This is a genomic window from Pseudomonas fluorescens (assembly GCF_018614775.1).
Taxonomy (GTDB): Bacteria; Pseudomonadota; Gammaproteobacteria; order Pseudomonadales; family Pseudomonadaceae; genus Aquipseudomonas; species Aquipseudomonas fluorescens_BY.
In genome coordinates this window covers 1-99,609 of record NZ_JAGGOF010000001.1, presented here as the reverse complement: position 1 = coordinate 99,609, position 99,609 = coordinate 1, and the positions used below count along the sequence as shown (strand labels likewise).

Annotated in this window: 96 protein-coding genes; 52 read left to right on the top strand and 44 right to left on the bottom strand. The window is 60.2% G+C overall.

Features of this window, described 5'->3' with window-relative positions; translation table 11 throughout:
* Window positions 1–501: 501 nt before the first annotated feature.
* A complete protein-coding gene (locus tag J7E36_RS00475) occupies window positions 502–858 on the top strand; it encodes a DUF6124 family protein (protein WP_214998804.1) in 357 nt (118 codons plus the stop codon).
* A gap of 221 nt (window positions 859–1,079) precedes the next feature.
* On the opposite strand, the gene J7E36_RS00470 is transcribed toward J7E36_RS00475, so the two are convergent.
* Entirely contained in the window at window positions 1,080–1,715 is a 636-nt protein-coding gene (locus J7E36_RS00470; RefSeq protein ID WP_214998802.1) for a TetR/AcrR family transcriptional regulator, read from the bottom strand.
* Window positions 1,716–1,805: 90 nt separating this feature from the next.
* Here J7E36_RS00470 and J7E36_RS00465 point away from each other — a divergent pair, with 90 nt between their 5' ends.
* Window positions 1,806–2,417, top strand: a complete 612-nt coding sequence (locus tag J7E36_RS00465; protein ID WP_214998800.1) for an NAD(P)H-dependent oxidoreductase — start codon at window positions 1,806–1,808, stop codon at window positions 2,415–2,417.
* A 766-nt stretch (window positions 2,418–3,183) separates the two neighbouring features.
* Window positions 3,184–3,411 (top strand): hypothetical protein, encoded by a 228-nt coding sequence (locus tag J7E36_RS25145; protein ID WP_231286434.1) that lies wholly within the window; start codon window positions 3,184–3,186, stop codon window positions 3,409–3,411.
* 269 nt (window positions 3,412–3,680) lie between these two features.
* On the opposite strand, the gene J7E36_RS00455 is transcribed toward J7E36_RS25145, so the two are convergent.
* Together J7E36_RS00455 and J7E36_RS00450 are read right to left on the bottom strand one after the other, a co-directional pair.
* A complete protein-coding gene (locus J7E36_RS00455; RefSeq protein ID WP_214998798.1) occupies window positions 3,681–4,808 on the bottom strand; it encodes a GGDEF domain-containing protein in 1,128 nt (375 codons plus the stop codon).
* Between the two features lie 180 nt (window positions 4,809–4,988).
* Complete coding sequence (locus tag J7E36_RS00450; RefSeq protein WP_214998796.1) at window positions 4,989–5,552, bottom strand: TetR/AcrR family transcriptional regulator; 564 nt, start codon at window positions 5,550–5,552, stop codon at window positions 4,989–4,991.
* 148 nt (window positions 5,553–5,700) lie between these two features.
* On the opposite strand from J7E36_RS00450, the gene J7E36_RS00445 reads away from it, so the two are divergent.
* Window positions 5,701–6,390 (top strand): glutathione S-transferase, encoded by a 690-nt coding sequence (locus J7E36_RS00445; RefSeq protein ID WP_214998794.1) that lies wholly within the window; start codon window positions 5,701–5,703, stop codon window positions 6,388–6,390.
* A 125-nt stretch (window positions 6,391–6,515) separates the two neighbouring features.
* On the opposite strand, the gene J7E36_RS00440 is transcribed toward J7E36_RS00445, so the two are convergent.
* The 4 genes from J7E36_RS00440 to J7E36_RS00425 form a co-directional block, all read right to left on the bottom strand.
* Entirely contained in the window at window positions 6,516–6,890 is a 375-nt protein-coding gene (locus tag J7E36_RS00440) for a lysozyme inhibitor LprI family protein (protein ID WP_214998792.1), read from the bottom strand.
* Window positions 6,891–7,010: 120 nt separating this feature from the next.
* On the bottom strand, window positions 7,011–7,781 hold the full coding sequence (locus J7E36_RS00435; RefSeq protein WP_214998791.1) for a MetQ/NlpA family ABC transporter substrate-binding protein: 771 nt from the start codon (window positions 7,779–7,781) through the stop codon (window positions 7,011–7,013).
* Between the two features lie 79 nt (window positions 7,782–7,860).
* Window positions 7,861–8,535, bottom strand: coding sequence for a methionine ABC transporter permease (locus tag J7E36_RS00430; protein ID WP_214998790.1), 675 nt, complete (start codon window positions 8,533–8,535; stop codon window positions 7,861–7,863).
* A complete protein-coding gene (locus tag J7E36_RS00425) occupies window positions 8,535–9,542 on the bottom strand; it encodes a methionine ABC transporter ATP-binding protein (RefSeq protein ID WP_214998789.1) in 1,008 nt (335 codons plus the stop codon). The genes J7E36_RS00430 and J7E36_RS00425 overlap by 1 nt, the downstream gene beginning before the upstream one ends.
* Window positions 9,543–9,652: 110 nt before the next feature.
* Here J7E36_RS00425 and katE point away from each other — a divergent pair, with 110 nt between their 5' ends.
* The gene (katE, locus tag J7E36_RS00420) at window positions 9,653–11,890 is read left to right on the top strand and encodes a catalase HPII (protein ID WP_269216565.1); all 2,238 of its coding nucleotides are present in this window, start codon (window positions 9,653–9,655) and stop codon (window positions 11,888–11,890) included.
* A gap of 269 nt (window positions 11,891–12,159) precedes the next feature.
* Here the strand turns inward: katE and J7E36_RS00415 are convergent, their stop codons facing one another.
* Genes J7E36_RS00415 through zur form a run of 4 tightly spaced genes read right to left on the bottom strand, consistent with a single transcriptional unit; the run spans window position 12,160 to window position 14,956 of the window.
* The gene (locus J7E36_RS00415; protein ID WP_214998788.1) at window positions 12,160–12,873 is read right to left on the bottom strand and encodes a PA5502 family lipoprotein; all 714 of its coding nucleotides are present in this window, start codon (window positions 12,871–12,873) and stop codon (window positions 12,160–12,162) included.
* 37 nt (window positions 12,874–12,910) lie between these two features.
* Entirely contained in the window at window positions 12,911–13,699 is a 789-nt protein-coding gene (znuB, locus tag J7E36_RS00410) for a zinc ABC transporter permease subunit ZnuB (protein ID WP_214998787.1), read from the bottom strand.
* Complete coding sequence (znuC, locus tag J7E36_RS00405; RefSeq protein WP_214998785.1) at window positions 13,692–14,474, bottom strand: zinc ABC transporter ATP-binding protein ZnuC; 783 nt, start codon at window positions 14,472–14,474, stop codon at window positions 13,692–13,694. Before znuC ends, znuB begins: the two co-directional genes overlap by 8 nt.
* The gene (zur, locus tag J7E36_RS00400; RefSeq protein ID WP_214998783.1) at window positions 14,474–14,956 is read right to left on the bottom strand and encodes a zinc uptake transcriptional repressor Zur; all 483 of its coding nucleotides are present in this window, start codon (window positions 14,954–14,956) and stop codon (window positions 14,474–14,476) included. Before zur ends, znuC begins: the two co-directional genes overlap by 1 nt.
* 66 nt (window positions 14,957–15,022) lie before the next feature.
* Here zur and J7E36_RS00395 point away from each other — a divergent pair, with 66 nt between their 5' ends.
* Window positions 15,023–15,946 (top strand): zinc ABC transporter substrate-binding protein, encoded by a 924-nt coding sequence (locus J7E36_RS00395; RefSeq protein WP_214998782.1) that lies wholly within the window; start codon window positions 15,023–15,025, stop codon window positions 15,944–15,946.
* Window positions 15,947–16,038: 92 nt separating this feature from the next.
* On the opposite strand, the gene J7E36_RS00390 is transcribed toward J7E36_RS00395, so the two are convergent.
* Both J7E36_RS00390 and J7E36_RS00385 read right to left on the bottom strand, forming a co-directional pair.
* The gene (locus J7E36_RS00390) at window positions 16,039–16,989 is read right to left on the bottom strand and encodes a homoserine kinase (protein ID WP_214998781.1); all 951 of its coding nucleotides are present in this window, start codon (window positions 16,987–16,989) and stop codon (window positions 16,039–16,041) included.
* Window positions 16,990–17,049: 60 nt separating this feature from the next.
* Complete coding sequence (locus tag J7E36_RS00385; protein ID WP_214998780.1) at window positions 17,050–17,340, bottom strand: DUF2782 domain-containing protein; 291 nt, start codon at window positions 17,338–17,340, stop codon at window positions 17,050–17,052.
* Between the two features lie 74 nt (window positions 17,341–17,414).
* On the opposite strand from J7E36_RS00385, the gene polA reads away from it, so the two are divergent.
* Window positions 17,415–20,180, top strand: coding sequence for a DNA polymerase I (gene polA / locus J7E36_RS00380; protein WP_214998779.1), 2,766 nt, complete (start codon window positions 17,415–17,417; stop codon window positions 20,178–20,180).
* 298 nt (window positions 20,181–20,478) lie between these two features.
* Here polA and yihA read toward each other — a convergent pair whose 3' ends face one another.
* On the bottom strand, window positions 20,479–21,120 hold the full coding sequence (gene yihA / locus J7E36_RS00375; protein WP_003196227.1) for a ribosome biogenesis GTP-binding protein YihA/YsxC: 642 nt from the start codon (window positions 21,118–21,120) through the stop codon (window positions 20,479–20,481).
* A 191-nt stretch (window positions 21,121–21,311) separates the two neighbouring features.
* Between yihA and J7E36_RS00370 the strand changes: the two genes are divergently transcribed.
* The 7 genes from J7E36_RS00370 (at window position 21,312) to J7E36_RS00340 (ending at window position 28,589) form a co-directional block, all read left to right on the top strand.
* Complete coding sequence (locus tag J7E36_RS00370; RefSeq protein WP_003177141.1) at window positions 21,312–21,602, top strand: c-type cytochrome; 291 nt, start codon at window positions 21,312–21,314, stop codon at window positions 21,600–21,602.
* 46 nt (window positions 21,603–21,648) lie between these two features.
* A complete protein-coding gene (locus J7E36_RS00365; RefSeq protein ID WP_214998778.1) occupies window positions 21,649–22,260 on the top strand; it encodes a c-type cytochrome in 612 nt (203 codons plus the stop codon).
* 197 nt (window positions 22,261–22,457) lie between these two features.
* The gene (locus J7E36_RS00360; protein WP_214998776.1) at window positions 22,458–23,102 is read left to right on the top strand and encodes a thiol:disulfide interchange protein DsbA/DsbL; all 645 of its coding nucleotides are present in this window, start codon (window positions 22,458–22,460) and stop codon (window positions 23,100–23,102) included.
* Window positions 23,103–23,117: 15 nt separating this feature from the next.
* Entirely contained in the window at window positions 23,118–23,996 is an 879-nt protein-coding gene (locus J7E36_RS00355) for an endonuclease/exonuclease/phosphatase family protein (RefSeq protein ID WP_214998774.1), read from the top strand.
* Complete coding sequence (locus J7E36_RS00350) at window positions 23,993–26,020, top strand: GGDEF domain-containing protein (protein WP_214998772.1); 2,028 nt, start codon at window positions 23,993–23,995, stop codon at window positions 26,018–26,020. The genes J7E36_RS00355 and J7E36_RS00350 overlap by 4 nt, the downstream gene beginning before the upstream one ends.
* A 100-nt stretch (window positions 26,021–26,120) precedes the next feature.
* Window positions 26,121–26,900 (top strand): N-acetylmuramoyl-L-alanine amidase, encoded by a 780-nt coding sequence (locus J7E36_RS00345; protein ID WP_214998770.1) that lies wholly within the window; start codon window positions 26,121–26,123, stop codon window positions 26,898–26,900.
* Window positions 26,901–26,972: 72 nt separating this feature from the next.
* Window positions 26,973–28,589, top strand: coding sequence for an EAL domain-containing protein (locus J7E36_RS00340; protein WP_214998768.1), 1,617 nt, complete (start codon window positions 26,973–26,975; stop codon window positions 28,587–28,589).
* 6 nt (window positions 28,590–28,595) lie between these two features.
* On the opposite strand, the gene J7E36_RS00335 is transcribed toward J7E36_RS00340, so the two are convergent.
* Together J7E36_RS00335 and algB are read right to left on the bottom strand one after the other, a co-directional pair.
* The gene (locus J7E36_RS00335) at window positions 28,596–30,386 is read right to left on the bottom strand and encodes an ATP-binding protein (RefSeq protein WP_214998766.1); all 1,791 of its coding nucleotides are present in this window, start codon (window positions 30,384–30,386) and stop codon (window positions 28,596–28,598) included.
* 10 nt (window positions 30,387–30,396) lie between these two features.
* Entirely contained in the window at window positions 30,397–31,743 is a 1,347-nt protein-coding gene (gene algB / locus J7E36_RS00330; protein ID WP_214998764.1) for a sigma-54-dependent response regulator transcription factor AlgB, read from the bottom strand.
* 437 nt (window positions 31,744–32,180) lie between these two features.
* Here algB and J7E36_RS25140 point away from each other — a divergent pair, with 437 nt between their 5' ends.
* From J7E36_RS25140 to J7E36_RS00305, 5 genes are all read left to right on the top strand, one after another.
* The gene (locus J7E36_RS25140) at window positions 32,181–32,468 is read left to right on the top strand and encodes a hypothetical protein (RefSeq protein WP_231286433.1); all 288 of its coding nucleotides are present in this window, start codon (window positions 32,181–32,183) and stop codon (window positions 32,466–32,468) included.
* An 81-nt stretch (window positions 32,469–32,549) separates the two neighbouring features.
* Window positions 32,550–32,714, top strand: coding sequence for a DUF1328 domain-containing protein (locus J7E36_RS00320; RefSeq protein WP_003177151.1), 165 nt, complete (start codon window positions 32,550–32,552; stop codon window positions 32,712–32,714).
* Between the two features lie 2 nt (window positions 32,715–32,716).
* On the top strand, window positions 32,717–33,181 hold the full coding sequence (locus J7E36_RS00315; protein WP_214998761.1) for an inhibitor of vertebrate lysozyme family protein: 465 nt from the start codon (window positions 32,717–32,719) through the stop codon (window positions 33,179–33,181).
* Window positions 33,182–33,869: 688 nt separating this feature from the next.
* Window positions 33,870–35,201: a glutamate/aspartate:proton symporter GltP gene (gltP, locus tag J7E36_RS00310; RefSeq protein WP_214998759.1), complete on the top strand. Its 1,332-nt coding sequence runs from the start codon at window positions 33,870–33,872 to the stop codon at window positions 35,199–35,201.
* 194 nt (window positions 35,202–35,395) lie between these two features.
* Window positions 35,396–36,625: a nucleoside recognition domain-containing protein gene (locus J7E36_RS00305; RefSeq protein ID WP_214998757.1), complete on the top strand. Its 1,230-nt coding sequence runs from the start codon at window positions 35,396–35,398 to the stop codon at window positions 36,623–36,625.
* A 119-nt stretch (window positions 36,626–36,744) separates the two neighbouring features.
* On the opposite strand, the gene J7E36_RS00300 is transcribed toward J7E36_RS00305, so the two are convergent.
* The 6 genes from J7E36_RS00300 to J7E36_RS00275 form a co-directional block, all read right to left on the bottom strand.
* A complete protein-coding gene (locus J7E36_RS00300; protein WP_214998755.1) occupies window positions 36,745–37,752 on the bottom strand; it encodes a DUF5924 family protein in 1,008 nt (335 codons plus the stop codon).
* A gap of 196 nt (window positions 37,753–37,948) precedes the next feature.
* Window positions 37,949–39,325, bottom strand: coding sequence for a M16 family metallopeptidase (locus J7E36_RS00295; RefSeq protein ID WP_214998753.1), 1,377 nt, complete (start codon window positions 39,323–39,325; stop codon window positions 37,949–37,951).
* A 59-nt stretch (window positions 39,326–39,384) separates the two neighbouring features.
* Window positions 39,385–41,043, bottom strand: a complete 1,659-nt coding sequence (locus tag J7E36_RS00290; protein ID WP_214998751.1) for a Na/Pi cotransporter family protein — start codon at window positions 41,041–41,043, stop codon at window positions 39,385–39,387.
* A gap of 336 nt (window positions 41,044–41,379) precedes the next feature.
* Window positions 41,380–42,147 (bottom strand): TerC family protein, encoded by a 768-nt coding sequence (locus J7E36_RS00285; RefSeq protein ID WP_214998749.1) that lies wholly within the window; start codon window positions 42,145–42,147, stop codon window positions 41,380–41,382.
* Window positions 42,148–42,221: 74 nt separating this feature from the next.
* Window positions 42,222–43,529, bottom strand: coding sequence for a CitMHS family transporter (locus J7E36_RS00280; protein ID WP_214998747.1), 1,308 nt, complete (start codon window positions 43,527–43,529; stop codon window positions 42,222–42,224).
* Window positions 43,530–43,801: 272 nt separating this feature from the next.
* A complete protein-coding gene (locus tag J7E36_RS00275; RefSeq protein ID WP_214998745.1) occupies window positions 43,802–44,128 on the bottom strand; it encodes a DOPA 4,5-dioxygenase family protein in 327 nt (108 codons plus the stop codon).
* An 87-nt stretch (window positions 44,129–44,215) separates the two neighbouring features.
* Here J7E36_RS00275 and J7E36_RS00270 point away from each other — a divergent pair, with 87 nt between their 5' ends.
* Complete coding sequence (locus J7E36_RS00270) at window positions 44,216–44,875, top strand: NAD(P)-dependent oxidoreductase (RefSeq protein ID WP_214998744.1); 660 nt, start codon at window positions 44,216–44,218, stop codon at window positions 44,873–44,875.
* Window positions 44,876–44,980: 105 nt separating this feature from the next.
* On the opposite strand, the gene J7E36_RS00265 is transcribed toward J7E36_RS00270, so the two are convergent.
* On the bottom strand, window positions 44,981–45,931 hold the full coding sequence (locus J7E36_RS00265) for a choline sulfate utilization transcriptional regulator (RefSeq protein WP_214998742.1): 951 nt from the start codon (window positions 45,929–45,931) through the stop codon (window positions 44,981–44,983).
* A 114-nt stretch (window positions 45,932–46,045) separates the two neighbouring features.
* Between J7E36_RS00265 and betC the strand changes: the two genes are divergently transcribed.
* The 3 genes from betC (at window position 46,046) to J7E36_RS00250 (ending at window position 50,230) form a co-directional block, all read left to right on the top strand.
* Window positions 46,046–47,560 (top strand): choline-sulfatase, encoded by a 1,515-nt coding sequence (gene betC, locus J7E36_RS00260; protein WP_214998740.1) that lies wholly within the window; start codon window positions 46,046–46,048, stop codon window positions 47,558–47,560.
* 22 nt (window positions 47,561–47,582) lie between these two features.
* Window positions 47,583–48,503 carry a choline ABC transporter substrate-binding protein gene (gene choX, locus J7E36_RS00255; RefSeq protein ID WP_214998738.1) on the top strand — a complete coding sequence of 307 codons (921 nt, stop codon included), beginning with the start codon at window positions 47,583–47,585 and terminating at the stop codon, window positions 48,501–48,503.
* Between the two features lie 158 nt (window positions 48,504–48,661).
* Window positions 48,662–50,230 (top strand): SulP family inorganic anion transporter, encoded by a 1,569-nt coding sequence (locus J7E36_RS00250; RefSeq protein ID WP_214998736.1) that lies wholly within the window; start codon window positions 48,662–48,664, stop codon window positions 50,228–50,230.
* Between the two features lie 27 nt (window positions 50,231–50,257).
* Here the strand turns inward: J7E36_RS00250 and aroE are convergent, their stop codons facing one another.
* Complete coding sequence (gene aroE, locus J7E36_RS00245) at window positions 50,258–51,079, bottom strand: shikimate dehydrogenase (protein ID WP_214998734.1); 822 nt, start codon at window positions 51,077–51,079, stop codon at window positions 50,258–50,260.
* 14 nt (window positions 51,080–51,093) lie between these two features.
* Window positions 51,094–52,008 carry an oxygen-dependent coproporphyrinogen oxidase gene (hemF, locus tag J7E36_RS00240; RefSeq protein WP_214998732.1) on the bottom strand — a complete coding sequence of 305 codons (915 nt, stop codon included), beginning with the start codon at window positions 52,006–52,008 and terminating at the stop codon, window positions 51,094–51,096.
* Between the two features lie 163 nt (window positions 52,009–52,171).
* On the opposite strand from hemF, the gene J7E36_RS00235 reads away from it, so the two are divergent.
* The gene (locus J7E36_RS00235) at window positions 52,172–53,149 is read left to right on the top strand and encodes a quinone oxidoreductase family protein (protein WP_214998730.1); all 978 of its coding nucleotides are present in this window, start codon (window positions 52,172–52,174) and stop codon (window positions 53,147–53,149) included.
* A gap of 180 nt (window positions 53,150–53,329) precedes the next feature.
* Here J7E36_RS00235 and J7E36_RS00230 read toward each other — a convergent pair whose 3' ends face one another.
* The 3 genes from J7E36_RS00230 to J7E36_RS00220 all read right to left on the bottom strand — a co-directional run bounded on the left by J7E36_RS00230 (window position 53,330) and on the right by J7E36_RS00220 (window position 56,147).
* Window positions 53,330–53,887: an L-threonylcarbamoyladenylate synthase gene (locus tag J7E36_RS00230; protein ID WP_214998728.1), complete on the bottom strand. Its 558-nt coding sequence runs from the start codon at window positions 53,885–53,887 to the stop codon at window positions 53,330–53,332.
* Window positions 53,888–53,949: 62 nt separating this feature from the next.
* Window positions 53,950–55,041: a DNA-processing protein DprA gene (gene dprA, locus J7E36_RS00225; RefSeq protein WP_214998726.1), complete on the bottom strand. Its 1,092-nt coding sequence runs from the start codon at window positions 55,039–55,041 to the stop codon at window positions 53,950–53,952.
* A gap of 80 nt (window positions 55,042–55,121) precedes the next feature.
* The gene (locus J7E36_RS00220; protein WP_214998724.1) at window positions 55,122–56,147 is read right to left on the bottom strand and encodes a LysM peptidoglycan-binding domain-containing protein; all 1,026 of its coding nucleotides are present in this window, start codon (window positions 56,145–56,147) and stop codon (window positions 55,122–55,124) included.
* Between the two features lie 182 nt (window positions 56,148–56,329).
* Between J7E36_RS00220 and def the strand changes: the two genes are divergently transcribed.
* From def to J7E36_RS00125, 20 genes are all read left to right on the top strand, one after another.
* On the top strand, window positions 56,330–56,836 hold the full coding sequence (def, locus tag J7E36_RS00215) for a peptide deformylase (protein WP_042731214.1): 507 nt from the start codon (window positions 56,330–56,332) through the stop codon (window positions 56,834–56,836).
* A gap of 71 nt (window positions 56,837–56,907) precedes the next feature.
* Window positions 56,908–57,867: a methionyl-tRNA formyltransferase gene (gene fmt / locus J7E36_RS00210; RefSeq protein WP_214998722.1), complete on the top strand. Its 960-nt coding sequence runs from the start codon at window positions 56,908–56,910 to the stop codon at window positions 57,865–57,867.
* A complete protein-coding gene (rsmB, locus tag J7E36_RS00205; protein WP_214998720.1) occupies window positions 57,864–59,174 on the top strand; it encodes a 16S rRNA (cytosine(967)-C(5))-methyltransferase RsmB in 1,311 nt (436 codons plus the stop codon). The genes fmt and rsmB overlap by 4 nt, the downstream gene beginning before the upstream one ends.
* 24 nt (window positions 59,175–59,198) lie before the next feature.
* The gene (trkA, locus tag J7E36_RS00200) at window positions 59,199–60,572 is read left to right on the top strand and encodes a Trk system potassium transporter TrkA (RefSeq protein WP_214998718.1); all 1,374 of its coding nucleotides are present in this window, start codon (window positions 59,199–59,201) and stop codon (window positions 60,570–60,572) included.
* A 151-nt stretch (window positions 60,573–60,723) separates the two neighbouring features.
* Window positions 60,724–61,035 carry a tetratricopeptide repeat protein gene (locus J7E36_RS00195; protein WP_214998716.1) on the top strand — a complete coding sequence of 104 codons (312 nt, stop codon included), beginning with the start codon at window positions 60,724–60,726 and terminating at the stop codon, window positions 61,033–61,035.
* Between the two features lie 449 nt (window positions 61,036–61,484).
* Window positions 61,485–63,041: a type VI secretion system protein TssA gene (gene tssA, locus J7E36_RS00190; protein WP_214998714.1), complete on the top strand. Its 1,557-nt coding sequence runs from the start codon at window positions 61,485–61,487 to the stop codon at window positions 63,039–63,041.
* Window positions 63,042–63,072: 31 nt separating this feature from the next.
* The gene (gene tssB, locus J7E36_RS00185) at window positions 63,073–63,582 is read left to right on the top strand and encodes a type VI secretion system contractile sheath small subunit (RefSeq protein WP_214998712.1); all 510 of its coding nucleotides are present in this window, start codon (window positions 63,073–63,075) and stop codon (window positions 63,580–63,582) included.
* Between the two features lie 3 nt (window positions 63,583–63,585).
* Window positions 63,586–65,061: a type VI secretion system contractile sheath large subunit gene (gene tssC, locus J7E36_RS00180; protein ID WP_214998710.1), complete on the top strand. Its 1,476-nt coding sequence runs from the start codon at window positions 63,586–63,588 to the stop codon at window positions 65,059–65,061.
* Between the two features lie 8 nt (window positions 65,062–65,069).
* On the top strand, window positions 65,070–65,480 hold the full coding sequence (gene tssE, locus J7E36_RS00175) for a type VI secretion system baseplate subunit TssE (RefSeq protein ID WP_214998708.1): 411 nt from the start codon (window positions 65,070–65,072) through the stop codon (window positions 65,478–65,480).
* A 6-nt stretch (window positions 65,481–65,486) separates the two neighbouring features.
* Complete coding sequence (tssF, locus tag J7E36_RS00170) at window positions 65,487–67,274, top strand: type VI secretion system baseplate subunit TssF (RefSeq protein WP_214998706.1); 1,788 nt, start codon at window positions 65,487–65,489, stop codon at window positions 67,272–67,274.
* Window positions 67,238–68,239, top strand: coding sequence for a type VI secretion system baseplate subunit TssG (tssG, locus tag J7E36_RS00165; protein ID WP_214998704.1), 1,002 nt, complete (start codon window positions 67,238–67,240; stop codon window positions 68,237–68,239). The genes tssF and tssG overlap by 37 nt, the downstream gene beginning before the upstream one ends.
* An 84-nt stretch (window positions 68,240–68,323) precedes the next feature.
* Entirely contained in the window at window positions 68,324–69,841 is a 1,518-nt protein-coding gene (locus J7E36_RS00160; RefSeq protein ID WP_214998701.1) for a sigma 54-interacting transcriptional regulator, read from the top strand.
* Window positions 69,842–69,899: 58 nt separating this feature from the next.
* Window positions 69,900–70,058: a type VI secretion protein gene (locus J7E36_RS25135; RefSeq protein WP_231286432.1), complete on the top strand. Its 159-nt coding sequence runs from the start codon at window positions 69,900–69,902 to the stop codon at window positions 70,056–70,058.
* Window positions 70,059–70,835 (top strand): type VI secretion system-associated FHA domain protein TagH, encoded by a 777-nt coding sequence (gene tagH, locus J7E36_RS00155; protein WP_214998699.1) that lies wholly within the window; start codon window positions 70,059–70,061, stop codon window positions 70,833–70,835.
* 5 nt (window positions 70,836–70,840) lie between these two features.
* Window positions 70,841–71,335 (top strand): type VI secretion system lipoprotein TssJ, encoded by a 495-nt coding sequence (tssJ, locus tag J7E36_RS00150; RefSeq protein ID WP_214998697.1) that lies wholly within the window; start codon window positions 70,841–70,843, stop codon window positions 71,333–71,335.
* Window positions 71,332–72,663 carry a type VI secretion system baseplate subunit TssK gene (gene tssK / locus J7E36_RS00145; protein ID WP_214998695.1) on the top strand — a complete coding sequence of 444 codons (1,332 nt, stop codon included), beginning with the start codon at window positions 71,332–71,334 and terminating at the stop codon, window positions 72,661–72,663. Before tssJ ends, tssK begins: the two co-directional genes overlap by 4 nt.
* 5 nt (window positions 72,664–72,668) lie before the next feature.
* Window positions 72,669–73,532, top strand: a complete 864-nt coding sequence (icmH, locus tag J7E36_RS00140; protein ID WP_214998693.1) for a type IVB secretion system protein IcmH/DotU — start codon at window positions 72,669–72,671, stop codon at window positions 73,530–73,532.
* A gap of 13 nt (window positions 73,533–73,545) precedes the next feature.
* Window positions 73,546–77,013, top strand: coding sequence for a type VI secretion system membrane subunit TssM (tssM, locus tag J7E36_RS00135; RefSeq protein WP_214998691.1), 3,468 nt, complete (start codon window positions 73,546–73,548; stop codon window positions 77,011–77,013).
* Window positions 77,013–77,738 (top strand): PP2C family protein-serine/threonine phosphatase, encoded by a 726-nt coding sequence (locus J7E36_RS00130; RefSeq protein ID WP_214998688.1) that lies wholly within the window; start codon window positions 77,013–77,015, stop codon window positions 77,736–77,738. The genes tssM and J7E36_RS00130 overlap by 1 nt, the downstream gene beginning before the upstream one ends.
* 44 nt (window positions 77,739–77,782) lie before the next feature.
* Window positions 77,783–78,667 carry a serine/threonine-protein kinase gene (locus tag J7E36_RS00125; RefSeq protein WP_214998806.1) on the top strand — a complete coding sequence of 295 codons (885 nt, stop codon included), beginning with the start codon at window positions 77,783–77,785 and terminating at the stop codon, window positions 78,665–78,667.
* Between the two features lie 120 nt (window positions 78,668–78,787).
* Here J7E36_RS00125 and J7E36_RS00120 read toward each other — a convergent pair whose 3' ends face one another.
* Window positions 78,788–79,879, bottom strand: coding sequence for an aminopeptidase (locus J7E36_RS00120; protein ID WP_214998686.1), 1,092 nt, complete (start codon window positions 79,877–79,879; stop codon window positions 78,788–78,790).
* A 59-nt stretch (window positions 79,880–79,938) separates the two neighbouring features.
* Between J7E36_RS00120 and J7E36_RS00115 the strand changes: the two genes are divergently transcribed.
* Window positions 79,939–80,352, top strand: a complete 414-nt coding sequence (locus J7E36_RS00115) for a hypothetical protein (protein WP_214998684.1) — start codon at window positions 79,939–79,941, stop codon at window positions 80,350–80,352.
* A gap of 38 nt (window positions 80,353–80,390) precedes the next feature.
* Window positions 80,391–80,816, top strand: a complete 426-nt coding sequence (locus J7E36_RS00110) for a hypothetical protein (RefSeq protein WP_214998682.1) — start codon at window positions 80,391–80,393, stop codon at window positions 80,814–80,816.
* A 6-nt stretch (window positions 80,817–80,822) separates the two neighbouring features.
* On the opposite strand, the gene J7E36_RS00105 is transcribed toward J7E36_RS00110, so the two are convergent.
* Both J7E36_RS00105 and J7E36_RS00100 read right to left on the bottom strand, forming a co-directional pair.
* A complete protein-coding gene (locus J7E36_RS00105) occupies window positions 80,823–81,056 on the bottom strand; it encodes a DUF1161 domain-containing protein (protein ID WP_214998680.1) in 234 nt (77 codons plus the stop codon).
* Window positions 81,057–81,199: 143 nt separating this feature from the next.
* A complete protein-coding gene (locus tag J7E36_RS00100) occupies window positions 81,200–81,631 on the bottom strand; it encodes an OsmC family protein (protein ID WP_214998678.1) in 432 nt (143 codons plus the stop codon).
* A gap of 235 nt (window positions 81,632–81,866) precedes the next feature.
* Here J7E36_RS00100 and J7E36_RS00095 point away from each other — a divergent pair, with 235 nt between their 5' ends.
* Window positions 81,867–82,868, top strand: coding sequence for an LLM class flavin-dependent oxidoreductase (locus J7E36_RS00095; RefSeq protein ID WP_214998676.1), 1,002 nt, complete (start codon window positions 81,867–81,869; stop codon window positions 82,866–82,868).
* A 53-nt stretch (window positions 82,869–82,921) separates the two neighbouring features.
* Here the strand turns inward: J7E36_RS00095 and J7E36_RS00090 are convergent, their stop codons facing one another.
* On the bottom strand, window positions 82,922–83,146 hold the full coding sequence (locus J7E36_RS00090; protein ID WP_214998674.1) for a DUF1161 domain-containing protein: 225 nt from the start codon (window positions 83,144–83,146) through the stop codon (window positions 82,922–82,924).
* Window positions 83,147–83,260: 114 nt separating this feature from the next.
* Complete coding sequence (locus J7E36_RS00085; RefSeq protein ID WP_214998672.1) at window positions 83,261–83,476, bottom strand: dodecin; 216 nt, start codon at window positions 83,474–83,476, stop codon at window positions 83,261–83,263.
* A gap of 152 nt (window positions 83,477–83,628) precedes the next feature.
* Here J7E36_RS00085 and J7E36_RS00080 point away from each other — a divergent pair, with 152 nt between their 5' ends.
* Window positions 83,629–83,955 carry a DUF883 family protein gene (locus J7E36_RS00080; protein ID WP_214998670.1) on the top strand — a complete coding sequence of 109 codons (327 nt, stop codon included), beginning with the start codon at window positions 83,629–83,631 and terminating at the stop codon, window positions 83,953–83,955.
* Here J7E36_RS00080 and J7E36_RS00075 read toward each other — a convergent pair.
* The gene (locus tag J7E36_RS00075; protein WP_214998668.1) at window positions 83,928–84,845 is read right to left on the bottom strand and encodes a LysR family transcriptional regulator; all 918 of its coding nucleotides are present in this window, start codon (window positions 84,843–84,845) and stop codon (window positions 83,928–83,930) included. The two genes, J7E36_RS00080 and J7E36_RS00075, sit on opposite strands and share 28 nt — an antisense overlap.
* Before the next feature lie 113 nt (window positions 84,846–84,958).
* Between J7E36_RS00075 and trpB the strand changes: the two genes are divergently transcribed.
* A complete protein-coding gene (gene trpB, locus J7E36_RS00070) occupies window positions 84,959–86,191 on the top strand; it encodes a tryptophan synthase subunit beta (RefSeq protein WP_214998666.1) in 1,233 nt (410 codons plus the stop codon).
* Complete coding sequence (gene trpA / locus J7E36_RS00065; protein ID WP_214998664.1) at window positions 86,191–87,003, top strand: tryptophan synthase subunit alpha; 813 nt, start codon at window positions 86,191–86,193, stop codon at window positions 87,001–87,003. Before trpB ends, trpA begins: the two co-directional genes overlap by 1 nt.
* 111 nt (window positions 87,004–87,114) lie before the next feature.
* Here the strand turns inward: trpA and J7E36_RS00060 are convergent, their stop codons facing one another.
* The 10 genes from J7E36_RS00060 to J7E36_RS00015 form a co-directional block, all read right to left on the bottom strand.
* Window positions 87,115–89,076, bottom strand: a complete 1,962-nt coding sequence (locus tag J7E36_RS00060; RefSeq protein ID WP_214998663.1) for a DUF4105 domain-containing protein — start codon at window positions 89,074–89,076, stop codon at window positions 87,115–87,117.
* Window positions 89,073–89,393: a DUF2388 domain-containing protein gene (locus J7E36_RS00055; RefSeq protein ID WP_214998661.1), complete on the bottom strand. Its 321-nt coding sequence runs from the start codon at window positions 89,391–89,393 to the stop codon at window positions 89,073–89,075. Before J7E36_RS00055 ends, J7E36_RS00060 begins: the two co-directional genes overlap by 4 nt.
* Before the next feature lie 26 nt (window positions 89,394–89,419).
* Window positions 89,420–89,728 carry a DUF2388 domain-containing protein gene (locus J7E36_RS00050; protein WP_214998659.1) on the bottom strand — a complete coding sequence of 103 codons (309 nt, stop codon included), beginning with the start codon at window positions 89,726–89,728 and terminating at the stop codon, window positions 89,420–89,422.
* 106 nt (window positions 89,729–89,834) lie between these two features.
* Window positions 89,835–90,152, bottom strand: a complete 318-nt coding sequence (locus J7E36_RS00045) for a DUF2388 domain-containing protein (protein ID WP_214998656.1) — start codon at window positions 90,150–90,152, stop codon at window positions 89,835–89,837.
* Between the two features lie 327 nt (window positions 90,153–90,479).
* Window positions 90,480–90,695, bottom strand: a complete 216-nt coding sequence (locus tag J7E36_RS00040; protein WP_214998654.1) for a DUF1127 domain-containing protein — start codon at window positions 90,693–90,695, stop codon at window positions 90,480–90,482.
* Window positions 90,696–91,014: 319 nt separating this feature from the next.
* Window positions 91,015–92,508 (bottom strand): acetyl-CoA hydrolase/transferase family protein, encoded by a 1,494-nt coding sequence (locus J7E36_RS00035; protein WP_214998652.1) that lies wholly within the window; start codon window positions 92,506–92,508, stop codon window positions 91,015–91,017.
* A 199-nt stretch (window positions 92,509–92,707) separates the two neighbouring features.
* Window positions 92,708–94,144, bottom strand: a complete 1,437-nt coding sequence (locus tag J7E36_RS00030; RefSeq protein WP_214998650.1) for an NAD(P)(+) transhydrogenase (Re/Si-specific) subunit beta — start codon at window positions 94,142–94,144, stop codon at window positions 92,708–92,710.
* Window positions 94,144–94,467, bottom strand: a complete 324-nt coding sequence (locus tag J7E36_RS00025) for an NAD(P) transhydrogenase subunit alpha (protein ID WP_003187010.1) — start codon at window positions 94,465–94,467, stop codon at window positions 94,144–94,146. Before J7E36_RS00025 ends, J7E36_RS00030 begins: the two co-directional genes overlap by 1 nt.
* A gap of 15 nt (window positions 94,468–94,482) precedes the next feature.
* Complete coding sequence (locus J7E36_RS00020; RefSeq protein WP_214998648.1) at window positions 94,483–95,604, bottom strand: Re/Si-specific NAD(P)(+) transhydrogenase subunit alpha; 1,122 nt, start codon at window positions 95,602–95,604, stop codon at window positions 94,483–94,485.
* Window positions 95,605–96,035: 431 nt separating this feature from the next.
* Entirely contained in the window at window positions 96,036–96,935 is a 900-nt protein-coding gene (locus tag J7E36_RS00015; RefSeq protein ID WP_214998646.1) for a LysR family transcriptional regulator, read from the bottom strand.
* A gap of 158 nt (window positions 96,936–97,093) precedes the next feature.
* Here J7E36_RS00015 and J7E36_RS00010 point away from each other — a divergent pair, with 158 nt between their 5' ends.
* On the top strand, window positions 97,094–98,275 hold the full coding sequence (locus J7E36_RS00010) for an acyl-CoA dehydrogenase (RefSeq protein ID WP_214998644.1): 1,182 nt from the start codon (window positions 97,094–97,096) through the stop codon (window positions 98,273–98,275).
* Window positions 98,276–98,288: 13 nt separating this feature from the next.
* Entirely contained in the window at window positions 98,289–99,509 is a 1,221-nt protein-coding gene (locus tag J7E36_RS00005; RefSeq protein ID WP_214998642.1) for a CaiB/BaiF CoA transferase family protein, read from the top strand.
* The last annotated feature ends 100 nt before the right edge of the window (window positions 99,510–99,609 follow it).

Below are 99,609 nucleotides of genomic sequence, written 5' to 3'. Positions count from 1 at the left end.
TTCAGCCTGCTCGCGATAGCGCCCTATCAGACGACACACATTAAATTGACCTGCACCACCTATGGCGAGGGAGCTCCCGCCGGGCGGCCAGCCCCGCATTCCTACAGATAAATCGCTTAAACCGTCCTCCAGCAGGCAAAAACACCTTTCAATCCGAACCCTGTTTATTACACCGCTCCCAACCGACCACTACCCCACACATCCTTGCGCCTTTACCTACAACTACGCCAGAATCCGCCCGCTTGTGCACCTTGCCTCCGGGTTCTATTGTCTTCCTGCCACTGCCCATCAGTGGTCGGGTTTAGTAGCCCGTGGTTTTCCCGCAAGATGCATGAGTTCCATTCAGGCAGGTATCTCAATTCCTGTTCTTGATGGTGGCTGTGCGCAGGGCGCTTCGGCGCGCCGGCAATGCTGGAATCCCCGGTCTACTAACCTGCGTACAGCCGCCACCCCTTCTTTTAGTAGGGAAGAGGTTGCGGCCTAACTGAAGGATTCCAGCTTATGTTCAAAGTAACTCCAAACCCTCCGGAAGCGGACCAAGCTTCCCCGCGTACAAAACCCAAGACCAAAAAGCTCGACGAAGCCGCCGAGCGCGCCCTGGATTTCTATCTCTCACCCAAAGAAAAGAAACCCGACGATCCCCAACCGGGCCAGATCTTCACCGTCGTAAAAGACCTCGACAACGAAAGCCTGCTCGCCAACCTCACCGAAACCCTGGCCTCGGCTGACGCCATGGTCAACGACCTTGCTTTCGATCTGGAAGGCTCACGCCGTCATGTTGCCCTCGGGATTCAGCAATTGATCGAGCTGAGTTCGTTGATCGCGAATCGAGTGTTGGATAACGTAGAGGCGCGATAGTAGGTAAATATTCACCCATTAAGCGAAACCCGACATCTTCTGTCGGGTTTTGCTTTATGACCTTACTATCGCTCCGGTCGAACGTCGCATAAGGACCGTGACAAACTGCAAGGGGCAGCTTCCGGCCAGAAGCGGCCGGCCAAAGCACGCACATATCTCAATTATCTCTAGCGATACACTGCTGGAACATGGGATATCGCCCGCCACGATTGCACTAAAATTTAGCCAGAAACCTCAGCCTGGGCGCTCCTGGCAACCATCGCGACGATCACTGCGAACAACTCTTCTTTAGCCGCTTCGGCCGTTATCTCATCACAGGCTGCGGCATTTGAAAGCGCTTCAGCGGCGCCTAGCATTGCGTGCAAACTGGCTGGTTTAAGTTCTCCGGCACCCACGTATGGCAAAAATATCCTGCGACACTTGCTCAGGAAGATCGCTTCATATTCTCGCTTGGTTTTTTCTAATTCCGGCGAGCTGGCCAACGCCGCGATTACACCGGGTATCTCTCGGCCTTGACGTAGCACGCAGTCGACATAAGACGATGCGATGACGCCGGCTCTTCCTATGAGCGTCGGCTCGCTGGCCTCCACGGCGGCATCCATGATTGAGGTCTGACGCTGATCGAAATCTTTATACAGCGCGGCGAGCAACCCTGAACGACTCACGAAATGGTCATAAACCACCGGCTTAGTCACACCCGCTTGTTCGGCAAGCCTGCCGAGCGTCAGCGCTTCTGTGCCTTCATTGCTAACCAATTGCCAAGCCACGTCCAGCAACTGGCGCAGTCGCTCCTCTCTGGTTAACCGACGACGGGCCTTGGGCTGTCCGTCGATGAGGGCGGGCTTATCTCTTGACATCTCTATATACCATTAGTAACTTATCGATAAGACTTACTAAAAGTATATAGATGTCAATCCAGCTGTCCAATCCATCCAGGAGGCCCCCCAATGCATACACTCATCGTCGTCGCGCACCCAGAGGCTGACTCGCTTACTCACGCCGTCGCCTCGCACATAGCCAAAGGCATCAGCCTGGCAGGAGCACAACACACGTTCGAGATAGCCGACCTTGCACGGGAAGGCTTCGATCCGCGCTTCACCGAAGCAGACTTGGCCGTGCATCGCGCAAAGGTGCAACCCTCTAAAGATGTGCAGGTGGAGCAAGCCAGAGTCGACCGTGCTGATACCCTGATCCTGGTGTATCCAGTTTACTGGTGGGCCATGCCCGCGCTATTGAAGGGGTGGATAGACCGGGTGTTTTCAAATGGCTGGGCGTTTGACTTCAACCTGCAGAGCACTCTGGTTAAGAAACTTTCGCATCTGAGCGTTCACTTGGTCGGTATTGGTGGTGCCGATACAGCGACTTACGCGCGATACGGCTATGCGGCCGCAATGAAGACGCAGATCGATCATGGGATTTTCGATTACTGCGGGGCACAAGTGATTAACTCGCAACTGTTACTGAACAGCGAAACCGAAGACCCAAACCAGGCGCTGCAAGCAGCCACACAGCTAGGGCAGCAGATCTCAAGCAATACGCACACCGAGGTTATTGCGTAAGTGGGGGACGACTCTCCTGCGCAAATTCAGTGCGCCAGCGTGTCAAAGCCCTCCGCTGAAGCGCTATCGCCGGCGCTCAGGCTGACCATCTCGCTAATCGATTCCGAGCTTACAAAAACGGGGTCGCATTCATATGCGGCCCCGCTTGGTTTGATTCATGTGGCGAAGGCGCCTACACCCCCTGAATGATGGCACTGCCCTAACAGGTTTCCGCATTCGTCCGGTTGAACCGATTCAGCCGGTTGACGACGGCTGCGCCGCCGAGCGGGAGCAAGCTCCATCGCCACGGATCGTATGCGCCTTCGGGACTTTGTCCAACTTCTGACCATGGCCTTCCCCAGCCCACACATCCTGGCGCCTTTGCCTACAACTACGCCAGCCCCCGCCTGATTGTATGGCTCGCGCTCCCGGGCCCTATCGTTTTCCTGCCATTGCCCATCACCGTACTCCACCACATGAAACGACCACGCGTTAACGACTTTAAACATCAGGTATTCCGCTCGACCGCAATGCGGCTCGCTAAGGAGTTTTTGATGGATGATCCCGGGGCACTGGCAGAAAAAGGTATCGATGCTGAACAGATAAGGTACGAGCCGATAACCCTGGAGGCGCTGGATCAATGCTATCTATGGGGCTCAGGTGCCAACGTTATCCATGGGAGGACATACCCAGCTGGAAGAGTTATGACGGGAAAGCGTTTGACCTTTCTCTGTGGTATGAGCGTGAACTATGCGGTCTTTGCTTTGCCACGCCCAAATCGAGCACCTTGTCCATCAAGGTCGTCCTTCTGGAGGGCAAGCCAGATGCCACCCACCCGTTAAAGGGAGAAGTTGCCGGTTTGGTTTTGATTGCGATCGGCCGATACGCGCGAATGCTGAAGCTACGCGAGATCGAGGTTTTTGAGCCTGACCCCGGCGCCATCCTCTGGTATCAACGCCTGGGCTTCGATTTTGATAACCAGCGGCGCCTTGTCATCGCAGTTAACGAGACATAACATGAACCCCAATCCTAATGTCAAGGTCTTCCATGAAAGCTTCTAAGCGCACTCCGAAGCCGTCGCTTGGCGCTCAGTACGAAGCCGAAGCCCGCCGTCTGGCTGGTAGCGCAACCAGTATGGAACGCCAGTTTTTGTCGGTTAGCCTCGCCAAAGGCAAGGAGCTTGAGCCCGTTGGCAGACTCGCCGGCGCTAAAGCCTGAGTTCCATCGACATAAAAAAACCGCCGAATGGGCGGTTTTTGGTTCTCGCTCTGGGTAGATCCACCCCTACTGCGCCACCGCCACCTGATTGCGCCCCAACGCCTTCGCCCGATACAACGCCTTATCCGCATTATTCATCAAGCTATGCAAATCCTTATACCCTGCCTCCGTCGACGCCACGCCAAGGCTGGCCGTTACCCGGTGAACCGGCTCGATCATCAAGCCGACAATCGTCTCGATCAGCGCTTCTGCAATCCCGATGGCAACATCTATGGACGTATCCGGAAGCAAAATGGCGAATTCTTCCCCACCCAGCCGGCCATGAATATCCGTCGCCCGAAACGACGAGCTGATCACCGCCCCCATTTGCCGCAGCACCTGATCCCCCACCTGATGGCCGTAGGTGTCGTTGATGTGCTTGAAGTGATCCATGTCCAGCATCACCGCACACAACCCCAGCCGATTGGCTTCGCATTCCTCGTAGAGACGTTGGGCATGATCGAAAAACGCGCGTCGGCTCTTCAGGCCGGTCAGTTCATCGGTTTGAGCGGCGCGGGTTGAGATGCTGTTGGCCTGTTCCATTTCACGGGTGAGGCGAAAGGCGGTTTCCAGGGCGTTGGACATTTTCCGTGTGGCGCGGGCGGCAAAGGCGGCGAACACCAGGATCGAGAGGGCCATGCCGACTTGAATCGTGGACGGTTGAAACAGCAGCCACGCGGTGCATGGCAACAGGACGAGGCCAATGGAGGCGAGGGTCATGTCGCGATAGGCCGAGTAGCAGGACACCGCGCTGACCGACATCCCGACGGTAAAAAGCATGACCAGCGCTTGCGATAACAGATCATCCGGCGGCATGGCAATGAATACGCCGCCACCCCAGATGCTGGCGGAGAGCACCAAGGTGATCCAGTATTTGCGCTCCCAGCGTCTGGGCGTGCGTTCGCTTTTCGCGCTGCGAAAGTAGGCGATGAACATTGAGAGGCGCAGCAGTGTCGAGCCGGTCAGTATCGCCAGCCACCAAAGAATGACGCTGTGATCGAAACGGTCCCAACACAGCGCACTGAGCATGATGGCGGCGAGATAACTGCCAAACACTGCTGAGACGGATTGGCGAAACAGCTGCTGCAATCGGTCCGTTCGCACCTGCTCGGCTATGAACGAATCCTGGCCTTTCCGAGATCCTGGGCCATCCATGTGATCCACCTGATCGTGATGCAGCTGAAAAAAACGATTGTGGCACCCTGCCACTAATGCAAACAACTGAATTACAACCAAGGCCCGACCAGAACCCGTGGCGAGGGCGCTTGCTCCCGCTGGCTGCGAAGCAGCCCTAATCCTTCCTACAGACAGCTCGTGTGATCATTTTTTAAAAGATCAGGCCGGAATCAATCCTGCTTCCCGGTAGCTCAAAATCAGATCATCGAACAGACCGACATCCGCCCGGGTTCGCGCGATTAACTGAGCACCCGCCACAGCGGTGTAAATGGCGCGGGCTCGGCGTTCACATTCTTCTGCACTGCCTGTTCCAGCCTCTGCCAACATCTGGGCGAGCCATGTCACGTTGACGTCCGCAAAAGCCCTGATTTCTCGCGACACCTCCTCGGGAAGGTCTTCGTATTCGGCGGCCATGAAGCTGGACAGACAAAGCCTGTTGCCGTCCTCAAGCGACTTTCGAAAAATGGAGGGGTAAAGCCGCACGCACGCCTTCGGATCGGCATGGGCGGCGCGTATCTCTTCAAGCATGCGCAGCGCGTCCTGCCAGTAGCGTTCAGCCACCGCCGCGGCCAGGCCGGCCTTGTTCGGAAAGTGGTAGTAGATGCTGGCGTTCTTGATACCCACCTGGTCGGCAATGGTACGGAAATTGATCCCGCTGTAACCGTGCAGTTGAGCAGCGGCTTTCGCTGCCGCCAAGATGGCTTCTCGAGCATTTTCGTTCACGTTGCTACCTCGCTTCGAGATTCAAATGGATCAGAGGCAGGGATTCTACGCGCATAACCGCCTACCTGCCAATTGTCAGGTAGGGGCTTGACGGTATCGAAAATCCGGTCCAGTCTTTGCCTACCAACTGACAGGCAGGGACAAAATCATGACCGCTCCACAGCAACGCAGTGACGCTTCTCCAGCGACTTCCACGCTGAAAATCTACGATTGGTTCAACGGCCCCTACCCCGCCCGGGTACGCATCGCGCTGGCGGAAAAGGGCCTGTTGCCGAACGTTGAATTCGTGCCGGTCAATCTGTGGACCGGCGAGCACAAAAAACCTGAATTCCTGGCGATCAACTACTCCGGAACGTTGCCCGTACTGGAGCTGGACGACGGAACGCGGATCGCGGAGTGCACGGCCATTACCCAGTACCTGGATGGCCTGGCCGGAGATCCGACGCTGACGGGCAGGACGCCGCTCGAACAGGGCATCATCCATATGATGACCAAGCGGGCCGAAATCGAATTCCTCGATGCCGTCAGCGTCTACTTCCACCACGCCACACCGGGCCTCGGTCCGCAGGTCGAGCTGTACCAGAACGCTGAATGGGGGCGCCGGATGGGCGACAAGGCGGTCCGTGGCATGCGCTATTTCGACAACCTGCTCAAAGACCAACCCTTCGTGGCGGGCGACGCCTTTTCGATGGCGGACATTGCGGTACTGGGCGGCATGATCTTCGCCGCGTTGGTGCAGCTCCCCGTTCCTGAAGAATGTGCCGCACTGCGAGCCTGGCACGCCAGGATGCAGGAGCGCCCCAGCGTCCAGACATGGCGTGTCATGGTCGAGGGTTGAGCCGCGATAGCGGGTGAGCCCGCCAAAGAAAAAACCCGACGCTTTACGTCGGGTTGTTTGGTAAGACTTTTCGCTCTGTCCTATCGCTTCTTCTTAGCGATAAATGTCAGCTGCCCTTGGCCGGGTTACTCGACCTGCGACAGCTTGGCGTCGTCGCAACCGGCAGCACGGCACTCGCGCTCGACAGCCTTGAGTATGACGATACGCGCTTCGGTCTTCTCGTTGGCACAGTCCAGGTAGAGCAGGCCGTCGTTGGAACAGGCGTTGTCGCGAACCTTGATCCACTGGATCTGAGCGGCTTTCACCTTTTTCTTTTGTTCCGGGTTCAGCGCACTCATCGTCTTCTTGTATTGATCGTTGATTTCCTGATCCGACTGGACCATTTTCAACGACGCGCAATAGGTTCTGTCATAGGCGTTTCGAGGGTTATCGCAACTCATCGCAAATGCCGATGCTGATGCCATTGCCAGCAATGCCCCAACCAACAAAGACTTGATCACTCACATCTCTCCCTGAATGCCCTCTATTGATTAGAGGTCGCGGCTGGGAATTTATCATGAGTGCAAAAAAAACGGGCCTGCATTCCCACGCAGGCCCGTTTTTTTCACCACCCGATCAGATCAGAACGCCGGCAGCACAGCGCCTTTGTACTTCTCCAGAATAAACGCCTTCACTTCCGGGCTATGCAACGCAGCCACCAGCTTCTTCATCGCCTCGCTGTCCTTGTCGTCTTCACGCGCCACCAGGATGTTCACGTAAGGCGAGTCGCTGCCTTCGATCACCAGCGCATCCTTGGACGGATCGAGCTTGGCTTCCAGCGCGTAGTTGGTGTTGATCAACGCCAAGTCGACCTGGGTCAGCACGCGCGGAATGGTCGCGGCTTCCAGTTCGCGGAATTTCAGGTCTTTCGGGTTCTCGGTGATGTCCTTGGTGGTCGACAGGATATCCTCGGGATGCTTCAGCTTGATCAATTTTTCCTTCGCCAGCAGCAACAGTGCACGGCCGCCGTTGGTGGCGTCGTTGGGGATGACCACGTTGGCGCCGCCGGGCAGTTCTTCGAGTTTCTTGTATTTGCTGGAGTACGCGCCCAGGGGCTCCAGGTGCACGCCGGCCACGCTCACCAGGTTCGTGCCCTTGGCCTTGTTGAATTCATCCAGGTACGGCTGATGCTGGAAGAAGTTGGCGTCCAGGCGTTTTTCGGCGACTTGCACGTTGGGCTGGATGTAGTCGGTGAAGACCTTGACCTTGAGGTCCACGCCTTCTTTGGCCAGGGCCGGTTTGACAAACTCGAGGATTTCCGCGTGGGGCACCGGCGTCGCGGCGACGGTCAGGGTGTCGGCGTGGGCGGAAAACGCTGCAGCGGCAGTGAGGGCAACCAGTAACTTCTTCATTCAGCTAACTCCTTTTCGGGCGCCCGTTCTCGGCGCCTGCCAGCGAATGGCTGGCTCATGGTTTATGAGGCGCGAGGCCTTATTTTCTAGAGAAATGCACAACCAGTTTGTCGCCCACGGTTTGCAGGACCTGAACCAGCACCAGCAGCAACACCACCGTCACGACCATGACATCGGTCTGGAAACGCTGGTAGCCGAACCGGATCGCCAGGTCGCCCAAGCCACCGGCACCTACCACACCGGCCATGGCCGTGTAGGACACCAGCGTAATCGCTGTCACCGTTATCGCTGCAAAGATGCCCGGACGGGCTTCCGGCAGCAAGGCGTTGACGATGATCTGCCGGGTCGTGGCGCCCATGGCCTGGGTCGCTTCGATGATGCCGCGGTCGACTTCGCGCAGGGCGGTTTCCACCAGGCGAGCGAAGAACGGTGTGGCGCCCACCACCAGCGGTGGAATCGCCCCGGCTACGCCCAGCGAGGTGCCGGTGATCAACACCGTGAACGGGATCATCACGATCAACAGGATGATGAACGGCAGCGAGCGCAGGATGTTGACGATCAGCGACAGCAGCGCATAAACGCCGCGGGCCTCGAGCAGTTGGCGTGGGCTGCACAGGAACAGCAGCACCCCCAACGGCAGGCCGAGCAGTACGGTAAACAGCAGCGAACCGAACAGCATCAGGAAGGTGTCGCCGGTGGCCAGCCAGATTTCCAGCCAGTCGATGTTGGCGAAGAATGAATTCAACAGGTCCATCAGCGCAGCACCTCCATGTGGACATCGGCCGCGGTGAAGCGGGCGAACGCCGCCTCCATGTCACCGCCGGTAATGGCGAGGGTCAGTTGCCCGTAGGGGGTGTCCTTTATGCGGTCGATGCGACCGGCCAGGATGCTGTAGTCCACGCCGGTTTCCCGGGCGACGGTGCCGAGCAATGGCGCGTAGGTCGCGTCGCCCTGGAACGTCAGACGCACGATGCGCCCGGGTACGTGGGCAAAATCGTCGCGCTGTTCGCCTTCGTCGACTTGCTCGTCTTCCTGGACGAAACGCTTGGTGGTCGGGTGTTTTGGATGCAGGAACACCTCGGCCACCGGGCCCTGCTCGACGATGACGCCGGCGTCCATCACGCCCACTTCATCGCAAACCCGGCGGATCACGTCCATTTCATGGGTGATCAGCACAATGGTCAGCTTCAGCTCGCGGTTGATCTCGGCCAGCAGTTGCAGCACCGAGGCGGTGGTCTGCGGGTCGAGGGCGCTGGTGGCCTCGTCGCACAGCAGAATCTTCGGCTTGGTCGCCAGGGCGCGGGCGATGCCGACGCGCTGCTTCTGGCCGCCGGACAATTGCGCCGGGTATTTTTTGGCGTGGTCGGACAAGCCCACCCGCGCCAGCAACTCGGCAACCCGCAGGTCGATTTCGTTGCGGGACAATTCACCGGCCAGCGTCAGCGGCAGCGCGACGTTGTCGGCGACGGTCTTGGAGGCCAGCAGGTTGAAGTGCTGGAAGATCATTCCGACCTGTTGGCGGAAGCGGCGCAGGCCGCCTGCGTCCAGGGCGGTGACTTCCTCGCCATCGACGATGATTTTGCCGCCGCTGGCGTCTTCCAGGCGATTGATCAGACGCAGCAGGGTACTTTTTCCCGCACCGGAATGGCCGATCAGGCCGAAGACCTGACCGTTCTCAATCCTCAGATTGGTCGGATGCAGGGCGGGGATATCCTTACCGGCAACCCGGTAGGTTTTATGGACGTTTTGAAACTCGATCACGTAGCGAACCTTGTGGGGCGCGTTGGAAAAGGATCAGCGGTTAGCCGGGCGCGCATTTTAGCCTGTCCGTATAGAGGTTCTTAGCATTTATTTGCGATTGGACCAGTGATTTGGCAATAAGACGATCAAAGGACACAAAAAAGGAACGCAGCGAAACGGCGTCGGTCACTCCTAAAGCAGCCACAGATCGCAAAGAGGAGTTACGCCTGATGAGCATCGACAAGCCCGCCGGTACCAAGAGCCAACTGGCCGGGACCGACACCCTGGATCGCGGCAACACCAACGCCAAGCTCGACAGCCTGGAACAGTTTCGTACCGACGCCACCGAACAGGCGTTGCGCACCAATCAGGGCGTGAAGATCGCCGACAACCAGAACACCCTGCGCGCTGGGGCTCGTGGGCCCTCGCTGCTGGAAGACTTCATCATGCGTGAAAAGATCACGCATTTTGACCACGAGCGCATTCCGGAGCGCATCGTTCACGCCCGTGGTACCGGGGCCCATGGTTATTTTCAGTGTTATGAGGCGCATTCGGCACTCACCAAGGCCGGTTTCCTACAGGACCCGAGCAAAAAGACGCCGGTGTTCGTGCGCTTTTCCACGGTGCAGGGGCCGCGCGGTTCCGGTGACACCGTGCGCGACGTGCGCGGCTTTGCCGTGAAGTTCTTCACCGACGAAGGCAACTTCGACCTGGTGGGCAACAACATGCCGGTGTTTTTCATTCAGGACGCAATCAAGTTTCCGGACTTCGTCCATGCGGTAAAACCCGAACCCCACAACGAGATCCCTACCGGCGGCTCGGCCCACGACACCTTCTGGGATTTTGTCTCGCTGGTGCCGGAATCGGCCCATATGGTGATCTGGGCGATGTCCGACCGGGCCATCCCCAAAAGCCTGCGGAGCATGCAAGGTTTTGGCGTGCACACGTTCCGCATGATCAACGCCGAAGGCCGCAGCAGCTTCGTCAAATTCCACTGGCGGCCCAAGGTTGGCACCTGTTCGCTGGTGTGGGACGAAGCCCAGAAGCTGGCGGGTAAAGACACTGATTACCACCGTCGCGATTTGTGGGAAGCGATCGAGATGGGCGACTACCCGGAATGGGAGTTCGGCGTGCAGATCGTCGCCGAGGAAGACGAGCATAAATTCGACTTCGACCTGCTCGACCCGACCAAGATCATCCCCGAGGAGCTGGTGCCGATCACGCCGCTGGGCAAGATGGTGTTGAACCGTAACCCGGACAATTTCTTCGCCGAAGTCGAGCAAGTCGCCTTCTGCCCTGGGCATATCGTGCCGGGCATCGACTTTTCCAACGACCCGTTGCTGCAAGGCCGACTCTTTTCCTACACCGATACGCAAATCAGCCGACTCGGTGGGCCGAACTTTCATGAGCTGCCGATCAACCGTGCCATCACCCCGGTGCACAATGGCCAGCGCGACGGCATGCACCGCAGCACCATCGACAAGGGACGGACCTCCTACGAGCCAAACTCGATCGACGGAGGCTGGCCGAAGGAAACCCCGCCTGGTCCGCAGGACGGTGGTTTCGAGAGCTATCCGGAGCGCATCGATGCCCACAAGATCCGCCAGCGCAGCGAATCATTCGGCGATCACTTCTCTCAGGCGCGGCTGTTCTACAAGAGCATGAGCCCTCACGAGCAAGAGCACATCATCGCCGCCTACAGCTTCGAGCTGGGTAAAGTGGAGCGGGAGTTCATCCGGGCGCGGCAGGTCAACGAGATCCTTGCCAACATCGACTTGGAACTGGCCGGGCGCGTGGCGAAGAACCTCGGCTTGCCGGCACCCACCGCCTGCACCGTGGATGTACCGACGCCTTCGCTGGAGCAGTCCCCGGCCTTGAGCCAGGCGAACCTGTTGTCTGGAGACATCAAGACCCGCAAGGTCGCGGTGCTGGTGGCGAACGGTGTCGATGGGGCGATCATCGATGCGCTCAAGCAGGCCCTGAAGGCCGAGGGCGCCCATGCCAAAGTGCTGGGGCCGACCTCTGCGCCGGTCACCACTGCCGACGGGCAGACGCTGCCGGTCGATGCGTCCATGGAAGGAATGCCGTCGATTGCCTTTGATGCGGTGTTCGTACCGGGTGGCGCGCAATCGATCGAGGCCATGAGTGCCGATGGGGTGGCACTGCATTACGTGCTTGAAGCCTACAAACACCTGAAGGCGATTGCCCTGAATGGCGAAGCCCGGCAATTGCTGGTGTTGTTGAAGCTGGAGGCGGATGCGGGGCTGATTCCGGACGCGGATGCTGGCAAGTTCCAGGCATTCTTCGATGCGATTGCCCAACACCGGGTCTGGGCGCGGGAGCCCAAGGCCAAGGCGATTCCGGCTTGATGGTCGTCTGAGAAGTTCTGGTGGCTAGTAGGACGCCATCGCGAGCAGGCTCGCTCCCACAGGGTTTTGTGTCGGCCACAGAGCCCGAGCACACCGCCGTTCCACTGTGGGAGTGGGCTTGCCCGCGAAGGCGGCTTTACAGTCACATCTTTTCTGGCTGACCCACCGCTATCGCGAGCAGGCTCGCCCCCATCAAGGGCTTTGTTGTGGATACGAATTCTGTATCCGACACAAACCCCCCTGTGGGAGCGAGCCTGCTCGCGATGCTTTTAGGACTTGCGCGGAGTGAGCACCAACTGCGCCGGCACACTGCGCAGAATCTGCTTGCGCACCTTCAGATCAAACCCCGGGTCGAGCTTTTTAACCCGCTTGGTCAGCAGGTTCGCCAACCACGGATAATCATCGGTACGCGGTGCCTGGATACTGACGTCGCACTGGTAAGCCACCACATCAGCGGCAATGGCATCGAGTTGCCGACGCATTTGCTGGATATCGGCGATATTGAGCTGGATGGTGGTGCTCTCGGCGCTAGGATCGATCAGCTTGGCAACCGGTTTGGCTTCGGCAGCCTTCAGAGCAGCCTCGGCTTTATCCAGATCAGCCTTGCGGGCCTCGGCAATCGCGCTGTTGACCTCGCCAGTGAGCGCTGGTGCCTTGGGCATCAACGCCCGGGCGCGGCTCAGGGCCGTCGCGGCAGCGTTTACATCACCCTTTTGCAGGTCGATCTGGCTGCGGCGCAGATACGCCTCGGCCAACTGGCGCTGGAAGGGCTCCAGCGACGCATCTTCAGGTGACTGGGCTTGCAAGGTGGCCAGTTGATCTTCAGCGGTGGCCAGCTCATTGGCGGCCAGGCTTTGTTCCAGCTGCGCGATGGCCGGGCCCCGGGTGTCGGGGGCCTCGGTGACCGGCGGCGTACTCTGGCAGGCGCCCAGTAGCACCGAAAGTGCGACAAGGAGCAGATAACGGGAGGCGAACGGCTTCATTCCTGCGACTCTCTATTTGCGCAAAAAGCGAGCAAGTCTACACCCCCCGGCGGGGCAGGACAAAACTCAGCAGAAACAACGCGCCGGCACTGACCACGATCGACGGGCCGGCCGGGGTGTCCTTGAACCAGGAAAGGGCCAGCCCGCCACACACCGCGAGCATGCCCAGCAGGCTCGCACCCAGGGCCATCTGCTCCGGCGAGCGGGCGTGACGCTGTGCCGCAGCGGCTGGAATGATCAGCAACGACGTAATTAGCAACACACCGACGATTTTCATGGCCACGGCGATGACCACTGCGATCAACAGCATCAGCGCCAGGCGCAGGCTGGCCACCGGCAGGCCTTCGACCCGCGCCAGCTCTTCGTGCACTGTGACGGCTAGCAATGGACGCCACAGCGCCACCAGCAACGCCAGTACCGCCGCGCTGCCCCCAAGGATCCACGCCAGGTCCGTCGGGCTGATTGCCAACAGGTCACCGAACAGGTAGGCCATCAGGTCGATGCGCACATCGTGCATGAAGCTCAGGACCACCAGCCCGAGGGACAAGGTGCTCGGCGCCAGAATGCCCAGCAGTGTGTCGGACGCGAGCGGCTGGCGCTGTTGTAACGTCACCAGCACCACCGCCAGCAACAGGCAGCCAACAGTCACGGCCACCGCCGGGCTCACGTCCAGTAGAAACCCCAGCGCCACGCCAAGCAACGCCGCGTGGGACAAGGTGTCGCCAAAATAGGCCATGCGCCGCCAGACCACGAACGAGCCCAGGGGCCCGGCCACCAGCGCGAGGGCCAGGCCTGCGAGCAGGGCGTACAACAGAAAATCAGCCATGCTTGCAGCCATCTCCATGAACATGGGGTGTCACAGGTGCACCGATGACCACCGAACCGTGCAGGTCGTGGGCGTGGTCATGGTGGTGGTGATAAATCGCCAGGCTTTGTGCGTTCTTGCCGAACAGCTCGACGAACGCCGGGTCGCCGCTGACCTGCTCGGGGTGCCCGGAACAGCAGACATGGCGGTTGAGGCAGACCACCTGATCGGTGGTGCTCATCACCAGGTGCAGGTCATGGGACACCATCAGCACGCCACAGCCGTGACGGTCGCGCAGGCGGGTGATCAGGCTGTACAACTCGGCCTGCCCCGCCACATCGACGCCTTGTACCGGCTCGTCGAGCACCAGCAGCTCAGGCTCGCGCAGCAGGGCGCGGGCCAGCAGCACCCGCTGCATCTCGCCGCCGGAGACACTTTGTACCGGGCTATCGATGACCTGTTCGGCGCCGACTTCGTTGAGCGCCGCCAAGGCCCGCTGGCGATCCACGCCAGGCACCAGGCGCAGAAAACGCAGGACCGACAGTGGTAACGTCGGGTCGACGTGGAGTTTTTGCGGCATGTAGCCGATCCGCAGCTTCGGTTTGCGCCAGACGTTGCCGCTGTCCGGCTTGAGCAAACCCAGCACGGCGCGCACCAGCGTTGTCTTGCCGGCGCCGTTGGGACCGATCAGGGTCACGATCTGCCCCGGCTCGACGCTGAGGTGGATGTTATCCAACACGTTCTGCCCGGCGAACGTCACGGCCACCTGTTCGAGGCGGATCAAGGCGTTGCTCATCAGGCCCCCTGGCAACCGGAGCAGAGGCCGACTACTTCGACGGTCTGGGTGTCGACCACGAAGCCCACATCCTTGGCGCTGGCGACGATGGCATCGCTGATGGACTTCTGTTCAAGCTCGATGGCGGCGTGGCATTCGCGGCAGATCAGGAACTGGCCTTGGTGGGCGTGCTCCGGATGGTTGCAGCCGACGAAGGCATTGAGCGACGAAATGCGGTGCACCAGGCCGTTCTCCAGCAGGAAATCCAGCGCCCGATAAACCGTCGGCGGCGCGGCACGGCGACCGTCCTGCTCGCTGAGCACCGCCAGGATGTCGTAGGCGCCCAGCGGCTTGTGGCTTTGCCAGACCAGTTCCAGCACACGGCGACGCAAGGCGGTCAGGCGCAACCCCTGACGTGCGCAGATGGTATCGGCCTCGGACAGCGCGCTGTGCACGCAGTGGGAGTGATCGTGGGGACGGCTGGCAAGGGGTGTAATAGGCATGGGCAGCGACGAGTTCTGTGAGAGACGTTATTATGTTACCCGTTCCCGCCTCTTCGAGTGGTCACCGTGTCCCGATTTTTTTCGCTCTTTGTCGCTTTTGTCGCCAGTGCTCTACTGATCGGCCCGGCCCAGGCTGACGTCAAGGTCCTCACCAGCATCAAGCCGTTGCAGCTGATCGCCGCTGCTGTGCAGGACGGCGTGGCCGTTCCCGAGGTGCTGTTGCCGCCAGGCGCTTCGCCTCACCATTACGCCTTGCGGCCATCCGACGTACGGAAGGTGCAATCGGTGGAGCTGCTCTACTGGATCGGCCCCGACATGGAAGGTTTCCTACCACGGGTGCTGAACGGTCGTACGCAGCCTTCGGTGGCGGTACAGGATCTGCCCGGGCTCACATTGCGGCATTTTGCCGAGGACAGCCAATCCCATACCGACGAGGATGGCGACGAACACGATCATGACCACCGCCCCGGCACGATCGACGCGCACCTGTGGCTTTCACCGATCAACGCCCGGGTGATCGCCGCCAAGATGGCGGCCGACTTGAGCGCTGCCGACCCGGCCAACGCAGCCCGCTATCAGAGCAACCTCGCCGGCTTCAACCAGCGTCTCGACGCCCTGGACACGCGCCTCAAGGCCCGTCTGGCCGGGATCGCCGGCAAGCCGTATTTCGTCTTCCACGAAGCGTTCGACTACTTCGAGGACCACTACGGCCTCAAGCACGCCGGCGTTTTCGCCGTGGCCGCCGAAGTCCAGCCCGGCGCCCAGCACGTCGCAGCCATGCGCACGCGCTTGCAAGCCGTGGGCAAGACCTGCGTCTTCAGCGAACCGCCCCTGCGCCCCCGCCTGGCCGAAACCCTGGTGGCCGGGTTACCGGTGAAGTTGGCGGAACTGGATGCACTGGGCGGCTATACCCCGGCAACGGCGCAAGGGTATGAGCAGTTGTTGGAAAAGTTGGGGAGTGATTTGGCGGGGTGTCTGGAGTCGTTGTAACGCTTGATTGGCGGTGACCCTGATCGCGGGCAAGCCCTGTCCCACAGAAATAAACACTGGTCTGTGGGAGCATGGCTTGCCCGCGATGCTGTTTAAAGGGCAAAAGGCAACCGTGTATGAACGTCCTGCCGCTGCGCCAACCGCTGCTGAAATTCCATCGGATCGTGAATCAACACATCCTGGCCGGCAAATGACTCAGCGGCAATCAACCGCGACAACCAGAACCGCACGCACGCCACACGCAGCATCGTTGGCCATAGCGCGGCCTCGGCGGCAGTGAACGGTCGCTGCGCTGCGTAGGCCCCCAGCAGCGCTCGTGCCCGGGCGCCGTCGAGCACGCCGTCGTCATCCGAACACCAGTCGTTCAAGGCAATGGCGACGTCATACAGCATCGGGCCGGAACAGGCGTTGTAGAAGTCGATCAGCCCGGTCAGGTGCGTGCCTTCGAACATCGCGTTGTCGCGGAACAGGTCTGCGTGGATGTTGGCGCGGGGCAGCGCCAGGATGCCGACCTTTTCCCGCTTGATCTCTTCCAGCGCCGCTTCCAGCAGTCGTCGGGGCTCGGCGTCGAGGTGCGCCAGCAGCTTCGCGCCCTCCTCCTGCATCCAGTCCAGGCCGCGATCGGTCCTGCGCTTGATCATGTTGTCGCGGGTGGCGAGGTGCAGGTGCGCCAGCAACTCACCGACCTGGGCGCAATGCTGGGCATTGGCCTGCTTGATGTGCTTACCCGCCAGGCGCGGTTGCAGCAGCGCCGGTTTGCCGGCCAGTTCCCGCAACGCGACGCCGTCGGTGGTGCGCAAGGCGTAAGGCACCGGCAGGTCGGCGTCATGCAGCACGTCGAGCAGTTCGATGAAGAACGGCATTTCCTGTACCGGGCCGCGCTCGATCAGGGTCAGGACGAATTCGCCTTGCTCCAGGCTGATAAAGAAATTGGTGTTTTCGCTACCGGCGGCGATCCCCTGGAAGTCAAGCAGGCGGCCGAGCCCATAAGGGACGAGAAAAGTTTCCAGCTCGGGCCGAGTCAAGGGGGTAAACACAGACATGGTTAAAAACTGCTCAGTTCTGGCGCCGCGTTTTGAGCGACGCCGGTTAAAGTTAAGAAACTACTTCCACTCAAAGATTTTCCAGGACGGAATCAGCATATCCGGCTGGTCCGAGCGGATGAAGTTTGCATCGGTCCCGTCTGCGCGCACCAGGAAGTACGGCGGTGCGCCCTTGGGCGTGACCTTGATCGCGTACAGGAAGCCGTTCTGGCGGTATTCCTGGATGACCTTGTCCCCTTCCGTGTGGATCGTGACTTCCGGCTCCGGCGTCGGCGCATCGTCCGCAGCCATGACGGCCAACGGAACGATTGCAAACAAGCCAGCCAGTAACAGGCGATTGAGTGTGCGCATGATAACCTTGTCCCTTTGTCGTCAACGGTCCCGCTATTCTAGCCCCGGACCCGCCGAAAAGGTTGATCCTGCTCATGAGCCAAGCCCCCCTCGTCCTGGTGGACGGTTCTTCTTATCTGTACCGCGCCTTTCACGCGCTGCCACCGCTGACCACTTCCAAAGGCCTGCCGACCGGCGCGGTCAAGGGCGTGCTGAACATGCTCAAGAGCCTGCGCAAGCAGTATCCGGACAGCCCCTTCGCCGTGGTGTTCGACGCCAAGGGTGGGACGTTTCGCGATGCGTTGTACGCCGAATACAAGGCCAACCGTCCGAGCATGCCCGATGACATGCGCGTGCAGATCGAGCCGCTGCACGCCAGCGTCAAGGCCCTGGGCTTCCCGCTGCTGTGCGTGGACAACGTCGAGGCCGACGATGTGATCGGCACGCTGGCCCGCAGCAGTGCCGCAGCCGACCGTCCGGTGGTGATCTCCACCGGCGACAAGGACATGGCGCAGCTGGTCGATGGGCACATTACTCTGGTCAATACGATGACCGGTAGCGCACTGGACGTGGCTGGCGTTAAGGAGAAATTTGGCGTCGCTCCGGAGCAGATCATCGATTATCTGGCACTGATGGGCGATTCCTCCGACAACATCCCGGGCGTCCCGGGCATCGGGCCGAAGACCGCTTCCGGCTTGCTGGTGGGCGTCAATGGCGGCCTGACCGAGCTTTACGGGCAACTGGACATCGTTGCCACGTTGCCGATCCGTGGCGCCAAGACCCTGGCCGCCAAGCTTGAAGAGCACAAGGAAATGGCGTTCCTTTCCTACGAACTGGCGACTATCAAGACTGACGTGCCGCTGGACATCGGTCTCGACGATCTGCAGATGGGTGAGCCAGATCACGAAAAACTCGCCGAGCTGTACACGCTGCTGGAATTCAAGAGCTGGTTCGACGAGAACCAGCGGGACGCCAAGCGTTCCGGTCAGGAAATCGTCGAAGTGGCTGAGGAGCTACCGGGTGCCGAGGCCAAGTACGATGTCATTCTTGACCAGTCAAGCTTCGATGCCTGGCTGGCCAAACTGGAAAAGGCGCCGCTGTTTGCGTTCGTTACCGAAACCAATGGCACCGATGCCCAGCATTCGCAACTCGTGGGCTTATCATTCGCCGTTGCCCCGTTCGAGGCCGCCTATATCCCGCTGACCCACTCCTACATGGGCGTGCCGGAGCAACTGGACCGCGACACGGTGCTCAAGGCCCTCAAGCCGCTGCTGGAAAACCCGAACAAACTCAAGGTCGGCCAGCACGCCAAGTTCGAGACCAACATCCTGGCGAACTGCGCCATCGGCGGTGATCAGAACAACGGCATCCTGGTTCAAGGCATCGCCTTCGACACCATGCTCGAATCCTACGTGCTGGACTCCACGGCGACCCGCCACGACATGGACAGCCTGGCGCTCAAGTACCTGGGCCAGAGCAAGACCGATTTCCAGGACATCGCCGGCAAAGGCGTCAAGCAGCTGACCTTCGATCAGATTTCCCTGGAGCTGGCCGGTCCCTACGCCGCCGAAGATGCCGACGTGACCTTCCGTCTGCATCAGGCCTTGCAGGAAAAACTCACTGCCACGCCAAGCCTGGGCAACGTGCTCAATGAAATCGAAATGCCGCTGATGCCGGTGCTGGCCCGGATCGAGCGCCAAGGCGCATTGGTCGATGCCAACCTGCTGGGCGTGCAGAGTGTCGAGCTGGGTGAAAAACTGGTGGCCCTGGAGCGTGAGGCGTTTGCCATCGCCGGTGAGGAATTCAACCTCGGTTCGCCGAAGCAATTGGGCGTGATCCTGTATGAAAAACTCGGTTTGCCGGTGCTCAGCAAAACCGCCAAGGGCCAGGCGTCCACCGCCGAAGCGGTGCTTGCCGAACTGGCCGAGCAGGATTACCCGCTGCCCAAGGTGCTGATGCAGTACCGCTCGCTGAGCAAACTCAAGAGCACCTACACCGACCGCCTGCCGGAGCAGATCAACAGCCGCACGGGCCGCGTCCACACCAACTACCAGCAAGCCGTCGCCGCGACCGGGCGATTGTCGTCCATTGACCCTAACCTGCAGAACATTCCGATCCGTACCGCCGAAGGCCGGCGGATTCGTCAGGCGTTCGTTGCCCCCAAAGGCTACAAGCTACTGGCGGCGGACTACTCGCAGATCGAGCTGCGGATCATGGCGCACCTGGCCAAGGATGAAGGCTTGCTTCATGCATTCCGCAATGACCTGGACGTGCACCGGGCCACCGCTGCCGAGGTGTTCGGCGTCGAGCTGGACGCCGTCAGCAACGACCAGCGCCGCAGCGCCAAGGCGATCAACTTCGGTTTGATATACGGCATGAGCGCGTTCGGCCTCGCCAAACAGATCGGCGTTGACCGCAAGCAGTCCCAGGCCTACATCGACCGCTACTTCGCCCGCTACCCGGGTGTGCTGGAATACATGGAGCGCACCCGCGCCCAGGCCGCCGAGCAGGGTTTCGTCGAAACCATTTTCGGTCGTCGGTTGTACTTGCCGGATATCAATGCGAAAAACCCGGCCCTGCGCAAAGGCGCCGAGCGCACCGCGATCAACGCGCCGATGCAAGGCACCGCCGCCGACATCATCAAGAAAGCCATGGTGGCCGTGGACCGCTGGTTGTCGAACTCAGGCCTGGAGGCCAGGGTCATCCTGCAAGTGCACGACGAACTGGTGCTGGAAGTGCGCGAAGACCTGGTAGAACAGGTCAGTGCGCAAATTCGCCAGCACATGAGCGGCGCCGCCAAACTGGATGTGCCGCTGCTGGTGGAAGTGGGCGTGGGCAATAACTGGGACGAGGCGCACTGAGACGCCTGAATGTTGAAAGGGTTTGTGGCGAAGGGTTTTATCCCTCGCCACAGGCACGCTTCGCCGTTCAGAAAGGTTTCAGTTTGGAAAAGTCCTACGGTTATTTCCAAAAATAATCTGAACTAAACCCGTGAATTGCTACTCAGAGATTTTGAATGGCTGGTGAAGCCCTTCAATGCTCCTATGTTGTGTTAAGTGTTGGCAGATATCTGGACCCCGCCCTAACGGTCCGGAACTTGGACCCCGAACTTCCCCCTCCCCATACGAAGTCCGGGGTTTTTTTTGCCTGCGATTTGGCTTATTCGGCCTCTTCGCTGCCCTTGTCGGCCAATTCCATCCAGTCGGCCAACACTGTATAGGCCTCTTCCAGGCCCATGCGCTTGGGCGCCGAGAACAGCTGGATGGTGATCGCGTCGCCCCAGCCTTTGCGGATTTCCGACTGCACCTTGAGCAAGGTGTTCTTGGCCGCGCCGTAGGTGAGCTTGTCGGCCTTGGTCAGCAGGATGTGCATCGGCATGCCGCTGGCGACGGCCCAGTCCAGCATCAACAGGTCGAAGTCGGTCATCGGATGGCGGATGTCCATCATCAGGATCAAACCCTTCAGACTCTCGCGGCTGCCCAGATAGGCTTCCAGGTGTCGCTGCCAGTGTTGCTTGAGCGGAATCGGCACCTTGGCGTAACCGTAGCCGGGCAGGTCGACCAAACGGCGTTCATCGTCTAGCTTGAAGAAGTTCAAGAGCTGCGTGCGACCCGGGGTTTTCGAGGTGCGTGCCAGGCTCGCATGGGTCAGGGTGTTCAGGGCGCTGGATTTACCGGCGTTGGAACGCCCGGCAAACGCCACTTCGAAGCCTTCGTCGTCAGGGCATTGATCGACTTTGGCAGCGCTGAGCATGAAGGTGGACTGTTGGCACAGGCCAAGGATGGGGTTCTTCAGTTGCATGGGATTTCCGATGTGGGCGGCGTCGGGAATGGACGCGGCAAGCTGTGTCGTTTCCGTTTCAGTGACGCCAGTATATAATGCCGCAGATTTTGTGTGCGCTTTGTCCCAGCGTAGGATGAAGCTCACGGGAGCGACCGACCGAAATTGCGCACTAGAACGCAGCTCGCTCTCAACCCTGAAAAGGTCGTTTTATGACGAAATGGCTGCTAGCTGCCGGTGTCTTGATGCCGCTTTACAGCGCTCAGGCTACACAGGATCCGGAAGCTGTGTACAACCGTGTTTGTGGTGCCTGTCATTCCGGCCAACTCCCCACAGCGCCTCGTAAAGGCGATCAGGAAGCTTGGACGCCGAGGTTGGCGAAAGGTATGGAGACGCTGGTGCAACACGTGACCCAGGGTTTCAAGGCGATGCCGCCGCGTGGTTTGTGCATGGACTGCAGTGCCGAGGATTACCGAGCAATCATCCAGTGGATGAGCGAGTGATCCCGGTCCATAACTCTTTAACCCTTAGCCGTAGTTGGATTAGCTGATGAACAAACTGATCGTGAGTCTGCTGTTGACCTTGGGGATGACCGGTGTAGCCCACGCCGCTGGCGATGCCGCCGCCGGTCAGGCGAAAGCGGCAGTATGCGGGGCCTGCCACGGTCCGGACGGCAACAGCATGGCGCCCAACTTTCCGAAACTGGCGGGCCAGGGCGAGCGTTACCTGAACAAGCAACTGCACGACATCAAGTCCGGCAAGCGCACGGTACTGGAAATGACCGGCCTGCTGAACAACCTGAGCGACCAGGACCTGGCGGACCTCGCGGCGTATTTCTCCAGCCAGAAAGGCAGCGTTGGCGCTGCCGATCCAAAACTCGTGGCACGCGGCGAGAAGCTGTTTCGCGGCGGCGATCTGGAAAAAGGCCTGCCGGCCTGCACCGGTTGCCACTCGCCTAACGGCGCCGGTAACGCCCCGGCTGGGTTCCCACACCTGGGCGGCCAGCATGCCCAATACGTGGCCAAGCAGCTCACGGACTTCCGCAAGGAAGAAGCGGGGCGCACCAATGACGGCGATGCGATGACTATGCGCACCATCGCTCGCAAGCTGAGTGACGAAGATATCGCAGCCGTTGCCAGCTACATCCAGGGTCTGCACTGAGGTCGTTGAACGACGTTGCGAGGGGCGCACGCCGCTTGTGACGTTAACGCTCGATTAATCTGTCGATGCAAGCATCAAAAGGGTGGCTTTGGCCGCCCTTTTTTGTGGCCGCTGCCGTTACACTAGCGAAACTGAACCCGCCAAGGCCTGTCTGAAAAACACACCTCGCGAGGTCCCCAATTGTCCAGGAGTAAAGCATGCGTAATCTGATCACCAGCGCCGCGCTCGTTGTCGCCAGCCTGTTCGGCATGGCCGCCCAAGCCAACGCCGACGAAGCGAAGGCACCCTACGTTGAATTGACCAACCCGGTTCCGGTGGCGGCCCCTGGCAAGATCGAAGTGGTGGAGTTGTTCTGGTACGGCTGCCCGCACTGCTACGCGTTCGAGCCCGTCATCAACCCATGGGTCGAGAAGCTGCCCAAGGACGTCAATTTCGTTCGCATCCCGGCCATGTTCGGCGGCCCGTGGGACGCCCACGGCCAGATGTTCCTGACCCTCGAAGCCATGGGTGTCGAACACAAGGTTCACGCGGCAGTGTTCAACGCTATCCAGAAAGAAGGCAAGAAACTGGTCAAGAAAGAAGACATGGCTGACTTCCTCGCCACCCAAGGCGTTGATAAAGACAAGTTCCTGGCCACCTTCGACTCCTTCGCTATCCAGGGCCAGATCAAAAAGGCCAGGGAGCTTGCGAAGAAGTACGAAATCACCGGCGTGCCGACCATGATCGTCAACGGCAAGTATCGCTTTGACATCGGCTCCGCCGGCGGTGCAGACCAAGCCTTGCAGCTGGCTAATCAACTGATCGCCAAGGAGCGAGCGAAAACCAAGGCTGTCGCCAACTAAGCGCGGTCTACGCCCATGGCCCGCTGGAGCACCGAACGCCTTGTTGGCCTGCATGAACCGCGGGTCAACGAGCACCATGTCACGTCCACGGGCCTGCCTGCCGATAGCCGTCTGCGGCTGCTCAGCTTCAACATCCAGGTGGGCATCAGCACCGAGCGCTACCGGCATTACCTGACCCGTGGCTGGCAACATTTGCTGCCCCACAACGGACGTGCCGGTAACCTGCAGAAAATCGGCGACCTGCTGAAGGATTTCGACCTGGTGGCCCTGCAAGAGGCCGATGGCGGTAGCCTCAGGTCCGGCTTCGTCAATCAGGTGGAACACCTGGCCCAATTGGGCGCATTTCCCTACTGGTACCAGCAACTCAATCGCAACCTCGGCCGTCTCGGCCAGCACAGCAACGGTGTGTTGAGTCGCCTGCGGCCGTGGGCGATCGAAGACCATCCGTTGCCGGGGCCCAAGGGCCGCGGGGCGATCCTGGTACGTTTCGGCGAAGGTCCGGAGGCGCTCGTCGTGGTCATGATGCACCTGGCCCTCGGTGCTCGGACCCGGACGATGCAACTGGCCTACATTCGCGAGCTGATCGGCGCCTACAAGCACCAGGTGCTGATGGGCGACATGAACACCCACGCCAGTGACTTGCTGCAAACCTCGCCCCTGCGCGATCTCGGCCTGCTTGCTCCGCAACTGCAAGCGACATTCCCCAGTTGGCGCCCCCAGCGCTGCCTGGACCATATCCTGTTGAGCCCGACCCTGACCCTTGAACGCGTCGAGGTGCTGGCCCAACCCATTTCCGATCACCTGCCGGTCGCGGTCGAGATTCGTTTGCCGGGTTCGCTCACGGCCGATGCCTTCCCCACGTTAAGCCCGGCCCCTCGCGGACCCGATGAATGAGCGACGACGCCGAACGCTGGAGAGAGAAGTACCTCAAGAGCATCGAACAGCAGGAGAAGCTCGAGCGTCGCTGGGATGCCCGGCTCGACTTGCTGCGTCGCGGCCTGGTCCGCAGCACCTTGGCTGCCGAGGGCTCTGATCGGGCGGTCGATGAGTGCATGAAAGAGATGCGCGAGGTGGTGCGCACCGATGACATGGATGCGGGCCTGGCGGCCTTGCTGCCGCGCCTGGAGAAAGCCGTACTCGATTCCGAACAGCGTCGCGAGACCCGCGTCGAGCAGATGAACGCGGCGCTGACGGCCCTCGTGGCCCAGTTGCAGAGCCTGCCGCTGCCGAAGGAAGTCAGCCGGCCCCTGAAGAAATTTTCCAAGCGGTTGGAGGAGCGCGTCGGCCAGACCCGAGAGATTCCGTTGCTGCTTAGCGAGTTGAGCGGCCTGCAAGGCAAGGCACTGAGTGCGTTGGAAACGCCTGCTGAACCCCATCGTCCGGGGTTGCTGCAACGGTTGTTTGGCGGTCCGGGCCAAGAGGAAGCGGCGCCTCTCCGGCAAGAACCTGCCCAAGCGAACGATGCGGTTCCCGTGCCGGAAATGGCCCCGCTACGCCGGTCAACAGACGTCGCGCCTGTTGAACCAGCACCGGAAAACACATCAGTCTGCATGGCAGAGCAAGCCCCCGCATCGCAAGCGAGGCCTGAACCGTTAGCTGTCACCGTGCCGACGACTGAACTTGAAACGCCTGCGCCGGCGCCTGCATCCGAAATAGCCCAGCCAACAAGCGAACCGGACGAAACAACCGGGCCTGCGGTCGTTGAGCACCCAGCCCCCCTACCCGCGCAGGAAAATCCCGACGAGCTGACCCTGCAAGAGCCCGCGTCAGCCCAGCCCGACAGCCAGCAGTCCTCTGCCGGGCCCAGCGAAACAGAGGGGGGCGCCGAAGGCGTCGACACCCAATACGCCCTGCCCGACTCTCCGGAACCCTCCTACAGCTCGGTCGCCCGGCACATTGAAGACACCCTGCTGGGCCTGCTGGGGGACCTGACCCTGCCAGAGCGGCATCGCCCCCAAGCCGAAGCCATGCGGGAGAGACTGCAAAATGGTTTGAACTGGTACGAATTACTGCCGATTCTCGACGACCTGGCGGTGCTCATGCTGGCGATCACGGACAGCGGCCAGCATGAGTTCGAAGCCTACCTGCAGCGCCTCAACGATCGCCTGGAGTCGTTCCAGAACAGCCTGCGCGCCGCCAGTGAAGACCATGCGGACAACCTTTCTGCCTCGCGGGACATGGACACCCAGATTCGCGAACAGGTGGACGGCCTGCAAAGCAGCGTGCAGGACGCCGATGACCTGGAAGGCCTCAAGCAAGTGCTTGAAAACCACCTTGAGGGCTTGCTGGGGACAATGGACCAGCATCAGAAGCAACGCGATCAACGCGAGCAGGAGGTCTCGGCGCGCCTGAAAAGCCTGGCCGAACGCGTCGCATTGATGGAGCAGGATGCCCTGATCGTTCGCGAGAACCTGGAGGAGCAGCGACAAAAAGCGCTCATCGACCCCCTCACCGGGCTGCCCAACCGTGCCGCCTGGACCGAGCGTCTTGAGCAGGAGGTTGCCCAGTGGCAGCAACACGGTAACAGCCTGCTGCTGGCCATGCTCGACCTCGACCACTTCAAGCGCATCAATGATAACTACGGCCACCTGGCCGGTGACCGGGTGCTGAAGCTGATTGCCTCGGTGCTGCGCAAACGCCTGCGCGGTGGCGATTTTATTGCCCGCTTCGGGGGCGAGGAATTTGTCCTGCTGGTGCCCGACACGCCATTGGCCGCCGGAACCAAACTGGCCGAGGCGTTGCGCGCCGCCATCGAAGCCTGTCCTTTTCATTTCAAGGGCGAGCCCGTAACGATCACGGTGTCCATGGGCATGACCGCCTTCAAACCGGGAGAACACAGCGATACCGTGCTGAAAAGAGCCGATCAGGCGTTATATCGGGCTAAAAGTGCAGGACGTAACCGTATCGAGCTGGGCTGAAGCAATTGTTCCAATTTGTTTAATCAGTGGCCACGCGCGGATCATCGGACGGCGATACGTTACACTGTTGCATTAATTTCAACGTGTAACGTCATCCGCCATGAAATTCGTCTCGCTCATCCTTTCGTTACTCATCCTGGCCGGCTGCGCCACGGGCCCTCGGCTCGACACCCGTCACCCCTCGGTCAATCACGACAGCCGCATCCAATTTGTCGTGGTGCATTACACCTCGGCCTCCCTGGAGCGCTCGCTGGCGCTGCTGACCCACGGTGAGGTCAGCGCCCACTACCTGATCGGCGACGATAAAAGCGCCACTGTTTACAAGCTGGTGGATGAAAACCGGCGCGCCTGGCACGCCGGAGAAAGCGAATGGGAAGGACGGACCTGGCTCAACTCCAGCTCCATCGGCATCGAGATCGTCAACCCTGGCTTCACCGACACGCCCACCGGACGCCTGTGGTATCCCTACAGCGAAGCCCAGGTGCAGGCATTGATCGTGTTGCTCAAGGACATCGTCCAACGCAATGCGATCAACCCGCGCAGCATTATTGGCCACAGCGACATCGCCCCCCTGCGCAAACTTGATCCCGGCCCGCTGTTCCCCTGGAAGCGCCTGGCACAAGCCGGCCTGGGCATCTGGCCTGACGAACAGGCGGTCGCTCGCCAGCAGTCCAACTTCGCGACTCAGTTGCCGAGTGCCGGCTGGTTTCAGGTCGAGCTGGCGCGTCTGGGCTACCCGACACCCCAGACCGGCGAATGGGACGTGGCCACCCACCATGTGCTGGCCGCGTTCCAGATGCACTACCGGCCTAGCCGGTTCGATGGCATGCCGGACGCGCAAAGCGCTGCGATTTTGCAGGTGCTGAACCAGACAAAATAATGACGCCCGTCCGACGAATCGGGCCGAATCCAAAACAGAAGCTATAACTCATTGGTAACTTTCGGATTACCCATGATGACGGCTGCCCGAGAAACCTTGCAGAGCTGGCTCCATCGCCCCCTTTTCCTGGCGATGATGGCGGCTGCCCTGAGTACCCTGCTGTTGCTGGCGGGCAGCCTGTTCGTGGTGGTGCAGCAGATCCAGCAGCGTGAAAGCGACCAGATGAACGCCCAGGGTGAGCGCTTTCTGCAACGGCTGGAACAGCTTTTCGGGCAATTGCGTGAAAGCCTCGACGACCTGCAGAACCAGCCATTGCGCGGCTGTGACGACGACATGATCGCGACCTTGCGGCAGGTCAGTTTCAACTACCGTTTCGTGTATGAAGCGGTGTACGTCGACGGCAACGGCATCTGCTCCAACCGTCCACGCCAGGGCGGATTGCCGGGGGCGCGACTGCCCGACATCCGCGGCCCGACCTACAGCTACTGGCTCGACACCACCACAGAACCCGACGAAGACCGCGCAGCGCTGATGCTGGGACGCGGTAACTTCCGGGTGGCCACCTCTCGCGGGCATCTGACCGATGTGGTCGACCTGCCACCGGGCAGCAGCCTGTTGGTCGTGCTGGATCATGGTAAGCGGGCCATTCCGGTACTGGGCACTGATCAACGTTGGCCGCCTACGGAACCCTGGCCACCGAAAAGCCGCAGTGCGCTGCAAGTGACCCAGAACCGCCTGATCTATCGAATGCCCACCGACAGCCCGGAATATCAACTGGTGCTGATCGCTGCGCGTGACGGTTTCAGGGTTCCGGCCAAAGCCTGGTGGATGCTGCCCATCAGCCTGATGCTGGGTCTGGGGATCGGCTTCCAGGTCTTTCTGCTGGCCCGCCAGCGCCAATCCATGGACGCCGAGCTGCACGGGGCCATCCGGCGCGGTGAATTGCAGGTGTTGTACCAGCCGATTTTCGACCTCGACAGTCGTAACTGTGTAGGTGCGGAGGCCTTGCTGCGCTGGCGACGGCCGGACGGTACCCTGACCAGCCCCGACTTGTTCATTCCGATGGCGGAGAACACCGGACAGATCCGCCAGATCACCGATTTCGTGCTGCAACGGCTGTTCGATCAACTGGGCCAGTTGCTAAGGGTCAATCCGCAGCTGTACATCTCGGTCAACCTGGCGGCCTGCGATGTGATGGTGCCGCGCATCGGCGAGGTGATTGCCCGCCTGTTGGCGCTGCATCGGGTGTCGGCCCGGCAGATTGCCTTTGAGGTGACTGAACGCGGGTTGATTGATGTGTTGGTGGCCCGCGACAACTTGCAGTCGTTGCGCGATGTCGGGCACCAGGTGTTGATCGACGACTTCGGGACCGGCTATTGCAGCCTGGCCTACCTGCAAACCTTGCCGGTGGACTGTCTGAAAATCGACAAGGCATTTATCGATGCCTTGGGCCATGATGCCGCCAGCAGCGGTGTCGCCCCGCACATCATTCGCATGGCTCACGCATTGCAGCTCAAGGTGATCGCCGAAGGCATCGAACACGAAGCACAAGCCTCGTACCTGAGCAGCGAAGGGGTGAAATTCGGTCAGGGTTGGCTGTTTGCCCATGCCCTCAGTGCGGTGCAGCTCATCGAGCTGATCACACGCGGTCGCCGCCTGCGCGGCCGGCGCCTGGACGACGAAGCCTGAGCGCCCTCAGATCGTCAACGCCATATAGAACTGCGTGCCCTGCCCGGGCCTTGAATAAACCCCCATGCGTCCGCCATGGAGCTGGACGATCTCCTTGCAGAGCGCCAGGCCGAGGCCCGCGCCGCCCTTCTTGCGTCCGACTTGGACGAAAGGTTCGAAGATCCGTCCCTGTTGGCCGTAGGCAATGCCTTCACCGTTGTCCTCGACGCTGATGATTACCCGTTCCCCATGTCGCCGGGCCTGCAAGCGGATCTGGCCATGTTCACCCGTGTGGCGCATGGCATTGTCGATCAGGTTATCCAGCACCCGTTCCAACTGAGCAGCATCTGCATGCAGGCGTGGTAGCGGGCCCTGGATCGCCACGAGTAACTCGACACCCTTGACCCTGGCCTGTTCGGAGAACCGCAGCCGGGCCGTTTCCAATAACTCTTCGATGGAACAAGGCGCCAGGGTCAGTTTCTGCAGCCCATTCTGGTAGCGCGAAAAATTCAGCAGGTCATTGATGAGCTGCATCAGCCGCTGCATTTCTTCAGTGACCGTATCGAGCAGGTCGGCCTCGCGAGACTCTGGCGGGAAGTGCAAGCGTTCCTGCAACAAGCCAAATGCCATGTGCATGCCGGTCACCGGTGTGCGCAGCTCATGGGAGGCGCGCAATACGAATTCACTGCGCACCCGTTCGAAAGCGCGTTGTTCAGTGACGTCATGCAGCACCATCACTGCGCCGAGGATGTGGCCTTGGGTGTGGCTGACCGGCGTGAGGCTGTAGGTCAGTACGCGCGACTCGCCATCCACTTCGATGCTCAGGTCCTCCGGGGCGCGTTCCAGGGTGCCACCGCGAAGGACCAGTTGCAGTTGCTCATCCAGATCAACACGGCCCAATGCCTCACCCAATCCCTGGCCCAGGCGCTCCTCATCCCAACCCAATTGCCGCTGCGCGACCGGGTTGAGGTGTTCCAGCCGGCCTTGCCGGTCGATCATCAGCAAGCCGTCGTCGATGCTGTCGAGCACGGCTTGCAAGCGCTGCTGGCCAGCGAGCAGCTCATCGACATTGGTGGCCTGATGTTCGCGCAGGGCTTGAGCCATGATGCCGAAACGCCGCGTCAGCAGATTCACTTCGGCAGCGGAGGAAACCGGCAGCGTGACTTCGAAGTTGCCCTGGCCGATGTCATCCGCTGCCGCCGCCAGCGCTTCGATCGGTGCCCCGTAACGCCTGGCGATGCCATGGGCGGTGACAAAGCCGATGATCAACACCGCCAGCCCCACCAACCCCAGCAAGCCGGAAATCAACAACGCCCGCTCCCGGGCACGGGTCTGGGTTTCAGCGATGTTGTTCAAGGCCTGGCGATAGCCCTCGATCAGGCCATTGCGCAGCACATTGAATTTTTCGGTGAGGTCCTTGATACCCGCGAGCTGGGGCGACTGTCGACGGGACGCCGTGAACGCCTCAACGAACCCGATGTAGTCGGTCTTGGCCTTGCTGAAGTTACGCGGCGTATCGTCCAGGCTCCGTTCGTGCGCGATGCCCTCGTCGATCAACGCCAGGTACTGCTGTTTGGACACTTCCAGGGCGGCCAGGTCCGGCTTGTCAGCGAGCATGATCATCAGCTGGTCACCGAGGGTCTGGCGCAGCTTCAGGCCCAGGTCCAGCAGAATGAAGTTGTCGCGTACCGAGCGTTCCTGGGTATTGGCCATCTGCATCACGCTGACCAGGCCGAGCACCAGGCCCAGCAGCGCCACGGTGATCAGCGCCGAGATACTCAGAAACAGCCGAGTGCGCAGCTTCATCGCCAGTTTCATAGGGTGTCGCTCACAGGTTGTACTGCTTGCGTTTGCGATACAGCGTGGACGCATCGATGCCCAGGGTCTTGGCTGCCTGGTCCAAGGTGTCGGCGGTGGCCAGCACCGCGCCGATGTGCGCCTTCTCTAGCTCGTCGAGGCTCAGCGCGGCGCCGATCCGCGGCGCATTGTTAACCGGCTGTTCGGCCATGCCCAAGTGACTGATTTCGACTTTCTCCTGTGGACAGATGATGCTGGCGCGTTCGACCACGTTGCGCAGCTCACGAATATTGCCCGGCCAGCGATAGCCTAGCAGCGCTTCGCGGGCCTGGTCACTGAAGCCGCGGGCCGGACGCGCATATTCCTTGACGAAGCGCGCCAGAAAGCGGTCGGCCAGGGTCAGGATGTCTTCGGCGCGTTCACGCAGCGGCGGCAAGTGCAGGGTAATGACGTTCAGGCGATACAGCAGGTCTTCGCGAAAACGCCCATCACGCACCATGTCTTCGAGGTTGAGGTTGGTCGCGGCGAGAATCCGCACATCGGCGCGGCGAGTCACCGGGTCGCCCACCCGCTCATATTCCTTGTCCTGGATGAAACGCAGCAATTTGGGCTGCAAGGTCAGGGGGAAATCACCGATCTCATCGAGAAACAGCGTGCCGCCATCCGCTTGGTTGACGCGTCCCAGGGTGCTTTCACTCGCCCCGGTAAAGGCCCCACGACTATGGCCGAACAGCTCGCTTTCCATCAATTCGGCGGTCAGGGATGGGCAGTTGATGGTGACGCAGGACTTCTTCGCGCGCTTGCTCCAGCCGTGGATCGCCCGGGCCAGCTCACCTTTACCGGTGCCGGACTCGCCGAGAATCAGGATGTTGGCGTCGGTGCTGGCGACCTGACGAGCGGTTTCCAGCACGACTTTCATTGCCGGACTGTGGGAGTCGAGGCCGTCCTTGGGCTTGCGCACTTCCCCTTCCAGGGCTTCGAGCCGTGCCGACAACTGGCGCACTTCCAACTGTTTGGCCGTCGCCAGGCGCAACTGATCCGGGCTGCAAGGCTTGACCAGATAGTCGGCCGCCCCGGCCTGAATTGCATCCACCGCCGTGTCGACCGCCGAGTGGGCCGTGACGATCACCACCCGCATCCAGGGCGCCTGGATGCGCATCTGCGCCAGGACATCCAGACCGTTGTCCTCGCCCAGGCGCAGGTCAAGAAAGCACAGGTCGAACACCTGGCGTTGCAGCAGCGCGTCGGCCTGGGCGGCGCTGTTGGCAGTGGCAACGGTATAGCCTTCGTCTTCCAGGCAATAACGGAACGTACGCAGGATGGCGGACTCGTCGTCTACCAGCAGAATGCGGCCTTGCTGCTCAGTGGCGGATTCCATTTTCCTACGCTCCTTAAAGAATGATGATGGTTAGTGTCAGAAAAATCGGGCAAGTTGCATGGTCATTTCCGAGGGAATATTACCCACCGAAGACGGCCCTGTGGACGCCTGACGTCTAAAAGATTGATTTGAGCCGCTTTTTCCCCACTTCACCCGCGTTGAAGGGCTCGGCTCGGTCATTCCGACAGCTGTTTCTGACAGGCAATTCAAAAAGAATCTAACGGCCGCCCACCTTCGCTCGTGCAATACGCACGACCGCCGCCGAACCCATCGTGCAGGATGCGTTTTCAAACATTTCTAATGAATATATAACTTATTGATTTATAAAGATTTTATTCACTTTAGAATTCTGGCACGGCGACTGCAATGGTCTGGTCAACACGGCGTTCGCAGCGCCTCAACCAGATCACTACAACCCCGGTGGGAGGAATTTCAGGATGAATCGTCAAAGTGCCGCCCCGTTTCGACTGACTTCCCTGCACATCCAACAGGGCTTGTGGGCTGTTCTGGCGCTGCTGATCACTCTCGTCGCTGGTCAGCAACTGCTTCTTTGGCAAGAGAGCCAGCAGCCCGAGGCGCCACAGGTGTCGATTCATCGCGCCCCACAAACCCATTTCAGCGCTGTCAGCAGCGTCGCGGAAGCGTCCGCGTCGATGCGAATGATGGACGTCGATCAGGCTCAGCCCGTGACCGACATGCCCCGTCAGGAGCGTTGGGTGTTTTAACCCGGTGAACCGGCCGTCTGTCACGCCGGAACCATTACCCGCCAGACCCTAACTAAATAGAAAAGCTTAAGGAGAATCACCATGTTGAGTTGGGCAATTACTTTCCTGATTATCGCCATCATCGCCGCCGTTCTGGGCTTCGGTGGTATCGCAGGCACCGCCACGGGCATCGCCAAGATTCTCTTTGTCGTATTCCTGGTGATGTTCATCGCTTCCTTCTTCTTTGGCCGCCGCGGCCGAGGCTGACCATGGGCGTTCCCTTTAAAGGACTGGCCGCCGCCCTGCTACTGGGCGGCAGTGCCGTGGCAATCGCTGCCAACGACGGACAAATGCGGGCCAATCAATTGCTTGGAGCTGACCCGCAATACCGCGAGACCTGGCAACACGTCGTCAAAAAGGAAGAGCGTCTGCCGGAATGGGTGATGAACCTGTCAGGCGATGCCGACCAGATGAACGCTGTCGAGGAAGATGGCGACAAGTACTTGGTCGGCCCGTTGTGCGAAACCCAGGCGACCTGCCGCAGCAAGCGCCTGATTGTCGCGTTCAGTTTCGACAAGGACGAAGCTTACGCGATGTTGGTTGAAGTCCCTGCCGGACTGCCGGCCGACAAATCGCCGACCCGTCACGCCGACTACCGTTTTCTTGGCAAGCCCGATGAAGGTATGCAAGAACTGTTAATGGAACAGCTCAAGAAAGATCCGAACTGGTACTGATTCTGAAAACGGGAAAAGCAGCCTTGCTTTTCCTTCTGCACAGCCCGAGGAGGGCCGCTGCATGACCAGGGGGCTGGGACGTTCTGACTGATTGAGTCGGAGTGACCTACGGGCACAAGGGGTGCCTGCGAAAGGGCCGGGTCAGGTAAAAGCTGCGACGCAGGTTCGCAAAGTCCACACGGCTTGGCGAACTTGCGGAGAGCTTCATTTCGCACAGTACCTGTGCCAGAGCGGTTGGTTGAGTTGACAACGAGACCCGGCCGTTGCCGAGGCATTTATCTCCTGATACCCCAGTCATCGTTCGCTTCTGACCGTATATCGGAGAATCCCCGGTGCATTTTCCATCGCATTGAGCGCACCACTCGCCTTCTTCCATCGGTTCTACACACGTTCAGGGAAAAGCCCGGCTACGCTGAAATGGCCGGTTCACGGCACTTATGCCCGCCGAAATGTCCTGTTCGAACTGCCTGGGACGTGAGTTTTGTTTTGAAAATCTCATGCCGATTCGGCATAGGGTAGGCGTTTACGGCATTAGACGTGCCCATTCCGCGTCGCAATAGTTGCGCCTTTTTTCGCCCCGCCGGTAAGCCGCTCGTGCGCTCGGGGTGTCCTTATACGGGGACAATTGCACGAACGTTCAACCGTGTTTGTGCTGCTGTCCGAGTCCAACTGAAGTAAGGGTAATGATATGAAGAAGGCCAAGTTAAGCCTCGCCTGGCAGATCCTCATCGGTCTGGTCCTCGGGATTGCATTGGGCGCGCTGCTCAACCATTTCAGTGCCGAGAAGGCCTGGTGGATCAGCAACGTGCTGCAACCGGCGGGCGATATCTTTATCCGTCTGATCAAGATGATCGTGATCCCGATCGTGATTTCCTCGTTGATCGTTGGCATCGCCGGGGTCGGTGACGCCAAGAAGCTCGGACGCATCGGTCTCAAGACCATTCTGTACTTCGAAGTCGTCACCACCATCGCCATCGTCGTCGGCTTGCTGCTGGCCAACTTCTTCCACCCAGGCAGCGGCATCGACATGAGTACCCTGGGGACTGTGGACATTTCCAAGTACCAGGCGACGGCGGCGGAAGTGCAGCATGAACATGCGTTCATCGAGACCATTCTCAACCTGATCCCGTCGAACATCTTTGCTGCCGTCGCTCGCGGCGAGATGCTGCCGATCATTTTCTTCTCCGTCCTGTTCGGCCTGGGCTTGTCCAGCCTGCAATCGGACCTGCGCGAGCCGCTGGTGAAAATGTTCCAGGGCGTATCGGAAAGCATGTTCAAGGTCACCCACATGATCATGAACTACGCTCCGATCGGCGTTTTCGCACTGATCGCGGTAACCGTTGCCAACTTCGGGTTCGCGTCCCTGCTGCCGCTGGCGAAGCTGGTGATTCTGGTTTACGTCGCCATCGCGTTCTTCGCCTTCGTCGTGCTGGGCCTGATCGCCCGCCTGTTCGGCTTTTCGGTGCTCAAGCTGATGCGCATCTTCAAGGATGAGCTGGTGCTGGCCTATTCCACCGCCAGTTCCGAAACCGTACTGCCGCGCGTGATCGAGAAAATGGAAGCCTATGGCGCACCGAAGGCTATCTGCAGCTTCGTGGTACCCACTGGTTATTCGTTCAACCTCGACGGTTCGACGCTGTACCAGAGCATTGCGGCGCTCTTCATCGCCCAGCTGTACGGCATTGACCTGTCCATCAGCCAGCAATTGCTACTGGTGCTGACCTTGATGGTGACCTCCAAAGGCATCGCCGGCGTGCCGGGCGTGTCGTTCGTGGTGCTGCTGGCCACCCTGGGCAGCGTCGGCATTCCGCTCGAAGGCCTGGCCTTCATCGCCGGTGTCGACCGCATCATGGACATGGCCCGCACCGCCCTGAACGTTATCGGCAACGCCCTGGCCGTGTTGGTGATCTCGCGCTGGGAAGGCATGTACGACGATGCCAAGGGCCAGCGCTACTGGAACTCCCTGCCGCACTGGCGCAGCAAGGAGCCGATGCCGGCGGCTGAGACGTCCAGCCGCTGAGGGCTCGCATGCCCCTGTGGGAGCGAGCCTGCTCGCGATAGCGTCAGGTCTGTCGACATCAATATAGGCTGACACTCCGCCATCGCGAGCAGGCTCGCTCCCACAGTGAAACAGGCAAGCCCCGGAGAAATCCGGGGTTTGTCGTTTCTGCCAGCCCCGCTATCATTCGCGGCATCTTCCGGGGGATTCAACCGATGCTCAATGGCCTGTGGCTTGGCTTCTTTATCGTGGCAGCCGTGTCGGCGCTGGCGCAGTGGCTGGTCGGCGGCAACGCCGGGATCTTCGCCGCGATGGTGGAAAGCATTTTCGCCATGGCCAAGTTGTCGGTGGAGGTGATGGTGCTGCTGTTTGGCACCTTGACCCTGTGGCTGGGGTTCCTGCGGATTGCCGAGAAGGCCGGGATCGTCGACTGGCTGGCCAAGGCCCTCGGCCCGTTGTTTCTGCGCCTGATGCCGGAAGTGCCGGCCGGCCACCCGGCCATCGGCCTGATCACCCTGAACTTCGCGGCCAACGGCCTGGGCCTCGACAACGCAGCCACGCCCATTGGCCTCAAGGCCATGCGCGCCCTGCAGGACCTCAACCCCAGCCCGACCATCGCCAGCAATGCGCAGATCCTGTTCCTGGTGCTCAACGCCTCGTCGCTGACGCTGCTGCCGGTGACGATCTTCATGTACCGCGCCCAGCAAGGCGCGCCGGACCCGACCCTGGTGTTCCTGCCGATCCTGATCGCCACCAGTGCATCGACGCTCATGGGGCTGCTATCCGTCGCCTTCATGCAGCGTTTACGATTGTGGGACCCCGTGGTGCTGGCTTATCTGATTCCGGGTGCGCTGGCGCTGGGCGGTTTCATGGCGCTGTTGGCAACGCTGTCGGCCACGGCGTTGGCCGGGTTGTCATCGATCCTGGGCAACCTGACGTTGTTTGGCCTGATCATCCTGTTCCTGGTGGTGGGCGCGCTGCGCAAGGTCAAGGTGTATGAAGCCTTCGTCGAAGGCGCCAAGGAGGGGTTCGACGTCGCCAGGAACCTGCTGCCGTACCTGGTGGCGATGCTCTGCGCGGTCGGCGTGCTGCGGGCTTCGGGCGCGCTGGATTTCGGCCTGGACGGTATCCGGCACCTAGTGGCGTGGGCCGGCTGGGACACGCGTTTCGTCGATGCCTTGCCGACCGCCATGGTCAAGCCATTCTCGGGTAGCGCCGCCCGGGCGATGTTGATCGAAACCATGAAGACGTCGGGGGTGGACAGCTTCCCGGCGCTGGTGGCAGCAACCATCCAGGGCAGCACCGAGACCACGTTCTACGTGCTGGCCGTTTATTTCGGCGCCGTCGGCATCCAGCGGGCGCGCCATGCAGTGGGTTGCGCGTTGCTGGCCGAGCTGGCCGGTGTCGTGGCGGCAATCGGGGTTTGCTACTGGTTCTTTGGCTGAGACAAGCAACGAAACCCGTGGGAGCGGGCTTGCTCGCGAAAGCGGAGGGTCAGTCAATATCAATGTTGACTATGCCGACGCTTTCGCGAGCAAGCCCGCTCCCACTTAACTGATCTGCTTCAATCAGTCACATCGAACCGCAACACCCCAATCATCTGGCCATTTTCCGTCAGCACCCGCACTTGCCATTTGCCCACCGGGTTGTCCGGGAAGTTCTGCTTGTGGGTCCAGGCGCGATAGCCTTCCTTGCGCCCGCCATGGATGTCCAGGGCGATGCGGTCCACCTCTTTGCCGTTGAACTGCCAGACATGGTAAATCCGCTCATCCAGCCCACGCGGCGCGTTGACGGCGGTATAAGCGTACAGGCCGTTGCCACGGATCTGTGCGGCGCTGACTTCCTGCAGGCTGGCGCCGGGCGTGCGGTCCTCCAGTTGGGTGCTGATCGCCACTTCGGTCATCCACAACGTGGCCGGCGGCACCCAGGAACGCAGCACCCAGCCGGCGGCGCCTATCCCGAGGGTGATGCACAGAATCGCCACGGCGTTGCGCACCGTGCGGATCGGGAAAATCGACGCCAGGCTCGGGAACGACAGCACCATGGAGATGCCCAGCGCCAGCTTGAAGCTCTGGTCAGTGGTCAGGTGCACAATGACCGGCAACGCGGTGAGCAGGGCAGCGAACAGCGTCAGCGTGTGCAACGCCAGGAATGCCCAGCGTCGCGGCGCCAGCCATTTGTAATACAGCGGGTCAATGATCGAGATCAGCGCTGCCGCCCCGAGCAATCCGGTAAAAATGAACTGGCTGCTGTTCCAGGTGGTGGTGATGAAGAAAAACGGCAGGACGAAAAACAGGCTTTCCTGGTGAATCATCTGTGTGGCGTAACGCAGCAGCGGCTGGGGGATCTCCCGCTTGAAAATCCGCGCGAACAGCCGGGTCATGCTGTTCTCCACCATCAGCCAGAGCCAGCTCACCAGCATCATGACCGCGATCCAGGTCGCCAGGCCCTGCTGGCGGTCGACCAGGATGAAACTGCCAGCCCCGGAGATGAAACCACCGAACGCAATGACCCCGGGGTAGCGCTTTATCAATTCAAGGATGCGCTGGATAAAGTGCGGCAGGTTCTGCATTAGGCGGTTTCACAGTAAGTCGTAGGAAATATCCCTGACAGAGTAGCGTCCGGGCATCGGCATAGCGAGGTTCGTATCCGCTTCTGTGCTGGGGGGACTGTGGGAGCAAAGCTTGCTCGCGATACAGGCGCCGCTATTCTGAAAGACCTCATCAACTTCATCGCGGGCAAACCTCGCTCCCACAGGTTCTGCTTCCTCATATCCGGCGGCGCCATCGCCACATCACCAACCCCAGCAGCAACACCCCGAGCAAACCGCCCAGCCCCCAGACCAGCTCATCATCACTGAGCAATGGCTTCTCGATACGCAGATAGCCAGGGTCCTTGAGCAGTTCGCGCAGCGCCAGGTTGGCCTGATCCAGACTTACCGACTGCATGCGCAACGCCGGGTTGGCGAAGCGGCCGTCCTCGTAATCACCCAGGGCGCTCCAGTAGTAATCGGCCAAGGCGCTGTTGCCTTGAACCGCCCAGGATTGATGGGCGATGGCCGCGCGTTTGATCCGCACGAAGCTGGTGGGGTCCAGGCCGTCTCTGAGCAAGGTTTTGCGCAGCTCTTCGAGCGCCTGCTCGGCTTGGGGCAGGTCTTCGCGGGCCAGGTCCGTGTTCAGGCTGAAGAAGCCGACGCCGCCGAACACCTCCCGCTCCGTCCACGGCCCGTAGGACAGGCTGCGGGCCAGGCGCAGCTGGCGATAGAGCGCCCAGTCCAGGTAGTCCTTGAGCAGGTCGAAGGTTTCGTCGTGTTGTTCGTCCAACACGGGCTCGGGGAACAGCCAGTGGAGCTTGGCGCTATTGCCGACCAGGCCGTGGATCAGGTTGCGCTTGGTGACGGCGCTGTAGCGGATCTGCGGCAGTGCCTCGTGCTCGCTGGGCTCGACCGGCTTGAGTTGACCAAAGGTGCGCTCCAGGTAGGCCGGCAGCAACCGATCGAGATCGCCGACCACGATCAACGTCATGTTGTTGGGGGCGTACCAGGCCTTGCGCACTTGCTCGAGGCGGGCGAGGGTCAGGTGCTCGACCTCGGCCCGCTCCGCGCAACGCAGGCCCAGTTCCACCGCCAATTGGTTGCTGGCCTTGTGTCCCAGGTCCTGATGATCGAGCCAGCGTTGCAAATGGGTGTAGTGGCCGCCGTCTTCGCGTTCCACCACGCGTTTGGCCGCGTCCAGGGCTGTTTCGTCGATTCGGGTGCGGGTGAGCAACGCCATCAGCAGGTCCAGGACCTTGCGCTGATTGGCCGCCGGCGCCTCGATGACGAATGTGGTGTCGGCGTTGTTGGTGAAGGCGTTCCACTCACCCCCCAACGCCTGCATACGCTCCTCCAGACCGCCTTCGCCTGTCTCGTCGATGCCACTGAACAATAAATGCTCAAGCAGATGCGGCAGCTCTTTATCGGCACAACTGAAGTCGTCCAGGCCCACGCCGACCACCAGGCGAATCGCCACATGCCCGCGCTCACTGCCGGGCTTGAGCAGCAGTTGCATGCCGTTGGGCAAGGCATAACCTTCGACCTGAAACCGGTCCAGGGCAACCGCAGGCAGCGAGCCAAGCAAGAAAAGGGTGAGTAACAGACCACGCATAAAACGGCTTCCTGGCGACTGACAGTCCAATCCTACTGACTGGACAATGCGCCAGATGTTCAAGGCGAATGGTTGATGTCCGCTATTTCATCCGCCGACAGCGCGCCGATCTCGGCGCTCTCCAGCACCACGTAGGCGCTGCCGCAGAACAGCGAGTTCAGGCGGCGCATGTCGGCAATCAGCTCCAGGTGCAGGGCACTGGTCTCCAGGCTTTGCAGGATCTTGCGTTGCAGACGGCTGACGTGGGCGTGGGCCATGCGCCGTTCCTGCGCCCGAAAGCGCCGTTTCTCACGCAGCAAATGGCGAGCGCTTTCCCGGTCGGCACTGAGAAACACCGACATGCCCAGCCGCAGGTTGGCAATCAATTGGCTGTGCAACCCGGCCAACTCTTCCAGGCCCACATCGGAAAAGGACCGGCGTTGCGAGGTTTTCTGCTGCTGGACCTTGCGCAGCATGCGTTCGATGAGGTCGCTGGCCAGCTTCAGGTTGATCGCCAGCTCGATGATCTCCGCCCAGCGACGGCTGTCCTGTTCGCTGAGGTCTTCCCGGGGCATTTGCGCCAGGTACAACTTGATGGTGCTGCACAGCGCCTCGACGTCGTCACTCATGCGCCGCACTTCCTGGGTAACGGCGCTCTGCTGGCCGTTCAGGACATCGAGCATGGCTTCGAGCATGTTTTCGATCAGGTCGCCGATGCGCAGGGTTTCCCGGGCGGCGTTTGCCAGCGCCAGGCTTGGCGTGGCCAGGGCCGTGAGGTCCAGGTGCCGGGGCTTGGCCGTGCCGTTGGTCTCCGGGCGCTCCGGCAGCAGCCAGGCACAGAGCCTGGCCATCGACGCGACGCTGGGCAACAGCACCAGGCAGCGCACGGTGTTGTAGAGCAGGTGGAAGCCGATCACCGTTTCCTGGGCGCTGAAAGCCAGGCTGTCCAGCCAGCCGACCAGCGGGTCAAGCACTGGAATGATCAGCAACAGGCCGATCAGCTTGTAGAGCAGGCTGCCCAGCGCCACCTGGCGCCCGGCGGCGTTCTGCATGCTGGTGCTGAGAAACGCCAACACGCCGCTGCCGATGTTGGCGCCGATCACCAGGCCGATGGCCACTGGCAGGCTGATCACCGCCGCGCCGGCCAGGGTCGCGGTCAGCAGCACGGCGGCCAGGCTGGAATACGAGATCATCGCGAACAGCGCACCGATCAACGCGTCGAGGAGGATGTCGCCGGTCAGCGAGGCGAAGATTACCTTTACGCCTTGGGCGTGGGTGATGGGCGCAGCCGCTTCGACGATCAGTTGCAGGGCCAGGATGATCAGGCCCAGGCCGATGCCGACCCGGCCCATTTGCCCGGCACGGGTCTGTTTGCGCGAAAGGAAAAAAATCACCCCGAGGAAGATCAGCAGCGGCGACAGCCACGACAGGTCCAGGGTCAGCACCCGGGCCATCAGTGCGGTGCCGACATCGGCGCCGAGCATGGTCGCCAGGGCCGGGGTCAGCGCCATCAGGCCCTGGCCGACGAAGGAGGTGACGAGCATCGCCGTGGCGTTGCTGCTCTGGACCATGGCCGTGACCGTGATGCCCGCCAGGAACGCCAGCCAGCGCCTGGACATGTTCTGGCCGATGACATGGCGCAGGTTCGACCCATAGACCCGCAAGATGCCGGTACGGACGATGTGCGTCCCCCAGATGAGCAGGGCCACGGCGGAGAGTAGATTCAGCAGGGTCAGCATGAGGAGCCCCCTGTTAACGTCCCAAAGGGACAAATTGGCGATGCGACATGGTCTGTTGTTGTACTTAAGCTGTAGTTGGCGAACGGTTCGAACGCCAGCATTGCACAGCTAAAGAATTGATTGAAACAAAACTGTCATGAAGACAGGAGACAGGACAACAAAGGTTCCTTGTGGGAGCGAGCCTGCTCGCGATAGCGGTGCATCAGCCACCGCAGTGCCAACTGTCACATCGCTATCGCGAGCAGGCTCGCTCCCACATGGGTCCTGGCTAGGCCGCTTTCGGGCAGGCATGAAAAAGGGGCTCCAAAGAGCCCCTTCGTGCACTGCTACGTTCAGTTACTGACCCGGTACATCCTTGCGCAGTTTTACCGGGTCCTGCTGCTTGCGCTTGCGTGCAATCGCGGTGCGCATCTTGATGTTGATGGCTTCCACCGCCAGGGAGAAGGCCATGGCGAAGTAGACGTAGCCTTTTGGCACGTGCACATCGAACGACTCGGCGATCAGTACGGTACCCACCACCAGCAGGAACGACAGCGCCAGCATTTTCAGCGATGGGTGCTTGTCGATGAAGGCGCTGATGGTGCCCGAGGCCAGCATCATCACCAGCACCGCGACGATGATTGCCGCCACCATCACCGGGACATGGGACACCATGCCGACCGCGGTGATGACCGAGTCCAGGGAGAACACGATGTCGATGATGGCGATCTGGATAATGGTGTAGAGGAAGTTGCCACCCTTGCCCGAAGGCTCGTCGCTGTTCTCATCTTCGCCTTCCAGCGCGTGGTACATCTCCTGGGAGCTTTTCCACAACAGGAACAGGCCACCGAAGAACAGGATCAGGTCACGACCGGAGATGCCCTGACCGAACACTTCGAACAAATCGGCGGTCAGGCGCATCACCCAGGTGATGGACAGCAGCAACAGGATCCGCGTGACCATGGCCAGCGCCAGGCCGAAGATCCGGGTGCGCGCCTGCATGTGCTTGGGCATGCGACTGACCAGGATCGAGATCATGATGATGTTGTCGATGCCCAGGACGATTTCCAGGGCGGTCAGGGTAAAGAAGGCAACCCAGATTTCCGGGTTGGTCAGCCATTCCATGTGAGTTCCTTTAGCGAGTGTTAGGCCGCGCCGCGTCTTCAGCTACCTGAAGGCGTGGCGCAGGGGCATTGCTTTTATAGAGTGCTGAACAGCGGAAAGATCCCCATCAGCAAGGCGGCAACCATTATGCACAGGCACACCAGCACTGCCCACTTCAGGGTGAAGCGCTGGTGATCGCCGAACTCGATCCCGGCCAGGGCCACCAACAGGTACGTCGACGGAACCAGCGGGCTCAACAGGTGGACAGGCTGGCCGACGATCGAGGCACGGGCCATTTCCACGGCGGTGATGCCGTAATGACTGGCCGCTTCAGCGAGCACCGGTAACACACCGTAATAAAATGCATCGTTCGACATGAAGAAGGTGAACGGCATACTCGCCAGCGCGGTGATCACCGCCAGGTACGGGCCAAGGAAGTCCGGGATCACCGCCAGCAGGCTCTTGGACATGGCGTCGACCATGCCGGTACCGGACAGGATGCCGGTGAAGATACCCGCCGCGAAAATCAGCCCGACCACCGCCAATACGCTGCCGGCGTGTGCCGCAACGCGGTCTTTCTGCTGCTGCAGGCACGGGTAGTTGACGATCATGGCGATGCTGAAGGCCACCATGAACAGCACCGGCAGCGGCAGCAGGCCGGCGATCAGGGTGCACATCAGGGCCAGGGTCAATGCGCCGTTGAACCAGATCAGCTTCGGACGACGGGCGTCCGGGAACTGCGACACGCTGATTTCGCTGTGGTCGATTTCGTCATGGGCCAGGTGCAATTCACCCAGGCGTGCCCGCTCGCGTTTGCCATACAGGTAGGCAATTGCCAGGATCGCCAGCACACCGAACGCCATCGCCGGAATCATGGGCACGAAGATGTCGGACGGATCCACATGCAAGGCACTGGCCGCACGGGCCGTCGGACCGCCCCAAGGGGTCATGTTCATCACGCCACCGGCGAGGATGATCAGGCCGGCCATGATCCGTGGGCTCATGCCGATGCGGCTGTAGAGCGGCAGCATCGCGGCCACGCAGATCATGTAAGTGGTCGCGCCGTCACCATCAAGGGAAACGACGAGCGCCAGAACGGCGGTGCCGACCGAAACTTTCAACGGGTCGCCCTTGACCAGCTTGAGGATCTTGCGCACGGCCGGGTCGAACAGGCCGGAGTCGATCATCAGGGCAAAATAGAGAATGGCAAACATCAGCATCACCCCGGTCGGGGCGAGCTTGGTGATGCCTTCGAGCATCATCGGGCCGATTTTCGGTGCGAAGCCACCGAACAGGGCGAACAGGATCGGGATGATGATCAAGGCGATCAGCGCGGACAGGCGCTTGGTCATGATCAGGAACATGAACGTGATGACCATGGCAAAGCCAAGGAAAGTCAGCATGGGAAATACTCCAGGCGTGGCGCGGCGGGCAAAGGCGAACCGGACAGGTCAGCGCAGGATGCGGGGCTCGGGACGGACGGATGGAGTTGAAGCGACAGGGTAGGTAGCTGCGGACATCAGGATCACCATTGTTGTTGTTAAAAAGGCCGAGCGGGATGTGGAAATCCGTTTCTGGCCACCGGTCTTTTGCCGGTAGTGAGGCGATCCTAATCGCGCAAGCTTTCAGCAGGCTTTCGCTGCAGAAATGGTTTATCCCACCCGCGCCTGATAAGTCAGAACACCGAAAGATCCAACGGCCGCATGGCCCCCATCCAGATCGCATGGTCGGTGTGATCGGCCCGTTCATCGCCGGTATTGGGATGAAGAAAAATCACCAGCCCTTTGCGATAGAGCGCCAGCCACGGCAGGACCACGCCGATGTACTGCGGGTCGAACGCCAACTGGCAGCTCCAGTCCGGGTGCGGGCCCACCGGGCGCTGGTGGACGCGGCCCATTTTCAGCGGAAACAGTCGCGCCGCTTCCTCGCAGAACGCCCGCGCCTGGTCGAGGGTGCTGGCGTCGAAATACACGTGGGCGTGGTAGCCCTTGATGCGCTGCATGGGTCACTCCTCGAAAAGAGGCCGAACCCCAATCGTTTTCCGCGGGTCAGAGGCCTTATACGTGGAACAAAAAAGGGAATAACAGCCATGAAAAATGCCGAAACCCCGGTGATCAAAGTGGTGCTCTATGGTGCCATGAGCAGCCTCGGCAGCGCATTGATGGCTGAAATGCTGCGACGCCAGCATGAAGTGATCGCCATCCTCGATGATCTCACCGCCCTGGCGCCCCGCCCGGGCCTGCGGACCAAGCCTGGGGACCTGTTCGATCCCGAGCGGGTCAAGCAAAGTGTCGCCGGTGCCAGTGCCGTCATCTGCCTGCTGAACGCGCCGGGGTTGCCAATGAACAGCGAACAAGTCGAACGCACCTTGATTCCAGGCCCTGTGGAACAAGTATTGGCCGTGGATGCGCTGATTGCCGGCATGGAGGCGGTGAATATTTCCCGGCTGTTCCTGGTAGGCGATTTTGCCGTGCTCGACGAGGAGCAGGCCGACGACGATCTGCAGCGCCATGCCGCTGAAGAAGTGCTCGATGCCCTTAAGAACAGCACGTTGCAGTGGACCCTCATCAACACACCCTACGCCGCGCCCGGCTTGGGTATCGAGCATTTCAGCCAGGTCAGCACCAGCCTGGAACCCGGCCTGGCCGAATCCCTGGAGCGGCTGAACCGGGTGGCGGTGGGTATCGCGGACGAACTGCGCTTGAACCTGCACGTCGGCCAGCACCTGAACTTTATCGCCGCCACCTGACGGCTGTGCAAAACCCGTGGCGAGGGAGCTTGCTCCCGCTGGGCTGCGTAGCGGCCCTCGTTTTTTGCGTCTGCGCATCTGAACGGGGCAAGCTCCTCGTCACGCTCAAACAGCAATGGAGGGCAACGGCAGCCCCGTCAGCGATTCGGCGCTGTTGGCCTGTTCCTCCATCAACCAATCCACGAACAACCTGATCAATGCCCCGCGCCGCTTGCGCTGGGGCAAGACCACGTAATACCCCAGGCGTGACAACACTGTCTCGGCAATCGGCCGACACAACAGGCCTTGGGCCAATAAGTTATCCACAAGGTGCCGCCAGCCGATGGCAACGCCTTGGCCGCCAATCGCCGCCTGGATCAGCAGCGTGTAGTTGTCGAAGCGCAATTGCCCGGGTGCCGGTGGGGAGGTGATGCCCAGCTCGCGAAAAACACCGTTCCAGTCGAACCAGCTGCTGCTGTTGCCCGCGCGCAGATGCAGCAGGGGAAACTCCGCCAAGGCCTGGGCCGGCAAGGGCAGGGGACGCTCCTTGAGCAGCAGCGGGCTGCACACCGGAAAGACTTCTTCGCTGAACAGCCAGCGACTTTCGCCCTGTTTGAAGCGACCGTCGCCAAACAGTACGGCAACGTCGATATCGGTGCGAAGCATGTTGTGGTTACGCTCACCGGTCACCAGGCTGACGTCGATCTGCGGATTGGCCGCGTGAAACCGGTGCAAGCGCGGCATCAGCCAATACGCCGCAAAGGCGAAGTCCGTCGCCACCTGCAACACTTCATGCTGATGCTGGGCGGTAATCGCGCTCAGCCCCGCATCAATGCTCTGTAAACCGGCCTGCACCTGCTCGAACAGAATCGATCCGGCCTCGGTCAGTTCGATGCCGCGATAAATGCGATCAAACAGCCGCGTGCCCAATTGCTCCTCCAGCCGCTTGATCTGCTGGCTGATGGCCGGTTGCGTGGTACCCAGTTCAATCGCCGCTGCCGTGAAGCTTTGCTGACGGGCGGCGGCTTCAAAGGCGCGGAACAGTTCCAGAGACAGGTCACCCAAGGCGTCATACATAAGCTGTGCTTATCCTAGTCATTATCCTGCATGGGCTTTACCCCAATACCTGGGGGCTACATGCTCAATCGCAGCAATATCGCATAACTGTCCACTATGGAATGCCGCGAACACATGAAGCGCAAGAACATTCTTTTCATCATGGCCGATCAAATGGCCGCGCCAATGTTGCCGATCTACGGTCCTTCGCCGATCAAGTTGCCAAACCTGTCGCGCCTGGCCGCCGAAGGCGTGGTGTTCGACGCCGCCTATTGCAACAGCCCACTCTGCGCCCCGTCGCGCTTCACCCTGGTGAGCGGCCAGCTACCGAGCAAGATCGGCGCGTACGACAACGCGGCGGATTTCCCGGCGGACGTGCCGACCTACGCCCATTACCTGCGTCGCCTCGGCTACCGCACGGCGCTGTCCGGCAAGATGCATTTTTGCGGGCCGGACCAGTTGCACGGCTATGAGGAGCGCCTGACCAGTGACATTTATCCGGCCGACTACGGTTGGGCGGTGAATTGGGACGAGCCCGATGTGCGGCCGAGCTGGTTCCACAACATGTCCTCGGTGTTGCAGGCCGGCCCTTGCGTGCGCACCAATCAGCTGGATTTCGATGAAGAAGTGGTGTTCAAGGCCCAGCAGTACCTGTTCGACCATATTCGCGAGGACGGCGACCAGCCGTTCTGCCTGACCGTCTCGATGACGCACCCACACGATCCGTACACCATTCCCAAGGCCTTTTGGGATCTGTATGACGACAACGACATTCCGTTGCCGCCTACCCCGGCGCAAACGGAGCTCGATCCGCATTCCCAACGGTTGCTGAGAGTCTACGACCTGTGGGACAAGCCACTGCCTGTGGATAAGATTCGCGACGCGCGCCGGGCCTACTTCGGCGCGTGCAGCTACATTGACAGCAACGTCGGGAAGTTACTGCAAACCCTGGAGGACACCGGCCTGCTCGACGACACCATCATCATTTTCTCCGGCGATCATGGCGACATGCTTGGGGAGAAAGGCCTCTGGTACAAGATGCACTGGTTCGAAATGGCCGCTCGCGTACCGCTGCTGATCAGCGCCCCAGGTCAATTCGCCAGTGGCCGGGTCGGTGCCGCAGTGTCCACCGCCGACCTGTTGCCGACCCTGGTCGAATTGGCCGGCGGCACCTTGGAACCCGGGCTGCCGCTGGACGGGCGCTCGCTGGTACCGCACCTGCAAGGGCAGGGCGGTCATGACGAAGTGTTCGGTGAATACATGGCCGAAGGCACCATCAGCCCGTTGATGATGATCCGTCGTGGACCGTGGAAATTCATCTACAGCGAAGATGATCCGTGCCTGCTGTTCGATGTGCGCAACGATCCCAAGGAACTGGAAGATCTCAGCCAGTCTCCCGAACACCAGCGCGTGTTTGCCGATTTTCTCGCTGAAGCGCGGGCCAGGTGGGACATCCCGCACATTCATCAACAGGTACTCGCCAGCCAGCGACGCCGCCGCTTTGTCGCCCAGGCGCTGACCCTGGGCAAACTCAAGAGCTGGGATCACCAGCCGCTGGTCGACGCCAGTCAGCAGTACATGCGTAACCACATCGACCTCGACGATCTGGAGCGCAAGGCCCGTTATCCACAACCCTGCCAAAACCAATAACGAATAACGTAAGGGGAAGCACATGCAAAAGTTATCCACAGTACTGACCGCTGGGCTGTTGGCGCTAAGCAGTGTGTCGGCCTGGGCCGAGCAAAGCTGCGACACCGTGAAAATGGCCGACCCGGGCTGGAGCGACATCGCCGCGACCAACGCTATTACCGGTTTTCTGCTGGACGGCATGGGCTACAAGGCCAAGGTCGACACCCTCGCGGTGCCCATTACCTTCGGCGGCCTCAAGGATGGCCAGGTCGACGTGTTCCTCGGTAACTGGATGCCGGCGCAACAGGGCTTCTATGACAAATTCGTCGCCACCGGTGATGTCACGCAGCTTGCCAAGAACCTCGATGGCACCGAATTCACCCTGGCGGTGCCGGACTACGTCTGGGACGCGGGTGTGCATAACTTTGCCGACCTGAACAAATTCGCCGACAAGTTCGAGAAGAAAATCTACGGCATCGGCTCCGGCGCCCCGGCGAACCTTTCCCTGAAAGAAATCATCAAGACCAACGATTTCGGCATGGGCGAGTGGAAACTGGTGGAGTCCAGCGAGCAGGCGATGCTGGCGGAGGTCTCCCGGGCGGTGAAGAAACAGAAGTTCGTGACCTTTCTAGGCTGGACACCGCACCCGATGAACGTGCAGCTGAAAATGCATTACCTCAAGGGTGGCGAGAAGTATTTCGGCGATACCGGCAGCGTCTATACGCTGACGCGCAAAGGTTATGCACAGGCCTGTCCGAACGTCGGCAAGCTGCTGACCAACCTGAGTTTCACCCAGGAAATGGAAAACAGCATCATGGCCGAAGTGGTGAACAACAAGGTCAGCAACGCCGATGCGGCCAAGGCCTGGATCAAGGCCAACCCGGCGGTGCTGGATAAATGGCTGGACGGCGTGAAGACGCTGGATGGCCAGGATGCGTTGGCGGCGGTGAAGGCCAAGCTCTGACAGCCCCGCTGCTTTGCGTGTTCTTTCTGAGGGCGCGGAGCACTGTCGCGAGGAAATCCATGTGGGAGCAAGCTTTGCTCCCACATAAATCTCCTCGCCACAAAGAGAGTGGTGCCTTGCCCTGATACTCTTGAGCCAAACCCCATCCTTGAGGCCCCATGGCAATCCCCACGCGCCATTCACTCTTTCCTTTCCTCAGCTGGCTGCCCCGGCAGACCCGCGCCAGTGTCGGTCGGGATCTGATCGTCGGCCTGAGTGGCGCGATTCTCGCGCTGCCCCAGTCCATTGCCTACGCATTGATTGCCGGTTTACCGCCTGAATATGGCCTGTACGCCGCAATCGTGCCGGTGCTGATCGCCTGTCTGTGGGGCTCCTCCTGGCACCTGATCTGCGGTCCTACGGCGGCGATCTCCATTGTCCTGTACGCCAGCGTCAGTCCCCTGGCCGTACCTGCCAGCCAGGACTACGTCACCCTCATCCTCCTGCTGACCGTGCTGGCCGGTATCTTCCAATGGTTATTGGGGTTGCTGCGTTTCGGTGCGCTGGTGAACTTCGTCTCGCACTCTGTGGTGCTGGGTTTTACCTTGGGCGCGGCGGTGGTCATTGCGTTGGGGCAATTGCCTAACCTGTTGGGCCTCGACCTGCCGAACGAAGCCACAGCGCTGAAAGGCTTGCTGATGCTGCTCAGCCACATCGGGGCTGTGGATAACCCGTCGTTGCTGCTGGGCTTGGGCACGCTGGTCCTGGGGATAGTGCTCAAGCGGGCGCTGCCGCGTTGGCCGAGCCTGTTGATCACCTTGGTCATCAGCAGCCTGGTGGTGTGGCTGTGGCCGGCGATGTTCGGTCATGTGGCACTGGTCAGCGCCTTTACCGGACGCCTGCCGCCGCTCACGCCGCTGCCGCTGGATCTGGAATTGATATTGCGCCTGCTGCCCGGCGCCGTCGCGGTGGGCATGCTCGGGCTGGTTACCAGCCTGTCCATCGCCCGCTCGCTGTCGGTACGTTCCGGGCAGTTGCTCGATGCGAATCAGGAGGTGAGGGCGCAGGGGCTTTCCAACATCGTGGGCGGATTTTTCTCCGGGTCGCTGTCGGCCGGTTCCTTTACCCGTTCCGGTCTCAGCTATGAAGCCGGAGCCTGTTCGCCCCTGGCCGGGGTGTTCTCGGCGCTGTGGGTGGCCTTGTTTGCGGTCGCCGGCGCAACATTGATCGCACATATCCCGATCCCGGCCATGGCCGGCAGCATTCTGCTGATCGCCTGGGGCCTGGTGGACCACCGCGGTATCCGGGCGCTGTTCCGGGTGAGTCGCGCTGAATTCGTGGTCATGAGCCTGACCTGCCTGGCGACGCTGCTACTGGAACTGCAAACCGCCATCTACGCCGGCGTGCTGGCCTCGCTGTTCTTTTACCTCAAGCGCACCTCACAGCCACGGGTGCAGCATTTCTGTGAAGGGGAAGCGGATATCCTGCGGGTGGGCGGCTCGATTTTTTTCGGCGCCAGTCATTTCCTGCAAGTGCGCTTGCAACGGTTGCAGGCGCAACGGGTGGTCATCGATGCCCAGCAGATCAACTTCATCGATTATTCCGGGGTGGAAATGCTCCACCAGGAAGCCCGGCGCCTGCGCAGCCAGGGCCGAAGCCTGACCCTGCGCCGGGCCCGGCCCCAGGTGGTGGACGAATTGAAGAAGCTGGAAGGGCCGGAGCGCTGCCCGATTCATTTCGAGGATTAAGGGGGGCAGCTTTGCTCCCACAGTGGGTTACAGCGCCAACTGGCGACGCAACTCGGCCAGCACCGGCGCGGTGTCCGGGCGTACCCCACGCCACAGGTAGAACGCTTCACCCGCCTGCTCGGCCAGCATGCCCAGGCCATCCATCGCCACCGCCGCGCCGTGTTCACGGGCCCAACGGCAGAACGCGGTCGGCTCCTTGCTGTACATCATGTCGTAGCAAAACGTCTTGCCCGGTTCGATCAAACTTCCGGCAATCGGCGGTACATCCCCTGACAGGCTTGCCGACGTGGCGTTGATGATCAGGTCCACCGGCTCCTGCAGCCAGTCGAAACCGCTGGCGGAGACCGGGCCCAGGTCCGCGAACAGCTCGGCAAGCAATTCAGCTTTTTCCACCGTGCGATTGGCGATGATCACCGAGGCCGGACCTTCGGCCAGCAACGGTTCCAGGGCGCCGCGCACCGCACCGCCGGCGCCCAGTAACAGGACGCGCTTGCCCTTGAGGCCAAAGCCGGCGTTGACTGTCAAATCCCGCACCAGCCCGGCGCCGTCGGTGTTATCACCCACCAGGCGCCCATCGGCCAGTTTGCTCAACGTATTCACAGCCCCGGCCCGCTGCGCCCGTTCGGTCAGGCTATCGGCCAGGCGAAAGGCGTCTTCTTTGAAGGGGACGGTGACATTTGCCCCGCGCCCCTCGCGGAAAAATTCCCGCGCGCAGCCTGCAAAATCCTCCAGGGGCGCCAGCAGTGTGCTGTAGTCCAGCGCTTGCACGGTCTGTTCGGCAAACAAGCGGTGGATCAGCGGTGACTTGCTGTGACCGATCGGATGACCTATTACCACGTAGCGATCCATGAGTGTCCCCTCGTTCAGGCCGTCGCCAGCCAATCGCGATCCTGCAGGAAGTATTCGGTCAACCGTGCTTCTTCACTGCCAGGTTCGGCTTTCCAGTCGTAACCCCAGCGTACCTGCGGTGGCAACGACATCAGGATCGACTCGGTACGCCCGCCCGATTGCAGGCCGAACAGGGTGCCGCGGTCATAGACCAGGTTGAATTCCACGTAGCGCCCACGGCGAAATTCCTGGAACTCCCGTTGTTTGGCGGTGAACGCGTCATGCTTGCGACGACGCATGATCGGCAGGTAGGCCTCGATGTAGGCGTCACCGATGGCACGCATGAAAGCGAAACTGGTGTCGAAATCCCACTCGTTCAGGTCGTCGAAAAACAGGCCGCCGATACCCCGCGGCTCGTTGCGATGCTTGAGATGGAAATAGCTGTCGCACCAAGCCTTGTAGCGCGGGTACACCTGCGGGCCGAACGGCGCGCAGGCCTGTTCGGCAACGCGGTGCCAATGCACGCAGTCTTCCGCCACGCCGTAGTAGGGCGTCAGGTCGAAGCCGCCGCCGAACCACCAGACCGGCTCTTCGCCTTCCTTTTCAGCGATGAAAAAGCGCACGTTGGCGTGGGACGTCGGCACGTGGGGGTTGTGCGGGTGGATCACCAACGACACACCCAGGGCCTCGAAACCACGCCCGGCCAGTTCCGGCCGGTGGGCGCTGGCCGACGGTGGGAGACCGCTGCCGAAGACGTGGGAAAAGTTGACGCCGCCCTTTTCGATCACCGTGCCGTTTTCGATCACCCGCGTGCGCCCGCCGCCACCGGCAGGCCGGGTCCAGGCGTCCTCGGCGAAGCGAGTGCCGCCGTCCTCGGTTTCCAGGGCGGCGCAAATGCGGTCTTGCAGGTCGAGCAGGTAGGCTTTCACGGCCTCGGTGCGAGTGGACATGACATCACCTTGATCAGGGCTACGCTACGCGGCGTATAACGAGCCGGCGGCAAAAGGGCGCACAGGATACCACCGCACCTGCCCACGCCACAGTTGACGAAGATCAAGCTTAGGAGTCCGATAGCAGGCTTGGTAAAAAGCCCCGCAACAAGGAGAAGTGAAGATGGCCAAACGTATCCAGTTCCGTTCCCACGGCGGCCCCGAAGTGCTTGAGTACGTGGACTACCAACCCGCCGAGCCGGGCCCGCAGCAGGTGCGCGTCAGCAATAAGGCAATCGGCCTGAACTTCATCGACACCTACTACCGCAGCGGCCTGTATCCGCCACCGGCGCTGCCGTCAGGCCTGGGCGCCGAAGGGGCGGGGGTGGTCGAAGCCGTCGGCACCGACGTCACGCGGTTCAAGGTCGGTGACCGGGTAGCGTATGGCAGCGGCCCGCTGGGGGCCTACAGCGATGTACACGTACTGCCCGAGGCCAACCTGGTGCATTTGCCCGAATCCATCAGTTTCGAACAGGCGGCCGGGATGATGCTCAAGGGCCTGACTGTGCAGTACCTGTTGCGTCAGACCTATGAACTCAAGGGTGGCGATACCGTCCTGTTCCATGCCGCCGCCGGTGGCGTCGGGTCGCTGGCCTGCCAATGGGCCAAGGCCTTGGGCGTGAAACTGATCGGCACCGTCAGCTCAGCGGAAAAAGCCGCTATCGCCAAAGCCCACGGCGCTTGGGAAACCATCGACTACAGCAAGGAGAACGTCGCACAGCGCGTGCTGGAATTGACTGACGGCAAGAAGGTGCCCGTGGTGTACGACGGCGTCGGCAAGGACACTTGGCTGACCTCGCTCGATTGCGTGGCGCCGCGTGGCCTGCTGGTGAGCTTCGGCAACGCCTCCGGGGCGGTGGACGGCGTGAACCTGGGGATTCTGTCGGCCAAGGGCTCGCTGTACGTCACCCGCCCGACCCTGGCGACCTACGCCAACAACGCCGAAAACCTGCAACGCATGGCCGATGAACTGTTCGGCATGATCAGCAGCGGCCAGCTCACGGTGAACATCAACCAGCGTTATCCGCTGGCAGAGGCGGCCAAGGCCCAGGCCGAGTTGTCGGCACGGCGCACGACCGGGTCGACTGTTTTGTTGCCTTGAGAACCCACAGTGGTTTTGTGTTGAGCACAGTATTTATGAACACCACAAATCAAGTGTGGGAGCGAGCCTGCTCGCGATAGCGGTATTTCAGCTGAGTTCAATGTCGCCTGACACGGCGCCATCGCGAGCAGGCTCGCTCCCACACGGGATCTGTGTCGAGCCAGACGGTTGTGTCCGGACTCAATCCGGCCGGACCACCTTCCCGGTGGCCAGGTCACGGATCACGCTGGGGTTCTTGCGTCCGCCCAGGTTGCCGCCAAGCACCAGGTCGACCTGTCCGCGGAAATACTGCTCGACGCGAATCCGCGTGCGCGCCGCCGGGCGGCCTTGGGGGTTGGCCGAGGTGGACACCAGCGGCCCGACCAATGAGCACAAGTCGCGCACCGTGGGATGATCGCTGACCCGCAGGGCGACGGTGTCGTGCACCCCGGTGATCCACTCCGGTAGCAGGTTCTGGTGCGGCACCAGCCAGGTATTGGGCCCCGGCCAGGTGCTGGCCATGCGGTCGAGCCAGCTGTCGGGGAAGTCTTCGAACAGAAAGTCGAACTGGTGAATGTTGTCAGCCACCAATATCAGCCCTTTGTCGGGCAGCCGCGACTTGATCGCCAGCAGGCGTTCTACCGCTTCCTCGTTCCATGGGTCACAACCCAGGCCCCAGACCGCTTCGGTTGGATAGGCAATCACCGCCCCGGCACGAATTTCTCGCGCGGCTTGTTGCACACGCCAACTGTTGACCATGAAAGATTCTCCCGCAACACAAAATAAGGCTGTGCGCAGTTTACCGATCTTCCCCATAAAACCTAGCGGGCAAACCAGCGCCCGTTGTCACAGATGGCGCGGCCTTCCATTTCCAGCTCGGTCAGCGCCGCCAGCACCTTGGGCAGGCCCCAGCCACTGGCGTCGGCCAACGCCTCGCTGCTCAGCGGTGCGGCATGGAGCAGGCGCAGCAGTGGATGCGTCACCGGCGTCGGCGCCGAGGCCAAGGGTAACTGCCAACCGCGCAAGGCTTCGAGGATGTGCTCGACGGTTTCCACCAACGCAGCCCCATCGCGGATCAGTTGATGGCAACCCCGGGCGCCAGGGTGATGGATGGACCCGGGAATGGCGTAGACCTCGCGGCCCTGTTCCGCCGCCAGGCGTGCGGTGATCAACGAGCCGCTGGCAACACTGGCTTCGACCACCAGCACCCCCAGGGATAAACCGCTGATGATCCGGTTGCGCCGCGGAAAGTTGCTGGCGTGGGGCGGGGCGTCCAGCGGGAACTCCGATAACACCGCGCTACCCTGGGCAATCATCGCGTCCGCCAAGCGCCGATTGCGCTGTGGATAAAAATTTTCCAGCCCGGTGCCCAACACGCCGATTGTCTGTCCGCCAACATCCAACGCGGCCTGATGCGCCGCCGCATCGATGCCCAACGCCAGGCCACTGGTGATAACGAAACCGGCGCCAGCCAGGCTTCGGGAAAACGCCGCCGCCGTGTCCATGCCGGGGCGCGAAGCCCGGCGACTGCCGACCATCGCCAACTGCGGTTTTTCCAGAATTGCGGCGTCACCAGCGGCGAACAGCAACGGCGGCGCATCGCTGACCTGCGCCAGCAGCGCCGGGTACTCGGGTTGGTCCCACATCAGTAAATGCTGGCCCGGACGCTCTAGCCAGGCCAATGCGCGGGCGGCGCCGTCACGCACGTCGGGGTTGCGCCGGGCCTCGGCACACGCCACGGGCAACCCCAGCGCCCGCCAGGCGCTGGCCGGCGCGCTGATGGCTTTTGAGGCCGAGCCAAAGGCTTGCAGCAAGGTCATGAAACGTTTGGGTCCCAGCTCCGGCAGGCGGTGCAGGCGTAACCGGGCCTCCAGTTCCGCGGGGGAAACCGAAGCAGATTCAGGCATTGGCATCGGATCATCCTTGACCGTAATAAGCCCCGTGCAAGCGGGGACAAGCTGTGGATAACTCTGTTGGTAACTTGTGAGACACGTTATGGATTACGGACCTTGTCGAGCACCGCCAGCGAGCGCGAGGCATATAGCACCAGGCCATAGCTGAGCTTGTCGTAGGTACGGAAAACCATCAGCAAGCCGGCCCGTTCATCCGGGATCTTCACCGGTTGCCCGGTGATCCGGTCGCGCACGGTTTCGCCGGTCTTCATCACGGCCAGCACGCTGCCTTCGACCAGCCCGTCGCGACGGCCCTTGTTCAGGGTCACCACATCCAGCGCCCCGATCTGGGTGACGCCCCGGGGCACGTCAAGGATCAACCCGTTGACAGCTGATTTCGGCGCGCTGGGCATGAACGTCGAGTTGATCGAGCGCCCCTCGCTGCTGAACAGACGGTCGCCAAGGCGCACTTCCTGAGTAGTGCGTTGCAGGACGAGGGTGGTGACATCCCCTTCGCGGGCAACCACTTCGCCACCGCCGATGTCATCGGCGTTGATGCCCAGGAACTCCTTGGTCTCGGGGTCGGTGTAGACCTTGCCCTGGCGGAAAATCCCGTACGCTGTCTGGCTCGGGTCGAGATTGCCACGCGCAAAGACCCGGTCTCCCGCGCCGCTGAGGACCCGCTCGGCATTGCCAGCGACGATGTAGGGCGCCTTGTTGAAGTCCTCGACCTGGTCGACGATGCGGTTGCTCAGCAGGAAACTGTTGATGGCTTGCAGGGGAATGCTCGGGATGGCATCGGCCACCGGCGAGCTGCGGATGCGCGGCGACAACTTGATGGTGCCCCGCGAAGTGCCGCGGTTGAGGGTCAGCCGTGGCTGGCCGTCGACATAGACCAGCGACAGGGTGTCACCGGGGTAGATCAGGTTCGGGTTTTCGATCTGCGGGTTGGCGTGCCAGAGCTCCGGCCATTTCCAGGGCTCACGCAGGTATTTGCCGGAAATGTCCCACAGCGTGTCCCCCGTCACCACCGTGTATTGCTGGGGAAAACCTTCCCGAAGTTGCACCTGCCCGTGCGCGATACCGGCCGAAGCCAGGAGCAGCAGGGCGAGTAGTGATTTCCTCATGCGGTGAATCCCTTTATTATGTGCGTTCGCGTAAAACGCCAGAGCCCCCGTGGCTCGCTCCGTCAGGCGCCATGCTGCAAGCAGCAGCGTTTCAGGAACAACGTTTTACAACGGTAGCCTGCATCCCAAGACACGCCAGGCCAGCCACCCGACTTTACCTCACACGTGCATTTATCAAGCTTATGGCCATTTTGAACATTCTCGAATTTCCGGACCCGCGCCTGCGCACTATCGCCAAACCGGTGGCCGTAGTGGACGACGAAGTGCGTCAGTTGGTCGATGACATGTTTGAAACAATGTATGAAGCGCCAGGCATCGGCCTCGCCGCGACCCAGGTCAACGTGCACAAGCGTATTGTCGTGATGGACCTCTCCGAAGACCGCAGCGAGCCACGGGTGTTCATCAACCCCGAGTTCGAGACCCTGACCGACGAGATGGAGCAATACCAGGAAGGCTGCCTCTCGGTGCCGGGTTTCTACGAAAACGTCGACCGCCCGCAGAAGGTCAAGATCAAGGCCCTGGACCGCGACGGCCAACCCTATGAGCTGATCGCCGAAGGCTTGCTGGCGGTGTGCATCCAGCACGAGTGTGACCACCTCAACGGCAAGTTGTTCGTCGATTACCTGTCGACCCTCAAGCGTGACCGGATCAAGAAAAAACTGGAAAAACTTCATCGCCAGAATGCTTGATGCCCTCCTTCAAAGGCTTGCCACGGCAAGCCTTTTTCTTTATGCGACTGCTTTGTAAGTGAGAGCCTCCCATGACTGAGCCACTGCGCATCGTCTTTGCCGGCACCCCCGAATTTGCCGCCGAACACCTCAAGGCCCTGCTGGCCAGCCCGCATGAAATCGTCGCGGTCTACACCCAGCCGGATCGTCCGGCCGGTCGCGGGCAAAAACTGATGCCCAGCCCGGTCAAGCAACTGGCCCTGGAAAATGCCATCCAGGTGTTGCAGCCGCCAACCCTGCGTGATGCACAAGCCCAGGCCGAGCTGGCCGCGCTGAAGCCGGATCTGATGGTGGTGGTTGCCTACGGCCTGATCCTGCCCCAAGTGGTGCTGGACATCCCGCGCCTGGGTTGCATCAACAGCCACGCCTCGCTGCTGCCGCGCTGGCGCGGTGCGGCGCCGATCCAGCGCGCCGTGGAGGCCGGTGATGCCGAAAGTGGCGTGACCGTGATGCGCATGGAAGCCGGCCTCGACACCGGGCCGATGCTGCTCAAGGTCAGCACCCCCATCAGCGCCGCAGACACCGGTGGCAGCCTGCACGACCGCCTTGCGCTGATCGGCCCGCCGGCTGTGGTCCAGGCCATTGCCGGCCTGGCCGCCGGTACGTTGACGGGCGACGTGCAGGACGACAGCCTTGCCACTTACGCGCACAAACTGAACAAGGATGAGGCCCGCATCGACTGGACCCGTCCGGCCATCGAGCTGGAACGCCTGGTACGTGCCTTCAATCCGTGGCCCATCTGCCACAGCACCTTGAGCGGCGAAGCCCTGAAAGTGCTCGCCGCAAGCCTTTGCACAGGGCAGGGCGCGCCGGGTGAAATCCTTGACGCCAGCAAGGACGGCCTCGTCGTGGCCTGCGGTGAACAAGCGCTGTGCCTGACGCGTCTGCAATTGCCCGGTGGCAAGGCGCTGAACTTCAGCGACTTGTTCAACAGCCGTCGTGAGAAATTTGCCGTCGGTACCCACCTGGGCCACGCGGCGGACGCCTCATGAACCCGCGTCTGGCCGCCGCCAAGGCACTCGCCGCTGTCCTCAGCGGAAAAGCCTCACTTAACAGTTCCCTGCCGACCCAACTGGACAAGGTCGAAGACCGTGATCGCGGCTTCACCCAGGACCTGGCGTTCGGCACCGCCCGCTGGCAGCCTCGGCTATCGGCCCTGGCGGCGAAGCTGTTGCAGAAGCCGTTCAAAGCCGCCGATGCCGACGTCGAGGCGCTGCTATTGGTGGGGCTTTACCAATTGCTCTACACCCGTGTTCCGGCCCACGCCGCCATCGGCGAAACCGTGGGTTGCGCCGACAAGCTGAAAAAGCCCTGGGCCAAGGCCCTGCTCAATGCCGTGTTGCGCCGCGCCCAGCGTGAAAGCGAAACCCTGCTGGCCGAGCTGGAACACGACCCGGTGGTGCGCACCGCCCACCCGCGTTGGTTGCAGAAGTCGCTGAAAGCCTTCTGGCCTGAGCAATGGGAAGCCATCTGCGCGGCCAACAATGCCCATCCGCCGATGATCCTGCGGGTCAACCGCCGTCATCACACTCGCGATGCCTACCTGGCCCTGTTGGGCGAGGCCGGCATCCCCGCCATACCCTGCGCCTACAGCCGCGACGGTATCGTCCTGGAAACCCCGGGCGATGTCCGCGCACTGCCAGGCTTTGCCGAGGGTTGGATCAGCGTCCAGGACGAAGCCGCGCAATTGGCCGCCGACCTGCTGGAACTGGCGCCCGGCCAACGGGTGCTGGACGCCTGCTGCGCACCGGGTGGCAAGACTTGCCACATCCTCGAGGCCGAGCCGAAACTGGCTGGCGTAATAGCGGTCGACCTGGAAGCCAAGCGCCTGGTGCGCGTGAAGGAAAACCTCGAGCGCCTGGGGCTGGACGCCGAGCTGATCGCCGCCGACGGCCGTGACACCGCGTCCTGGTGGGACGGCAAGCTGTTCCAGCGCATCCTGCTGGACGCCCCATGCTCCGCCACTGGCGTGATTCGCCGTCACCCGGACATCAAGCTCACCCGCCAGCCGGACGACATCGCGGCCTTGGCGGTGTTGCAAGGCGAGCTGCTCGATGCGATGTGGCCGACCCTCGACGTCGGGGGCATCCTGCTCTACGCCACCTGTTCGACGTTGCCGACCGAAAACACCGACGTGATCGACGCCTTCCTCGCCCGCACCTCCGGCGCCCGGGAGCTGGACATCGCCACCCAGGCCGGCCTGAAGCAGCCTCATGGCCGCCAGTTGCTTGCCCAAGAGGGCGGTCACGACGGGTTCTACTACGCCAAGCTGATCAAGATCGCCGCCGCACGCGGTTAAGACCGATTCGATAGGAGTGAGCGGATGAAAATCATCATCCTCGGCGCAGGGCAGGTCGGCGGTTCGCTGGCGGAACACTTGGCCAGCGAGGCCAATGACATCACCGTGGTCGACACCGACGGCGAACGCCTGCGGGATTTGGGCGATCGTCTCGACATCCGCACCGTGCAAGGTCGCGGGTCATTGCCGACGGTGCTGCGCCAGGCCGGTGCCGACGATGCCGACATGCTCGTGGCCGTCACCAACAGCGATGAAACCAACATGGTCGCCTGCCAGGTCGCCCACACGTTGTTCCATACCCCGACCAAAATCGCCCGGGTGCGCGAAGCGGCCTACCTGACACGCGCCGACCTGTTCGACAACGACGCGATCCCGGTGGACGTGCTGATCAGCCCCGAGCAGGTGGTGACCCACTACATCAAGCGCCTGATCGAACACCCCGGGGCCTTGCAGGTGATCGACTTTGCCGAAGGCAAGGCGCAACTGGTGGCGGTGAAGGCCTACTACGGCGGCCCGCTGGTGGGCCAGCAACTGCGCCAGTTGCGCGAGCACATGCCGAATGTCGAGACCCGTGTGGCGGCGATCTTCCGCCGCGACCGGCCGATCCTGCCCCAGGGCGATACGGTGATCGAAGCGGACGACGAGGTATTTTTCATCGCCGCCAAAGCGAATATTCGCGCGGTAATGAGCGAAATGCGCCGCCTCGATGAGCGCTACAAGCGCATCGTCATTGCCGGCGGCGGACAGATCGGCGAACGCCTGGCCGAAGCCATCGAAAGCCGTTATCAGGTCAAGATCATCGAGATGAGTCCGGCCCGCTGCCGCTACCTGTCCGACACCCTCGACAGCACCGTGGTGCTGCAGGGCAGCGCCTCCGACCGGGACCTGCTGCTGGAAGAAAACATCGCCGAGGCCGACATCTTCCTGGCCCTGACCAACGACGACGAAGCCAACATCATGTCGTCGCTGTTGGCCAAGCGCCTGGGGGCGAAGAAGGTCATGACCATCATCAACAACCCGGCCTACGTCGACCTGATCCAGGGCGGCGACATCGACATTGCCATCAGCCCGCAACTGGCAACCATCGGCACCCTGCTGGCCCACGTGCGGCGCGGCGACATCGTCAGCGTGCACTCCCTGCGCCGCGGCGCCGCCGAAGCCATCGAGGCCATTGCCCACGGCGATGCCAAGTCCAGCAAAGTGATCGGCAAGGCCATCCGCGACATCGGCCTGCCGCCAGGCACCACCATCGGCGCCATCATCCGCGACGAAGAAGTGCTGATCGCCCACGACGACACGGTGGTCCAGGCCGGCGACCACGTGATCCTGTTCCTGGTGGATAAAAAGCACATTCGCGACGTCGAGAAGCTGTTTCATGTGGGGTTGAGCTTCTTCTGATCCAGCATCTGCTGTGACAGTCATGGCCTCATCGCGAGCAGGCTCGCTCCCACATTTGCACCACATTCCCTTGTGGGAGCGAGCCTGCTCGCGATAGCAATCCGTCTTGCAACAGATCCATCCCTGACACAACCCACAAGGAAAGCCCGCCATGCTCGACTCCCTGGAAAAAATGCTCGCCAAGAGCGTGGACAACCCCCTGCTGCGCTTCGGCCTGGGCAAGGGCTACCTCGACCTCGGCGATTTCCCCCGCGCCGCCGAACACCTCCAACGCTGCGTGGAACTCGACCCCAAGTATTCAGCCGCGTGGAAACTGTTGGGCAAGGCTCTCCAGGCCGGGGGCGATTTGCCGGCGGCACGCAAAGCCTGGGAACAAGGCCTGGACGCCGCCCGAGCCCACGGCGATAAGCAGGCCGAGAAGGAAATGACTGTGTTCCTGAAGAAACTGGATCGTCAGTCCTGACTTTCGCCTTGCATGCCGCGTAAATGAGACCGGTGTACACCACGGTTTTGTTTATTGAGTGTGAGAAAAGCCGGCTTGTTTAGTAACTTTTTACAGATCATGTCTTTTTGTTCACTGACGAATTGAATGAATTAAAGTTGGTTAAAATAAGAAATAATTTAGATTTATTCTTGATTGACTTGCCCCCATCACTTCCGATTGGGCGATCTCTGCGTATTTACTTCTCTGCCAGTCTTGTCTATTTCATTTGACTCCATATAAAAAGCGAAACGTCCTACTTTTTTTTCGGTGGAATTTTGGCATTCTCCGTTGCGTTCAACTGGATGGGTGCGAGAAACACCGTAGCGACACTTCGTAACATGCCTCCTGAATAAACCATTTCTGCTCGTTGATACTCTGTGCGCTTGTTGCTCAGGCCTTGAACTTAATTTCCTGTAGAAGAGTCGTGGATGTCGTACTCTGGAAAATTATCCGCCCATTATCTGGCTCTCGCCAAATCTCCCGTTTCCATCGAGAGTTTCGCGGGAGCGGATGTGCGTTTTTCAAATGAGTACGAAACACTCGAAAGTGAGGTGTCCAAGGCCCAGTCGATGCATGAACACGAGCAGGTCGACTGGCTAAAGGTTCTTGATCAAAGTGAATTGTTGTTACGCACTCAGTCGAAAGACCTGCGAGTGGCCGTCTGGCTGGCATGGGCGTTGTATCAGCGCGAGTCTTTCCAAGGGCTATTGGCCGGCCTATGTCTCCTGCATCACTTGTGTAAATGCCACTGGCCTGAGATCCACCCCACCAAACCTCGAACCCGTTCCGCCGCTGTCAGTTGGTTGGTCACTCGCCTGGAAAAGGCGTTGGGTGATGACGTCGCGGTCAAGGAGCAACTATCACTGTTCCGTCTCCTGGAGGCCCAACTGGAAGGTCTCGACATCATTTGCACCACCTATCTGGGTGACGAGGCCCCTTTGCTGTTGCCGCTGTGTCGGCGGCTCAAGAATATGATTCGGCGTGCCACTGAGAGCCAGCCGGAACCCGGCGCCATCCAGGCGGCAGTGACTCAGGTGAAGCAGACCGCCATTCAATTGCTCACCTCCCACGCTTCGATTGAAAACGAAAAAGAAGCTCGTAAAGCCCTACGCGCCCAGCAGGAAGGTGCTCGTTCACTCTGCGCCTGGTGGCTGAAACAAAAAACAACCGACATGCGCGCCCTACGGCTGAATCGCGCCTTGCTCTGGCTCACGATCGATGTCGTACCTGAGCGCAACGCAGAGCAGGTTACCCAGTTGCGCGGGTTACCTGTGGATAAGCTCAAGGCCTATCAGGACTCACTTTTACAAGGCAACTACGCCGATCTACTTGTGAAAATCGAGGCCAGCCTGGCCAGGGCTCCGTTCTGGCTCGATGGTCAAAGGCTCGCCTGGGAATGTCTGCGAGGCTTGAACGCCGAACAGGCCATGCGAGAGGTGGAAATCCACTTCGCGCTATTCATTCAGCGTCTGCCAGGTGTGTTGGAGCTGCGCTGGCATGACGGCACACCGTTTGCCGATTCGACGACTCTTGCCTGGATTGCCGCTCAGGTGATGCCTCACCTGCAACAGCCCAATACTGCGCCCAGTCCCGATGTCGTCAACGGTGATACGCCTTGGGAGCTGGCACTCGAAGATGCACGGTCGGTTCTGCACGAGGATGGCCTCAAGCCCGCCGTTCAACTGCTCAGGCAAGGCATGCAAAGTGTTTTTGGCGCCCGTGAGCGCTTTCTTTGGCGCTTCGCAATAGCTCGCTTATGCATCTCGGCCAAAAAATACGAGCTCGCCAAGATCCAGCTCGAAGCACTTGATCAGAGGCTGCAACACGCGGACCTGAATATCTGGGAGCCCGAGCTAGGACTCCAGGTGCTGCACCAATTGCATGACTGCTGCGAGCTGCTACCTCAGAACCATGCCGTACGTGAGTGCAGGGAAGAAACCTATCGCCGGTTGTGTTACCTCGACCTGGACCGGGTTATTGAATAGGCCTCAGGGTCAAAATCTCAAGGAAAAAATCATGGCCAAAGAAGGCTCTGTAGCGCCCAAAGAGCGTATCAACGTCACGTTCAAGCCCGCTACCGGTGGGGCTCAGGAAGAAATTGAACTGCCGCTGAAGCTGTTGGCAATCGGTGATTACACCCACCGCAAGGACGAGCGCAACGTTGAGGATCGTAAGCCGATCAGCATCGACAAGATGACGTTCGATGAGGTGCTGGCCAAGCAGGAGTTGACCCTGACGCTGAGCGTGCCAAACCGTCTGCAGGAAGAAAGCGAAACGCAAGCGTTAACCGTGCAGTTGCGCATCAACTCGATGAGCGCCTTCAACCCGGCCAGCCTGGTCGAGCAAGTGCCTGAACTGAAGAAGCTGATGGAATTGCGCGACGCGCTGGTAGCCCTCAAAGGGCCATTGGGTAATGCGCCTGCATTCCGAAAAGCAATCGAAGGCGTGCTGATGGCTGGTGAATCCCGTGTTCGCGTACTGGGCGAGCTGGGCCTGAAAGCTGATCCCATTTGCCAAGGAGGCTGATCCATGAGCAGTAGCGTAGCGCAGCAGAAGACCAGTGAAAAAGTTGAGTACAGCATTCTCGACAGCATCATCACCGAAACCCGCCTGTCTCCAGACGACGAGGCCTATGACATCGCCAAGCGCGGGGTTTCGGCATTCATCAAGGAGTTACTCAAGCCACAGAACAGGGGCGAGCCGGTCAAGAAGGCCATGGTTGATCGCATGATCGCCGAGATCGATGCCAAACTCAGCCGTCAGATAGACGAGATTCTGCACAACCCGGATTTCCAGGCGTTGGAATCCTCATGGCGCGGCTTGCAGTTGCTGGTTGCGCGTACCAACTTCCGCGAAAACATCAAAATTGAAATGCTCAGCGTCTCCAAGAACGATCTGCTGGACGATTTTGAGGATTCGCCGGAGGTCACGCAGTCAGGCCTGTATAAACATATCTACGCTGCGGAGTACGGGCAGTTTGGTGGGCAACCGGTAGGCGCGATCCTTGCTGATTACGCCATGTCGCCAAGCTCGCCGGACGTAAAACTCATGCAGTACGTATCCAGCATAGCTTGCATGTCCCATGCACCATTTATCGCCGCTGCCGGTCCTGAATTCTTTGGCTTGGAAAGCTTCGCTGGCTTGCCAGACCTCAAGGATCTGAAAGATCACTTCGAAGGCCCGCAATTTGCCAAATGGCAAAGTTTTCGCCATTCGGAAGATGCCCGTTATGTCGGATTGACGATGCCGCGCTTCCTGTTACGCCTCCCTTATGATCCAGAAGAAAATCCGGTCAAATCGTTTGTGTACAAGGAGACTGTTGCCAATAGCCACGAGCACTATCTGTGGGGCAATGCTGCGTATGCATTTGGCACATGTCTGACCGACAGTTTTGCCAAGTTCCGCTGGTGTCCCAACATTGTCGGGCCACAAAGCGGCGGGGCCGTTGAGGATTTACCTCTTCACCATTTCGCAAGTATGGGCGAAATCGAAACCAAGATACCAACCGAGGTGTTGGTTTCCGATCGACGCGAATACGAGTTGGCGGCGGAAGGGTTCATCTCCCTCACCATGCGCAAAGGAAGCGATAACGCCGCGTTTTTCTCTGCCAACTCTGTTCAGAAGCCGAAGCTATTCGGCAATAGTGCCGAGGACAAACAGGCTGAGCTGAACTACAAGCTGGGCACTCAGTTGCCCTACATGATGGTCGTCAATCGTCTTGCTCATTACTTGAAGGTTATACAGCGGGAGCAGTTGGGAACGTGGAAAGAGCGCATGGATCTGGAACGAGAGCTCAACAACTGGATCCGTCAGTACGTCGCTGACCAGGAAAACCCAAGTGCTGAAGTCCGCGGCCGTCGTCCATTGCGTGCGGCAAAGATCGTCGTCAGTGATGTAGACGGTGAGCCAGGGTGGTATCGCGTTGGCCTGAACGTGCGCCCTCATTTCAAGTACATGGGCGCTGATTTCACCCTGTCATTGGTTGGCAAACTGGACAGGGCGTAAGTGCGGTCATGTCCTACGGCAGCCTTTTCGAGCGCCTGGCTGGTGAGGTCGAAACGCGCAGGGGGTGGAGTACCGAGATGTGCGCCACCGCATCCGTGGTTGCACATCTGGCCAAGATGCTCAGCGTCCGTGCAGGTAGCGTATCGACGTTACCCGATTACGGGTTGCCAGAACTCAATGACATGCGCTTGAGCCTGCATGACGCAAGGAGCCAAGCCCGTTACGCGATTGAAGGCTTCATTGAGGCCTACGAACCGCGGCTCAGCAATGTTTGCGTCACATCGATGCCGAGCAGTGCCGATCAGCTTTGGCTGTCCTTCAATATCGACGGTTTGCTGGATGTGAAGGGTTTCAAGCGGCAGGTCAGTTTCATCGGATGCCTGGATGGCAGCGGTCAGGTCAAGGTCAGACAAGGATAGCCACTCATGTCGTTTAACTATTACTACCAGAGCGAGCTGACGGCGCTTCGTCAGTTGGGTCGACGTTTCGCCGAACGGAATCCGGCGTTGGCGCCCTTTCTGGGGCAGGCGGGGCGGGACCCGGATGTAGAACGGTTGCTGGAAGGCTTTGCCTTTCTGACCGGGCGACTGCGTGAAAAACTTGATGACCAGTTGCCGGAACTGAGCCATTCGCTGATGCAACTGCTTTGGCCGAACTATATGCGGCCGTTGCCGGCTTTCAGTATTTTGCAGTTCGATGCGTTGTCACGCTCCGGACCCGCCCTGCGGGTGGAACGGAATACGCCGGTCGAAAGCAAGCCCGTTCAGGGCGTGCGTTGCCAGTTTCTGACTTGCTACCCAACCGACGTCCTGGCACTGGAGCTGACCGGGTTGAGTTATTCGGTCAAGGGAAACGGGTCATTGTTGAGCCTGCGCTTGGAGATGCATTGTAACGGCCACTTGGGGGAGTTGCAGTTGAGCCGGTTGCGTTTGCATTTCACCGGCGAGCGTTATATCAGCCAGATGCTCTATCTCAGCCTGGTACGTAACCTTGAAAGCATCGAACTGATCCCGCTGGACGGTGCTGGCGAACCCCTCCGCGTCGAAGATAGCAGTCCCATGACGTTCAGGATCCCAGCCGCCCGTGTCCAGCCGGTAGGGTTTGCCGAAGAGGAAGCGTTGATCCCGTATCCGCTGAATACCTTTCGCGGCTATCGCTACCTGCAGGAGTATTTCGCTTTCCAGGACAAGTTCCTGTTCGTCGATGTCGATGGCCTGGACGTGTTCAACGCATTGCCCTTGAGCAGCCTCAAACGGATGCGTGGTCTGGATCTGCGCTTCGAGATCGGCAAAAGCAGCATTGAGCGGATGCGTCCAACGCTGGATAACGTAAAGCTTTATTGCACACCGATCGTCAATCTATTCAAGCATGATGCCCAGCCGATCCGCCTGGATGGCAAACAGGACGAATATCGGCTGTTACCGGCCCATTACGACTCTGAACACTGCGGGGTCTATTCGGTAGAGAGCGTTACCGGCTGGAACCCTGGCGGCCTGGGTTATCAGACCTATGTACCGTTCGAATCCTTTGAGCACGATTCAAGTTTTGATGTACCCCACAGCCGGCCGTATTACAGCGTTCGCCAGCGACCCTCCTTGTTGAACAGCCGCCTCGATACCTGTCTGGCTTTCGGTATTCAACACGCTCAGCCCTATGAAACGCTGTCAATCGAGCTGATGTGCACCAATCTGGATCTGCCGCGCCAACTCAGGCCCGGTGATATCAATCAACCTGGTGAAAAAACCCCTGAAGCGCTCGGTTTCCGCAACATCGGCCCGGTCACGCCGAGTTTCGCGCCCCCACTCAATAGCGACTTTCTCTGGAAGCTGATCAGCAACATGTCGCTCAACTACCTGTCACTGGCGGATGTCGATGCGCTCAAGGTGATCCTCGAAAGCTACGACTTTCCGCGGTACTACGACGAGCAAACCGAGAAGGTCAGCAAGCGCTTGCTGAGCGGGCTCAAGTCGATCAGGCACCAGCACGTCGACCGGCTGCACCGTGGGCTGCCGGTCCGCGGGTTGCGCACGGAACTCACCGTCGATCCACAGGGTTATATCGGCGAAGGTGATCTGTTCGTCTTCGCCTCGGTTCTCAACGAATTCTTCGCGCTTTATGCCAGCCTTAATTCGTACCACGAGCTGCGGGTGAACAGCACACAGGGAGAGGTGTACCAATGGACACCCCGCATGGGCCAGCAGCCGCTTCTATAAGCGTGCTGACACGAGAGATACGCGAGTACTCGCTGTTTCAGGCCGTGCTGCTGGTCATTGATCGGCTGCGTGAGGCCCATCCAAACCTGGATGATGAAGAGCTGTATGAGCGGTTGGAATTCCAGGCCAATCCAGGCCTGGGTTTCCCGGCCAGCGATATCGAGCGCGTAGAGTTTTTCGAGGAGCACGGAAAGGTGCGCGCACGTCTGCGCTTGAACCTGATCACCCTCGTGGGCGCAGGTTCGCCGCTACCGGCGTTCTATGGCGAGCAGGCTTTGAGTGATGAGAATAGCTCGACTCGCGATTTCCTCGACGTGTTCCACCATCGTCTCCAACGACTGATGCTGCCGATCTGGCGCAAGTACCGTTACTGCGCAAGTTTTCAGCACGGTGCTCGAGATCCATTTTCGGAACAGTTGTTTGCGCTGATCGGCCTGGGTGGAGAAACAATTCGCAAGGCCAACCAACTGAACTGGAAGCGTCTGCTGCCTTACCTGGGCCTACTGAGCCTGCGTGCTCATTCAGCCGCACTGATCGAAGCCGTACTGCGTTACTACTTCAAGCACGCTGAACTGTACCTCGAACAATGTATCGAGCGCCGGGTGGACATCCTCGACGAGCAGCGCAGTCGCCTGGGGAGCGCCAACAGCCTGTTGAGCCACGATCTCGTGCTCGGTGAAAGGGTACGCGACCGCAGTGGCAAGTTCCGAATCCATATTTCTGAGCTGGATTGGCAACGCTTCCACGAATTCCTTCCCATCGGCAGCAATTACCAGCCGCTGTGCTCGCTCGTGCGTTTCACTCTGCGCGATCCCCTCGAATACGACATTCGCCTATCCCTGCGCAGGCAGGAAATCCGAGCTCTGCGCATTGGAGAACAGAACGCTTGTCGGCTGGGATGGACCAGTTGGCTGGGTCATGAGCGCGCGGACGGCGTGGTGACTCTTGGCAGTAAAACTCATTAGGAAAGGATGACATGACCCACGTAGACCTTCAGCAGTGCAGTCCCTATGCCAGCGTAGCGTGTGAGTTCAGTTGAGGTGAGTGCGATGTTCGAGAGTGTTCCGCAACCCCTTGACTATGCTCAAGCGCTTTTAACGCAGTTTTCCAGGCTTTCGCGCTTGGTGGACGGAGCAGTGCTGGTAGGGGATTTCGCCCAGGGTGTGGCGCAACTCTGTGGGTGTGAACTGGTACAGCTGTACGCGCTTGATGCCACCCGCATCCACTTGGAAATGAACACCGAATGCCTGGAAGGCCATTTGCAATTCCGTGACCGGACAACCTTGCCTTCCGATTACAGCGATGAGCAACTTTTGCAATTCGCCCTGCGCCAGAACCGTGTGGTATGCCTTGACGCGTTGAGCGACAGCCTCCAGGAAACCCGGTTTTTACCGCACCGGGCTACGCCGTGGCAATCAGTGCTCTGTGTACCCCTCGTCAACCTGCGAGGGACCGCTGATGGCGTGTTGGTGTGCGCTAGCGATCAGCACATTGACTTGCAGGGATTTGCTGAGTCCCTGGGTCATCTTGGCGCATTTGTGCTGGGCCAGCTCCATCTGTTGCAGCGCCTGCACCGTCCTTGCGATGAGCCCCTGCCTATCAACAGGAGCCTGCCGAGTGCCAATGACTACGGCCTGATCGGCAAGAGTGCAGCGATGCGCAAGACCTGCTCAATGATCAGTAAGGTCGTGCATAGCCCCTATACCATCCTGTTGCGGGGGGAGACCGGTACCGGCAAGGAGGTAGTGGCGCGCGCCATCCACGACTCTGGACAGCGTCGGGCCAAGGCGCTTGTGGTGCAAAACTGCGCGGCAGTGCCCGAGAACTTGCTGGAAAGTGAGCTTTTCGGCTATCGCAAAGGTGCCTTTACCGGCGCTGACCGGGACCGTATCGGGCTGTTCGACGCAGCTCATGGAGGTACCTTGTTGCTCGATGAAATCGGTGACATGCCATTGTCCCTCCAAGCCAAGCTGCTGCGAGTGTTGCAGGAGGGTGAAATCCGTCCACTGGGGTCCAACGAAACGCACAACGTCGATGTGCGCATCATTGCCGCTACCCATCGCGACCTGAAGCAGTTAATGGAGGAGGGCAAGTTCCGCGAAGACCTGTACTACCGCCTCGCACAGTTTCCGATCCAATTGCCGGCACTACGGCAGCGCGACGGCGACATCATCGAACTGGCGCGGCACTTCGCTGACAAGGCATGCGCGCTCTTGAAGCGTGATCCGCTGCGCTGGTCGGATGCGGCGCTTGACCATCTGGCGGCCTATGGTTTCCCCGGAAACGTCCGTGAGCTCAAAAGCATCGTAGAAAGGGCCGTGCTGCTGTGCGAGGGCAGCGAGTTGCTCGTCGATCATCTGGGATTGCACATTTCACCCCCGTCCGAGCGCGGCCGTGTAAGCCTCAGAGAGCGCATGGTGCAGATCGAGCGGAGCCTTCTGATTGATGGCCTGCGCGAGTTCGGCGGCAACAAGGCGCGTACCGCCCGAGAACTGGGCCTGCCACTGCGCACACTGCTTTACCGCCTTGAACGCCTGAAAATTCAGCGCAGTGATTTCGATGATTGATCCTGCTCTTTTCCTACGTACCCATGCCAGCTCCGCCCACCAGCCTCTGGAGAACTTCATGTCTGTCTGTTCATGGTCAATTGTCCTGTTGACCCTTGTCCTGTCATGCAGCCTCGGCGGTTGCACCGGCAATTACACATTCAACGACAGCGATTATCGCCCTCTGGGCGACCCACAGGCGGTCAATCGTGGCAGTGACCCCCAGGAGCTTCTATAGATGGAACTTGTTTTCGAGATGCTGAACCCCGGGCACCTCACCAACGCACATCAACGTCGGAAATCTTTCGGACCGGCAGGCGGTGTGATCGGGCGGGGTGAGGACTGTGACTGGGTGATTCCCGATCGCCAGCGTCTGCTGTCCAAGCATCACGCACAGGTGAGTTCCCGCGAGGGCGTGTTTTTCCTGACCGATATCAGTGGAAACGGTACGACCCACCGGCAGAGTGGGATGCGTCTGCCCAAGGGCAAGCCGGTACGAATACAGGACGCAGATGCCTACATCCTGGGCAATTTCGAAGTTCTGGTGCGGCTCGTCTCCGATTCCGCGCGCGGTGCTGCCGGACCCAGTCACCTGAGGTCAGGTGGCAGCCTTATCCCGGACAACGCTTTTCTGGATCTCGACCCGCTGAAGCTTCTGGATCAGCAGGAGAGCATCTTCCTGGACATCGATGAGCTGATAACCCCCGCTGCGCTACCGCCAAACAGAGGCGGGAGCGTGGATTATGCGCGTGTCGAGATGGAAAACCTGTTGTTACCCGAACTGGTCGAGGTCCCGCCCGGGGTGGAGCTGAACCGATCCGATGCCAGCGAATGTCTGGATGAGCGCTTCTGGGGGCGCTTCGGGCATGCGCTGGGCGTGAACCTCAATAACCTCGATAGAGCTGCCCGTGAGTCCCTGGCAATTACTACTGCGCAATGGTTCAAGCAAAACGCTCAAGCCTATGAAGAACAGGTTCGCTTGATTTCCTCCCTGCATATCGATCGCCAAGGATGACGCCCATGCCTCGCTTCACGAAGTTTTTTTCCTGGGTCTTCACAGCGTTCGCCACAACGCTTTTATTGAGCGGTTGCGCCAGCTGGTCGCCCTTCTCGGCGATGACCAAACTCAACCTCGCACTGACCACCAGCGACGAGCTCAACCCGGACCTCAATGGACGGCCGTCGCCATTGGTGGTGCGACTATTCGAACTCAAGCATCCGGTGGCGTTTGAGAACACAGACTTCTTCAGCCTATATGAGCGCGCGAGGGAAACCCTGGCGGCGGATCTGGTTGCCAGCGAAGAGCTGGAATTGCGTCCAGGTGAAAGCGTTGAACTGCGGCTCAGCCTCACGGGGGATGGCCGTTACCTTGGCATGCTCGCGGCTTACCGTGACCTGCCGCACACGCGATGGCGCTATACGCTGCCGGTTGCCGGGGGACAGTTGACTGAAGCGAACCTGAGCCTTGATCGGACCGGGATCACCAACCGACTTGCCAAGGTGAATGACCAATGAATCACGACAAGGTCATCTGGCAGGAGGGCATGCTTCTGCGCCCGCAGCATCTGCAACACAACGATCGCTATTTCGACCACCAGTTGAAGGTTCGTACCCGGCTGTTAAGCCGTTACGCCTGGGGTTTCCTGACCTTGGAAATTGATCTGCAGTTTCTCAACATGGGACAACTGGTGGTCAGCCAGGCCAGCGGTGTCCTGCCCGATGGCAGTCTGTTCGAGTTGGGTGGTAACGCCGAACCGCTGGCCCTGGAAATACCGTCCAATACCCGCAACACGTCAATCTACCTCGCTCTGCCCCTGGTGACCGGCAATCACATCGAGTCGCGTCGTCCGGAATATTCCGACGTACTGGCGCGCTACACCACCTACGACGCGCTGGTGGCGGACTCCAACGCCGGAGAAGCGGGTGCAAGCCAGATCAGCTGTGGCCGCCCGGACCTGCGCCTGCTGTTGGGCGAGCAACTGAGCGAAGACGCGTTTGTGAAACTCAAGCTCTGTGACGTACTCGACACCACAGTCGATGGGGTGATCAGTCTCGATCCGATCTTTGTGCCAACGTTCATCCAGGTTGGCTCATCCCCCTATTTGCTGTCTTGCCTCAAGGAAGTCATCGGCATGCTTGCCCATCGGGGCGATAGCCTCGCGGAGCGAATCGGCGCCAATGGCAAAGCGGGAGGCGCGCAAGTAGGCGACTTCATGATGCTGCAACTAATCAATCGCAACGAATTGTTGCTGCGTCATTACCTGGGTCTGGAGCAGGTGCATCCGGAAGCACTGTATCGAATGTTACTGGGGCTGTTAGGCGATCTGGCAGCGTTCTCCAGCGACAGCAAGCGGCCTCTGCTCGACAACCGCTACCAGCACAGCAACCAGGGCGGGTGCTTTCGCAGCCTGATGCAAGCGATCCGTCAGGCGCTGTCGATGGTGCTCGAGCAGCATGCTATCGAGATGCAACTGCAGGCGCGTCAATACGGCGTCATTGTTTCGCCGATGCAGGATCTTTCGTTGTTGGATTCGGCTTCGTTCGTGCTGGCGGCAAGTGCCAATTGCGACGCTGAGGAGCTGCGCCAACGATTGCCTGCGCATCTCAAGGTCGGTTCAGTGGAGCGCATCCGCCAGCTGGTCAATCTGCACCTGCCAGGCATCAGGATCAGGCCTCTGCCCGTGGCACCGCGGCAGATTGCGTTCCACGCCAACAAGACCTATTTCATTCTCGAACCAAGCTCCGAAGACCTGGCTCAGCTGAAGCGCTCCGCGGGCTTTGCATTCCATGTTTCCGGTGACTTCGCTGAGCTAGAACTGAACTTCTGGGCCATCAGGAACTGAATGTCATGGATAAGGAAGATCCTCAGGACGAAACAACGGTCTTGCTCGACCATCACGGACAACGCCCTATTTCAGGACCATTGACCGACGCAGTCGCCCCGCCGCGTATGGAGCAACTGCAGGAACGAATGATCTATGCCGCGCAGCTACCGCCGTCCCAGGCCTCCAATGTCGGCCTCAATCCGCTGGTAGCCGCGGCCTGCGGGTTGTTGTCGCAAATGGCGCAGCTCAAGTACGGCCAAGGTCGCGGGGACTTGCCAGCACTCAAGCGGGAGCTGAGTGGGGGCCTGGAGCAATTCGAGGCCCGTGCTCTGCAGTTCGGCGTTGAAAATACGCAGTTGATCGCCGCACGCTACGTGCTCTGCACGGTGATTGACGAAGCGGTCGTCACCTCGCCATGGGGGCGTGGTGGAGACTGGTCACAGCTGAGTCTGCTCAGCAGTTTTCACAACGAAACCTTTGGTGGCGAGAAAGTCTTCCAGCTGCTTGATCGTCTGTCGAAAAACCCGGTCAAGCATCTGGCAATGCTTGAGTTGCTGTATCTGTGCCTGTCCCTCGGCTTTGAGGGCAAATATCGGGTTGAGGCTCGGGGGGGGCTTGAGCTTGAGAGCCTGCGCGACGCTCTCTATCGGCTGATTCGCCAGGTACGCGGCGAGGTGCCTCGCGAACTGTCACCTCAATGCGAAGGCGCTGTCGGCAAACCTCACCGCCCAGTGCGCATTATCCCGACCTGGGCAGTGGCGGGCTTTACATTGTTCTGCCTGGGCGTGATGTATTCGAGCTTCGCGTGGGTATTGGAAGAGCAACGCAAAAGCGTACTGCAACCTTATCAACTGCTGGAGCCGGTCACCGCCCAGCCGCTGCCTTGAACAGGGACGTGTCATGAAATTGCTTTTCAGGAAAATCCATACCGTGGGTCGTCGGACCTGGGTCTGGTCGCTGCTGCTGGTATCTTGCGCAGCGCTGCTGGTGTGGTTTGTCGGGCCGCTGCTGGCCGTCAATGACTATAAGTTCTGGGCGAGCCCAACGGCCAGGCTGCTGACCATCAGTGTGCTCTTGCTGGGTTGGGGCCTGGGGATGGTTTTCGTCAATAGGCACGCCGACCCGACCGTGAGCACTCAGGAAAACGACACCGATCCTCGTGTTCTACGACGGAAAAGGATTGATAACGAGCAGCATGAAGTGCGCTCGCGCTTCCAGAAGGCTTTAAGCACGCTGAAGTCTCCAGGTCTTTATCCGGGACATGGTAAACGCTGGCGTAGCGAGTTGCCTTGGTACCTGCTGATGGGGCCGCCTGCCAGCGGCAAGACCAGCCTGCTCAATTGCTCGGGTCTGGAGTTTCCTCACCACGGGCATCAGCCGATCAGCGACCCATCGGATACTCAGTATTGCAACTGGTACTTTGCCGAAAACACCGTGGTGATCGACACCGCCGGACGCTTCCTGACCCAGGCGGACAATGACGTCGACAGCAGTGCCTGGACCGTGCTGCTCGAACTGTTGCGCAAACGTCGCCGTAGTCGCCCGTTGAGCGGGGTGCTGCTGGCTGTGCCGACTGAACTCCTGCTGCTGGGCAGCGAGGGTGAAGTGACCGCGCTGGCTCGCCAGATTCATGGCCGTTTGCGGGAGTTGAAACGACGGCTGCACATTGATGTGCCGATTTATCTGGTCCTGAGCAAAGCGGACCGTGTGCCAGGTTTCCATGAATTCTTCGAGTCGCTGACTCGCGAGGAGCGCGACCAGGTACTTGGAGCGAGTTTCAGCCGAGATAAGCCCACAAGCGGCGCGACCGAATTACGCGCCAACTTCGAAGCGCTCCTGCATCGACTCAACAGCCAAGTCATCATGCGCATGCATCAGGAGCGTGATACGCAGCGTCGCAGCGGCATCCTTGATTTCCCAAACCAGTTGGGCCAGATCGGTGCGAGGTTGTACTTGCTGGTCGAGCAAGCGTTCGCCGGAGGCAACTGCAGCCTGCGTGGCTTTTACCTGACCTGCGCATCGCAGCCGAGCCGGACAATGAATTCGACCGATGAACATGGCAGCGTGAACGCCCGGACCCATAACGCCCCTTCTGGCGATCGGTTCATCCGTCATCTGATCAGTCGGGTGATACTCCCGGAAGCCGATTTGGTCGACCTCGATCAGCGCGAGCGCAGTCGTATCGATTGGGGGCAGCGGGCTTTGTACCTTGGTGGGTTGACGGTCCTTGGGCTGTTGGGGCTGTTGTGGGCGAATGGTTTTTCGACCAATCACCAGCGCCTGGAAAACGTGCGCGCATTGGCGCAGCGCTGGGATCAACAGCAATCAGCAGCGGTGACCGGCGATGGTTGGATCTCGATGCTCGAATCACTTGATCTGCGCTTCGAGGCCACCCGGGTTTTCCCGCCTCCGACGGCGGTGCCCTTCTATGAGCGTATGGGCTTGTACCAGGGGGAAGTCAGCAATCGTGCTGTGACTGACGCGTACGAGCGCGAATTGCGGGCAGCCCTATTGCCCCGGGTTGCGCAACGACTGGAAGAGCATATCCGCGCTAATTGGAATGACCGCGAACGCTTGCTCAACAGCCTGCGCGCGTACTTGATGCTGAATCTGAAAGAGCGCCGCGATACGGTTTGGCTCAAGGATCGGCTGAATAAGGATTGGTCCCTTCGTTACCCCGGCAACACCGTGCTCCAGGACGGTTTGAATACCCATTTCGCGCGTTTACTGGAGCAGCCCTTTACCCACGCGCTCAACGAGCCGTTGATTGCCCAAGCGCGTGAAGTACTGCGCAGTGAATCCCTGGCCGTCGTCGTGTACGGAATGTTGCATGAACAGGCCAATCACCTGCCGCACTATCGGCTCAGTCACCATCTGGGCTCGCAGGGCGCGTTGCTGGTGGGCACTGACCATGTCATTCCTGGCTTATATACCCGGCAGGGTTTCGAGCGATATTTCTCCGTTCAGAGTGCGGCGTTGGTTACCGAGTTGCTGCGCGATAACTGGGTACTGGGCAATGGCGAGGACCTTGGCAGCCTGGACATGCGTCGCCTGATGGCCGAGTTGGAGCAATTGTACTTTCGTGACTATGCCGACCACTGGAGCAATGCGGTCGGTCGGGTGACCTTACAAACAATCAACAGTGCTGGGGAGGGCGCCCAGCAACTTGCGGGGCTGACCTCAGCGCATTCGCCAATTGTGCAGATGCTGGTGCAGGTACGCGAGAACACGTGGATCCAGAGCGTTGCCGAGCAAATCGATGACGTGACGCAGACTGGGAAGGGGGGTGCCTTCGGAAAAATCGCCGTTGTGGCCGGGAAAGTCGCTGGTCCCTTGACCGAAAGTCTGCCGGACACCGCGCGAAAAGCCTTGCACCGACGTTTCGAACCGCTGCACCGGCTGCTTGACCCGGACAATGGCCCGACAGCTGATCTGAACCAGGCCTTGCGGGCCCTCGACGATCTCCAATCGCAACTGGCTGGCCTGGCCCAAACCGATGCGCCGGAGCTTGCTGCCTTCGAGCTGGCTCGGGGTCGCATGGGCGGCCATCGCGATGCATTGAGTCATCTGCGCAGTGCCTCAGCGCGTCTGCCGCGTCCCATCAGTGCATGGTTCAACGCGTTGGCCGAGGATAGTTGGCGTTTGGTGCTAAACGATTCCTACCGTTATCTGAACCAGCGCTATCAGAGCGAGCTGTACAGTTTTTATGGCAAGGCGATCCACAAGCGGTATCCGTTCAACGCCCACAGCGTCAGCGAAGTCGCGCTGAACGACTTCCGGGAATTTTTCAAGGATGAGGGCATTGTCGATCGATTCTTCGAGCGTTATATGCGTCCCTTCGTCAGTGGTACGCCGGGGCAATACCGGCCGCGCAGCATCGACGGTCAAAGCCTGCCAATGTCCATGGCCTATCTCGACCAGATGGCGACGGCAAATACCATTCGCCGAAGCTTTTTCGCCCATGACCCGGCTGAACCACAAGTGCAATTCAAGCTTGAGCCTTACACCCTGGATCCGACGGTGAGCCGTTCGGAGTTCCGCTTTGGCGACAGGGCGCTTGAATACCGTCACGGTCCGATCCTGCCTGTGGCATTCACTTGGCCAAGCAGCGAGCAGGACGGGCGAGCCGCTTTGGTGCTGGAGAAAAGGGTCGGGCGAGGTGTTGGCATCGAGAAGAACACGGGGCCGTGGTCGTTGTTTCGATTGTTCGACCTGATGCAGGTCGAGTACTTGACCGGACGCGATGTCCGCGTGCTCAAGGCTGACCTGGGCGGATTGCGCGCCAACTACCTGTTAACAAGCCAGCGCACGCCGAATCCTTTCGACATGGCGGCCCTACGGACATTTCGAATGCCGGTGCAACTCTGATGCAGGGCACCGCTTCCTGGCGTAGCGGCGCGCGCACGGATAAGGGCAAGGTCCGGTCACGTAACGAAGATGCTTTCCTCGAATGCCCGCGACATGGGTTGTGGGCTGTCGCAGATGGAATGGGCGGTCATGCGGATGGTGATATTGCCAGTCAGTTGATTGTTGCCAATTTGGCGGAGCTACCCCCGCACCAAAACCTTTACGAACGTGCGAAAGCGGTACGCCGATGCCTGCGCTGGAGCAATCGGCGGCTGAATCAGGAGCTGACCGTCACCGAGGAGCATCACGGCATCATGGGCAGCACGGTGGTGGCGTTGTTGCTGGAAGGCAACCGCGGTATCTGCATCTGGGCCGGCGACAGCCGTTGCTACCTCTGGCGTGGTCGACGGTTGTACCAATTATCCAAGGACCACTCCCTGCAACAGCAACTCATCGACACCCACCACATCAGTCGCGACGAGGCCTTGGCTCATCCCGCGGGCAAGGCATTGACCCGCGCGGTAGGCGCCGCACCGGAGCTGACGCTGGAAGTGCTGGAACTGGGGGTCTGTCCCGGTGATACGTTTTTGCTGTGCAGTGACGGTTTGTATCAAGGCCTTAGTGGCGAAGCACTGGGACATGCGTTGGACCTGGCTTCACCGCGCTTGGCGTTGGAGCGGCTGTTCGCTGACGTTCTGCGTGGTGCAGCGCGGGATAACCTGACGGCGGTGGTGATCCGCCGGTGAATGGAGAAAACGGCCAGCCTACCTATTTCGCGTTTATCGACGGTATGCCTGCTGTGACAGCGTCCGAACGTAGCGTCAGTCAAAGGCCTGAACTTCTTGGCGGGCGTTTTCGCCTGGAGCGTTTGCTGGGGGCGGGCGGCATGGGGCTTGTGTACCGCGCCCGGGATCTGCTGCACGAACAGTTCGGTGATCCCGATCCGTACATCGCGCTGAAAATGCTCAGCGAGCCCTTCTACCAATGCCCCGACGCGGGTGCGCTGCTCTACAGCGAATTTGCCCTGACCCGGCCATTGCATCATCCGAACGTGCTGCGCCCATTCAGTTTTGAAGTGGACGCCGCTCACCGGCAGGCGTTTATCACCATGGAGCTGATGCGCGGCCTGACGCTTGACCAACTGCTTTGCGAACGGCCGCAGGGCGTGTCTTGGCATGAATTGCGGACGATTGCCGTGCCGCTGCTTGATGCCTTGGCGTATGTTCATGGCCGAGGTGTACTGCACGGTGATGTGAAGCCAAGCAACGTGATGCTCGGTGAGGAAAACGTGCGTTTGTTCGACTTCGGTCTGGGCCTGGCAGAAAAGGGGCCGTTGAAGAATCTGCCCAACCTGGACCGCAAACGTCTCAAGGCCTGGACCCCCGCCTACGCCGCTCCTGAGCTGCTGGAAGGCTCGGCTCTGTCAGCGGCTGCCGATGTCTATGGTGTGGCTTGCCTGTTGTATGAATTGGCGAGCGGTAGCCATCCGTTTCGCCGCTGGGCTGCCACAGCGGCGCGCGATACTCGGTTGGAACGACAGCTCAAGGCGCCACGTAACTTGCCCAGGCGTTGCTGGTCGGCGCTGCGTTTGGCGCTGGCGTTTGATCCGAGCCGACGCTGTATCAGCGCGGCGCAGTTGCGTGATGTTTTCAATAGGGATTTGTCTTGGTGGTGACGGGGGCTGCCTTAGGCCGCCATCGCGAGCAGGCTCGCTCCCACAGGTCCGGCGTTGTACACGCAGGCTGCATCAACACCGATCCAGTGTGGGAGCGAGCCTGCTCGCGAAGGGGCCCGCTCAATCAGCCGAAGTTTTCGACTCTGCCAGCCCTCTCAACACGGCCTTGCGTTCCTCAATAGGCAGCTTGCCGAGCTTTTCCACCGCCGCATAAAACCCAACCCAGTCCTCGCCCTGTTGCCTGTACAGCGCCGCAAACGCCGGCACCCATTGGTCATACAGGCCGAACGGCAATAACCGTGCATTGTTCATCGGTGCATAGACCCAGGCGTCGTAGCGCTTGTCGCCTGCCCATTGGCTGTCGCGCAGGTGTTCGTAGTCGCTGCGCAGGCGCTCGAACTCTCCTGCCTTGCGCTGGCGCATTTGCTCGGCCGGCAGGGGTTGGGCGTAGAGCGCCTCCAGGCGTAGGCGGGTGTCGAGGATCAGTTGGATGAACTGGTCGCGCTGCTGCACCGGCTTGCCGTTATCCGGTGGCAGCCCACGACTGGCGCGCCATTGCCGGGTGCCTTCCTGTTCGACGAAGGTGGCGAAGGACTCATTGAATTCGGTGTCGTCCTTTACGTAAAAGCGCTGGTGCGCCAGTTCATGAAAAATCAGCGTCGCCAGGCGCTCGTCGCCCCAGTGCATCATCGCACTCAGGATCGGGTCGTTGAACCAGCCCAGGGTCGAATAAGCCTCCACGCCGCCAATCGACACGTCCATGCCTTGCAAGCGCTGCACCGCCGCCTCGCCTCGGGCGGCGCTTTGGCTGTAGTAACCGCGGTAGGCCACGCAGCCGGCAATGGGGAAGCAATGGGTTCGCGGCGCCAGGGAAAATTCCGGTGTGGCGAAGACATTCCAGACAACGAACGGCCGGCCGATGTCCGCGTACAGGCGATAGCTTTTATTGTCCGGCAGGTGCAGGTGTGCGCTGGCGAATGCCCGTGCTTCGCGTGCCTGGAGCAAATGCGCGCGCAGTTGCGGATCGCGTGCGGGGTCGGCGATCACTTGGTCAATCGGCTCACGGGCCTGCAGCAAGCGCAGCTGTCCGCCGACGAGTTGGCCGTAGTAACCGATGCTTGAACAACCGTTGAGTAACAAAAGCAGGAGGCCTGGAAACAAAATCCGGAAAACACGGTCGAGTAACCGATGGCTTGAACGCGGCCTGATCAATTGGAATCACCTTGGGAGAGTCTGCCCACAAGACTATCTCGCCTGCCTGGAGCTTCGCTATGCGCATGTTGATGCTGACGAGTGGCCTCGTGCTGCTGACCGGTTGTGCCGGGTTGCCCGACCCTGATCCGTCCCAAGCCTGGATCGACCTGGGAAGCCATCGGGACACCGCGTTGCAGGCGCTGGAAGTCGACGACAAGACGTCCCTCGACAAGCGTTATTTCGAAGTCCAGCCTGGCAGCCATGAGCTGACGGTGCGTTATCAATTTGCCGTTGAACCCGGCAACATCGGTCCCGATGCCGAGCCGCTGTGGCGTGATTGCCGGTTGAACGTGAAATTCAAGGAATTCAACGCCGGCCAGCGTTACCAGTTGCAGGCCGGCAGTATTGGCTTCCGGCCTTGGGCCAAACTCTACGATCAACAACGCAAAGTCGTGGGGCATGGTACGCCGGCGGGCTGCCAGCAAAGCTGATCGGCGTTATGCTCAGGGCCTGACTTCAGGAATTCATCATGCGCCTATCCATGTTGTTACCGGCCCTGGTTGCTATAGGCGGTTGTGCGGCCAGCCCCTTGCCTGCCGTCGACCCGAACATGGCCTGGGTCGATTTCGCTACCCCAACGCCGGGCGGCAGGATGCTGATGGCTGAGAGCCTGGATGGCCGGCGCCTGCGGGACGGGCGGTTTTTCCAGGTTTCGCCAGGCAGCCACGAACTGAAAGTGCGCTTCGACTTTGAAGTGTTCAGTGGCGGTGGATTAGGGATGCAAGCCGAACCGCAAGAGCGACTGTGTTACCTGATTGTACGTTTCGACCGTTTCGAGGCGGGTCAGCGTTACCGTCTGGAGGCTCGCAACCTGGCGTTTACCCCAAGCGCCCGGCTCTACAACGCCAAGCGTGAAGTGGTTGCCGAGGAACGCCAGGTCAACTGCATCCCGTAGGGCGTTCTAGCGGTCATTCTTCTGGTAAATGATTTTCTTCGTGCCGCTTTCGCAGGTGCCCACCACCATGTTCTGGTCGTGGACCTCGTCATTGGTGACGATTTCCAGTGTGTAGGACGTGACGCCCTGCGCCTGGATCTTGGCCTCGATCTCGGCCTTGAGCTCTTCGCACGGTTTAGGCGCCGCGAAGGCGGATGTGGCGAATGCGCAACCGATAACCACCAGGGCAAATCGTTTCATGCTCGAAATTCCTTATGACAGTGCGCACTGCCTGTGCGCAGAAACTGCATACCGTCATTCGACCACACATTGCTGATGGGCTGACAGGGTAAAAAGAGCACAGCCTTCGGCGGCTGGCTCAAAGGCTGCGCTCTTTCGATTCGTCAGCTCACCAGTGTCGCATCGAGGGTGATCTTGGCGTTCAGCACCTTGGAAACCGGGCAACCTTCCTTGGCCTTGTTGCTCAGTTCTTCGAATTGCTGTTGGCTGGCGCCAGGGATCTTCGCCTTGAGGGTGAGTTTCACCGCGGTGATCGCGAAGCCGCCATCAACCTGGTCCAGGGTCACTTCGGCGTTGGTGTCGATAGCGTCAGCCTTGAGCCCGGCGTCGCCGAGAATCATTGAAAACGCCATGGAGAAACAGCCTGCATGGGCCGCACCGATCAGCTCTTCAGGGTTGGTGCCCTTGCCACCTTCAAAGCGGGCCTTGAAGCCATAAGGTGCTTCGCGCAGCACGCCGGTTTCGGTGGAGATGGAGCCGATGCCGGTTTTCAGGTCGCCTTCCCAGTGAGCCGATGCTTTCTTGATGATAGCCATGTCTGCCTCCTCAGATTGAGCGCGAGTGTTCGCGCCGGGTGTTTTTCATTACCAGGGTTGTGAGGATAGACGGGCTGATAAAGTTCACCCGATCGATTAGTCGACTAATTTAGTAGGAAAATTCATTGCAGCTATTGAAACTCGGGTATATGCCCACATTGCATGGAACACACCTATAGAAACGGCAGGCTTTTGCCCGTAGGAAAAGCCCGGAACGCCGTTGGAGATCCGGCCCATGAAACAGCTGTCCGAAGTGAAGTTCTCAACCCTCGACCTGGTGCCTGTTCGCGCCGATGGCAACGCCGCCCTGTCCCTGCGCAATTCGCTGGACTTGGCGCAACACGTGGAAAAGTACGGCTACACCCGCTTCTGGGTGGCCGAGCATCACAACATGGACGGTATCGCCAGCTCCGCGACGGCCGTGCTGCTGGGCTATCTGGCGGGGGGGACTTCGACCATTCGTGTCGGTTCCGGCGGGGTGATGCTGCCCAACCACGCGCCGTTGATCATCGCCGAACAGTTCGGCACGTTGGAAAGCCTCTACCCTGGTCGAATCGACCTGGGGCTGGGGCGCGCACCCGGTTCCGATCAGATGACGGCGCGGGCGCTGCGTCGCGAGCGCTCCGGCAGCGCCGACGATTTCCCTGAAGACGTGGCCGAACTGATGCGCTATCTGGGCCCACGCACACCGGATCAACGCATCATCGCCATGCCTGGCACCGGGACCAACGTGCCGGTGTGGCTGTTGGGTTCCAGCCTGTTCAGTGCGCAATTGGCCGGCGAGCGTGGTTTGCCCTACGCCTTTGCCTCACATTTCGCACCGCGCTACATGCACGAGGCGATCCGCATCTACCGCAATCACTTCAAACCGTCAGCGGTACTCGATAAGCCTTACGTGATGCTCGGTGTGCCTCTGGTGGCAGCGGACACCGATGAACAGGCCGATTACCTGGCAACGTCGGTGTATCAGCGGATCCTGGCGCTGATGCGCGGGCAGAGCCTGGTACAACGTCCGCCGGTCGAGACCATGAACGGCCTGTGGTTGCCCCACGAGAAAGAAGCGGTGGGCGACTTCCTTGGCCTGGCCATGGTCGGTGGCCCGCAGAAGATTCGCGCCAAGCTGGATGTGTTGATCGAGCAAACCCAGGCCGATGAGCTGATTTTCACCAGCGACCTGTATGAACATGCCGATCGCCTGCATTCGTATGAGCTGCTGGCGCAGGTCATGAAAGGCTGAATCGCGCCCATGAAAAAGCCGACGCGTTGCGTCGGCTTCTCATACGCGTCAAATCAACCGCGTTTGTACGTAATCACCTTGCTGCCGCCCTCGCAGGTGCCGACGACTTTGGCGTCAGCCGCTGCGCTTTTATCGACGACTTCCAGCGAATAGCCCGACACGCCCTTGGCATCCAGCTTTGCTGCGATTTCGCTTTTCAGCTCTTCGCAGGGCTTGCCGGCTGCAAATGCACCACCCGCAAGGCTCAGCAAACCCAGGGCCACCATCAACTTTTTCATCGCTTGCACTCCTTGGTCGGATCAATAGGGCAGGTATTGGAAAGATCTGACGCGCAGACAATAGCGCATCGCCATTCCCTATGGCACTCCGCCAGCGCGCAAGTTCAGTGCTCCTCAGCTATTAGCGATCCGGAAGCCGACTTTTATCGTCACCTGAAAATGCGCAGCCCGACCATTCTCGATGTGCCCGCGGGTTTCCGTGACTTCAAACCATTCCAGATGCTTGAGGCTCTTGCTGGCTTCGGCCAGGGCATTGTTGATGGCGTCTTCAATACTGGTGGGAGACGAGCCGACCAGCTCGATCTTTTTGTACGTGTGTTGATCAGTCATAACGTTCTCCGTATAGGGGCTCTAACAGCCTAGCAGCGATTTTGCGCCCTATCTGTGGCGCCGTTACCTGTTTAAAGTTCAGATTTACTGCACTTTCAGAAGCGGCTGGAGTCCCAACTCACACCATTCAACCACTGCAGGAGAGAGCCACCATGGCCAGTAATTCGCTACGTAAAGCCTCGTTGCAAAGCATGGAAGCGGAGATCGAGAGTCTGCTCAAGTCGTTGGAAAGCCTGAAGGACGACGCCTCCGATGAGTCGCGCAAGACCCTCAAGACGCTCAAGGCAAACGCCGAAAGCGCGCTGAAACACTCTCGGCACCTGCTTAGCGATGCGTATGAAGAAGTCAAGGTGAAAACCCGCGAAACCGGGCTCGCCACTCGCGATTATGCGAAGGAGCATCCATGGACCACGGCCGGTGTCGCGGTCGGCGCAATCGGTCTATTGGCCGCTTACTTGCTGTGCAAGCGTGGTGACTGAACCGGTTGGCTCAGCTCATGCCTGAGCCACTGGGCCAATTGCCTGGCGCGCCCGTCCGCGGCGCGCTTGGGTAGCCACAACGCCAGTCGCGCCGGGGTTTCAGCGAAACCCCACGGCGCGACCAGGCGCCCGGCGCGTACATCCTCGGCCACCAGCGGCTCGGGCGCGATCGCCACACCCAGCCCTGCGACGGCAGCTTCCAGCAAATAATACAAATGCTCGAAACCTTGGCCGAATTTCAATGCCTGGGGCTCAAGGGCGTTTTGCCGTGCCCATGTCGGCCAAGCCTGTGGTCGGGACAGGGTATGCAGCAGGGGTTCATCCAGCAGTGCGCCGGCGGCTGCGCCTTGCAGACGGGAAAAGCCGGCGTAGTGCGGGCTCATCACCGGGCCGATTCGCTCGCTCACCAGCTCATACACGTGCATGTCGGCCGGCCAGGGTGGCTCGGCGAAAACCAGCAAGGCATCCAACCCTGGTCGCCTGGGGTCCAGGTCGCCTTCGCCGGCGGACAGGTGCAAGCGTAAATCCGGCAGGTCGGCATTGAGCCGGCCCAGGCGCGGGATAAACCAACGCGCCAGCAAACTACCCGAACAGCCCAATACGAACGGTGCATCCGCAGTGTTTTGCGTGAGCTCTGCACATACGGTACGTAAGCGTTCGAAAGCGTCGCTGCTGGCATCGCGCAGGCGCACACCCGCATCTGTGAGTTTCAAGCCACGTCCATCCTTGCTGAACAGGCTTACACCCAGGTGTTCTTCCAGCACCTTCAGTTGCCGACTGACCGCGCCGTGGGTCACGTGCAACTGTTCGGCCGCCTGGCTTACGCTGTTCAGGCGGGCGGTGGCCTCGAAGGCACGCAGAGCATTGAGCGGGGGAAGGTCCTGGCGCATGGGATCTGTGAGTTTTCCTGACAGGTAGCGGCGATCTTATCGGTTTTCAGCATGGGATGTCAGGGGGTAGAGTGAGCCCATTGTTTTTTATGCATTTGCCTGGAGCGCCCCCGATGACCCAGCCTACGACCCCTTTCAACCTGCGCAGTGGTCCCGACGCCAACGGCCTGTTTGGTGCCTTCGGCGGCCGCTACGTGGCCGAAACCCTGATGCCGCTGATCCTTGATCTGGCCCGCGAATATGAAGTAGCGAAGGAAGATCCTGCATTCATTGAGGAATTGGCCTACTTCCAGCGGGACTACGTCGGACGTCCGAGCCCGCTCTATTTCGCCGAACGCCTCACTGAATACTGCGGCGGCGCCAAGATCTACCTCAAGCGCGAAGAGCTGAACCACACCGGCGCCCACAAGATCAACAACTGCATCGGCCAGATCCTGTTAGCGCGGCGCATGGGCAAGAAACGCATCATCGCCGAGACCGGCGCCGGCATGCACGGCGTGGCGACTGCCACCGTGGCTGCGCGGTTCGGCCTGGATTGCGTGATCTACATGGGCACCACCGACATCGAGCGTCAGCAGGCCAACGTGTTCCGCATGAAGCTGCTGGGTGCCGAGGTGATCCCGGTGGTTGCCGGCACGGGCACGCTGAAAGACGCCATGAACGAGGCGCTGCGCGACTGGGTTACCAATGTCGACAGTACGTTCTACCTCATCGGTACGGTGGCGGGACCCCATCCGTACCCGGCGATGGTGCGCGACTTCCAGGCCGTGATCGGCAAGGAAACCCGCGATCAGTTGCAAGCCCAGGAAGGTCGCCTGCCAGACAGCCTGGTGGCGTGCATCGGCGGTGGCTCGAATGCCATGGGCCTGTTCCATCCATTCCTGGACGACAAGAGTGTCGAGATCATCGGTGTTGAAGCGGCCGGCTATGGCATCGAGACCGGTAAACACGCAGCGAGCCTGAACGGCGGCGTCCCAGGGGTACTGCACGGCAACCGCACTTTCCTGTTGCAGGACGACGATGGCCAGATCATCGACGCCCATTCGATTTCCGCTGGCCTCGACTATCCGGGTATTGGCCCGGAACACGCCTGGTTGCACGACATCGGTCGCGTTCAGTACACCTCGGTGACCGATGCTGAAGCCCTGGAGGCCTTTCACAAATGCTGTCGCCTGGAAGGGATTATTCCTGCACTGGAAAGTGCCCACGCCTTGGCTGAAGTGTTTAAACGCGCGCCCAACCTGCCGAAAGATCACCTGATGGTGGTCAACCTGTCCGGCCGTGGCGACAAAGACATGCAAACCGTGATGCACCACATGGAACAGTCCAAGCAGGAGAAACACTGATGAGCCGCCTGCAAACCCGTTTTGCCGAACTCAAGCAACAGAACCGCGCTGCCCTGGTGACGTTCGTCACGGCCGGCGACCCGAACTACGACACCTCGCTGGCGATCCTCAAGGGCTTGCCGGCAGCCGGTGCCGATGTGATCGAGTTGGGCATGCCGTTCACAGACCCGATGGCCGACGGCCCGGCGATCCAGTTGGCTAACATCCGTGCCCTGGGGGCCCAGCAAAACCTGGCGAAAACCCTGCAGATGGTTCGTGAGTTCCGCAAGGACAATAGCGAGACACCGCTGGTGCTGATGGGCTACTTCAACCCGATCCATCGTTACGGTGTACAGCGTTTTATCGGTGAAGCACTGGATTCTGGTGTTGACGGCCTGATCGTTGTCGACATGCCGCCCGAGCACAACAGTGAACTGTGCGAACCGGCCCAGGCTGTCGGGTTGGACTTCATCCGTCTGACGACGCCCACCACCGACGATGTGCGTTTGCCGACCGTGCTCAACGGCAGCTCCGGCTTTGTGTATTACGTGTCGGTCGCAGGTGTGACCGGCGCGGGTGCCGCCACCCTGGAGCATGTGGAAGAAGCCGTGGCGCGCCTGCGTCGCCATACCGACCTGCCGATCAGCATCGGTTTTGGCATCCGCACGCCGGAACAAGCCGCAGCCATTGCACGGCTGGCTGACGGTGTGGTGGTTGGCTCGGCGCTGATCGACCACATTGCCAGCGCGGATACCTCGGAGCAGGCGATTGATGGGGTGTTGAGCTTGTGTGCCGCATTGGCGCAGGGTGTGCGTGAGGCGCGCGTCAACTGACTCAATTGCTGCAACGAAAAAAGGGTTCAGAACAAGATTCTGAACCCTTTTTTGTATGCATAAACGGCTGGGCCGATGACCAAAGCGTCGCCGCCGCACAGGGGCTGGGTACTAGGGCAACTCCAGCCCGCCACCCGCCTTGTGCAGCTTGCGCAGATGCTCGCCGATCGCCTTCACGTTGGCCTCGCTCGCCGCAATTTCAGCGGCACGGCTTGGCTCCAGCAAGGCCCGGACTTCCTTATCCAGATCGCCGGTCAGTGTTTGCAGCTGTTTCTGACGCAGGCTGCTTTCCGATTCCAGTCGTTGCCACTCGCTGGGTTGGGGCAATCCGTAGCCATCGCTGCCCAGCAATTCGGCGGGACGGCTCAGAAACCCGCTGTTGGCGAGAATCTGTTGCAGTGTTGCGTTAGCCCTTTCCATGCCGCCGTTCTGCAACTCGCGCGCACCGAGGTAGCGCTGTTTGACTTCATCCTGAGCCAGCAGTAACTGCCGACGATAACTGGCCTGCTCCAGCAGCAACAACGCAGCGCTGGTGCGCAGGTCGGCCTGCTCGAACCAGACGCGGCGTTCGGCGGCGTCCAGGGAAAGCCAGTCCTCTACCGTCTGTTGCTTGATCGGCAGGTACTTCTTCAGCACGTCGAACATAGCCTGATACCGGTCACGGAACGAATCGAAGCGGTAGCCCAGGCGCAAGGCTTCCTTTGGATCATCCAGCACGCTGGTGTCCGCCAAGCCCCGGCCCTTGAGCACTTCCAGCAGGCCGTTGGGCATGATGCTATCCAGGCCGGTGAGGTGTTTGTTGTTGCTGCCACTGCGCAGCAGTTTCAGGCTCTCCACCGCGCAATTGTTGGACAGGAAGTAATAGTTGCCGTCGTAGCTCCAGTGCATTTCGGCGGCATGTTCGACGGTTTGCTCGATCTCGCTGCGCGATAGGTTCAGCGGCACGGACGCCAGGCTGCGCAGCTCGGTCTTGGTGTACTCGTCGATCACCTGGGCCAGCGGCAGTACGAACAGGCGTGATGGGTATTTGCCCACCAGGCCATCCCAACTCGACAACTGTACGTCGCCTACGAACGCGCGATACGACAGCACCAGATGTTGGTCCAGATCCAGTCGGCAGTCCGGGCCACGTGGGCGGCCCGGCGCGCAGATCACCAGGCGGAGCATGCTGTGGCCCCAGCGGCTGACCCAATTCTGGTTGGCTTCGGCCAGCAGGTAGTCGATGGCGTAGACCCGTTCCGGATCGACCTTGCCCAGGGGCGTCCTGGCGAAGTCGTTGCCGGCGTTGAGGAAGGCGAAGGATTTGGCGCAGGTGTCCTTGGTAGCGGGGGCCCAGCCGAAGTGTTCCTGGTAATAGCGATACAGGGCGGGTCGTCGGCAGGCGTAGCTGGGGTCCAGGAGGAAATACTCCATGTTGACCGCGACGAATTCCTTGGGGCTGCTCGTTTCGTAAAGGTCCGGGCTGCGGGCGACTTGACGGTTATGTTGCTCCCGTTCGCCGCGACGGCCGACGTATTGCGGCCAGCCGGCGAGGTCCAGCAGGCGGGGGTCATCGCTAAGGGTAAAGCGGCGGTCGTTCTGGCCCCGGCATTCATCTGGAAGGCCGATCAGCCCGGCGCTGTCGTTGCGCCGGGTGCAGCGCTGGATCAGCGCGCGTTCGGCATCCGGCCATAAGCGCGAACGGTCATAGATGTGGGTCAGTTCGTGCAGGACGGTGGCAAGCATTTCCTGCCGCACGGTGCCGTGGGGACGATGGGTCTTTTGCGTCGCGGCACTGCCGTCGGTGAGGCTGTCGAGCAGGTTGCTGTTCAAGTCCAGTTGCGACACCAGCGAAGCCTGGCCGTAGGCGTTGGTAGGCATCTGGTCGGTCCAGCCGACGTCGATGCGTCGGTCCAACCGCTCGATGAAGCGCGGCGGCAGCGCGCGCATGGCTTCATCGAGCAGCGCCTGGCTGGCCTGCTGTTGCGCGGGGTCAAGCCCTTCGGCGTTGAGATGCAATTGCAGGCCGGCTTGGGCCATGCTGCCCGTGAGCAGCAGGACCCCGGCTGTCAGCCAGGCGGCGAGCCGCCTCACAATGCGAGAATGGCTTCGGCGAGAACCTGGTCAGTGGCATCGCGCGCTTCCGGCACGCGGGTACGCAAGGTGTCGAAAGCGGCTTCGAGATGAGCGCCACGAATTTCGCCGTTGCTGGCTACGAAACTGGCGGCATCGTCATGGGCTTCGCGGACGATTTTCGAATCACGAATCGATGTAGTGGTGTCGGAAGTGAAATCGATCGTGCGCTGGGAAGCGCGAACGATGATGTTACTGGTGGCTACCAGGGTATGTGCCTGGGCCACATCGGCCAGTATCAGCAGGCCTAGGGCGGCAGCAATCAGCGGGCTACGCATGGAACGACTCCGGAGAATAAGGATAACTATTGGACGAGAATTGCTTGTGCCAGTTCAAGGTCGCTGACATGAAGTTTTGGTTGGGCCCGGCGTAGGTAATCCAGAGCGGACTCCAGCCGTGCACCTCGTAGCTGCCCGTCGCTGGCGATGAATGCCGCAGCATCGTCGTGAGCGGCGGCGACCAGTTTATGGTCGAAGGGCGCGGAGGTCACCATGCTTGTGGCATAGCCGCTGACCACGACTTGCTGAGTGGACACGTCGAAGGCACGGACCGGAACAGACCAGCAAAAAGCTACGAAGAAAGTCGCGATAAACAGATCTGAGAAGAAACGCATGAGACTCGACGGTTGATGGCGAGCCTGAAGGCTAGCGCAAACCCCCGGTCCAGAGCCAGCGTTGAAACATCGGGACACCCTCCGGTGCCCCCTGTTTCATGTTGCATCAGATAACCAGAATGGCCTGGGCCAACTGTGCGTCGGTGGCGTTCAACTGCGGCGCCTGTTGGCGGATGTAATCCAGGGCGCTTTCCAATTTCACACCGCGAATGGCGCCTTCGCTGGCCACGAAGCTGGCGGCGTCATCACGGGCGGCCTGGACGATCTTGTTGTCCCGCAGCGATGAGGTTGCATCAGAGGACGCATCGGACGTGCCCTTGAGCGCGCCGACGATGGAGTCGGTAGTGACGATAAAGCTACTGGCGTTGGCCTGGGCGGCTACGGCCAGCAGGGCAACTGCGCTGAGCAGACGAAGACGGGTCATGATGAAACTCCTTGAACATTGAGGTAATGCCGGTGCGTAGCTGGAAGAGGAGACGCCTGCTCGACTCGCTTCGCCCCGTTTGCACCGATAGTAGGACAGAACGGGCTGGGTGACAGCAGCAGATAAGTCATCTGGCGATTTCATTCGACCCATTAGCTAAACTGTACTGGTTAATTTAAAGAGCGCATAAACTGTTACGACGCCGTGATTCTCTTAAAACAACTGCTCTGAAACGACAAGACCCGTCGCGGTTTCCCGCGACGGGTCTTGTTTGTTCAATTCAGTGCTGGCGATGGACCCGATGGGGTCAGGGCCAGCGACGCTGAGTTAGCGCCAGAACGGCTTGCTCAGCTCTTCGTAGCGTTGTGCTTCGCTGATACCGGCGTCAGCCAGCAGGCGCGAATCCAGACGAGCCAGTTGGTGACGGCTGGCGATGCGGCGCTGCCACAACATCAGGTTGGCAATAACGCGAAGAGGCAGGGAAGCCTGGTTTTTTGCAGCGTTGTCGTCGAAGAACAGCTCGGAACTGAGTGTACGTTCCATGGTGACATCCTTCCGCTTGTGGCGGGATTAGGTAGTGGTTTGACTGGTGCCCATGATCCTCTCGTTTGGCCAGTCTCTCTAGATACAGTTCACCTGTAATGTGAGAGACCAGTTAACTGTTAAACAGCAGTGTACTGGTCGATATTGAAGCAACTGTACCTGTACGCTCCGCATTGGTGCGTTTTTTGTCTATTCGAGCTGATTTGTGGGAAAAGACTGTAAGAAAACACCGGTACAGCAGTACAGTTTTTATCGACTTGGTATTAAGCAGTCGCCCACAATCAAAAGTGTATTTATCATCGCAATGACCCGGGCCGTGTCAATCCACCAACATCCGTCCGGTTTCTTCCAGGTTCAGGTGCCAACTCAGTGCATCACGCAGGACGTGAGGTGTATGGCCACCCAGGGCGCACGCTTTCTCAAAGTATTCGTTCAGCGCCTGGCGGTAGGACGGATGCACACAGTTATCGATGATCACGCGTGCTCGCTCCCTCGGTGCCAAGCCTCGCAGGTCGGCCAGGCCGATTTCGGTGACCAGGATGTCGACATCATGTTCGGTGTGGTCCACGTGGCTGACCATCGGTACGACGCTGGAAATCGAACCGCCCTTGGCAATCGATTTGGTCACGAAGATGGCCAAGTGGGCATTCCGGGCAAAGTCTCCCGAGCCGCCGATGCCGTTCATCATCCGCGTACCACAGACATGGGTGGAGTTGACGTTGCCGTAGAGGTCGAACTCCAGCGCGGTGTTGATGCCAATGATGCCCAGACGGCGCACCACCTCGGGATGATTGGAAATTTCCTGTGGGCGCAGGATCAGTTTGTCCTTGTACCTGTCCAGGTTCCCGAACACATCGGCATTGCGTCGACTCGACAGCGTGATGGAGCTGCCCGAGGCGAAGCTGAGTTTCCCGGCGTCGATCAAATCGAATGTCGAGTCCTGCAGGACTTCGGAATACATGGTCAGCGCTTCGAACGGAGAGTCGATCAGCCCACACATCACCGCGTTGGCGATGTTGCCAATACCGGCCTGCAGCGGACCGAGTTTATTGGTCAGGCGCCCAGCGGCGACTTCCTGCTTGAAGAACCCGATCAAGTGATCGGCGATGGCCTGGGTGTCGTGGTCCGGTGGCGTAACGGTCGACGGCGAGTCGCCCTGGTGGGTAATGACAATGGCGGCGATTTTTTCCGGTGGGATCGGGATCGCGGTGCTGCCAATACGGTCGTCGACTTTTACCAGGGGAATCGGCGTGCGGGTCGGCCGATAGGTCGGGATATAGATGTCATGCAACCCTTCCAGGTTCGGGTTGTGGGCCAGGTTGATTTCGACGATCACTTGCCGTGCAAAGATGGCGAAGCTGGCGGAGTTACCCACCGACGTGGTTGGTACGATGTGGCCTTGCTCTGTGATGGCGACCGCTTCGATGACGGCAATATCAGGGAGCTTGAGTTGGGCGTTGCGCAGTTGTTCAACGGTTTCCGAGAGATGTTGATCGATGAACATCACCTCGCCTGCGTTGATCGCCTTGCGTAGCGTGCTATCGACTTGGAAGGGCATGCGTCGCGCCAGCACCCCGGCTTCGGTGAGCTCCTTGTCCAGGTCGTTACCCAGGCTTGCGCCGGTCATCAGGCTGATTTTCAGCGGGGTGATCTTGGCGCGCTCTGCCAGAGCGTGGGGTACCGCTTTTGCTTCTCCCGCTCGGGTGAAGCCGCTCATGCCGACGGTCATGCCGTCCTCGATCAACAAGGTGGCTTCGGCGGCGCTCATCACTTTATTCAACAACGAAGGCAGGCGGATGCGATCACGGTACATAGTGGGTTTTCTCGGACAGGAAGCAAGGATGCGCAGTCTAGTGAATTCGCGCCGTGCCCGACCCGCGACAAAAGTCGCATTTAAGGCGTCTATTACGGGGGGTTCAGGCAAAACATCATTACCGGATCGGTAACGTCAGGCCTTGATACAAATCAAAACGCCCCGACGAGCCGGGGCGTTTGAGTGAAGCGCAGAGGGATTATTCCACCGCTTTGACCATGTCTTCGATGACCTTTTTCGCGTCACCAAAGACCATCATGGTCTTGTCCAGGTAGAACAGCTCGTTGTCCAAGCCGGCGTAGCCGCTGGCCATGGAGCGCTTGTTGACGATGATGGTCTTGGCCTTGAACGCTTCGAGGATCGGCATGCCGGCAATCGGCGATTTCGGATCGTTCTTCGCTGCCGGATTGACCACGTCGTTGGCGCCGAGCACCAGGACAACGTCAGCCTGGCCGAACTCGGAGTTGATGTCCTCCATCTCGAATACCTGGTCGTACGGCACTTCGGCCTCGGCCAGCAGCACGTTCATGTGCCCGGGCATGCGACCGGCCACCGGGTGGATCGCGTACTTCACGGTCACGCCGTGATGGGTCAGCTTTTCGGTCAGCTCTTTCAGGGCGTGCTGCGCCCGCGCGACCGCCAGGCCATAGCCCGGCACGATGATCACGGTGTCGGCGTTGGTCAGCAGGAACGTCGCATCGTCGGCCGAGCCGGATTTCACCGGGCGCGCTTCTTTCGAGCCGGCCGGGCCTGCCGCATCCGCGCTGTTGCCGAAGCCGCCGAGCAGCACATTGAAGAACGAACGGTTCATGGCCTTGCACATGATGTACGAGAGGATCGCACCGCTCGAACCCACCAGGGAACCGGCGATGATCAGCATCGAGTTGTTCAGCGAGAAGCCGATACCGGCCGCCGCCCAGCCCGAGTAACTGTTGAGCATCGACACCACCACCGGCATGTCGGCACCACCGATGGGGATGATGATCAGCACGCCGAGCACGAACGCCAGGGCCAGCATCAAAGCGAACGCGCTCAGGTTGCCGGTGAACATGAAGGCCAGGCCCAGGCCCAGTGTTGCCAGGCCCAGGATCAGATTGAGCTTGTGCTGGCCGCCGAACTGTACCGGTGCGCCCTGAAAAAGGCGGAACTTGTATTTGCCGGACAACTTGCCGAAGGCAATCACCGAACCGGAGAAGGTGATTGCACCGATGGCCGCGCCGAGAAACAGCTCCAAGCGGTTGCCGGCCGGAATCGAATCGCCCAGCTGCTTGACGATGCCCAGGGACTGCGGCTCGACAACGGCGGCGATGGCAATGAATACCGCGGCCAGGCCGATCATGCTGTGCATGAACGCCACCAGCTCCGGCATCTTGGTCATCTCGACACGTTTGGCCATGATCGAACCGGCAGTGCCGCCGATCAGCAGGCCGACGATCACGTAGCCGATGCCGGCGGTAGCCAGCTCAGCACCCAGCTTATAGATAAGACCCACGGTGGTGAGCACCGCCAGCGCCATGCCGAGCATGCCGAACAGGTTGCCGCGGCGGGACGTGGTCGGGTGCGACAGACCTTTGAGGGCCTGAATGAAACAGATCGACGCGATCAGGTAGAGCGTCGTTACCAGGTTCATGCTCATTACTTGGGCGCCTCTTCTTTTACGGCTTTCGGGGCTTTTTTCTTGAACATCTCAAGCATGCGGCGCGTCACCAGGAAGCCACCGAATACGTTCACCGCGGCCAAGGCCACGGCGAGGGTGCCCATGGTCTTGCCCAGAGGGGTCACGGTCAGCGCGGCGGCGAGCATCGCGCCGACGATCACGATCGCCGAAATGGCGTTAGTGACTGCCATCAACGGTGTGTGCAATGCGGGTGTCACGTTCCAGACCACGTGGTAACCGACATAAATCGCCAGCACGAAGATGATCAGGTTGTAGATACCGGGGGAGATGAGCTCTTCCATTGTCTGAATCCCTGCTTAGGCGTTTTTACGGATGACCTGGCCGTCGCGGCACATCAGGCACGCGGCGACGATGTCGTCTTCCAGGTTCACGTCGAACTGACCTTCCTTGGTGAAGACCAGCTTCAGGAAGTCCAGCAGGTTACGGGCGTACAGCGCCGAAGCGTCGGCGGCCACTTCACCGGCCAGGTTGGTCGGGCCGACGATGGTCACGCCGTTCTCGACCACGACTTGATCCGCCACGGTCAGCGGGCAGTTGCCGCCCTGGGCTGCGGCGAGGTCGATGACCACTGAACCCGGCTTCATCTGCGCGACGGTTTCGGCGCTCAGCAGGGTTGGCGCCTTGCGACCGGGGATCAACGCGGTGGTGATGACGATGTCAGCCTGCTTGGCGCGCTCGTGCACCGCTTGGGCCTGGCGTTGCATCCAACTGGCAGGCATGGGCCGGGCGTAGCCGCCGACACCGACGGCGCATTCGCGTTCTTCATCGGTTTCATAAGGCACGTCGACGAACTTGGCGCCGAGGGATTCGATCTGTTCCTTCACCGCCGGACGCACATCCGAAGCCTCGATCACTGCACCCAGGCGTTTAGCCGTGGCGATCGCCTGCAACCCGGCCACCCCGGCACCGAGAATCAGCACGCGCGCCGCTTTCACGGTGCCCGCCGCGGTCATCAGCATCGGCATGAAGCGTGGGTAATAGTGGGCGGCCAGCAGCACGGCTTTATAACCGGCGATGTTTGCTTGAGACGACAGCACATCCAGGCTCTGGGCACGGGAGGTGCGTGGCGCGGCCTCAAGGGCGAATGCGGTAATGCCACGCTCGGCCAGCTTGGCGATGGTTTCGTTATTGAATGGATTGAGCATGCCCACCAGGACGGTGCCGCTCTTGATCAACGTCAGTTCGCTGTCGCTGGGGGCGACGACCTTGAGAATCAGTTCAGCGCCGAACGCGTCATTGGCGCTGCCAATAGCGGCGCCCGCTGCCTCATAGGCACTGTCGATAACGCTGGCCTTGGTGCCTGCGCCGCTCTGAACAGTGACCTTGTGACCTTGGCCGATCAGCTTCTTGATGGTTTCCGGGGTAGCAGCAACCCGTGTTTCACCCGTTTGGGTTTCGAGAGGAACACCAATGTGCACGTCAAATCTCCTGCGTGATCTTATTGAGTAAACCCATGCACTTCGGATGGTGCGGCTGGGGCGGCGGATCAGCACGACCCCACCTGATCAGGCGGGGCGCGGCATTTTGCAGGCGAAAATTCAGGCCTTCAAGGGATTATGACGTGTGACGGAAAATTAACTACAAGTCACCCTGTGACCGAATGTCGCAAGCCCCTAGGTAAATACCTGTCAACGCCTTGATTTAAAGCGCTTCAAGCGCTTCCGCATGGATTTATCCATGGATTAGGTGAATAACCGTTGATGGATGAAGCGATATGGCTCAAAGCCACGTATTTAAACGCTTTCGAGACTATCGTACTGATTTATTACAGATTGACTAAAAGCGACATAAACTTATATCTGTAGCGCCTTTTATTAGCTTACTACCGGAGTCGGGTAATGGGTTCTGTCTACTTATCAAGGTCATAGTCCCTCGCTTGGTACACCAGCCAGTCACGGAACGCCCGAAGAGAGGCGGATTCAATCTTTCGTTCAGGAATCATCAGGTAGTAGGCTTTGAGGCTCGACAGTGCATTCTGGTTAGCAATGACAAGTCGCTTCTCCGCCAGCTCGCGTTGGATCAAGAACGGTGGAATCAAGGCGATCCCCATGTCGTGCATGGCCGCCTGGGCCAGCATGGAGAATAGTTCATAACGCGGGCCTGTCAGGTCACGGGCAATGTTCAGGTTTTGCGCGTTGAACCACTGACGCCATGCATAAGGACGAGTGGTTTGTTGAAGCAGGGGCAGCTCGGCAATCGCTTCCGGCGGCAGGCTATTCTGATTGCCCAGTAATTCAGGGCTGCATACCGGCATCGGATTTTCGCCCATCAGCTTGTGGGATTCGGTTCCGGACCAGTCCGCATCCCCGAAATAAACGGCGGCATCGAACTCCGTGTCCGCAAACAGAAAGGGGCGCGTGCGGTTGGTCAGGTTGACGGTGACGTCCGGGTGTTGCTGCTGGAAATCCTTGAGGCGGGGTAATAGCCATTGGGTGCCGAATGTCGGAACCACGGCCAGCTCGATCACGTTTGCGCCGGTGTGTCCCATCACCGAAAGCGTATCTCGCTCGACGGCATCCAGCTGGGTGGCTACCCGGCGGCTGTAGGAAAGACCTGCCTCGGTCAGTTTGACCCCGCGACGGGAACGTCGGAAAAGCTCCACACCAAGGAAATCCTCCAGACCGGCGATCTGCCGGCAGATAGCGCCTTGCGTGAGTGAAAGCTCCTGTGCGGCCTTGGTAAAGCTCTCATGGCGTGCCGCAGCCTCGAAGCTGACCAAGGCGGCGGTGCTGGGAATCCTGCGACGCATGTACGACTACCTCACTCGTCACTGTTAGAAACAGGGTTTTGGGAGCTTTCGGAGTGAGAAATTAGCACAGGATCGTGCGTAATCCTCGTTTGCCCTTGTAGGAAAGCGCGCCTAGGATCAATCCACGATTTTTTAATTTAATTGGCGAGGAGTCTTTCATGGCCGGTAAAGCGAGCTTCAACTGGATCGATCCATTGTTGCTGGACCAGCAACTGACCGAAGAAGAACGCATGATCCGCGACACTGCCGAGCAGTTTGCCCAGCAGAAACTCGCGTCGCGGGTGTTGGAGGCGTTCCGTCATGAAAAGACCGACCCGGCGATTTTCCGCGAGATGGGTGAAGTCGGCCTTCTCGGTGCAACCATTCCCGAGCAGTACGGTGGCAGCGGGCTCAATTATGTCAGCTATGGCCTGATCGCCCGTGAAGTGGAGCGCGTCGATTCCGGTTATCGCTCGATGATGAGCGTTCAATCCTCACTGGTCATGGTGCCGATCAACGAATTCGGTACCGAGGCGCAAAAGCAGAAGTATCTGCCGAAGCTGGCGTCTGGCGAGTGGATTGGCTGCTTTGGCCTGACCGAGCCGAACCATGGTTCCGACCCGGGCGCCATGATTACTCGTGCACGCAAAGTCGAAGGCGGCTACAGCCTGACGGGCAGCAAGATGTGGATCACTAACAGTCCCATCGCTGACGTGTTTGTGGTCTGGGGAAAGGACGACGCGGGTGATATCCGTGGCTTCGTTCTCGAGAAGGGCTGGAAGGGCCTGAGTGCGCCGGCCATCCATGGCAAGGTTGGGTTGCGTGCGTCGATTACCGGCGAGATCGTCATGGATAACGTGTTTGTTCCTGAAGAAAACATCTTTCCGGATGTGCGTGGCTTGAAAGGACCGTTCACCTGCTTAAACTCGGCGCGCTACGGCATAGCCTGGGGAGCGCTGGGCGCGGCCGAATTCTGCTGGCACACCGCTCGCCAATACACGCTGGATCGGCAGCAGTTCGGTCGCCCTCTGGCTGCCAATCAGCTGATCCAGAAAAAACTGGCTGACATGCAGACGGAAATCACGCTCGCCCTGCAGGGTTGCCTGCGTCTGGGTCGTATGAAAGATGAGGGCACGGCGGCGGTCGAGATCACATCGATCATGAAGCGTAACTCTTGCGGCAAATCCCTGGACATCGCTCGCATGGCGCGGGACATGTTGGGTGGTAACGGTATCTCCGATGAGTTTGGCATCGCTCGCCATCTCGTGAACCTGGAAGTGGTGAACACCTACGAAGGTACGCATGACGTCCATGCGTTGATCCTGGGGCGTGCGCAAACCGGTATCCAGGCGTTCTATTAATAGGGGAGCGGTCATGGGCGCGCTGTCGCATCTGCGGGTACTGGACTTATCGAGAGTATTGGCCGGGCCATGGGCCGGGCAGATCCTGGCTGACCTGGGGGCGGATGTCATCAAGGTCGAGCGTCCCGGTAACGGTGACGACACGCGCGCCTGGGGGCCGCCTTTCCTGAAGGATGCCTATGGCGAGAATACGACCGAGGCGGCTTATTACCTCTCTGCCAACCGTAACAAGCAGTCGGTAACCATCGACTTTACGCGTCCGGAAGGACAGCGATTGGTACGAGATCTGGCGGCCAAGTCCGACATCCTGATTGAGAACTTCAAGGTGGGTGGGCTGGCGGCCTATGGCCTGGACTACGAATCGCTGAAGGCGATCAACCCACGGTTGATCTACTGCTCGATTACCGGATTTGGCCAGACCGGTCCTTATGCCAAGCGTGCCGGGTATGACTTCATGATCCAAGGGCTCGGTGGCCTGATGAGCCTTACAGGGCGACCCGAAGGCGATGAGGGGGCGGGGCCGGTGAAAGTCGGGGTCGCGCTGACGGATATCCTTACGGGGTTGTATTCGACCGCAGCCATTTTGGCAGCATTGGCCCATCGCGATCATGCGGGCGGCGGGCAGCACATTGATATGGCATTGCTTGATGTCCAGGTGGCCTGTCTTGCCAACCAGGCGATGAACTACCTGACCACGGGTGAAGCGCCGAAGCGCTTGGGCAATGCTCATCCGAATATCGTGCCTTATCAGGATTTTCCTACGGCTGACGGCGACTTCATCCTTACCGTAGGTAATGACGGACAGTTTCGTAAATTCGCCGAAGTCGCCGGGCAACCTCAATGGGCTGACGATCCACGGTTCGCCACAAACAAGATGAGGGTGGCGAATCGAGCGGCGCTGATTCCCTTGATTCGCCAGGCGACGGTGTTCAAGACCACGGCGCAGTGGGTCACCCTGCTGGAGCAGGCGGGCGTGCCATGTGGGCCGATCAATGATCTTGCTCAGGTGTTTGCTGACCCGCAGGTGCGGGCTCGTGGGCTGGCGATGGAATTGCCCCACGCGCTGGCCGGAAACGTGCCGCAGGTGGCTAGCCCGATTCGTTTGTCCAAGACGCCGGTCGAATATCGCCGTGCGCCTCCTTTATTAGGGGAGCACACCTTTGAGGTGCTACAGCAGGTGCTGGGGCTGGATGCGGCAGCGGTGGCGGTCCTCCGGGACGCAGGGGTCCTTTAAAGCCTTCTCTATATAGAAGGGGCTTTAAAGGAAGGTTTTCTGGTTGCACTTGGCTTATTGATGAGAAAGCTGAAATTAAGTGTTGACGGCAAATTCCAGA

Coding starts and splice junctions, on each gene's coding strand:
- tssE (WP_214998708.1), top strand. CDS start 65,070: ATGTCCTACGGCAGCCTTTTCGAGCGCCTGGCTGGTGAGGTCGAAACG.
- zur (WP_214998783.1), bottom strand. CDS start 14,956: ATGCCTATTACACCCCTTGCCAGCCGTCCCCACGATCACTCCCACTGC.
- J7E36_RS00315 (WP_214998761.1), top strand. CDS start 32,717: ATGGGCGTTCCCTTTAAAGGACTGGCCGCCGCCCTGCTACTGGGCGGC.
- J7E36_RS00220 (WP_214998724.1), bottom strand. CDS start 56,147: ATGAGGAAATCACTACTCGCCCTGCTGCTCCTGGCTTCGGCCGGTATC.
- J7E36_RS00040 (WP_214998654.1), bottom strand. CDS start 90,695: ATGGAACGTACACTCAGTTCCGAGCTGTTCTTCGACGACAACGCTGCA.
- gltP (WP_214998759.1), top strand. CDS start 33,870: ATGAAGAAGGCCAAGTTAAGCCTCGCCTGGCAGATCCTCATCGGTCTG.
- J7E36_RS00370 (WP_003177141.1), top strand. CDS start 21,312: ATGACGAAATGGCTGCTAGCTGCCGGTGTCTTGATGCCGCTTTACAGC.
- J7E36_RS00320 (WP_003177151.1), top strand. CDS start 32,550: ATGTTGAGTTGGGCAATTACTTTCCTGATTATCGCCATCATCGCCGCC.
- J7E36_RS00055 (WP_214998661.1), bottom strand. CDS start 89,393: ATGCGTAGCCCGCTGATTGCTGCCGCCCTAGGCCTGCTGATACTGGCC.
- tssA (WP_214998714.1), top strand. CDS start 61,485: ATGTCGTACTCTGGAAAATTATCCGCCCATTATCTGGCTCTCGCCAAA.
- J7E36_RS25140 (WP_231286433.1), top strand. CDS start 32,181: ATGAATCGTCAAAGTGCCGCCCCGTTTCGACTGACTTCCCTGCACATC.
- yihA (WP_003196227.1), bottom strand. CDS start 21,120: ATGCAACTGAAGAACCCCATCCTTGGCCTGTGCCAACAGTCCACCTTC.
- dprA (WP_214998726.1), bottom strand. CDS start 55,041: ATGCCAATGCCTGAATCTGCTTCGGTTTCCCCCGCGGAACTGGAGGCC.
- tssK (WP_214998695.1), top strand. CDS start 71,332: ATGAATCACGACAAGGTCATCTGGCAGGAGGGCATGCTTCTGCGCCCG.
- trkA (WP_214998718.1), top strand. CDS start 59,199: ATGAAAATCATCATCCTCGGCGCAGGGCAGGTCGGCGGTTCGCTGGCG.
- J7E36_RS00125 (WP_214998806.1), top strand. CDS start 77,783: ATGCCTGCTGTGACAGCGTCCGAACGTAGCGTCAGTCAAAGGCCTGAA.
- J7E36_RS00275 (WP_214998745.1), bottom strand. CDS start 44,128: ATGCAGCGCATCAAGGGCTACCACGCCCACGTGTATTTCGACGCCAGC.
- J7E36_RS00340 (WP_214998768.1), top strand. CDS start 26,973: ATGATGACGGCTGCCCGAGAAACCTTGCAGAGCTGGCTCCATCGCCCC.
- J7E36_RS00035 (WP_214998652.1), bottom strand. CDS start 92,508: ATGTACCGTGATCGCATCCGCCTGCCTTCGTTGTTGAATAAAGTGATG.
- J7E36_RS00290 (WP_214998751.1), bottom strand. CDS start 41,043: ATGCTGACCCTGCTGAATCTACTCTCCGCCGTGGCCCTGCTCATCTGG.
- J7E36_RS00085 (WP_214998672.1), bottom strand. CDS start 83,476: ATGACTGATCAACACACGTACAAAAAGATCGAGCTGGTCGGCTCGTCT.
- J7E36_RS00295 (WP_214998753.1), bottom strand. CDS start 39,325: ATGCGTGGTCTGTTACTCACCCTTTTCTTGCTTGGCTCGCTGCCTGCG.
- trpA (WP_214998664.1), top strand. CDS start 86,191: ATGAGCCGCCTGCAAACCCGTTTTGCCGAACTCAAGCAACAGAACCGC.
- J7E36_RS00470 (WP_214998802.1), bottom strand. CDS start 1,715: ATGTCAAGAGATAAGCCCGCCCTCATCGACGGACAGCCCAAGGCCCGT.
- algB (WP_214998764.1), bottom strand. CDS start 31,743: ATGGAATCCGCCACTGAGCAGCAAGGCCGCATTCTGCTGGTAGACGAC.
- J7E36_RS00435 (WP_214998791.1), bottom strand. CDS start 7,781: ATGAAGAAGTTACTGGTTGCCCTCACTGCCGCTGCAGCGTTTTCCGCC.
- J7E36_RS00045 (WP_214998656.1), bottom strand. CDS start 90,152: ATGACCCGTCTTCGTCTGCTCAGCGCAGTTGCCCTGCTGGCCGTAGCC.
- J7E36_RS00230 (WP_214998728.1), bottom strand. CDS start 53,887: ATGGTCAACAGTTGGCGTGTGCAACAAGCCGCGCGAGAAATTCGTGCC.
- J7E36_RS00010 (WP_214998644.1), top strand. CDS start 97,094: ATGGCCGGTAAAGCGAGCTTCAACTGGATCGATCCATTGTTGCTGGAC.
- fmt (WP_214998722.1), top strand. CDS start 56,908: ATGACTGAGCCACTGCGCATCGTCTTTGCCGGCACCCCCGAATTTGCC.
- J7E36_RS00350 (WP_214998772.1), top strand. CDS start 23,993: ATGAGCGACGACGCCGAACGCTGGAGAGAGAAGTACCTCAAGAGCATC.
- J7E36_RS00250 (WP_214998736.1), top strand. CDS start 48,662: ATGGCAATCCCCACGCGCCATTCACTCTTTCCTTTCCTCAGCTGGCTG.
- znuB (WP_214998787.1), bottom strand. CDS start 13,699: ATGGCTGATTTTCTGTTGTACGCCCTGCTCGCAGGCCTGGCCCTCGCG.
- J7E36_RS00025 (WP_003187010.1), bottom strand. CDS start 94,467: ATGGAAGAGCTCATCTCCCCCGGTATCTACAACCTGATCATCTTCGTG.
- J7E36_RS00100 (WP_214998678.1), bottom strand. CDS start 81,631: ATGGCTATCATCAAGAAAGCATCGGCTCACTGGGAAGGCGACCTGAAA.
- tssM (WP_214998691.1), top strand. CDS start 73,546: ATGAAATTGCTTTTCAGGAAAATCCATACCGTGGGTCGTCGGACCTGG.
- J7E36_RS00090 (WP_214998674.1), bottom strand. CDS start 83,146: ATGAAAAAGTTGATGGTGGCCCTGGGTTTGCTGAGCCTTGCGGGTGGT.
- rsmB (WP_214998720.1), top strand. CDS start 57,864: ATGAACCCGCGTCTGGCCGCCGCCAAGGCACTCGCCGCTGTCCTCAGC.
- J7E36_RS00430 (WP_214998790.1), bottom strand. CDS start 8,535: ATGGACCTGTTGAATTCATTCTTCGCCAACATCGACTGGCTGGAAATC.
- J7E36_RS00235 (WP_214998730.1), top strand. CDS start 52,172: ATGGCCAAACGTATCCAGTTCCGTTCCCACGGCGGCCCCGAAGTGCTT.
- J7E36_RS00285 (WP_214998749.1), bottom strand. CDS start 42,147: ATGGAATGGCTGACCAACCCGGAAATCTGGGTTGCCTTCTTTACCCTG.
- choX (WP_214998738.1), top strand. CDS start 47,583: ATGCAAAAGTTATCCACAGTACTGACCGCTGGGCTGTTGGCGCTAAGC.
- J7E36_RS00015 (WP_214998646.1), bottom strand. CDS start 96,935: ATGCGTCGCAGGATTCCCAGCACCGCCGCCTTGGTCAGCTTCGAGGCT.
- J7E36_RS00005 (WP_214998642.1), top strand. CDS start 98,289: ATGGGCGCGCTGTCGCATCTGCGGGTACTGGACTTATCGAGAGTATTG.
- J7E36_RS00110 (WP_214998682.1), top strand. CDS start 80,391: ATGCGCCTATCCATGTTGTTACCGGCCCTGGTTGCTATAGGCGGTTGT.
- J7E36_RS00080 (WP_214998670.1), top strand. CDS start 83,629: ATGGCCAGTAATTCGCTACGTAAAGCCTCGTTGCAAAGCATGGAAGCG.
- znuC (WP_214998785.1), bottom strand. CDS start 14,474: ATGAGCAACGCCTTGATCCGCCTCGAACAGGTGGCCGTGACGTTCGCC.
- J7E36_RS00345 (WP_214998770.1), top strand. CDS start 26,121: ATGAAATTCGTCTCGCTCATCCTTTCGTTACTCATCCTGGCCGGCTGC.
- J7E36_RS00050 (WP_214998659.1), bottom strand. CDS start 89,728: ATGCGTTTCTTCTCAGATCTGTTTATCGCGACTTTCTTCGTAGCTTTT.
- J7E36_RS00300 (WP_214998755.1), bottom strand. CDS start 37,752: ATGCAGAACCTGCCGCACTTTATCCAGCGCATCCTTGAATTGATAAAG.
- J7E36_RS00105 (WP_214998680.1), bottom strand. CDS start 81,056: ATGAAACGATTTGCCCTGGTGGTTATCGGTTGCGCATTCGCCACATCC.
- J7E36_RS00115 (WP_214998684.1), top strand. CDS start 79,939: ATGCGCATGTTGATGCTGACGAGTGGCCTCGTGCTGCTGACCGGTTGT.
- tssC (WP_214998710.1), top strand. CDS start 63,586: ATGAGCAGTAGCGTAGCGCAGCAGAAGACCAGTGAAAAAGTTGAGTAC.
- J7E36_RS00360 (WP_214998776.1), top strand. CDS start 22,458: ATGCGTAATCTGATCACCAGCGCCGCGCTCGTTGTCGCCAGCCTGTTC.
- J7E36_RS00075 (WP_214998668.1), bottom strand. CDS start 84,845: ATGCGCCAGGACCTTCCCCCGCTCAATGCTCTGCGTGCCTTCGAGGCC.
- J7E36_RS00195 (WP_214998716.1), top strand. CDS start 60,724: ATGCTCGACTCCCTGGAAAAAATGCTCGCCAAGAGCGTGGACAACCCC.
- J7E36_RS00385 (WP_214998780.1), bottom strand. CDS start 17,340: ATGCGCACACTCAATCGCCTGTTACTGGCTGGCTTGTTTGCAATCGTT.
- aroE (WP_214998734.1), bottom strand. CDS start 51,079: ATGGATCGCTACGTGGTAATAGGTCATCCGATCGGTCACAGCAAGTCA.
- tssF (WP_214998706.1), top strand. CDS start 65,487: ATGTCGTTTAACTATTACTACCAGAGCGAGCTGACGGCGCTTCGTCAG.
- J7E36_RS00465 (WP_214998800.1), top strand. CDS start 1,806: ATGCATACACTCATCGTCGTCGCGCACCCAGAGGCTGACTCGCTTACT.
- tagH (WP_214998699.1), top strand. CDS start 70,059: ATGGAACTTGTTTTCGAGATGCTGAACCCCGGGCACCTCACCAACGCA.
- J7E36_RS00030 (WP_214998650.1), bottom strand. CDS start 94,144: ATGAGCATGAACCTGGTAACGACGCTCTACCTGATCGCGTCGATCTGT.
- hemF (WP_214998732.1), bottom strand. CDS start 52,008: ATGTCCACTCGCACCGAGGCCGTGAAAGCCTACCTGCTCGACCTGCAA.
- J7E36_RS00280 (WP_214998747.1), bottom strand. CDS start 43,529: ATGCTGACTTTCCTTGGCTTTGCCATGGTCATCACGTTCATGTTCCTG.
- tssJ (WP_214998697.1), top strand. CDS start 70,841: ATGCCTCGCTTCACGAAGTTTTTTTCCTGGGTCTTCACAGCGTTCGCC.
- J7E36_RS00415 (WP_214998788.1), bottom strand. CDS start 12,873: ATGAAGCCGTTCGCCTCCCGTTATCTGCTCCTTGTCGCACTTTCGGTG.
- tssG (WP_214998704.1), top strand. CDS start 67,238: ATGGACACCCCGCATGGGCCAGCAGCCGCTTCTATAAGCGTGCTGACA.
- J7E36_RS00270 (WP_214998744.1), top strand. CDS start 44,216: ATGAAAAATGCCGAAACCCCGGTGATCAAAGTGGTGCTCTATGGTGCC.
- J7E36_RS00355 (WP_214998774.1), top strand. CDS start 23,118: ATGGCCCGCTGGAGCACCGAACGCCTTGTTGGCCTGCATGAACCGCGG.
- J7E36_RS25135 (WP_231286432.1), top strand. CDS start 69,900: ATGTCTGTCTGTTCATGGTCAATTGTCCTGTTGACCCTTGTCCTGTCA.
- J7E36_RS00265 (WP_214998742.1), bottom strand. CDS start 45,931: ATGTATGACGCCTTGGGTGACCTGTCTCTGGAACTGTTCCGCGCCTTT.
- J7E36_RS00390 (WP_214998781.1), bottom strand. CDS start 16,989: ATGTCTGTGTTTACCCCCTTGACTCGGCCCGAGCTGGAAACTTTTCTC.
- trpB (WP_214998666.1), top strand. CDS start 84,959: ATGACCCAGCCTACGACCCCTTTCAACCTGCGCAGTGGTCCCGACGCC.
- J7E36_RS00455 (WP_214998798.1), bottom strand. CDS start 4,808: ATGGATGGCCCAGGATCTCGGAAAGGCCAGGATTCGTTCATAGCCGAG.
- J7E36_RS00305 (WP_214998757.1), top strand. CDS start 35,396: ATGCTCAATGGCCTGTGGCTTGGCTTCTTTATCGTGGCAGCCGTGTCG.
- tssB (WP_214998712.1), top strand. CDS start 63,073: ATGGCCAAAGAAGGCTCTGTAGCGCCCAAAGAGCGTATCAACGTCACG.
- J7E36_RS00095 (WP_214998676.1), top strand. CDS start 81,867: ATGAAACAGCTGTCCGAAGTGAAGTTCTCAACCCTCGACCTGGTGCCT.
- J7E36_RS00445 (WP_214998794.1), top strand. CDS start 5,701: ATGACCGCTCCACAGCAACGCAGTGACGCTTCTCCAGCGACTTCCACG.
- J7E36_RS00160 (WP_214998701.1), top strand. CDS start 68,324: ATGTTCGAGAGTGTTCCGCAACCCCTTGACTATGCTCAAGCGCTTTTA.
- J7E36_RS00335 (WP_214998766.1), bottom strand. CDS start 30,386: ATGAAACTGGCGATGAAGCTGCGCACTCGGCTGTTTCTGAGTATCTCG.
- def (WP_042731214.1), top strand. CDS start 56,330: ATGGCCATTTTGAACATTCTCGAATTTCCGGACCCGCGCCTGCGCACT.
- polA (WP_214998779.1), top strand. CDS start 17,415: ATGAGCCAAGCCCCCCTCGTCCTGGTGGACGGTTCTTCTTATCTGTAC.
- betC (WP_214998740.1), top strand. CDS start 46,046: ATGAAGCGCAAGAACATTCTTTTCATCATGGCCGATCAAATGGCCGCG.
- J7E36_RS00475 (WP_214998804.1), top strand. CDS start 502: ATGTTCAAAGTAACTCCAAACCCTCCGGAAGCGGACCAAGCTTCCCCG.
- J7E36_RS00365 (WP_214998778.1), top strand. CDS start 21,649: ATGAACAAACTGATCGTGAGTCTGCTGTTGACCTTGGGGATGACCGGT.
- J7E36_RS00130 (WP_214998688.1), top strand. CDS start 77,013: ATGCAGGGCACCGCTTCCTGGCGTAGCGGCGCGCGCACGGATAAGGGC.
- icmH (WP_214998693.1), top strand. CDS start 72,669: ATGGATAAGGAAGATCCTCAGGACGAAACAACGGTCTTGCTCGACCAT.